This is a genomic window from Pseudomonas sp. B21-056 (assembly GCF_026016325.1).
Taxonomy (GTDB): Bacteria; Pseudomonadota; Gammaproteobacteria; order Pseudomonadales; family Pseudomonadaceae; genus Aquipseudomonas.
The window spans coordinates 1-113108 of record NZ_CP087203.1 but is presented as its reverse complement, the minus strand read 5'-3'; the positions used below and the strand labels follow the sequence as shown (position 1 = coordinate 113108).

Annotated in this window: 105 protein-coding genes (1 of these 105 running past the window's edge); 52 read left to right on the top strand and 53 right to left on the bottom strand. The window is 59.7% G+C overall.

All coding sequences use genetic code 11. The features are described from left to right. The 3 genes from prlC to LOY67_RS00515 form a co-directional block, all read left to right on the top strand. On the top strand, positions 1-992 hold the final stretch of the coding sequence (gene prlC, locus LOY67_RS00525) for an oligopeptidase A (protein WP_265065469.1). 1060 nt of this gene lie to the left of the window's left edge; only the last 992 of its 2052 coding nucleotides appear in the window; its start codon lies beyond the left edge, outside the window; it ends in the stop codon at positions 990-992. Then, complete coding sequence (locus tag LOY67_RS00520) at positions 989-1267, top strand: YheV family putative zinc ribbon protein (RefSeq protein ID WP_047230061.1); 279 nt, start codon at positions 989-991, stop codon at positions 1265-1267. Before prlC ends, LOY67_RS00520 begins: the two co-directional genes overlap by 4 nt. Positions 1268-1380: 113 nt before the next feature. Next, positions 1381-3378 (top strand): M3 family metallopeptidase, encoded by a 1998-nt coding sequence (locus LOY67_RS00515; protein ID WP_265065468.1) that lies wholly within the window; start codon positions 1381-1383, stop codon positions 3376-3378. Here the strand turns inward: LOY67_RS00515 and LOY67_RS00510 are convergent. Continuing rightward, positions 3359-4039 (bottom strand): tyrosine-protein phosphatase, encoded by a 681-nt coding sequence (locus LOY67_RS00510; RefSeq protein ID WP_265065467.1) that lies wholly within the window; start codon positions 4037-4039, stop codon positions 3359-3361. The two genes, LOY67_RS00515 and LOY67_RS00510, sit on opposite strands and share 20 nt — an antisense overlap. 198 nt (positions 4040-4237) lie before the next feature. Between LOY67_RS00510 and LOY67_RS00505 the strand changes: the two genes are divergently transcribed. The 3 genes from LOY67_RS00505 to LOY67_RS00495 all read left to right on the top strand — a co-directional run bounded on the left by LOY67_RS00505 (position 4238) and on the right by LOY67_RS00495 (position 7854). Next, a complete protein-coding gene (locus LOY67_RS00505) occupies positions 4238-5296 on the top strand; it encodes a PA0069 family radical SAM protein (RefSeq protein ID WP_265065466.1) in 1059 nt (352 codons plus the stop codon). 203 nt (positions 5297-5499) lie between these two features. Further along, on the top strand, positions 5500-6231 hold the full coding sequence (locus tag LOY67_RS00500; protein ID WP_265065465.1) for a carbonic anhydrase: 732 nt from the start codon (positions 5500-5502) through the stop codon (positions 6229-6231). A 93-nt stretch (positions 6232-6324) separates the two neighbouring features. Further along, positions 6325-7854 (top strand): SulP family inorganic anion transporter, encoded by a 1530-nt coding sequence (locus LOY67_RS00495; RefSeq protein WP_265065464.1) that lies wholly within the window; start codon positions 6325-6327, stop codon positions 7852-7854. A gap of 294 nt (positions 7855-8148) precedes the next feature. Here the strand turns inward: LOY67_RS00495 and LOY67_RS00490 are convergent, their stop codons facing one another. Then, a complete protein-coding gene (locus LOY67_RS00490; protein ID WP_265065463.1) occupies positions 8149-8799 on the bottom strand; it encodes a hypothetical protein in 651 nt (216 codons plus the stop codon). A 373-nt stretch (positions 8800-9172) separates the two neighbouring features. Between LOY67_RS00490 and coxB the strand changes: the two genes are divergently transcribed. The 4 genes from coxB to LOY67_RS00470 all read left to right on the top strand — a co-directional run bounded on the left by coxB (position 9173) and on the right by LOY67_RS00470 (position 13556). Then, on the top strand, positions 9173-10300 hold the full coding sequence (gene coxB, locus LOY67_RS00485; protein WP_265065462.1) for a cytochrome c oxidase subunit II: 1128 nt from the start codon (positions 9173-9175) through the stop codon (positions 10298-10300). Positions 10301-10382: 82 nt separating this feature from the next. Further along, positions 10383-11975: a cytochrome c oxidase subunit I gene (gene ctaD / locus LOY67_RS00480; RefSeq protein WP_265065461.1), complete on the top strand. Its 1593-nt coding sequence runs from the start codon at positions 10383-10385 to the stop codon at positions 11973-11975. A gap of 117 nt (positions 11976-12092) precedes the next feature. After that, positions 12093-12644 carry a cytochrome c oxidase assembly protein gene (locus LOY67_RS00475; RefSeq protein ID WP_265065460.1) on the top strand — a complete coding sequence of 184 codons (552 nt, stop codon included), beginning with the start codon at positions 12093-12095 and terminating at the stop codon, positions 12642-12644. Between the two features lie 24 nt (positions 12645-12668). Next, positions 12669-13556 (top strand): cytochrome c oxidase subunit 3, encoded by an 888-nt coding sequence (locus LOY67_RS00470; RefSeq protein ID WP_265065459.1) that lies wholly within the window; start codon positions 12669-12671, stop codon positions 13554-13556. 20 nt (positions 13557-13576) lie between these two features. On the opposite strand, the gene LOY67_RS00465 is transcribed toward LOY67_RS00470, so the two are convergent. Then, positions 13577-13780, bottom strand: coding sequence for a twin transmembrane helix small protein (locus tag LOY67_RS00465; protein WP_265065458.1), 204 nt, complete (start codon positions 13778-13780; stop codon positions 13577-13579). A 70-nt stretch (positions 13781-13850) separates the two neighbouring features. Here LOY67_RS00465 and LOY67_RS00460 point away from each other — a divergent pair, with 70 nt between their 5' ends. The 6 genes from LOY67_RS00460 to LOY67_RS00435 all read left to right on the top strand — a co-directional run bounded on the left by LOY67_RS00460 (position 13851) and on the right by LOY67_RS00435 (position 18733). Continuing rightward, positions 13851-14588: an SURF1 family protein gene (locus LOY67_RS00460; RefSeq protein WP_265065457.1), complete on the top strand. Its 738-nt coding sequence runs from the start codon at positions 13851-13853 to the stop codon at positions 14586-14588. Then, complete coding sequence (locus LOY67_RS00455) at positions 14554-15147, top strand: hypothetical protein (RefSeq protein WP_265065456.1); 594 nt, start codon at positions 14554-14556, stop codon at positions 15145-15147. The genes LOY67_RS00460 and LOY67_RS00455 overlap by 35 nt, the downstream gene beginning before the upstream one ends. Positions 15148-15157: 10 nt before the next feature. Next, on the top strand, positions 15158-16237 hold the full coding sequence (locus LOY67_RS00450; protein ID WP_265065455.1) for a COX15/CtaA family protein: 1080 nt from the start codon (positions 15158-15160) through the stop codon (positions 16235-16237). Continuing rightward, complete coding sequence (gene cyoE / locus LOY67_RS00445) at positions 16225-17124, top strand: heme o synthase (protein WP_265065454.1); 900 nt, start codon at positions 16225-16227, stop codon at positions 17122-17124. Before LOY67_RS00450 ends, cyoE begins: the two co-directional genes overlap by 13 nt. Next, on the top strand, positions 17121-17756 hold the full coding sequence (locus LOY67_RS00440; RefSeq protein ID WP_265065453.1) for an SCO family protein: 636 nt from the start codon (positions 17121-17123) through the stop codon (positions 17754-17756). The genes cyoE and LOY67_RS00440 overlap by 4 nt, the downstream gene beginning before the upstream one ends. A 611-nt stretch (positions 17757-18367) precedes the next feature. Continuing rightward, positions 18368-18733, top strand: coding sequence for a DUF6124 family protein (locus tag LOY67_RS00435; RefSeq protein ID WP_265065452.1), 366 nt, complete (start codon positions 18368-18370; stop codon positions 18731-18733). A 189-nt stretch (positions 18734-18922) separates the two neighbouring features. Here LOY67_RS00435 and LOY67_RS00430 read toward each other — a convergent pair whose 3' ends face one another. The 7 genes from LOY67_RS00430 to LOY67_RS00400 form a co-directional block, all read right to left on the bottom strand. Then, a complete protein-coding gene (locus tag LOY67_RS00430; protein ID WP_265065451.1) occupies positions 18923-19624 on the bottom strand; it encodes a DUF2290 domain-containing protein in 702 nt (233 codons plus the stop codon). After that, a complete protein-coding gene (locus LOY67_RS00425) occupies positions 19617-21752 on the bottom strand; it encodes a DEAD/DEAH box helicase (RefSeq protein WP_265065450.1) in 2136 nt (711 codons plus the stop codon). Before LOY67_RS00425 ends, LOY67_RS00430 begins: the two co-directional genes overlap by 8 nt. Before the next feature lie 69 nt (positions 21753-21821). Further along, the gene (gene hxsC, locus LOY67_RS00420) at positions 21822-22985 is read right to left on the bottom strand and encodes a His-Xaa-Ser system radical SAM maturase HxsC (RefSeq protein ID WP_265065449.1); all 1164 of its coding nucleotides are present in this window, start codon (positions 22983-22985) and stop codon (positions 21822-21824) included. Continuing rightward, entirely contained in the window at positions 22979-24436 is a 1458-nt protein-coding gene (gene hxsB, locus LOY67_RS00415; RefSeq protein ID WP_265065448.1) for a His-Xaa-Ser system radical SAM maturase HxsB, read from the bottom strand. Before hxsB ends, hxsC begins: the two co-directional genes overlap by 7 nt. Next, the gene (gene hxsD / locus LOY67_RS00410) at positions 24429-24734 is read right to left on the bottom strand and encodes a His-Xaa-Ser system protein HxsD (RefSeq protein ID WP_265065447.1); all 306 of its coding nucleotides are present in this window, start codon (positions 24732-24734) and stop codon (positions 24429-24431) included. Before hxsD ends, hxsB begins: the two co-directional genes overlap by 8 nt. Next, positions 24734-25039 (bottom strand): His-Xaa-Ser repeat protein HxsA2, encoded by a 306-nt coding sequence (gene hxsA2 / locus LOY67_RS00405; protein ID WP_139641547.1) that lies wholly within the window; start codon positions 25037-25039, stop codon positions 24734-24736. The genes hxsD and hxsA2 overlap by 1 nt, the downstream gene beginning before the upstream one ends. 258 nt (positions 25040-25297) lie before the next feature. Next, positions 25298-26137, bottom strand: a complete 840-nt coding sequence (locus tag LOY67_RS00400; RefSeq protein WP_265067847.1) for an SDR family oxidoreductase — start codon at positions 26135-26137, stop codon at positions 25298-25300. 86 nt (positions 26138-26223) lie between these two features. Between LOY67_RS00400 and LOY67_RS00395 the strand changes: the two genes are divergently transcribed. After that, the gene (locus LOY67_RS00395; RefSeq protein WP_265065446.1) at positions 26224-26634 is read left to right on the top strand and encodes a winged helix-turn-helix transcriptional regulator; all 411 of its coding nucleotides are present in this window, start codon (positions 26224-26226) and stop codon (positions 26632-26634) included. A 26-nt stretch (positions 26635-26660) separates the two neighbouring features. On the opposite strand, the gene LOY67_RS00390 is transcribed toward LOY67_RS00395, so the two are convergent. Next, positions 26661-27275: an alpha/beta fold hydrolase gene (locus tag LOY67_RS00390; protein WP_265065445.1), complete on the bottom strand. Its 615-nt coding sequence runs from the start codon at positions 27273-27275 to the stop codon at positions 26661-26663. A gap of 126 nt (positions 27276-27401) precedes the next feature. Between LOY67_RS00390 and LOY67_RS00385 the strand changes: the two genes are divergently transcribed. Both LOY67_RS00385 and LOY67_RS00380 read left to right on the top strand, forming a co-directional pair. Further along, positions 27402-28019, top strand: a complete 618-nt coding sequence (locus tag LOY67_RS00385; protein WP_265065444.1) for a hypothetical protein — start codon at positions 27402-27404, stop codon at positions 28017-28019. Positions 28020-28290: 271 nt separating this feature from the next. After that, positions 28291-28986: a DUF1963 domain-containing protein gene (locus LOY67_RS00380; RefSeq protein WP_265065443.1), complete on the top strand. Its 696-nt coding sequence runs from the start codon at positions 28291-28293 to the stop codon at positions 28984-28986. Positions 28987-29007: 21 nt separating this feature from the next. Here the strand turns inward: LOY67_RS00380 and LOY67_RS00375 are convergent, their stop codons facing one another. Both LOY67_RS00375 and LOY67_RS00370 read right to left on the bottom strand, forming a co-directional pair. Continuing rightward, complete coding sequence (locus tag LOY67_RS00375) at positions 29008-29250, bottom strand: hypothetical protein (protein ID WP_265065442.1); 243 nt, start codon at positions 29248-29250, stop codon at positions 29008-29010. A gap of 12 nt (positions 29251-29262) precedes the next feature. Then, complete coding sequence (locus LOY67_RS00370) at positions 29263-29742, bottom strand: hypothetical protein (protein ID WP_265065441.1); 480 nt, start codon at positions 29740-29742, stop codon at positions 29263-29265. A 272-nt stretch (positions 29743-30014) separates the two neighbouring features. Between LOY67_RS00370 and LOY67_RS00365 the strand changes: the two genes are divergently transcribed. Then, positions 30015-30980, top strand: a complete 966-nt coding sequence (locus LOY67_RS00365) for an endonuclease/exonuclease/phosphatase family protein (protein ID WP_265065440.1) — start codon at positions 30015-30017, stop codon at positions 30978-30980. Positions 30981-31278: 298 nt separating this feature from the next. On the opposite strand, the gene LOY67_RS00360 is transcribed toward LOY67_RS00365, so the two are convergent. The 7 genes from LOY67_RS00360 to def form a co-directional block, all read right to left on the bottom strand. After that, on the bottom strand, positions 31279-31527 hold the full coding sequence (locus tag LOY67_RS00360) for a pyocin S6 family toxin immunity protein (protein ID WP_265065439.1): 249 nt from the start codon (positions 31525-31527) through the stop codon (positions 31279-31281). A 13-nt stretch (positions 31528-31540) separates the two neighbouring features. Next, positions 31541-32656, bottom strand: a complete 1116-nt coding sequence (locus tag LOY67_RS00355) for a colicin E3/pyocin S6 family cytotoxin (RefSeq protein WP_265065438.1) — start codon at positions 32654-32656, stop codon at positions 31541-31543. A gap of 413 nt (positions 32657-33069) precedes the next feature. Further along, entirely contained in the window at positions 33070-33381 is a 312-nt protein-coding gene (locus LOY67_RS00350; protein WP_265065437.1) for a tetratricopeptide repeat protein, read from the bottom strand. Between the two features lie 142 nt (positions 33382-33523). Beyond that, complete coding sequence (trkA, locus tag LOY67_RS00345; protein WP_265065436.1) at positions 33524-34897, bottom strand: Trk system potassium transporter TrkA; 1374 nt, start codon at positions 34895-34897, stop codon at positions 33524-33526. Positions 34898-34921: 24 nt separating this feature from the next. Further along, positions 34922-36232 (bottom strand): 16S rRNA (cytosine(967)-C(5))-methyltransferase RsmB, encoded by a 1311-nt coding sequence (gene rsmB, locus LOY67_RS00340; protein ID WP_265065435.1) that lies wholly within the window; start codon positions 36230-36232, stop codon positions 34922-34924. After that, positions 36229-37188, bottom strand: a complete 960-nt coding sequence (gene fmt, locus LOY67_RS00335) for a methionyl-tRNA formyltransferase (RefSeq protein WP_265065434.1) — start codon at positions 37186-37188, stop codon at positions 36229-36231. The genes rsmB and fmt overlap by 4 nt, the downstream gene beginning before the upstream one ends. Before the next feature lie 69 nt (positions 37189-37257). Then, on the bottom strand, positions 37258-37764 hold the full coding sequence (gene def, locus LOY67_RS00330; protein WP_144931056.1) for a peptide deformylase: 507 nt from the start codon (positions 37762-37764) through the stop codon (positions 37258-37260). Between the two features lie 155 nt (positions 37765-37919). Between def and LOY67_RS00325 the strand changes: the two genes are divergently transcribed. The 3 genes from LOY67_RS00325 to LOY67_RS00315 all read left to right on the top strand — a co-directional run bounded on the left by LOY67_RS00325 (position 37920) and on the right by LOY67_RS00315 (position 40746). Further along, positions 37920-38945, top strand: a complete 1026-nt coding sequence (locus LOY67_RS00325; RefSeq protein WP_265065433.1) for a LysM peptidoglycan-binding domain-containing protein — start codon at positions 37920-37922, stop codon at positions 38943-38945. Positions 38946-39026: 81 nt separating this feature from the next. Then, positions 39027-40127 carry a DNA-processing protein DprA gene (dprA, locus tag LOY67_RS00320; protein ID WP_265065432.1) on the top strand — a complete coding sequence of 367 codons (1101 nt, stop codon included), beginning with the start codon at positions 39027-39029 and terminating at the stop codon, positions 40125-40127. A gap of 61 nt (positions 40128-40188) precedes the next feature. Next, the gene (locus tag LOY67_RS00315) at positions 40189-40746 is read left to right on the top strand and encodes an L-threonylcarbamoyladenylate synthase (RefSeq protein ID WP_003196294.1); all 558 of its coding nucleotides are present in this window, start codon (positions 40189-40191) and stop codon (positions 40744-40746) included. Between the two features lie 260 nt (positions 40747-41006). Here LOY67_RS00315 and LOY67_RS00310 read toward each other — a convergent pair whose 3' ends face one another. Next, positions 41007-41984, bottom strand: a complete 978-nt coding sequence (locus LOY67_RS00310) for an NADPH:quinone reductase (protein ID WP_265065431.1) — start codon at positions 41982-41984, stop codon at positions 41007-41009. A gap of 165 nt (positions 41985-42149) precedes the next feature. Here LOY67_RS00310 and hemF point away from each other — a divergent pair, with 165 nt between their 5' ends. Further along, positions 42150-43064, top strand: coding sequence for an oxygen-dependent coproporphyrinogen oxidase (gene hemF, locus LOY67_RS00305; protein WP_265065430.1), 915 nt, complete (start codon positions 42150-42152; stop codon positions 43062-43064). 21 nt (positions 43065-43085) lie between these two features. Next, complete coding sequence (aroE, locus tag LOY67_RS00300) at positions 43086-43907, top strand: shikimate dehydrogenase (protein ID WP_265067846.1); 822 nt, start codon at positions 43086-43088, stop codon at positions 43905-43907. A gap of 132 nt (positions 43908-44039) precedes the next feature. Here aroE and LOY67_RS00295 read toward each other — a convergent pair whose 3' ends face one another. The 3 genes from LOY67_RS00295 to betC all read right to left on the bottom strand — a co-directional run bounded on the left by LOY67_RS00295 (position 44040) and on the right by betC (position 48302). Beyond that, positions 44040-45608, bottom strand: a complete 1569-nt coding sequence (locus LOY67_RS00295; RefSeq protein WP_265065429.1) for a SulP family inorganic anion transporter — start codon at positions 45606-45608, stop codon at positions 44040-44042. A gap of 239 nt (positions 45609-45847) precedes the next feature. Further along, entirely contained in the window at positions 45848-46768 is a 921-nt protein-coding gene (gene choX, locus LOY67_RS00290) for a choline ABC transporter substrate-binding protein (protein ID WP_265065428.1), read from the bottom strand. 19 nt (positions 46769-46787) lie between these two features. Beyond that, positions 46788-48302 carry a choline-sulfatase gene (betC, locus tag LOY67_RS00285; RefSeq protein WP_265065427.1) on the bottom strand — a complete coding sequence of 505 codons (1515 nt, stop codon included), beginning with the start codon at positions 48300-48302 and terminating at the stop codon, positions 46788-46790. Between the two features lie 114 nt (positions 48303-48416). On the opposite strand from betC, the gene LOY67_RS00280 reads away from it, so the two are divergent. After that, positions 48417-49367 (top strand): choline sulfate utilization transcriptional regulator, encoded by a 951-nt coding sequence (locus LOY67_RS00280; protein ID WP_265065426.1) that lies wholly within the window; start codon positions 48417-48419, stop codon positions 49365-49367. 169 nt (positions 49368-49536) lie between these two features. Here LOY67_RS00280 and LOY67_RS00275 read toward each other — a convergent pair whose 3' ends face one another. Next, positions 49537-50196 carry an NAD(P)-dependent oxidoreductase gene (locus LOY67_RS00275; RefSeq protein WP_265065425.1) on the bottom strand — a complete coding sequence of 220 codons (660 nt, stop codon included), beginning with the start codon at positions 50194-50196 and terminating at the stop codon, positions 49537-49539. A 72-nt stretch (positions 50197-50268) separates the two neighbouring features. Here LOY67_RS00275 and LOY67_RS00270 point away from each other — a divergent pair, with 72 nt between their 5' ends. From LOY67_RS00270 to LOY67_RS00245, 6 genes are all read left to right on the top strand, one after another. Next, entirely contained in the window at positions 50269-50595 is a 327-nt protein-coding gene (locus LOY67_RS00270) for a DOPA 4,5-dioxygenase family protein (RefSeq protein WP_265065424.1), read from the top strand. Positions 50596-50982: 387 nt separating this feature from the next. Then, positions 50983-52290 carry a CitMHS family transporter gene (locus tag LOY67_RS00265; RefSeq protein ID WP_265065423.1) on the top strand — a complete coding sequence of 436 codons (1308 nt, stop codon included), beginning with the start codon at positions 50983-50985 and terminating at the stop codon, positions 52288-52290. Between the two features lie 76 nt (positions 52291-52366). After that, a complete protein-coding gene (locus tag LOY67_RS00260) occupies positions 52367-53134 on the top strand; it encodes a TerC family protein (RefSeq protein WP_265065422.1) in 768 nt (255 codons plus the stop codon). A gap of 339 nt (positions 53135-53473) precedes the next feature. Further along, positions 53474-55132, top strand: a complete 1659-nt coding sequence (locus LOY67_RS00255) for a Na/Pi cotransporter family protein (RefSeq protein WP_265065421.1) — start codon at positions 53474-53476, stop codon at positions 55130-55132. Between the two features lie 58 nt (positions 55133-55190). After that, positions 55191-56567 carry a M16 family metallopeptidase gene (locus tag LOY67_RS00250; RefSeq protein WP_265065420.1) on the top strand — a complete coding sequence of 459 codons (1377 nt, stop codon included), beginning with the start codon at positions 55191-55193 and terminating at the stop codon, positions 56565-56567. A 229-nt stretch (positions 56568-56796) separates the two neighbouring features. After that, complete coding sequence (locus LOY67_RS00245) at positions 56797-57828, top strand: DUF2914 domain-containing protein (protein ID WP_265065419.1); 1032 nt, start codon at positions 56797-56799, stop codon at positions 57826-57828. Here the strand turns inward: LOY67_RS00245 and LOY67_RS00240 are convergent. The 5 genes from LOY67_RS00240 to LOY67_RS00220 form a co-directional block, all read right to left on the bottom strand. Further along, entirely contained in the window at positions 57810-59039 is a 1230-nt protein-coding gene (locus tag LOY67_RS00240; RefSeq protein ID WP_265065418.1) for a nucleoside recognition domain-containing protein, read from the bottom strand. The two genes, LOY67_RS00245 and LOY67_RS00240, sit on opposite strands and share 19 nt — an antisense overlap. Before the next feature lie 245 nt (positions 59040-59284). Further along, positions 59285-60616: a glutamate/aspartate:proton symporter GltP gene (gltP, locus tag LOY67_RS00235; RefSeq protein ID WP_265065417.1), complete on the bottom strand. Its 1332-nt coding sequence runs from the start codon at positions 60614-60616 to the stop codon at positions 59285-59287. A 703-nt stretch (positions 60617-61319) separates the two neighbouring features. Next, entirely contained in the window at positions 61320-61784 is a 465-nt protein-coding gene (locus tag LOY67_RS00230; protein WP_265065416.1) for an inhibitor of vertebrate lysozyme family protein, read from the bottom strand. A 2-nt stretch (positions 61785-61786) separates the two neighbouring features. After that, on the bottom strand, positions 61787-61951 hold the full coding sequence (locus tag LOY67_RS00225) for a DUF1328 domain-containing protein (RefSeq protein WP_003177151.1): 165 nt from the start codon (positions 61949-61951) through the stop codon (positions 61787-61789). 79 nt (positions 61952-62030) lie between these two features. Next, entirely contained in the window at positions 62031-62318 is a 288-nt protein-coding gene (locus LOY67_RS00220) for a hypothetical protein (RefSeq protein ID WP_265065415.1), read from the bottom strand. 438 nt (positions 62319-62756) lie between these two features. Between LOY67_RS00220 and algB the strand changes: the two genes are divergently transcribed. Then, positions 62757-64103 (top strand): sigma-54-dependent response regulator transcription factor AlgB, encoded by a 1347-nt coding sequence (gene algB / locus LOY67_RS00215; protein ID WP_258629517.1) that lies wholly within the window; start codon positions 62757-62759, stop codon positions 64101-64103. Between the two features lie 10 nt (positions 64104-64113). Further along, on the top strand, positions 64114-65904 hold the full coding sequence (locus LOY67_RS00210) for an ATP-binding protein (protein WP_265065414.1): 1791 nt from the start codon (positions 64114-64116) through the stop codon (positions 65902-65904). 9 nt (positions 65905-65913) lie between these two features. Here the strand turns inward: LOY67_RS00210 and LOY67_RS00205 are convergent, their stop codons facing one another. From LOY67_RS00205 to LOY67_RS00175, 7 genes are all read right to left on the bottom strand, one after another. Continuing rightward, positions 65914-67527: an EAL domain-containing protein gene (locus LOY67_RS00205; protein WP_265065413.1), complete on the bottom strand. Its 1614-nt coding sequence runs from the start codon at positions 67525-67527 to the stop codon at positions 65914-65916. Between the two features lie 76 nt (positions 67528-67603). Beyond that, the gene (locus LOY67_RS00200; protein ID WP_265065412.1) at positions 67604-68383 is read right to left on the bottom strand and encodes an N-acetylmuramoyl-L-alanine amidase; all 780 of its coding nucleotides are present in this window, start codon (positions 68381-68383) and stop codon (positions 67604-67606) included. Between the two features lie 102 nt (positions 68384-68485). Beyond that, the gene (locus LOY67_RS00195) at positions 68486-70519 is read right to left on the bottom strand and encodes a GGDEF domain-containing protein (protein WP_265065411.1); all 2034 of its coding nucleotides are present in this window, start codon (positions 70517-70519) and stop codon (positions 68486-68488) included. Next, complete coding sequence (locus LOY67_RS00190; protein ID WP_265065410.1) at positions 70516-71394, bottom strand: endonuclease/exonuclease/phosphatase family protein; 879 nt, start codon at positions 71392-71394, stop codon at positions 70516-70518. Before LOY67_RS00190 ends, LOY67_RS00195 begins: the two co-directional genes overlap by 4 nt. Positions 71395-71409: 15 nt before the next feature. Further along, entirely contained in the window at positions 71410-72054 is a 645-nt protein-coding gene (locus LOY67_RS00185; protein WP_265065409.1) for a thiol:disulfide interchange protein DsbA/DsbL, read from the bottom strand. 196 nt (positions 72055-72250) lie between these two features. Further along, a complete protein-coding gene (locus LOY67_RS00180; protein ID WP_265065408.1) occupies positions 72251-72862 on the bottom strand; it encodes a c-type cytochrome in 612 nt (203 codons plus the stop codon). Between the two features lie 46 nt (positions 72863-72908). Next, positions 72909-73199 (bottom strand): c-type cytochrome, encoded by a 291-nt coding sequence (locus LOY67_RS00175; protein WP_024778410.1) that lies wholly within the window; start codon positions 73197-73199, stop codon positions 72909-72911. Positions 73200-73390: 191 nt separating this feature from the next. On the opposite strand from LOY67_RS00175, the gene yihA reads away from it, so the two are divergent. Beyond that, entirely contained in the window at positions 73391-74032 is a 642-nt protein-coding gene (gene yihA / locus LOY67_RS00170) for a ribosome biogenesis GTP-binding protein YihA/YsxC (protein WP_265065407.1), read from the top strand. Positions 74033-74386: 354 nt separating this feature from the next. Here the strand turns inward: yihA and polA are convergent, their stop codons facing one another. Continuing rightward, positions 74387-77155, bottom strand: a complete 2769-nt coding sequence (polA, locus tag LOY67_RS00165) for a DNA polymerase I (RefSeq protein WP_265065406.1) — start codon at positions 77153-77155, stop codon at positions 74387-74389. A 74-nt stretch (positions 77156-77229) separates the two neighbouring features. On the opposite strand from polA, the gene LOY67_RS00160 reads away from it, so the two are divergent. Both LOY67_RS00160 and LOY67_RS00155 read left to right on the top strand, forming a co-directional pair. Next, entirely contained in the window at positions 77230-77520 is a 291-nt protein-coding gene (locus LOY67_RS00160; RefSeq protein ID WP_041024687.1) for a DUF2782 domain-containing protein, read from the top strand. A 55-nt stretch (positions 77521-77575) separates the two neighbouring features. Then, the gene (locus LOY67_RS00155) at positions 77576-78526 is read left to right on the top strand and encodes a homoserine kinase (protein WP_265065405.1); all 951 of its coding nucleotides are present in this window, start codon (positions 77576-77578) and stop codon (positions 78524-78526) included. A gap of 192 nt (positions 78527-78718) precedes the next feature. Here the strand turns inward: LOY67_RS00155 and LOY67_RS00150 are convergent, their stop codons facing one another. Further along, the gene (locus LOY67_RS00150; protein ID WP_265065404.1) at positions 78719-79642 is read right to left on the bottom strand and encodes a zinc ABC transporter substrate-binding protein; all 924 of its coding nucleotides are present in this window, start codon (positions 79640-79642) and stop codon (positions 78719-78721) included. Between the two features lie 66 nt (positions 79643-79708). Between LOY67_RS00150 and zur the strand changes: the two genes are divergently transcribed. The 4 genes from zur to LOY67_RS00130 are packed head-to-tail and all read left to right on the top strand — an operon-like array spanning position 79709 to position 82505. Next, positions 79709-80191 (top strand): zinc uptake transcriptional repressor Zur, encoded by a 483-nt coding sequence (gene zur / locus LOY67_RS00145; RefSeq protein WP_258629499.1) that lies wholly within the window; start codon positions 79709-79711, stop codon positions 80189-80191. Continuing rightward, positions 80191-80973, top strand: a complete 783-nt coding sequence (znuC, locus tag LOY67_RS00140; protein WP_265065403.1) for a zinc ABC transporter ATP-binding protein ZnuC — start codon at positions 80191-80193, stop codon at positions 80971-80973. The genes zur and znuC overlap by 1 nt, the downstream gene beginning before the upstream one ends. Beyond that, positions 80966-81754 carry a zinc ABC transporter permease subunit ZnuB gene (znuB, locus tag LOY67_RS00135; protein ID WP_265065402.1) on the top strand — a complete coding sequence of 263 codons (789 nt, stop codon included), beginning with the start codon at positions 80966-80968 and terminating at the stop codon, positions 81752-81754. The genes znuC and znuB overlap by 8 nt, the downstream gene beginning before the upstream one ends. 37 nt (positions 81755-81791) lie before the next feature. Beyond that, positions 81792-82505, top strand: a complete 714-nt coding sequence (locus tag LOY67_RS00130) for a PA5502 family lipoprotein (RefSeq protein WP_265065401.1) — start codon at positions 81792-81794, stop codon at positions 82503-82505. A 135-nt stretch (positions 82506-82640) separates the two neighbouring features. Here LOY67_RS00130 and katE read toward each other — a convergent pair whose 3' ends face one another. Then, positions 82641-84779, bottom strand: coding sequence for a catalase HPII (katE, locus tag LOY67_RS00125; RefSeq protein WP_265065400.1), 2139 nt, complete (start codon positions 84777-84779; stop codon positions 82641-82643). A gap of 209 nt (positions 84780-84988) precedes the next feature. Here katE and LOY67_RS00120 point away from each other — a divergent pair, with 209 nt between their 5' ends. The 5 genes from LOY67_RS00120 to LOY67_RS00100 all read left to right on the top strand — a co-directional run bounded on the left by LOY67_RS00120 (position 84989) and on the right by LOY67_RS00100 (position 89428). Beyond that, a complete protein-coding gene (locus tag LOY67_RS00120; RefSeq protein WP_265065399.1) occupies positions 84989-85996 on the top strand; it encodes a methionine ABC transporter ATP-binding protein in 1008 nt (335 codons plus the stop codon). Beyond that, positions 85996-86658 (top strand): methionine ABC transporter permease, encoded by a 663-nt coding sequence (locus tag LOY67_RS00115; protein WP_053149304.1) that lies wholly within the window; start codon positions 85996-85998, stop codon positions 86656-86658. Before LOY67_RS00120 ends, LOY67_RS00115 begins: the two co-directional genes overlap by 1 nt. 77 nt (positions 86659-86735) lie before the next feature. Further along, positions 86736-87506 carry a MetQ/NlpA family ABC transporter substrate-binding protein gene (locus LOY67_RS00110; RefSeq protein ID WP_265065398.1) on the top strand — a complete coding sequence of 257 codons (771 nt, stop codon included), beginning with the start codon at positions 86736-86738 and terminating at the stop codon, positions 87504-87506. A gap of 119 nt (positions 87507-87625) precedes the next feature. After that, positions 87626-88000 carry a lysozyme inhibitor LprI family protein gene (locus LOY67_RS00105; RefSeq protein WP_265065397.1) on the top strand — a complete coding sequence of 125 codons (375 nt, stop codon included), beginning with the start codon at positions 87626-87628 and terminating at the stop codon, positions 87998-88000. A 300-nt stretch (positions 88001-88300) separates the two neighbouring features. Continuing rightward, positions 88301-89428, top strand: coding sequence for a sensor domain-containing diguanylate cyclase (locus LOY67_RS00100; RefSeq protein WP_265065396.1), 1128 nt, complete (start codon positions 88301-88303; stop codon positions 89426-89428). Positions 89429-89494: 66 nt separating this feature from the next. On the opposite strand, the gene LOY67_RS00095 is transcribed toward LOY67_RS00100, so the two are convergent. From LOY67_RS00095 to LOY67_RS00075, 5 genes are all read right to left on the bottom strand, one after another. Then, complete coding sequence (locus LOY67_RS00095) at positions 89495-89695, bottom strand: hypothetical protein (protein ID WP_265065395.1); 201 nt, start codon at positions 89693-89695, stop codon at positions 89495-89497. A gap of 352 nt (positions 89696-90047) precedes the next feature. Next, positions 90048-90836: an SDR family NAD(P)-dependent oxidoreductase gene (locus LOY67_RS00090; RefSeq protein WP_265065394.1), complete on the bottom strand. Its 789-nt coding sequence runs from the start codon at positions 90834-90836 to the stop codon at positions 90048-90050. 251 nt (positions 90837-91087) lie between these two features. Then, positions 91088-91444: a DUF6124 family protein gene (locus tag LOY67_RS00085; RefSeq protein ID WP_265065393.1), complete on the bottom strand. Its 357-nt coding sequence runs from the start codon at positions 91442-91444 to the stop codon at positions 91088-91090. A gap of 712 nt (positions 91445-92156) precedes the next feature. Then, positions 92157-93044: a lysophospholipid acyltransferase gene (locus LOY67_RS00080; RefSeq protein WP_265065392.1), complete on the bottom strand. Its 888-nt coding sequence runs from the start codon at positions 93042-93044 to the stop codon at positions 92157-92159. A gap of 43 nt (positions 93045-93087) precedes the next feature. Beyond that, entirely contained in the window at positions 93088-93645 is a 558-nt protein-coding gene (locus LOY67_RS00075; protein WP_265065391.1) for a DNA-3-methyladenine glycosylase I, read from the bottom strand. Between the two features lie 81 nt (positions 93646-93726). On the opposite strand from LOY67_RS00075, the gene glyQ reads away from it, so the two are divergent. The 4 genes from glyQ (at position 93727) to LOY67_RS00055 (ending at position 98132) form a co-directional block, all read left to right on the top strand. Beyond that, on the top strand, positions 93727-94680 hold the full coding sequence (glyQ, locus tag LOY67_RS00070; protein WP_265065390.1) for a glycine--tRNA ligase subunit alpha: 954 nt from the start codon (positions 93727-93729) through the stop codon (positions 94678-94680). Beyond that, positions 94677-96728 carry a glycine--tRNA ligase subunit beta gene (glyS, locus tag LOY67_RS00065; RefSeq protein WP_265065389.1) on the top strand — a complete coding sequence of 684 codons (2052 nt, stop codon included), beginning with the start codon at positions 94677-94679 and terminating at the stop codon, positions 96726-96728. The genes glyQ and glyS overlap by 4 nt, the downstream gene beginning before the upstream one ends. A 4-nt stretch (positions 96729-96732) precedes the next feature. After that, positions 96733-97272: a D-glycero-beta-D-manno-heptose 1,7-bisphosphate 7-phosphatase gene (gene gmhB / locus LOY67_RS00060; RefSeq protein ID WP_265067845.1), complete on the top strand. Its 540-nt coding sequence runs from the start codon at positions 96733-96735 to the stop codon at positions 97270-97272. A gap of 80 nt (positions 97273-97352) precedes the next feature. Further along, positions 97353-98132, top strand: coding sequence for a lysophospholipid acyltransferase family protein (locus LOY67_RS00055; RefSeq protein WP_265065388.1), 780 nt, complete (start codon positions 97353-97355; stop codon positions 98130-98132). A gap of 155 nt (positions 98133-98287) precedes the next feature. On the opposite strand, the gene LOY67_RS00050 is transcribed toward LOY67_RS00055, so the two are convergent. Continuing rightward, on the bottom strand, positions 98288-99826 hold the full coding sequence (locus tag LOY67_RS00050) for a sensor histidine kinase (RefSeq protein WP_265065387.1): 1539 nt from the start codon (positions 99824-99826) through the stop codon (positions 98288-98290). Between the two features lie 227 nt (positions 99827-100053). Between LOY67_RS00050 and LOY67_RS00045 the strand changes: the two genes are divergently transcribed. Beyond that, positions 100054-100788, top strand: a complete 735-nt coding sequence (locus tag LOY67_RS00045; protein WP_265065386.1) for a response regulator transcription factor — start codon at positions 100054-100056, stop codon at positions 100786-100788. Between the two features lie 125 nt (positions 100789-100913). Here LOY67_RS00045 and LOY67_RS00040 read toward each other — a convergent pair whose 3' ends face one another. The 3 genes from LOY67_RS00040 to LOY67_RS00030 form a co-directional block, all read right to left on the bottom strand. Continuing rightward, on the bottom strand, positions 100914-102083 hold the full coding sequence (locus LOY67_RS00040; RefSeq protein WP_265064268.1) for an IS4 family transposase: 1170 nt from the start codon (positions 102081-102083) through the stop codon (positions 100914-100916). A 119-nt stretch (positions 102084-102202) separates the two neighbouring features. Then, positions 102203-103597 carry a GABA permease gene (gabP, locus tag LOY67_RS00035; RefSeq protein WP_265065385.1) on the bottom strand — a complete coding sequence of 465 codons (1395 nt, stop codon included), beginning with the start codon at positions 103595-103597 and terminating at the stop codon, positions 102203-102205. 1315 nt (positions 103598-104912) lie between these two features. Then, the gene (locus LOY67_RS00030; RefSeq protein ID WP_320110001.1) at positions 104913-105797 is read right to left on the bottom strand and encodes a LysR family transcriptional regulator; all 885 of its coding nucleotides are present in this window, start codon (positions 105795-105797) and stop codon (positions 104913-104915) included. A 169-nt stretch (positions 105798-105966) separates the two neighbouring features. On the opposite strand from LOY67_RS00030, the gene LOY67_RS00025 reads away from it, so the two are divergent. After that, a complete protein-coding gene (locus LOY67_RS00025) occupies positions 105967-106605 on the top strand; it encodes an NAD(P)-dependent oxidoreductase (RefSeq protein ID WP_265065383.1) in 639 nt (212 codons plus the stop codon). A 289-nt stretch (positions 106606-106894) separates the two neighbouring features. Here LOY67_RS00025 and gyrB read toward each other — a convergent pair whose 3' ends face one another. From gyrB to dnaA, 4 genes are read right to left on the bottom strand one after another with little or no spacing between them, the layout of a single operon-like run. Continuing rightward, positions 106895-109312, bottom strand: a complete 2418-nt coding sequence (gene gyrB, locus LOY67_RS00020) for a DNA topoisomerase (ATP-hydrolyzing) subunit B (protein ID WP_265065382.1) — start codon at positions 109310-109312, stop codon at positions 106895-106897. Positions 109313-109317: 5 nt separating this feature from the next. After that, positions 109318-110421 (bottom strand): DNA replication/repair protein RecF, encoded by a 1104-nt coding sequence (gene recF / locus LOY67_RS00015; protein WP_265065381.1) that lies wholly within the window; start codon positions 110419-110421, stop codon positions 109318-109320. 17 nt (positions 110422-110438) lie between these two features. Further along, positions 110439-111542 carry a DNA polymerase III subunit beta gene (gene dnaN / locus LOY67_RS00010; RefSeq protein ID WP_041023027.1) on the bottom strand — a complete coding sequence of 368 codons (1104 nt, stop codon included), beginning with the start codon at positions 111540-111542 and terminating at the stop codon, positions 110439-110441. 39 nt (positions 111543-111581) lie between these two features. After that, positions 111582-113102, bottom strand: a complete 1521-nt coding sequence (gene dnaA / locus LOY67_RS00005; protein ID WP_265065380.1) for a chromosomal replication initiator protein DnaA — start codon at positions 113100-113102, stop codon at positions 111582-111584. Between the last annotated feature and the right edge of the window lie 6 nt (positions 113103-113108).

Genomic DNA, 113108 nt, shown 5'->3' with positions numbered 1-113108 from the left:
CCTTGCGCGCCTACTTCCCGATCGACAAGGTACTGAGCGGTCTGTTCGCCATCGTGCAACGCCTCTACGGCATCGAGATCACCGAGCTGAAAGGTTTCGACGCCTGGCACCCGGACGTGCGCCTCTTTGAAATCAAGGAAAACGGCCAGCACGTCGGACGCTTCTTCTTCGACCTCTATGCCCGCGCCAACAAGCGTGGCGGCGCCTGGATGGACGGCGCCCGGGATCGTCGTCGCACCATTGATGGCGTGCTGCAAAGCCCGGTCGCCAACCTGGTGTGCAACTTCACCCCGGCCGACAGTGGCAAACCGGCGCTGCTGACCCACGACGAAGTCACCACACTGTTCCACGAGTTCGGCCATGGCCTGCACCATCTGCTGACCCGCGTCGAACATGCCGGCGTGTCCGGCATCAACGGTGTGGCCTGGGACGCCGTGGAGCTGCCTAGCCAGTTCATGGAAAACTGGTGCTGGGAGCCTGAAGGCCTGGCGCTGATTTCCGGCCACTACGAAACCGGCGAACCGCTGCCCCAGGACCTGCTGGAAAAGATGCTCGCGGCGAAGAATTTCCAGTCCGGCCTGATGATGGTCCGCCAACTGGAGTTCTCGCTGTTCGACTTCGAGCTGCACGCCACCCATGGCGACGGTCGCAGCGTGTTGCAGGTGCTTGAAGGCGTGCGCGACGAGGTGTCGGTCATGCGTCCACCGGCCTACAACCGCTTCCCCAACAGCTTTGCCCACATCTTTGCCGGCGGTTATGCGGCGGGCTACTACAGCTACAAGTGGGCGGAAGTGCTGTCGGCCGATGCGTTCTCCAAGTTCGAAGAAGACGGCGTGCTCAACGCCGACACCGGTCGCGCCTTCCGTGAAGCCATCCTGGCCCGTGGCGGTTCCCAGGAACCCATGGTGCTGTTCGTCGACTTCCGTGGCCGTGAGCCGTCGATTGACGCACTCTTGCGTCATAGCGGCCTGAGCGAGGACGCGGCAGCATGAGCGAGGGGCCTGTGATCACGAAAAGACGCTTTATCGCCGGGGCGGTCTGCCCGGCGTGCAGCGAGCCGGACAAGTTGATGATGTGGAACGAAGACGGCGTGCCCCATCGCGAGTGCGTCGCCTGCGGTTATTCCGACACGCTCAACGAACAAGGCCTGTCGGTGCCCAAGGAACTGGGCACCCGGGTCAACACGTCGGCGCTTAAAGTGCCGGACGCCAAGGTCCAGGCGGTGCAGTTTTTCCCCAACCCCAAGTTGAAGAAAAAAACCGACTGACATGTCCGGCATCACCTTCCGGGCCGCCCGGCCCGGGAGCGATACATATATACCGCCAGGCTTCCCCCCTTCCTGCCCAGACTGTTCACCCAGTCCAGACAGGAAGGCTCCTCATGCCCAACGATGACAATCCGCTGCTGCAGGCGTATGACCTGCCACCCTTTGCGCAGATTCAAGCCGAACATTTCTTACCCGCCCTCGACCGGATGCTTGCTGAAAGCCGCGATCAGGTGGCCCACATCATCACCACCCAGACGCCCTTTCCCACCTGGGATGACCTCGTGTTGGCCATGGATGAAATCCACACACGATTGGAAGGCTTCGGTTACCTGCTGCACCTTCTGACCTCGACCAGGACAGGAGACGCCTGGGCGCGGGCCTCCCTGGATTGCACTGAGCGACTGCATGACTTCCAGGCTTGGCTGAAACAACACCCCACGCTGTTCGAGCTCTATCAGCGCTTGGCGGACAGCCCGATCGCCCGGCATTTCTCACCGATCCGCACACGGGTCCTGAAGAAAATCCTGCACCAATTTCACCAGCACATGCCGGCAGGCCTGAGCCTGTTGAAGCTGCGCATGAAGGAGGTCCAGGGGTTGTTCCTGGAAAACCTGCAAATGGCCAACCAGGCGTGGAGCAAGGCGTTTGACGATGAAACTCAGTTGAGCGGCCTGCCGTCACGGTTCAAACAGCAGATGGCCCGCCAGGCAAGGGAGGCCGGACGCACGGGCTGGTTGCTGACGCTCAGTGATGAATCGTTCGGCATCGTCACTCACCACGCCGACGACCGCTTCCTGCGCCAGCAGATGTACGAGGCGTACAGCACTCGCGCATCGGATCAGGGGCCCCAAGCGGGTCTGTTCGACAACGCCGACATACTCAGACAATTGCTCGACGACCGTCATCAGTACGCCACTTCCCTGGGCTATTCGGACTTCGCCCAACTGGCGATCGAGCCAGAGCAAGCCGCCTCCACCGAAGACGTCATGACGTTCCTGCGGCAACAGCTCGAACGGCAGCACCAGCATTTCAAGCGGGATGCCGACCAGCTCAAGGGCTTTGCCGCGCAGCAAGGTCTCAGCGACCTCCAGCCCTGGGACTACCCCTACCTGGCGAATCAACTTCGCCAGCAAGCGGCAGGCGTATCCAAGGAGGCACTGAGTGCCTGGTTTACATTGGAATCAACGTTTGCCCAGCTGTTGCGGCTGGCGACGGAGTTGTTCGGCGTCGACTTCGTCGAGCGCCAGGATGTGACAAGCTGGCTCCCGGATGTGCGGCTGTTCGAAGTCAGCGAGTGGGGCGCGGTCATTGGCTACATTTATTTCGATCCGTTCTCGGATGCAAACCGAGACGGTTTTCCCAATACCACCACCCTGCGAAACCGCCACATCACCGCCGAGGGCCGCCCCCGGCATCCCGTCGCAACGCTGCATGCCTGGCTACCGCGCAGCGAGGGCCCAGAGCCGGTCCTGCTCGATCACTTGCAATTGCGAATCCTTTTCCATGAGTTCGGCCATTGCCTGCAGCATGTCCTGACCCGCGCCGACTATCGCGATCTATCGGGCATCAATAGCCTGTCTCGCGATACCGCCGAGTTTGCCGGGATCCTGTTCGAGCAATGGTGCTTCTCCAAACAGTGCCTGGTGCGGTTCTCGAAGCACTACCAGACCGGAGAAAAGATGCCTGAGGAGGTCGCCACTCAACTGTTGGCCTTTGCCCGTACCCAGACCAGTTGGGAAACCGCGGTGCTGTTGCGCAGCGCAATATTCGACATGGCGTTACACCGCAGCCACGGCGACGGGCGGACCGTGCAGCAGGTATTTGATCAAGTCGGCGCAGAGGTGGGGCATCTGCCCGTGTCACCGAACGAGCGCTGGCCCAATGGCCTGGACTACTTGGTGACCGGTTATGGGGCGACGATCTACGCCTACGTCTGGTCAAAGGAATTGGCCCTGACCGTGTTCCAGCGATTCAAACGCGACGGGCTGTTCAACCCGGCAACCGGCCGCGCATTGCGTGAAACCGTTTTTGCGCCGGGCGACTCGCGACCGTTGTCCGCATCCATCGCCGCCTTCTCAGGTACGCAACCGATCAGCGCTCGGGCAGGGTGATCTGCGGCTCGAGGTGATGGGCTGTAGTGGTCGAATTGACCCAGCTCTTCAAGGAGCAAAGGGCAAACACGCTGGTACTGCATTCGCCGTTCGCCAGTGCAAGACGGAGTTTGTCCACATCGGCCTGCATCATGTAACGAACCCCGTCCTTGAAGTGATGGCTGTCACCGAAGCCGCCTTCGGTCATTTCGTTCAGCGCGTCCTCTTTGCTCCAGCCCTGCACGACCACCCGGTACATCGCCGCCACCAACCCGGTACGGTCCGAGCCGTGCTTGCAGTGCATCAGCACGGGGCCCTTGGCTTCGGCGGCCTGGACGGCGCGCAAGGCCCGAAGGATGTCGCTGTCGTCGACATGGTTGGTGCGATAGGGCAGGCGCACCTGCTCAATGTCGGGGGCGGAGAGCCAGCGTGAATCCGACTCCGGCAGGAAGGTAATGACCGTGCCGATCTTGAGCTTCGTCAGCAACGGCAAGGCGCCGCCGTCCGGCAAGGAGCTGCGGTACAGCGTGGGCGACATCTGGTAAAGGTTGTAGTCCTTTTCCACGGGCTGCGCCCATTCAGGGGGCCTTGTCTGTACGACATCAGCGGCCTGGGCGTGGGACGCGGCCAGCCCCATCAGCAAGGCCAGGCAACACAGTGAACGGGAGCAGAGCTTGAGCATGCACGGATGACCGGAAACAAGAGAGTTCGAGGTGCAACAGTTTCGGCTCGTCCCGGTTAAAAACCCGTAACGAAGACGTCAAAGTGTTGTGAATTGTGACCCGCAGAGGTAGCGACATTCGCCCAGGCCGCTGAATGGCACTGGTCCAAACAGCGAGCGGAAGATACTGTATGCACATACAGCTTCGGAGTACTTCTCATGTCAGCCTCCCTTCCGCCTCGCGGCCGTGGCACCGCGGCCAATCCGCACAACCGCTTCGCCCCGAGTCGCTCGCTGGTCGAGGATGACGGTTGGTATCAGGAAGTCCCGCCGACCCAGAGCACCGAAGTACGCTTCGAAACGGCGAAGACCATCATCACCCGCAATACCTCGCCGGATATCCCTTTCGATCGCTCGATCAACCCTTACCGGGGCTGTGAACACGGCTGCATCTACTGCTATGCAAGGCCCAGTCATGCCTATTGGGACATGTCGCCGGGGCTGGATTTCGAAACCAGGCTGATCGCCAAGAGCAACGCCGCCGATGTATTGGAGGAACAGTTGTCCAAGCGCGGCTATCAATGCGCACCGATCAACCTGGGCTCCAATACCGACCCTTACCAGCCCATCGAACGCGAACAGCGCATCACCCGCCGGATCCTGGAAGTGCTGCTGCGCTACCGTCATCCGGTGACCATCGTGACCAAGGGCTCGCTGATCCTGCGGGACCTGGACCTGCTGACCGAGCTGGCCCGACAACGCCTGGTGGCGGTGATGATCAGCCTCACCACCCTGGACGATGAGCTCAAGCGTATTCTCGAACCGCGCGCGGCGGCACCCAAGGCGCGGCTGCGCGCGATCAAGGTGATGCGCGAGGCAGGCATTCCGGTGGGGGTGCTGTGCGCGCCGATGATTCCGATGATCAACGACAGCGAAATCGAAAGCCTGCTGAACGAAGCCCATGCCGCCGGTGCCCAAAGTGCGTCCTACATCATGTTGCGCCTGCCGCTGGAGGTCGCGCCGCTGTTCGAGGAGTGGTTGCAGGCCCACTACCCGCAGCGCGCCGCCCATGTGCTGAGCCTGGTCCGCCAGAGCCGTGGCGGCGAGCTGTACGACAGCCAGTTCGGCAAACGCATGCGCGGCGAAGGCCCGTTTGCCGACCTGCTGGCCCAGCGCTTCACCAAGGCGATCAAGCGCTTGGGACTTGATCGGCGCGAAGGGTACACTCTCGATTGCGAGGCCTTTTGTCCGCCGGGCCGACAGATGTCGTTGATTTGACTGACGTTGACCTGCAGCATGGGTTGGACAGGATGGCAACTGCACTTTAGGCCATGCCTGTAATCATTGTCCTAGAGCCTTCGATTCAGTTTGAGTTAAGTTTCGAGCGCTACCTTGTTCATCGAGTGACTGACGGGTCGAACCCTTCGACCTGGATGTTTTTAACCAGCCACTGGCGCTATACCCGTCAAAGAGGATGAATCATGAGTGACAAGGATAAACAGCCGTTGGCTGCGTCGGCTTCAGCCCAACCCGAGGCGGAAACCGCCGATGCAGCGCTGCAGCATATTGTTGACGGCTTTTTGCATTTCCATCACGAAGTCTTCCCGCAGCAGGAAGAACTCTTCAAGAAACTCGCCACCGCCCAATCGCCCCGGGCGATGTTCATCACCTGCGCCGATTCGCGCATCGTGCCCGAGCTGATCACCCACAGCTCTCCAGGCGACCTGTTCGTGACCCGCAACGTCGGCAACGTCGTTCCGCCTTATGGACAAATGAACGGCGGCGTTTCCACCGCCATCGAATACGCCGTGCTGGCCCTTGGCGTGCAGCACATCATTGTGTGCGGTCATTCCGATTGCGGCGCCATGCGCGCGGTGCTCAACCCCGACACCCTGGAAAAAATGCCCACGGTCAAAGCCTGGTTGCGCCACGCTGAAGTGGCCAAGACCATGGTCCACGACAATTGCCCGTGCGGCGACGAAAAACAGACCATGCCCATCCTCACCGAAGAAAACGTGATCGCGCAGTTGCAGCATTTGCGAACGCACCCTTCGGTGGCCTCGCGCATGGCCAGCGGCCAGTTGTTCATCCATGGCTGGGTGTACAACATCGAGACCAGCGAGATCAAAGCCTTCGATGCGGATCGGAACTGTTTCCTGCCGCTCGATGGCAGCCATCCGATTCCGGTCGCGACGCCCAAAGCGCGCTTCTAATCGCTCCTAAATAAATCCTTGTGTGGTAAGCCCTGTCTGCTCTTCGAGCGGCCGGGCCTTGCCATGCCTGAAGAAATCTTCGGGAGAGTCGCCATGCGTGCTGCTCAATTAAAAGCTGTTCTGCCACGGGAGCTGCTGGCTTCGGTGGTTGTGTTTCTGGTGGCACTGCCCTTGTGCATGGGCATTGCCATTGCCTCCGGCCTGCCGCCCGCCAAGGGCCTGATAACCGGCATCATCGGTGGTCTGATCGTGGGCTTTCTCGCCGGTTCGAAGTTGCAAGTCAGCGGCCCCGCCGCCGGGTTGGCGGTGCTGGTTTTCGAACTGGTACGCGAGCATGGCGTCAGCATGCTCGGGCCGATCCTGCTGCTGGCCGGCTTCCTGCAATTTCTGGCCGGGCGCTTTCGCCTGGGCTGCTGGTTCCGGGTGACCGCGCCGGCCGTGGTCTACGGCATGTTGGCGGGTATCGGCGTGCTGATCGTGCTGTCCCAGGTCCATGTGATGCTCGACGCGGCGCCCAAGCCGTCCGGGCTGGATAACCTGACGGCGTTCCCTGCCGCAGTTGCCCAGGCGTTGCCGTCGTTCGGCTGGCAGGCCGGCCTGCTGGGCCTGTCGACGATTGCGGTGATGTGGTTGTGGGAAAAGTTTCGCCCGCATAGCCTGCGCTTCATACCCGGGGCGTTGCTCGGCGTCGGCTTGGCCACCGTTGCCAGTCTCTTGCTGGCCTTGCAGGTCAAGCGTGTCGAAGTCCCGGACAACCTCGCCGAAGCCATCGACTGGTTGCGCCCGGCGGACCTGATGAACCTGGCTGATCCAATGTTGCTGGTCGCCGCCTTGACGGTCGCGTTCATCGCCAGCGCCGAAACCCTGCTGTCGGCCGCCGCCGTGGATCGCATGCACAGCGGTGAACGTGCGGACTTCGACCGGGAGCTGTCGGCCCAAGGGATCGGCAACATGCTCTGCGGCTTGCTCGGTGCCTTGCCGATGACCGGGGTGATCGTGCGCAGCTCGGCCAACGTCCAGGCCGGCGCCACCACGCGGATGTCGACGATTTTCCATGGCCTGTGGTTGCTGCTCTTCGTCTTGCTGCTGTCCAGCGTGCTGCAAAGCATTCCGGTGGCGAGCCTGGCGGGGGTGCTGGTCTACACCGGTTTCAAACTGGTGGACCTCAAGGCGTTTCGTGGCCTGGGCCGTTATGGCCGGATGCCGATGTTCACCTATGCCGCGACGGCGTTGGCGATCATCTTCACCGACCTGTTGACCGGCGTGCTGATCGGTTTCGGCCTGACCCTGGCGAAGCTGGCCTGGAAAGCCTCGCGACTGAAAATCAGCCTGGTCGATCTGCCCCAGAACGGTGAAATGGAACTGCGCCTGGTCGGTGCCGCGACCTTCCTCAAAGTGCCGGCGCTGACCCAAGTGCTGGGGACCATCCCCGAGGGCGTGACGGTGCATGTGCCGCTCAACAACCTGAGCTACATCGACCACTCGTGCCTGGAGTTGCTGGAGGAATGGAGCCGGGCGAATGCCAGCAAGGGATCGAAACTGCTGATCGAATCCCGCGGGCTCAAGCGCCGGTTGGAGGGACGGTTGCGAACGACGGCCGGGGTTGGCGCTGCGGCGTCCTGACACCCTGATGAACGAATGTGGGAGCGAGCCTGCTCGCGATGGTGGTGCATCAGACGACATTTGCGTCAGCTGATATACCGCTATCGCGAGCAGGCTCGCTCCCACAGGGGTTTGTGTTGGTACTTAGACGCGTCTTACTACACCCTCGCCGCCGACTTGCTGGCCCCCTGATGAACAAATGTGGGAGCGAGCTTGCTCGCGATAGCGGTGCGTCAGATAGCATTTTCGTTACCTGATACACCGCTATCGCGAGCAAGCTCGCTCCCACAAGGGTTTGGTGCCAATCAGCCAGAATCAAGCCGCCGGCTGATCCAGCTCCAGCCCGACGCCCAAGCGCCGCGACATGCATGGCCAGCGTTTCCAGGCCGCACCGGTGTTCGGGCTGCTGAGTTTCTCGCGGTAGGTTTCTACCGACTCCAAGGCAAACGTCTCTTCGTTGAGCATCTCATCAAAGGCGTGATGCACCACTTCATCGAGCTGGTTGGCAAAGGCTTCGCCGATCAGCTGGTGGGCAATCAGATTGGCGACCGTCATGTCCAGGGGGATCAATGGCTGGCCGAAATGCTTGATGTACAGGTCATTGACCTCTTCGACAAATCGATGCGCCAGGTAGGCTTCGTCCAGCAGGCTGTCGAGCCCGACATGGCCGGCCATGATCGTCGGCGGCTGGAGGAAATACTGCTCGGCGATTTTCAGCACCGGTTTGATCTGCGGCTCGATGCCCGCCTCCCTGGCGACCTCGTTGGCGGCATCCAGCAGGTCGGGGACTTCGTCGATGTAGGCGGCGACAAACCGCGCCAGCACGTCGTTGGCGTTCGCCTCTGGCAATTGGATAGCCCGGTGCAGGTGCGGTAACTGGCTTTCCAACTGACGGGCCAACTGGCCGGTCTCGGCTTCGTGTTGTTGGGCTTTTTGGATCTGCTCGCGCAATGCGGCGGTGTTCATGACAACTCCAGGAAAACAAAGGCAATGAAATAGGGAAGACATAACTTAGCTGGCGAATAAACACGCCTAAGACCTATTTGTCATAACTGCTTCTTCCTTGATGCATCGCTGTTATATCGGTTTGCCATCATCTGGTTTCGCATCCTTCTCCATTCGCGGCCTCCAGCGCAAGTCCCGTCTGTTTCAAACGATTTACGCCATCGCGTTGCGAGGTTGCAGTCGCTGTCTATACTCGGTTTTGAATGGAGTTAGCTGATGAACCCGATGTACGGCAGCAAGGCATGGCGGTTCGAGTTCGTAGTCTGATGTAGCCGCTCTCCTTGCCGCAGGCTTTATGCCTACGGGATAACAAGAACGATAAGGGGAACCCGCAATGACGCGACATCCACATGTTTGGATGGGCCTCCTGTTGTGTTCGATTTTCAGCCAGGCGCAAGCGGCCTGGACTGTGAATATGGCGCCTGGAGCGACACAGATCAGCCACGCAGTATTCGACCTGCACATGACCATCTTCTGGATCTGTGTAGTGATCGGCCTCATCGTCTTCGGCGCCATGTTCTGGTCGATGATGATGCACCGCCGCTCGACCGGCCAGAACGCGGCCCACTTCCACGAAAACACCCGCGTCGAGATCCTCTGGACCATCGTGCCCTTCGTGATCCTGGTGGCCATGGCGATTCCCGCCACCGCCACACTGATCAAAATGTACGACTCCAGCGAGTCGGACATCGATATCCAGGTCACCGGGTATCAATGGAAGTGGCATTACAAATACCTGGGCCAGGACGTCGAGTTCTTCAGCAACCTGGCCACACCCGCCGAACAGATCCATAACCAGAGCGCCAAGGGCGAACATTACCTGCTGGAAGTCGACAAGCCGCTGGTGCTGCCGGTCGACGCCAAGGTGCGCTTTCTGGTGACCTCGGCCGACGTGATCCACTCCTGGTGGGTACCGGCCTTCGCGGTCAAGCGCGACGCGATTCCCGGCTTCGTCAACGAAGCCTGGACCCGGGTCGACAAGCCCGGCCTGTATCGCGGCCAATGCGCCGAGCTGTGCGGCAAGGACCACGGGTTCATGCCGATCGTGGTCGAGGTCAAGAGCAAGCCCGACTACGAAAAATGGCTGGCCGAACGCAAGGCCGAAGCCGCACAGCTCAAGGAGCTGACCAGCAAGGAATGGACCCTCGAAGAACTCAAGGAACGTGGCGACAAGATCTACCACACCACCTGCGTGGCCTGTCACCAGGCAGAAGGCCAGGGCCTGCCGCCGATGTTCCCGGCACTCAAGGGCTCGAAGATTGCCACTGGGCCTAAGGCTGATCACCTGAGCCTGGTCTTCCACGGCAAACCGGGGACCGCCATGGCCGCGTTCGGCAAACAATTGTCGGAAGTCGATATCGCCGCCGTCGTGACCTATGAACGTAACGCCTGGGGCAACAACAAGGGCGACATGGTCACGCCTAAAGAAGTGCTGGAACTCAAACAGGCGGAAAGCAAATGAGCCGGCCTGAAGCGTTTTCCCGCAACCGGTCGGGGCTCACCGCCCCGCGCCGTCCAGCCCATTCGTTCGAAGGAGACAGGACATGAGTGCTGTGATCGATGACCACGGTCATGCCGGCGCCGACCACGCCCACGGCCCCGCCAAGGGCCTGATGCGCTGGGTACTGACCACCAACCACAAGGATATCGGCACGCTGTACCTGTGGTTCGCCTTCTCCATGTTCCTGCTCGGCGGCTCGTTCGCCATGGTGATCCGCGCCGAGTTGTTCCAGCCCGGCCTGCAGATCGTGCAGCCGGAATTCTTCAACCAGATGACCACCATGCATGGCCTGGTGATGGTGTTCGGCGCGGTGATGCCGGCCTTCGTCGGCCTCGCCAACTGGATGATCCCGTTGATGATCGGCGCGCCGGACATGGCCCTGCCGCGCATGAACAACTTCAGCTTCTGGCTGTTACCGGCGGCATTCCTGCTGCTGGTATCCACGCTGTTCACCGCGGGCGGCGGGCCGAACTTCGGTTGGACCTTCTATGCCCCGCTGTCCACCACCTATGCGCCGGAAAGCGTGACGTTCTTCATCTTCGCCATCCACCTGATGGGGATCAGTTCGATAATGGGCGCGATCAACGTGATCGCCACCATCCTCAACCTGCGCGCCCCCGGCATGACGCTGATGAAAATGCCGCTGTTCGTCTGGACCTGGCTGATCACCGCGTTCCTGCTGATCGCGGTGATGCCGGTGCTGGCCGGCTGCGTGACGATGATGCTGATGGACATCCACTTCGGCACCAGCTTCTTCAGTGCCGCCGGCGGTGGTGACCCGGTGCTGTTCCAGCACGTGTTCTGGTTCTTCGGCCACCCCGAGGTGTACATCATGATCCTGCCGGCCTTCGGTGCCGTCAGCTCGATCATCCCGGCGTTTTCGCGCAAGCCGCTGTTCGGCTACACCTCGATGGTCTACGCCACGGCAGCCATTGCGTTCCTGTCGTTCATCGTCTGGGCGCACCACATGTTCGTGGTGGGCATTCCGCTGGTGGGCGAGCTGTTCTTCATGTACGCCACCCTGCTGATCGCCGTGCCCACCGGGGTGAAGGTATTCAACTGGGCCAGCACCATGTGGCAGGGCTCGCTGACCTTCGAGACGCCGATGTTGTTTGCCGTGGCCTTCGTGATCCTGTTCTCCATCGGTGGTTTCTCCGGGCTGATGCTGGCCATCGCCCCGGCGGACTTCCAGTACCAGGACACCTACTTCGTGGTCGCGCATTTCCACTACGTGCTGGTGCCCGGCGCGATCTTCGGGATCTTCGCCTCGGCCTACTACTGGCTGCCGAAATGGACCGGCCACATGTATGACGAAACCCTCGGCAAGCTGCATTTCTGGCTGTCGTTCATCGGGATGAACATGGCGTTCTTCCCGATGCACTTCGTCGGCCTTGCCGGCATGCCCCGGCGGATTCCCGACTACAACCTGCAATTCGCCGACTTCAACATGGTTTCGTCCATCGGCGCGTTCATGTTCGGCACCACGCAGATCTTCTTCCTGTTCATCGTGATCAAGACCATCCGTGGCGGCCCGCCAGCACCGGCCAAGCCGTGGGATGGCGCCGAAGGGCTGGAGTGGAGCGTGCCGTCGCCGGCGCCGTATCACACCTTTACTACGCCGCCGGAAGTGAAATGAACACGGTTGCCCTTGTGGGAGCGAGCCTGCTCGCGATAGACGCGACTCGGTGTGCCAGATGCACCGCTATCGCGAGCAGGCTCGCTCCCACAGGGGTTGCTGGGGAGGTTGGGAACCATGGCTGATTCCATCTCGATGAAGAAACTGGTCACCCGCCTGCTGATCGTGGTGGTGGCGATGTTCGTCTTCGGCTTTGCCCTGGTGCCGATCTACGATGTGATGTGCAAGGCGTTCGGCATCAACGGCAAGACCGCCGGGCAGTACGAGGGCGAGCAGGTGGCCGATGCGTCGCGGCAGGTTCGCGTGCAGTTCCTGTCGACCAATGCGGTGGACATGCCCTGGGATTTCTACCCCAAGGGCGATCAGTTGGTGGTGCAGCCGGGCGCGGTGAACGAGATGGTCTTCGTGGCCCACAACCCCACCGACCGGCCGATGAGCGCCCAGGCCGTGCCCAGCATCGCGCCGAGCACCGCGGCGGCGTATTTCCACAAGACCGAGTGTTTTTGTTTTACCCAGCAAGTGCTGCAACCCGGTGAACGGATCGAAATGCCCATGCGCTTCATCGTCGACCGGGACATGCCCAAGGATGTGAAGCACCTGACGCTGTCCTACACGCTGTTCGATATCACCGCTCGTCATCCACCGGTGGCTCAAAACACTGAACGATAGCGTGCCCGATAAGGAGAACAATAAATGGCAACTCACGAACACTATTACGTTCCGGCCCAGAGCAAATGGCCGATCATCGCCACAGTCGGGATGTTCGTCACGGTGTATGGCCTGGCGACCTGGTTCAACGACCTGAAGGCGGCCCGACCGGAATCCCACGGCCCGCTGATCTTCTTCGTCGGCGGCCTGCTGGTGGCCTACATGCTGTTCGGCTGGTTCGGCGCGGTGGTCAAGGAAAGCCGCGCCGGGCTGTACAGCCCACAGCTCGACCGTTCGTTTCGCTGGGGCATGAGCTGGTTCATCTTTTCCGAGGTGATGTTCTTCATCGCCTTCTTCGGTGCGCTGTTCTACGTGCGCCACATCTCGGCGCCGGCCCTGGGCGGCGAAGGCACCAAGGGCCTGGCCCATATGCTCTGGCCGAACTTCCAGTTCACCTGGCCCTTGCTGAACAACCCCGACCCGAAACTGTTCCCCGCGCCCAAGGAAGTCATCAGCCCCTGGGGTTTGCCACTGCTCAACACCGTGTTGCTGGTCAGCTCCAGCGTCACGGTCACCATCGCCCACCATGCCCTGAAAAAAGGCCACCGTGGCGCGCTGAAACTGTGGCTGGCAATCACCGTGCTACTGGGTTGCGCGTTCCTTGGCTTCCAGGCCGAAGAATACATCCACGCCTACAAGGAACTGGGCCTGACCCTCGGCTCGGGTGTCTACGGCGCGACGTTCTTCATGCTCACCGGTTTCCACGGTGCCCACGTCACCATCGGCACGATCATCCTGTTCGTCATGCTGATGCGCATCATGCGCGGGCACTTCGACAACGAGCATCAGTTCGGCTTCGAGGCGGCGAGCTGGTACTGGCACTTCGTCGATGTGGTGTGGATCGGCTTGTTCATCTTCGTCTACGTGCTCTAGCGCGCCTTACAAGGTGCTTTTTACCAAGGCGCATGGGACACCAACTGGCCGCTGAAGAAGCCCCAGGCGATCAAGCCGACGGTGACAGCGGCCAGGCTGACCCGAACCGCCAGGGCGATCATCAGGCGATTGGAATCGCTCTCGTCCTTGACCAGAAAAAACAGGCCGCTGAACAGGCTGACAATCGTGGCGATCAGCATCAGGACGATGGCTGCTTTAAGCATCAGGGACACTCCGGGGGGACGCGATGCACGTGAGTATAGCTTTCCCGTTCGATGACTTTCGGGCGGCACCATGAAAGGCTTCCGGCCGGGCATCGTGCCGTCACTGGTGGTGGCCATCCTGGTGCCGGTCATGGTGTGCCTGGGCTTCTGGCAATTGAGCCGGGGCGAACAGAAGCGCGTGCTCATGGCGAACTATGCGGAGCGTCGGGTGGCGCCGCCGATGGACAGCGCCGAACTGCAAGAGACGGCGGATCCGGCCTTTCGACCGGTGCTGCTAAACGGTCAGTTCGACGCCGAACACAGCATCCTGCTGGACAACCGCCAGCATGACGGCAAGGTCGGCGTCGAAGTGCTGCAACCCTTTCTCGACCACCGGACCGGGCAGTGGCTGCTGGTCAATCGCGGCTGGCTGCCCTGGCCCGACCGCCGCACCCCGCCGGTCTTCGACACCCCCGAACAACCCGTGAGCTTGCAGGCCTGGGTCTACGTTGCACCGGGCGCCACGTTCCAGCTCCACGCCGACCCGACTGGCGCACCGTGGCCACGCCTGGTCACCGCCATCGAGCCGGCCAAGCTCTGGGCCGAGCTGGATCGCAACGGTTTCGCCTACGAATTACGCCAACAAAGCGGCCCCGGCGCTTATCGCACCGATTGGCCGGTGGTGAGCATGGGCCCGGAAAAACACCTCGGTTATGCCGTGCAGTGGTTCGCCATGGCGGCGGCGCTGTTCGGCCTTTTTCTTTATCTCGGATGGCATAACGCAGGGAGACACCATGGGAAGCGCCATGAATCCAACCAACACGTCTGAGGCACCCTCGGCGCACAGCCGTCGCAAGGGGCGCCTGCAATTGCTGCTGATCGTGCTCGGGGTGATCGGCCCAATGATCCTCGCCACCGGCATGTACAAATTCCAGTTCTGGGTGCCGGACAGCCGCAGCTATCACGGCGAACTGATCGGCACCGGTCAGACCCGCGCCGAGATCGGCGTGCAGGCCGACGAGCAGCGCTGGCAGATCCTCGTCACGGCACCGAAGGAATGCTCGGTGGACTGCCGGCAACTGGTATACCTGGCCCGCCAGGTGCAGATCGGCCTCGGTCGCGACGCTTCCCGCGCCAGCCATGCCCTGGCAATCGCCCGACCACTGGACGCCGAATACGACGCTCAACTGCAGCGCGAATACCCCCAACTGCAACGCTACCCGCTGGACCTGCCGGTCTATCAGAAAGACGTCCAGAACACCGACGGCGCGCAGCTGTGGATCATCGATCCGCACAGCAACCTGGTGCTGCGCTACGACGCCCGGGTCAAGGGCAAGGACCTGCTCAACGACCTGCGGCACCTGCTGAAACTGTCGAACATCGGATGAGGGCATCGACATGGCCAAACCAGGATTTCGCCTTGCGCTGTTTGCCACGCTGCTGGCACTGATCGTCGTATTGCTGGGCGCCTACACCCGCCTGACCCACGCCGGCCTCGGCTGCCCGGACTGGCCCGGCTGCTACGGCTTCATCAGCGTGCCCAAGAGCGAAGCCCAACTGGCCCATGCCGAACTGCATTTTCCCGATACCCCGGTGGAAGCCCACAAGGGCTGGAACGAGATGGTCCATCGCTACTTTGCCGGGACCCTGGGCCTGATGATCGTGGCGTTGGCAGCACGGACCTGGATGAACCGCCACCGCCCGGGCCAGCCGGTGAAGTTGCCGTTGTTCCTGCTGGCCGTGGTCTTCGCCCAAGCGGCATTTGGCATGTGGACCGTGACCCTCAAGCTCTGGCCGCAAGTGGTCACCGGGCATCTGTTGGGCGGCTTCGCCACCTTGAGCCTGTTGTTCCTGCTGACCCTGCGACTGTCCGGCGTATTACCGGCGCTGACCGTGCCCAAGCGCCTGCAACATTGGGCCACCGCCGGGTTGCTGCTGGTGATCGGCCAGATCGCCCTCGGTGGCTGGGTCAGTTCCAATTACGCTGCGGTGGCCTGCATCGACTTCCCGACCTGTCACGGCCAATGGCTGCCCCCGGCGGACTTCGCCAATGGCTTCCACCTGACCCAACACATCGGCCCGAACTACCTGGGCGGCCAGCTCGACAGCGACGCCCGCACCGCCATTCACCTGACCCACCGGATCGGCGCGTTGCTGGTGACCCTGGTGCTGCTGGGCCTGGCCTGGCAGTTGAAAGCGGTGGGCATGACCCGCCTGGCCGGCCTGTTGCTGGCGGCACTGGCGGCGCAAATCACCCTGGGCATCAGCAACGTGCTGTTTCACCTGCCGCTGCCCGTGGCCGTCGCTCACAACGCCGGGGGCGCAGCGCTGTTGCTGACCTTGGTGCTGGTCAATTATCACGCCCGCACCAGCCTGGTCCGGGTCAAGCATCAAGTCCCGCTGCGCTGGCGGTTCACCCCGCATAAACACGGCGCCAGCCCCATCACAATAAAAGGAGAGATGCCATGGCAACCCTGACCGGTGCACGTCACAGCCAGGCGATCTGGCGCGACTATCTGGAGCTGACCAAGCCGAAAGTGGTGGTGCTGATGCTGATCACCTCGCTGGTCGGCATGTTCCTCGCCACCCGCGCCGGCGTGCCGTGGACGGTGCTGGTGTTCGGCAACCTGGGCATTGCCTTGTGTGCCGGCGGCGCGGCGGCGGTGAACCACGTGGTGGACCGGCGCATCGACGCCGTCATGGCCCGCACCCACAAACGCCCCTTGGCCGAAGGCCGCGTCTCCCCGGCCGCCGCACTGACCTTCGCCCTGGCCCTGGCGGTGATCGGCCAGGCGCTGCTCCTAGCGTTCACCAACCCACTGACAGCCTGGCTGACCTTGGCCTCACTGCTGGGCTATGCGGTGATCTACACCGGTTTCCTCAAACGAGCGACGCCGCAGAACATCGTCATCGGCGGCCTGGCCGGCGCTGCACCACCGCTGCTGGGTTGGGTCGCCGCCACCGGCCACGTCAGCGCCGAACCGCTGTTGCTGGTGCTGATCATCTTCGCCTGGACCCCGCCGCACTTCTGGGCCCTGGCCATCCACCGCAAGGAGGAATACGCCAAGGCCGACATCCCGATGCTGCCGGTGACCCATGGCGAGCACTACACCAAGATCCATATCCTGCTCTACACCCTGGTGCTGCTGGCGGTGAGCCTGATGCCCTTCGTGATCAAGATGAGTGGGCTGCTCTACCTGGTGTGCGCCCTCGCGCTCGGCGCGCGCTTTCTGCAATGGGCCGTGGTGTTGTACCGTGGCAGTCGGCCGCACGCGGCGATCAACACGTTCAAGTACTCTATCTACTACTTGTTCCTGCTGTTCATTGCCCTGCTTGTAGACCATTACTTACTGTTGAGCCTATGACCCGAACCCAGAAAACCGTCTTCATTCTCGCGGCCGTGATCGCGTTGATCCTCGGCCTGACCATCAACAAGGTGCTGTCCGGCAAAGGCCAGGGCGACCCGACGGGCCTGATCGACGCCGGCATCATCCTCCTGCCCCAGGCCCGCACCCTGCCAGACGTGAAAATGACCGACCAGGACGGCCAGTCCGTGGCCGTGAATGAATTGAAAGGCAAATGGAGCCTGCTGTTCTTCGGCTATACCTTCTGCCCAGACATCTGCCCCACCACCCTCGCCCAACTGCGCCAGATCAAAAGCGAACTGCCGCCAGCGGCTATGGATAAGTTGCAGATCGTGCTGGTGAGCGTCGACCCGAACCGCGACACGCCCAAGCAGCTCAAGCAGTATCTGGGCTACTTCGATCCACAGTTCAAAGGCTTTACCGCTTCGTCGGTTGAAGACCTGCAAAAACTCGCCAACGCCGTCAGCATCCCCTTCATCCCGGCCGACACCAGCAAACCCAACTACACCGTCGACCACAGCGGCAACCTCGCCGTCATCGGCCCGGACGGCAGCCAACGCGGCTTCATCCGTGCGCCGCTGAACAACCAGAAACTGGTCGCGCAGCTACCGGAAATGCTGAAGCGCAAATAGCACGCCCAGGCCATGCCGCCCAGGTAAGCCATGCCAATTCATCATGGCTTACCAATTCATGTGGCTAGCGATTCCCTGTGGCGAGGGGATTTATCCCCGCTGGGCTGCGCAGCAGCCCCTTTCCAAACCCAATGCAATCAACATGACACAACGCGACGGCTAGGTTCAGGGCGGGCTCTTCCTGCCCCCGCCCCCTGTGGGAGCGAGCCTGCTCGCGATGAAATCACCCCAGCCCCAAAGCCAAACAAGCCCCCCGCATCACCAAAAATCCCCTCTCCTACAGCCCCCACCTACACCCCTCCCCCAAGCCACGCATCCTTGCGCCTTTGCCTACAACTACGCCAGAATCCGCCCGCTTGTGCGCCTTGTCCCTGGGCTCTATTGTCTTTCCTGCCACTGCCCATCAGTGGTCGGGTTTAGTAGCCCGGATGACATCCCGGTTGCATGAGTCTCATCAGTTAGGCATTTGCCTGCACTCGATGGTGGCTGTGCGCATGGCGCCTTCGGGCGCGCCGGTTTGGGTATGTCACCGGTCTACTAACCTGCGCACAGCCGCCACCCCTTTGTTTAGTAGCGAGATGGTTGCGGCCCTACTAGAGGAAGACATACCCATGTTCAAAATAACTCCGAACCCACCAGAAGCAGACTCCACCTCCCCCTACACCGCCGGCATCAACGCCAAGAAGCTCGACGAAGCCGCCACGCGCGCGCTGGATTTTTATCTGAAACCGAAACCGGCGAAGGCGGAAGAGGAACCCAAACCGGGGCAGATATTTACGGTTGTGAAAGACCTTGATGATGAATGCTTGCTTGCCAACCTCACCGAAACCTTGGCTTCGGCGGATGCCATGGTTAGTGACCTCGCCTTCGAACTGGAAGGGTCACGGCGTCATGTGGCGCTGGGGATTCAGCAGTTGATTGAGTTGAGTTCGTTGTTGGCGAATCGGGTGTTGGATAATGTGGAGCCGGGGCGGTAGGTAGACGGATCCCAATGGCAAAACCCGGCGCGTTGCGCCGGGTTTTGGTGCGTTCATCTATAGATGTGGATGAACTATCTCTAAATAAGAAATTTTCCAACAGCAACCGTTCCTCACCTCCCACACAGCCCTTTCAACAAAAGCTGCGACGACCAATGGCGGACGCTCGAAGCGTTCTATGACAAAAGGCTAGGAAAAGAAAAATGCCTGTTCTTCTATTTTTTCGAATAGATCATCAGGAACTATGTGGCAGTTTTGGCGCTCCCGGATCAATGCTCTCTCAAATGAGTTGCCAATTTCAGGATCGTCGTCATCACCGAACGCCCTCCAAGCTTCTCCGTAATATTGTTTGAAAACCAACATTGAGAAGGCTAGAGGGGTAAGAGTTCTCTTTAGTGGCCAGCGATTTTCAGAATGGAATCCAATATGAAAATGTGAGCACGGATGAAAAAAACGCTTGCGTTGATCAGGAGCGTTCTCGTATCTCCACATAGGCTTTCCGTTCAAGCTCTTCTTGCTGTCTAGGAGGCTAAGATACTGCTCATGGGAAATAAACTCGTTTTCAAAAAGCTCAGTGAGCTTTTTGAAAGACGTGGTGTCTGATTCTTTTCCTGAAATAAAAGGATTGGGATAATAGGCGTAGCGCACGTAACCGTCACGCTCCATGCTGAATTGAAAGTATGAATAGTCAGACAAAATAATATTGTGATGGGATAAGTTCATCGCTACGAGATAGACGTCGATGTACGTGCAATCTGCCGAAAGAATCGCGTCTCGAAATTCAGCATTTAGTGGTAGTAGGTTTGGATTGCTAAATGCTGCAGCCAGTCCAAGCTTATCCGCTAAACTCCAACTTTTGTGGATTCCTGACTGAATATCCTGTCTATTCATCATCGTAGTCCAAGTCGGCATCTTCTTCAGACAATCCTTCACGACGAAGACTTTCTAAATACTCAGCTCTTAGTTTTTTGGCTTTGATAGAGCGCTGACCGAGATCTCGCTGGATCATATCGAGCTTGGAAAGATCAGGCATAGTGAAACGTAAAGCAGGGAAGTTTTTCTCTGCTTCATGCATCTCATGAATAATTTTACTGGTAGACCCTTGCATTCCAGAGACACGAAGCCACGCTTTCGTACGTGTAAGTGCTGTAAATAACTTGTTACGATCTCCTCGCGTTTTGAGTGAGATGGCGTCGACGCCAATAACGAATACTACAGCTGCCTCATTGCCTTTGGCACGATAAATTGTGGAGAGAGTAACCTTATTGGGTATAGTAAAGGGTGGGTCCGAATATGGATCTGCGTGAATATTATTCGACGCGATCCCAAGGTGCGCCAGCTTCGAAGACAGTTCCTTAAAGTAGCCCTTCATATGACGATCATCCAGAGCAACAATCATAATATCCTCCGGATTTAAGCCTTGCTCTAAAAAATCAGATATCGAGGTTACGACCCAGTCTGTTTCATCATCCATTGACTGGGCATTGTACTGCTTTATCAGCTCGGGTAGTTTTTCTCCGCTCAATGTAACTGGGCTGTTTTCAGCAGGGCGCACCACTTCTACTTTAGCGTTGGCATCATAGTTAGGAGAAGTTACTTCGTAGCCGACGTCTTTCCAATGGTCAGCACTTTCAAGTAATTGTACGATGTTAGAATAGATTCCAAATCCAAGCGCGTGAGCAGTGACGAGGACCTCTCTCTGGTTGCGATAGCATTTGCTAAGTACAGTGTCGTTAGTAAATTTAAACGGTAGGCCTATTGCTGCCCGCTCAAGTGATATGCGCGGCTCACCATCTTGATCTATCCCAAACAATTCAACGGCACTTCGCATTCTCACCTTCATGATGTTTTGAAGGTCGTCGTACGCCCAAACAATATTTTTTCTGTCTCGATGGCCTTTCGCAAGCCGAAAACCTAACTCATAAAATGCAGCGGGAAAGTCTTGCCCTTCATCGATGAGAATATGGTCATAGTACTCTTCGATATTACTTTTCTGCATCAGGTCTTGGCATGCAAATTCAAATGGGTCAATACCACCAGGTGCCCCCGAGCGGGCGGTACCAAAGGTAAGAGGTGTTCTCCCTGCGCGTAAGCAAGCGTCGGAATAGGCACCGCTGGTATTTGAACCACCCCAACCATGCAATATGTGGATGTTGTTCCAGTCTGGGTCAACTTCTTTATAGTGCCTATAAAACTTGGTAACCAAATTTTTTATGGAAGATTTCAAGCTCTTTGTATAAAAAGTCAGGAGAATTTTGTCATTTGGTCTGTTCATATGAAGGTGTGCGGCCTTCATCGCCAAAATGATAGTTTTCCCGGAGCCGGCAAGTCCTCGTATCCGTTGAGGACCATTAATAGTTATCAAGGCCGCAGAGCGCTGCTTTTGGTCAAAGTTTGCGATTTCAGATTCAAGTTCAGCTAATGCACTGGCCGCACGCTGGAGCTCTGGGTTTTCTACTAAGCGCTTGTTTGATCGGGTGAGAGCTTTAGCACCTTCAATTACTGAGCGGGCTTCGTCATATGCATCTGTATCTAAAAGCTCTCCTTCAAGATTCTGAATTAGGTCTGTCAGCGACTCCATTGAAGAGACAATTTCAGAGTCGCTAGAATCAAAAATCCTATTTGCTAATTTACTGTCGCAAAATATTATTGGCGTGACATTCAGTGAAAGCTGTGAACGCGACTTTCTTAATACCTTACTCTTTAATAGCCGTCCTATTAGGATGCTACAAAATTGATTAAGCGAATCATCTACAGCTAATAGGCTGCTGGTGCTATCACGATCGGCCTGGATTGCAGTAATCACCTGGATGGCAAGAATCCCGCAACTGCGGCTAAGTACCAAAATGTCTGGCTTATGATCTACGCCGTCATAGTCTGAATAAACAGGAAAATCATAGTAGAGCGCCGAAGGTGAGGAGTTTATAGCGCTTTCAGAATTTTTTAGCGATTCAATAAGATCTCTGCCAAGGGGATCGTCTTGCAGTCTTTCTGTCGTGACTAGGATATCTACTGCCATGCCAGATGGTCCTTTGGATAGAAAAAGGGACAGAATTATTTCAGATAGTAAATCGGGTCCTTTCACCCATCATCGGAAAAAAGGGGTAATACCTCTGCTGTATCCATTACGTACACCAGAAGAAAAGAAGCCACCGCATTCAGACTTACGTGCGCAGCCATCACACTCTGGCACGTACTCATTCTTCCAATCGCTGATGGATTTTCGGTAGTAGGGGAGCACGTCGTCGTTCACCAGGCACAACTGGTGGTTATAGACAGACACGTTCATTCGATAAGCAGCCAAAATACCTACAGCTTCGCTCAGAACGTCTCGGTAGTCTGCGGGGTCGATCCACAAGGCTTCCAGATTGGCCCGCGTGAAGCCAATCATTTCCAATCCCATCAGCGTCACGTGATCAACGAAGAGTAGGTTCCGTGCGATATACTCGCACAGTTGCGGCAGGCGGCTGATCGACTGCTTGTGCAGAACGATCCGAATTTCAACCTTCTGGTTCAGACGCTTGAGATTGAGTATCCCCTGGACCGTCTCGTGAAATGCTCCAGGCGCCTGCACGATGTAGTCATGCAAGTTTGGATCATCAGAGTAAAGCGGGATCCCGATCATGATGTCGGGATGATCGATCTCTGCGTACTGGCGAGCAAACGACTCATCGGCAAACGTGCGCCCGTTTGAGAGTACGTGCACGACAGTTCTGGGGAGGTAGGACTTCATCATCCGAATGAGATTGATGAATCGAGCCCCAGCCAGAGTTGGTTCTCCACCTGAGAACCCTACCTCGGGTGTTTCCCTCGGGATCAGGGGAATGAGTGCTTCGAGCTCATCGAGGATCCAGCTGTCGTCAACGTTCTTGGGTGGTTGAGAACACATCAGGCAGTAGTGGTTGCACTGCTCGGTCACCAGCAGCGAGTTGTGTCCGGAATTAGCCCTGAAGAGCACCCGAATCGCCTGCCCATCTAAGCGGATAATGTCGTCGTGCCCGAGATAGTGATAGTCGTTGGGCAGTAAGGTAAATGAGCTCTTCCCCTCCAGTTCTTCCACACGCCGTTCAAGAGCCTCGGGAATCAAATAATGTAGGTAGCCTTCAGGCAATTCCTGTTCAGAAACCAAGAACGCTCGCGTCGCCCGCAGCACCATTGGGAACGCCGGATTGGTGCTGACCTGCAGTAACAATGGACGATCCCGGACTTCGACCAGTTGGATTCGCCCGACCTTCCCAGCGAGTTTCAGCATGCGTTAGCCCATTGCATGAAGAGGCGGCGAGTAGAGGCGTCTGAGTTCATCAGGCCGATAAGGTGTTTGAAGATCGACATGTTCCGCTTGCAGAACGAGGACTCAGCCTTTCTACCTAGAACGTCCTTGAATATGGCGTGATGGAACACCGGTTCGGCGCCGCAGTAGGATTCAAAAGCGCAGTCGGAACACATTGGCGCGCTCAGAGTGAACGACTGTTCCAAGGCATCAAGCAGTACATCGGAAAGAATGATGTCTTCGTAGCTGTCAGTCAGGATATCGCCCAATCGGAACGTCTGATCCCCCATCTCTGCAAGCATTCGACTCTCGTCAGAGGCATAGACTGAACCGTCATAGTTGAAGACGATCGCGGCGATACCGGCGCCTGCGGGATTCATCAGGTCGACGTAACCCGGGTCATTGCTGGTAAGCATCTTCTTGAGAATCAGGGATGCATAGTGCTCAACGAAAGGGACGCCAGCCTTGTTCAGTTCAAGGATATAGGCGAGGCCTTCCTTGTAGAACTCCAGCCAGCGCTCCGTATCGTAGGTCATGAATTTGCGTGTTTTTATGGCGAAGCCATACGGAGAAAGCGCCCGCAGGAATATACCGTTGAAACCCAGTCGAACGTATTCGTCGATGATCTCTCTGACACGAGGCAGGCTCTTGTCAGTGGTTGTCATCAGAGCGCTAACTCTGTCCACGCCTAGGACATTGCGAGCCTTGGCCAAGCCTGCTTCAAAGCGTTCGAAACTATCACGACCTACGCGTGGCCGATTTGCATTATGCAGGTCTGCTGGGCCATCGAGTGACGTCGAAAGAATAATGTCGTGCTCGTGGCAGAACGCGAGGACGTCGTCGGTGAGCAGCGACAACGTGGTAGCAATGACGAACTCAAGATCACGCTTTTCCTCCAGGCTCCGTCGCTTTGCAGCCTCTACTACGTAGCGCACCATTTCGAAATTCAAAAGTGGTTCGCCGCCCTGGAACTCGATCTTGATCGCAGGATTGGGAGATCGGAAGACGAAATCCAAAGCCTTGTCCGCCATATCGGGCGTCATGTCGAAGGAAGTTTCGCCATCCATTTGCCGCGAAACCTGACAATAGGGGCAGCTGTGGTCACAGCGCAGTGTCACCACAAAGATGTGCAAGCTGGTGAACCCTGTCAGTCGCGAGAGTCTCGTACGCAGTTTCAATGCGAGCAGATCAAGGGGCGCCTGCTCGTCGGCATAGCGAATGAAATGCTTGGCGCGCAGCGATGCGAAAAGTGGATGCTCCGTTGCAAGATCTTTGGCGAGGAGAACGTGCAACTCTGGCTTTGCCACCTCCAGGTACTCGCCGGTCATGTTGGTAATGACGTAGTTATCACCTTCAAGACGGTCGAACTTGAACGGCAGCAGTTCGTATTTGGCGCTCCGGATATAGGCATCCAGCCCCTGAAATTTACTCACTTGGGTTCAGCCTGGCGTTGGAGAAGGCCAGCCCTATTATGAGGTTGCGGATAGGGGCGGTTTCAGCCTGAAGTTGCGCACGCAACTGATAGTCGAGCACGTCCTTTCGGAACTCTTCAACGGCACGCTCAAAGGCTTCCTGCTCAGTTGTGATATTGCCAACCAGCGTGCAGAGAATGTTATCGCCGTCGACTTTCAAGTCGAGTGTGAAGGCGTGCATAGCACGGTATGCCGCCTTCTGTATTGCTTCGGCTCCGTACAGCTGACGGTCGAAGGTCAGCTCCGCGAGGCCGGCCATCAGCGGCTCGAATAATGCGAGCTGTGAGAACTGTGGGACGCGTGTGAGCTATGCGAATAGTGGGCAGCGACCATCTGGCCGTCTTCACCACGCTTTAGGATAAAACTGAAGAGGTTATCGCCTTGGCGACCGGTGACCATCTGCTCGCCAACATTGACGATTGGCAGTGCCGCGACTTGGTTCTCAAGGGCGGTGCTTTCATCTGCTTTATCGGTGCTGGTCATCGCAACGGAGGCCGATGCTTGGTTGGCGGTTACGGCGGCAGTCAGAGTGGCAAGGGGCAGCAGGAAATCGCGCTTTTTCATTTCAACGTCCCTGTTAATAGTGCGGTTATCCAGCACTATATAGGCGTTTCGATTTGAGGCAAAGTGCCATTAATCGACTTTGGCGCCCACATCTCCAAAAAACCTCATCCCACAGCTATGAATCCCCCACAGAGGAAAAGGGGGACAAATTCACTTTCTCTCTGACGTAGCGGCATCAGGCCCATCATCCACCAGCGCTGTGGACCGGTCGATCTCAACCGGCCCGTGACCCCACTATTCTCCCTTCTAATCGATTGATTAACTCAAAGACTCCGCAACCGGCGTAGTCCCCCGCCCAATCAACCGCCCCAGCACTCCACTCTCATCAAACAGCGCCCCTTTCGCCGCCGCCGCATCAGAATCTGCCAACAACGCCGCCAACCCCGCTGGCAACCCGACACTGATCAACACCGCCTCAAACTCAGCCTGCGGCAGGTTCTGATAAACCACCGGCTTACCGGTTTTCTCGCTGATCAACGAAGCCAGTTCGGTCAACGTGTAACTGCTATCCCCCGCCAGTTCATAGACCTTGCCCGCCTGCCCCTCAGTGGTCAGCACCACCGCCGCGGCTTGCGCGTAGTCGGCACGGGGCGCAGAGCTAATTCGCCCCTCGCCGGCGCTGCCGAGCAGGACGCCGTGTTCCACAGCACTCGGTACGTTCGCCAGGTAGTTCTCGCTGTACCAGCCATTGCGCAGCAATACGTGCGGCATACCCGACGCCTTCAAGGCCTCTTCGGTATCGCGATGTTCGGCGGCCAAGCCCAAGGTGGAGGTATCGGCGTGCAGGACGCTGGTGTAGGCCAGGAGCGTGACACCAGCGGCCTTGGCGGCATCGATCACGGCGCGGTGTTGAGCAGCCCGGTTGCCCAGTTCGTTGGAGGAGATCAACAGCAGTTTATCGACGCCTTGGAGCGCGGCAGCCAGTGTGGCCGGTTGGTTGTAGTCGGCGGTGCGTACCACCACGCCCCGTGCGGCCAGGTCCTGGACTTTGCCGGGGTCTCTGACCAGGGCGATGACTTGCTCGGCTGGCACGCCTTCAAGCAGGGACTGGATAACGAGACGGCCCAGTTGGCCGGAGGCTCCGGTGATGGCGATCATGACAAATACCTTGATGGGGAAAGGACGAAAAGTCATCCTAGAGACCAAGGTAACTTTTTGTAAGTACGTACATAAAGGTAAGTATCGTGGACACACCCACCGGAAATTCCGAACCGTTTACCGCCGCTGTTCGACGCGGCGATGTACTGAGCGCCGACTGCCCTTCTCGTGAAGTCCTCAAGCACATGACCAGCCGCTGGGGCGTGCTGGTGCTGGTCATGCTGCTGGGCGGCATGCACCGCTTCAGCGAGCTGCGCCGCAAGATTGGCGGGGTCAGTGAGAAGATGCTGTCGCAGACGTTGCAGGGGCTTGAATCGGACGGGTTGATCAACCGCAAATCGTTACCCGTGGTGCCGCCGCATGTGGAGTACAGCCTGACGCCTTTGGGTCGTGAGGCGGCCGAGCACCTTGAGGTTATGGTCAATTGGATTGAGGAGAAGATTCCGGAAATTGTGTCGTGGCGGGAGAGTCGGTTGGAGGGTGAGGCGGAAGAGTGATTGGGCGTGCTCGGCGGGCACTCCGCTTACCTGTAGGCCAGATGCCTGTCGATCAACCTCGCCACCTCATCTGCATGCGTAGAACCCAGACTGTGATCAGCGCCAGGAAAAACATGCAGCTCCGCTTGGGGTAACAGCTGAGCAAGACGCTGGCCGACGCGAACAGGGCTGATCAGATCCGCATCACCCCAGAGGAGCAACACCGGCATACGCAACTCAGCCAACCGCAACGTGAGATCAGTGCGATCGTCGAGAAACCATCTCGGCAGCGTCGGGTTGGCGGCAGCAAAGTCCGGGCGCCAGTCCTGTGCGTCCAGATCAGACATATCCACCCCGCCAGAGGTGACAGTCAGCACCAGGTGCGTGATCAGCTCAGGGCGTTCAAGCGCAGCAAGCACCGCGACGATACCGCCCATGGATTGGGCCACCAGTGCAGTGGGCCGGTCGATCTCGGCCAGCACGCGAGCCGCCAGATTCTCCATGCCGGTTATGCCAGGCACGGGCGGTGTGTCTCCGAAGCCGGGCCAGCCGATATGGAGCTTCTGCGCCGGGTTGGCCAGGCGCTCGGCAACCGGGTGCCAGAACTGGGTGTTGCCTGAGGCGCCGGGAAGGAAGAGGAGTTTGGCGGGGGGCGGGGTCACAGGTTCGGTCCATGAAGGTGGGATTGAATGAGTCGGTGATCCCTTCGCAGAAGGTCCGTTGGTAGAGAGGGACCAGTCCGCGGTGATAACCTGCGAGTTCTTCTATAAATGACACTGGATACAGGTATGGAAAGCGGTTTGAGGACGCTCGGAACTAGCCTCGCCAACAGGATAGTGATCCCCGCCGCCTGGTTATCTGGCCTTACCACGATAGCACTCGTGTGGGGCGTGATTGCGTATTGGCCCGAAAAGCTTACCGCCGAAGCACGCCAGCTCTTCCTGACTTCTGTTTCTATTCTTTGCCTCTCCCTATGGCACTTGATACGGCGCAAGAGACGAGCAAAGGCACTCGTAGCCTCCATCAACCTGAAAGAAGGTCTGAGCCTGGACGATACTCAGCTGCTCGGCTATCCACGCCCCCTATTTTTTGTCTTTGACCTCTCCAACCAGAAACTCGCTCAATGCCAAAGCGCCACCGGCGATTATCAAATTCAAGACTTCACGTGGGTCACCGGCTGGCACTTTGAGTGGCGACGGGTTGATAGCAGGGTGTCGGGCGGGGTTCTTCGAATAGTCGATGGGGCAGGCAAGAGCCTTCCCGCCGACGAGATTCGGCGTAATTTCATAGGGTTCGCACTGGTTTTGACGGTTGCCGATACAAGTCATCCTCCCTTCCGTTTCCCAATGAACCGGAGCGCAGCTGAAAGGTGGTGTGCCCGGTGCGATGTACTTTTTAAGGGCTGAACACGAAGCATCGCACCAGAAGATAATTATCTTTAGAGCTCGCGGTAGCGCTGATGCTGACGGGCCTGGCTCCTACAAGCTACGCATCCCTGCGCCTTGGCCTACAACTAAACCCGAATCCGTCGGCTTGGCTGCCTTGCCCTAGGGCTCTATCGTCTCCTCATCACTGGCCGAGCCAGTATCGGTGACACTCAGACACAGGTAGGCCTTCAGGAAGCACACTGCCAACCTGCGGCCTTTATACCTGTCGTAAAAGGAGGTTTACATCGCCATGGACATCCACGAAATCAAGCAACGCCTGGCCCGCCCCGCCGTGAAGTTGGTTGCCGGCGGCTTTCGTCCTGCCGGCACCGATGAAGAAAGCTGGCTGGGCAAGGTCTTCCTATTCCGGCCTGATGAAGGTGTACCCACCAATCAGGCGGGGCAACCGTTGCTCCCCTATGCGCAGTTTTACCTGCCCGCCCTGCCCATCAACAGCCCGTTACTGGCGGGGGTTCGTGTGCTGACGGTGTTCATTTCAAACCCGTTTCCCGAGCACTTGGAGCCGATGGGGAATAATTGGATCATCCGTGAATATGGGCCGGATGATGTGTTGGTGCGTAAGTCTCTGCCGGTGGCAGGTGCATTCCTCAAACCCTTCCCACTGACAGCGCAAGCGGTGCCGGAGGACTTTCCACTATGGGATGGCGGTGGTGTCCCGGAGGACCTTGAGCAAGCAATCCTCACGCTGGAACGCGCGGGCGAGATACAGAGCTATTACGACCTGGTCACCCACACCTACGAACACAAGTTCGGCGGCTATCCCTCTTTCTGTCAGTCGGGTGTCGATCCGGGTGAAGGCTTCGAGTTTGTGTTCCAGATCTCATCGGACGCGAAGATCAATCTGAACGTGGTCGACAGTGGGAGCCTGATGTTCTGGAAGCACAACGAAACTGGGGAGTGGGCGCTTTACTATGATTTTTACTGATGTTTTGCCATCTTCTTTCCTTCAGCAATCCTCTTCAAACCGCCGCCGCCTCATGAACAATCCCATCCCAATCGCCACGGCAAAAGCCGCCAACAACCCTAGATCAAACCCTAACAAGCGACTCTGACCTGCCACAACGCAGCCAACCGCACCCGCCGCCACCAACGCCACCCCCAGCCACTTGCGCAGCAGATACGGCTTGAGAAACCGATCGAGCAGAAAGGACACCACCAAGGCAATGACCAATTGAGTAATGTCGGACATGTACGTCTCCAGTCAGGTCTTGATGATTAACGTCGAGAGGGTGCGTTGCGGGCCGATACCGCCGTTGACCTGTGCCTCGATGCTGACCAGTACATCGCCCGCATGGTAGGTGGGTAGGACTTCATTGACATACCTGCGCACACCGGCCCCTACAGTTGCCGCCACGGAGGATGGGGCCACAGCCTTGGCGGCGGCAGCGAAGGCAGTGGTGGCAAGGTTGGCGATCGTGGTGCGTTGGGCATTGAGGGCATCGCCCTGTTGCTGGGTCAGCGGCTTGGAGATGCCGATCATCATCACGCACGGCAGGCTCTTGGCCTGCATCTTGTCGTACACCTCGACGACCTTGCTGTTGACCTCATAGTGGGCGCTTTTCGCCTCGCCAAAATGCAGCTCGCGCAGGCGTCCGCGTTCGCTGTCGGTGAGGGTGATCTGCGGGACGTTGAAGACGATCCCGTGATTGCCCATGTATTGGAAAGTCCCTTCGAACTTCATCGCTCGTATCCTTTCGAGCTAAAGGTGGCGATTCTCTACAACGAGCGTATTGGATTCAAATCATTTCACCTTGTTGGGAACACGAATGTGCCAGTGGCAGGTCTTGTGCGTTGGAGATTGATCGATGATCTGACTGAAGCCGACGATGAATGCCCTTCAGCCAAGCAGTCAACACTCTGCTCCGCCGGAATGTGGCTGCTACGCTCAGAGAGCGGCTAAAAGCAGTGCCGTCTCCTGGACTCCCACTGCCGCCGTGCTCGGAACTCTCCCCCATGAAACCACTGTATTTAGCCTTATCGCTTTGCTGTCTCTCCCACCCAGCTCTGGCTGAAACCCTCACCTTCGCAACATGGAACCTGGAATGGCAGCGGTCGGCACCGCTCAGCCAGCGTCAGTTCGATGAGTGCAGCAAAATCAAGGTCGCTGATCGCGAGCGACTTGAAGAAACACACCCCTACCGATGGGAATGCAAATCGCCTGCGCAGATAGCGGATATGAAGGCCGTGGCGGCAAAGCTGAATGCTGACGTGATTGCTGTGCAGGAGGCCGAGAGTCCTGAGGCGCTTCAGCAGATCTGGCCGAAGGATCAGTACGATTTCTACGTGAACATGCAGAGCCCCTGGATACAGCGCACGGGGTTTGTTGTCCGCAGGTCCAGTGGGCTGGAGGTCGGGATGCTCGGCGATATTCGTCCACTTGGAGACGCCTTCAAGAGTCATGCTCGCCATGGCGCGGAATTACCCGTGACGATCAAGGGCATGACCCTGAAGCTTCTATCGGTACATCTCAAAAGCGGATGTTTTGACCGTGCGTTGAACAGCGGGTATGCGACCGAGCGCGATAAAGCCAACGGGGTCATCACGTGCGACGTGCTTAGAAAGCAAGCACCTGCCCTGGAGAGCTGGCTCGATAACGCAATCCAGTCTGGCGCTTCCGCAATGATTATTGGCGATTTCAATCGTCGATTTGACGTTGCGGTTGAACACGAAACAGCCCCTGAAGTGAGTCTGTATGCGGAGCTTTCAGATGGCGAGCCGGCTGCTGCCAGGTTGTTTCGCCCAACCAAGGGTTTTGAGGCGCTACCCGAATGCCGGGGCGGAGGCTCTAAATGGTTGATTGATCATGCGTTGATGAGCAATGAACTGAGAAAACACTATGTCGCAGGTTCGCTATTAGAAATTCCTGTACCCATGAAAGGCTCCGACCATTGTCCGGTTGCTTTCAAGATGAAATTTTAAATAGCCGGTGACCCGTCGGATATCCTATACAGATCGTTCCCACGCCCTGCGTGGGAATGACCTCTACGCACGTTCTGCATTCGGCTCTTGAGGGGACGCAGAGCGTCCCTGGCTGCATTCCCACGCGGAGCGTGGGAACGATCAGTGGGCTACCAGCTATCGCGATAATCGAAGGCGCTTTGATAGTCGTAGATGGCGATAAGAAACTTAACGTCCTTGTGGACTTATCAAATGCGCAAATTTAAAAATCATGGCTCTATCTTTCGCTTTGGAATGGCCGAGCTTCGTATCAGCGAGATTAGCCCGCCCTGGTTCCGATGAAATACTCCAACCCCTCGGGAAATTCGACTTCCAAGAGCTTCGATATTTCCTTTATTTGGTTCTCCGTCAGCTCGAGTTCGCCAGGTTCGATCTCCTCTAAAGTCTTTGCTTCCGTCAATTGAGCAAGCGCCTGCATTGAGTACTCATCTTTAATTGTTCTTTGAAACTGTAATGAGTCATCTTTTTTTTCATCAGGGTAGAACCCTGTTATTGATAGGTAGCGCATTATTCGTTCCTGATTATCTGGGTGTTTTTCTGCCGGATTTAGCAGGCTTGGTTTGTTTGCCTGTTATATGGTCGAACTCACCAAGATGATTACCTAGCTTGTCATACTTTTCTACCGCGGCGCTTTTCGAGTCCCACTCGTAAATTCGCCCTTTTTTATCCATCCAACGAGCCCTGCGTTTTCCTCCTCCTTGGACCGATGACTTAGATTTCACACTGATAGCGTCTGGGAATGCGGGCAGTAGTTCGGGCGCATCGTGATACTGATGATCTCCAGGCAAACTCACCACAACATAAACCGGCCGAACCCCCGAATCCGCCGGAAACACCAGAATGAAATCCTTGTACTCCGGCGGATAGATCGGATCGACGATGATGCTGTCGGCCATGGGCGTCGGCGGATAGATCCAGATGGAAGGTGCCTGCGGTGCCGCTTCCAGGGCGGGAATACCCAAGGCGTCGGACGGATCGATAGCCGGGGTCCAGATCAGCTCGATACCCTCGCCCAGGTCAGCGACAAACCGCTCGGCGCGAGGTGTGAAGTGAACGACATCGACCATTTCCCAATCGCGGTTCTGGCCGGTATAGAAGCCATACCCCTTGAGGCTGCCGTCGGCCTGCTGCTCTACATGCAAGCGCATGCGGCTGCGGGCTTGGTTCAGGTTGCGTAGCTGGTCTTCGGAATACAGGGCGCTATCACCCAGGCTGGAAGGCCAGAGCAAGGCGACGATGCCGGTTAACAGACCGGCGACGACGGTGCTGCCGGCCACTGCTCCGGTCGTTCCAAGCGCGGTACCACCGAGGGCAAGTCTGCCCAATGACGCGGTGATCGTGCCGGCACCCATCTGCTTGAGAGAAACAGTCCCCGATCCGTCGGCTTTCCTGCCGCCGAGCCAAACCAGGTCGCCGTACTGCTTGACCTGATCAGCCGGTACGTAGCCGTTGGGGTTGCTGTAATCCACTACGCCGTCGGGTAGCTTGCAGCACTTGGCAAACACACTCCCGGTGACGGAGCGTGGCGTTTTATCGATCGGGGTCCAGCGTTCCTTTTCGTAAGCGGCCTGCCGGGCGAGCATGGCTTCATATTTCAATTGTCCGGCTTCACGCTCAGCCAGTTCGCTGGGCGTCATGTCTCGATAGGTGACGTAATGTCCGTCGCCGCCGGGTGGGTTTCGTACCTTGGGGATATCGTTTGGGGGTGTCACGGAGGGGCAAGTCTCGTCCAGTCAATGCAGGACGGACGCTAACTCAGGGGTAGAGGGTGGGGCTGTAGGAGGAATCCTGGAATGGTCGGGGCGTTTCCTCAGACTGTGTAGGCCAGCGAAAAGGACAGACTTTTTCCTTTCAGCTTGTCTTGTGTTGGCTGTTTGGGCTGCTGCGCAGCCCAGCGGGGCGGTGCGACGTTTCGCTGAATCCCCTCGCCACAAGAGTTGTGTGCAGTTCTTATTCCTTTCACTGGCTGGCATTCGGGGATGGCTGGCTTTTTTATGAGTGCTTCGCACTCAAGCGGGAGCAAGCTCCCTCGCCACGGGTGTGTGGGTGTTCAGGGATGACGGTCGAGTTTCTTGAGGAACACGGCCATTTCTTTTTCGGCCTGCTTGTCGCCGTGGGCACGGGCGGCTTCCAGGCCTTGTTCCCAGGCATGGCGGGCGGCGGGTAGGTCGCCTTGGCCTTGGTGGGCCTTGCCTAGCAGTTTCCAGGCGGCTGAGTACTTGGGGTCGAGTTCGATGCAGCGTTGGAGGTGTTCGGCGGCGCGGGGGAAATCGGCGAGGTCGAGGTAGCCTTTGCCGAGGCCGAAGCGCAGGAGGGAGTTATCCACGCCCTTGGCGAGCATTTTTTCCAGGGAGTCGAGCATGGGGGTTTCCTTGTTGGTCGGGTCAGGATCGTTCCCACGCTCTGCGTGGGAATGCAGCCAAGGACGCTCTGCGTCCCCTCAAGAGCCGAACGCGGAGCGTCCGTAGAGGCATTCCCACGCGGAGCGTGGGAACGATCGGCACTCAGAAGAAGCTCAACCCCACATGGAACAGCTTCTCGACATCGCGAATGTGCTTCTTGTCCACCAGGAACAGGATCACATGGTCGCCCGTCTGGATCACGGTGTCATCGTGGGCGATCAGCACTTCTTCGTCGCGGATGATGGCGCCGATGGTGGTGCCGGGCGGCAGGCCGATGTCGCGGATGGCTTTGCCGATCACTTTGCTGGACTTGGCGTCGCCGTGGGCGATGGCTTCGATGGCTTCGGCCGCGCCGCGGCGCAGGGAGTGCACGCTGACGATGTCGCCGCGGCGCACGTGGGCGAGCAAGGTGCCGATGGTTGCCAGTTGCGGGCTGATGGCGATGTCGATGTCGCCGCCCTGGATCAGGTCGACGTAGGCCGGGTTGTTGATGATGGTCATCACTTTCCTCGCCCCCAGGCGCTTTGCCAGCAGCGAGGACATGATGTTGGCTTCGTCGTCGTTGGTCAGGGCCAGGAAGATGTCGGCGTCGGCGATGTTTTCTTCCAGCAGCAGGTCGCGATCCGAGGCGCTGCCCTGCAGCACCACGGTGCTGTCGAGGGTGTCCGAGAGGTAGCGGCAGCGGGCCGGGTTCATCTCGATGATCTTCACCTGGTAGCGGCTTTCGATGGCTTCGGCCAGGCGCTCGCCGATCTGCCCACCGCCGGCGATGACGATGCGTTTGTAGTTTTCGTCGAGACGGCGCATTTCGCTCATCACCGCACGAATATTCGCCTTGGCGGCGATGAAAAACACCTCGTCGTCCGCTTCGATCACCGTATCGCCCTGGGGCAGGATCGGCCGGTCGCGGCGGAAGATGGCCGCGACGCGCATTTCCACATTCGGCATGTGCTCGCGTAGCTGACGCAGTTGCTGCCCCACCAACGGCCCGCCGTAGTAGGCCTTGATCGCCACCAGTTGCGCCTTGCTCTCGGCAAAGTCGATTACCTGCAAGGCGCCCGGATGCTCGATCAGGCGCTTGATGTAGTTGGTCACCACCTGCTCGGGGCTGATCAATACATCCACCGGGATCGCTTCGTTGTCGAACAGGTCGGCGCGGGTCAGGTAGGCCGCTTCCCGCACCCGGGCGATCTTGGTGGGGGTGTGGAACAGGGTGTGGGCCACCTGGCAGGCGACCATGTTGGTTTCGTCGCTGTTGGTGACGGCCACCAGCATGTCGGCATCGTCGGCGCCGGCCTGGCGCAGCACCGTCGGCAGGGAACCCCGCCCTTGCACGGTGCGGATGTCGAGACGGTCACCGAGGTCGCGCAGGCGTTCGCCGTCGGTGTCGACCACGGTGATGTCGTTGGCCTCGCTGGCCAGATGTTCCGCCAGCGAACCGCCGACCTGCCCTGCGCCGAGGATGATGATTTTCATCCATTCACTCCTTTCGAATCGGTCTTAACCGCGTGCGGCGGCGATCTTGATCAGCTTGGCGTAGTAGAACCCGTCGTGACCGCCCTCCTGGGCCAGCAACTGGCGGCCATGGGGCTGCTTCAGGCCGGCCTGGGTGGCGATATCCAGTTCCCGGGCGCCAGGGGTGCGGGCGAGGAAGGCTTCGATCACTTCGGTGTTCTCGGTTGGCAAGGTCGAGCAGGTGGCGTAGAGCAGGATGCCGCCGACGTCGAGGGTCTGCCACAGGGCGTCGAGCAGTTCGCCCTGCAGCAGCGCCAATGCAGCAATGTCGTCCGGTTGGCGGGTGAGCTTGATGTCCGGGTGACGACGGATCACGCCGGTGGCCGAGCACGGCGCGTCCAGCAGGATGCGCTGGAACGGCTGGCCGTCCCACCAGGTGGCCGTGTCGCGACCGTCGGCGGCGATCAGCTCGGCGTCCAGGCCCAGGCGCTCGAGGTTTTCCTTCACCCGCACCAGGCGCTTGGCTTCCAGGTCCACCGCCACCACGCCGGCCAGCTTCGGCTCGGCCTCGAGGATGTGGCAGGTCTTGCCCCCCGGTGCGCAGCAGGCGTCCAGCACCCGTTGGCCGGATGCCAGTTCCAGCAGGTCGGCGGCCAGTTGGGCGGCTTCGTCCTGGACGCTGATCCAGCCCTCGGCGAAGCCCGGCAGGGTGCGCACATCGCTCGGGGTTTCCAGCAGGATACCGTCGCGGCTGTACACACACGGCTGGGCCGGGATGCCGGCCTCGCCCAGCAACGCCAGGTAGGCATCGCGGGAATGGTGACGGCGGTTGACCCGCAGGATCATCGGCGGGTGGGCGTTGTTGGCCGCGCAGATGGCTTCCCATTGCTCGGGCCAAAAAGCCTTGAGGGATTTCTGCAACCAGCGCGGGTGAGCGGTGCGCACCACCGGGTCGTGCTCCAGCTCGGCCAGCAGGGGTTCGCTTTCCCGTTGGGCGCGGCGCAACACGGCATTGAGCAGGGCCTTGGCCCAGGGCTTCTTCAGCTTGTCGGCGCAGCCCACGGTTTCGCCGATGGCGGCATGGGCGGGCACGCGGGTGTAGAGCAACTGGTAAAGCCCCACCAACAGCAGCGCTTCGACGTCGGCGTCGGCGGCTTTGAACGGTTTCTGCAACAGCTTGGCCGCCAGGGCCGACAGCCGTGGCTGCCAGCGAGCGGTGCCGAACGCCAGGTCCTGGGTGAAACCGCGATCACGGTCTTCAACCTTGTCCAACTGGGTCGGCAGGGAACTGTTGAGCGACGCTTTGCCGCTGAGCACGGCGGCAAGCGCCTTGGCGGCGGCCAGACGCGGGTTCATGAGGCGTCCACCGCTTGGCCGAGGACGCTGCCGACGGCAAATTTCTCACGACGGCTGTTGAACAAATCACTGAAGTTCAGCGCCTTGCCGCCGGGCAATTGCAGACGGGTCAGGCACAGCGCCTGTTCACCGCAGGCGACGACGAGGCCGTCCTTGCTGGCACTGAGGATCTGCCCTGGCGCGCCCTTCCCTTCGGCACCGCTCGCGGCCAACACTTTCACCGCTTCACCGCTCAAGGTGCTGTGGCAGATCGGCCACGGGTTGAAGGCGCGCACCAGTCGTTCCAGTTCGACCGCCGGCCGGCTCCAGTCGATGCGGGCCTCGTCCTTGTTCAATTTGTGGGCGTAGGTGGCGAGGCTGTCATCCTGCACTTCGCCTGCCAACGTGCCGGCGGCCAAGCCGGCAATGGCCTGGACCACCGCTGGCGGGCCGATCAGCGCGAGGCGATCGTGCAGGCTGCCGCCGGTGTCTTCGGCGCTGATGGGGGTGCTGACCTTGAGCAGCATCGGCCCGGTGTCCAGGCCGGCCTCCATGCGCATCACGGTCACGCCGCTCTCGGCATCGCCGGCTTCCACGGCACGCTGGATCGGCGCCGCACCGCGCCAGCGCGGCAGCAACGAGGCGTGACTGTTGATGCAACCCAGGCGCGGGATGTCCAGCACCACTTGGGGCAGGATCAGGCCATAGGCGACCACCACCATCAGGTCCGGCTTCAGCGCGGCCAGTTCGGCCTGGGCTTGCGGGTCACGCAAGGTCGGTGGTTGCAACACCGGCAAACCGTTTTCCAAAGCCAGTTGCTTGACCGGGCTGGGCATCAGTTTTTGCCCACGGCCCGCCGGCCGGTCCGGCTGGGTGTAGACCGCGATGATTTCATGGGGGCTGGCCAGCAGGGCCTTGAGGTGTTCGGCGGCAAACTCGGGAGTGCCGGCAAAGACGATGCGCAGTGGCTCAGTCATGGAAGCTCTCAATCAACAACAGTCGCATAAAGAAAAAAGGCTTGCCGCGGCAAGCCTTTGAAGGGGGCATCAAGCGTTCTGGCGATGGATCTTTTCCAGTTTCTTCTTGATCCGGTCACGCTTGAGGGTCGACAGGTAATCCACGAACAGCTTGCCGTTGAGGTGGTCGCATTCGTGCTGGATGCACACCGCCAGCAACCCTTCGGCGATCAGTTCGTAAGGCTGGCCGTCACGGTCCAAAGCCTTGATCTTGACCTTTTGCGGGCGGTCGACGTTTTCGTAGAAACCCGGCACCGAGAGGCAGCCTTCCTGGTATTGCTCCATCTCGTCGGTCAGGGTTTCGAACTCGGGGTTGATGAACACCCGCGGCTCGCTGCGGTCTTCGGAGAGGTCCATCACGACAATACGTTTGTGCACGTTGACCTGGGTCGCGGCGAGGCCGATGCCTGGCGCTTCATACATTGTTTCAAACATGTCATCGACCAACTGACGCACTTCGTCGTCCACTACGGCCACCGGTTTGGCGATCGTGCGCAGGCGCGGGTCCGGAAATTCGAGAATGTTCAAAATGGCCATAAGCTTGATCAATGCACGTGTGAGGTAAAGTCGGGTGGCTGGCCTGGCGTGTCTTGGGATGCAGGCTACCGTTGTAAAACGTCGCTCTTGATACGGAGCGAGCCACGGGGGCTCTGGCGTTTTACGCGAACGCACATGATAAAGGGATTCACCGCATGAGGAAATCACTACTCGCCCTGCTGCTCCTGGCCTCGGCCGGTATCGCGCAAGGGCAAGTGCAGCTTCGGGAAGGTTTCCCGCAGCAATACACCGTGGTCACTGGCGACACACTGTGGGACATCTCCGGCAAATACCTGCGCGAGCCATGGAAATGGCCCGAACTCTGGCAGGCCAACCCGCAGATCGAAAACCCCAACCTGATCTATCCCGGCGATACCCTGTCACTGGTCTACGTCAACGGCCAGCCACGGCTGACCCTCAATCGCGGCGCCTCCCGGGGCACCATCAAACTGTCGCCGCGCATCCGCAGCTCGCCGGTGGCCGATGCCATCCCGAGCATCCCGTTGCAAGCCATCAACAGCTTCCTGCTGAGCAATCGCATCGTCGACACAGCCACGGACTTCAACAAAGCGCCCTACGTCGTCGCCGGTAACGCCGAACGGGTGCTCAGCGGCGCCGGGGACCAGATCTTCGCCCGCGGGGCATTCGACACAAGTCAGTCGGCCTACGGCATCTTCCGCCAGGGCAAGGTCTACACCGACCCGCAGACCAAGGAACTGCTGGGCATCAACGCCGACGACATCGGCAGTGCTGAGGTCGTGGCCGCCGAAGGCGACGTCACTACCCTCACCCTGCAACGCACCACCCAGGAAGTGCGCCTCGGCGACCGGCTGTTCAGCGGCGAGGAACGCTCGATCAATTCGACCTTCATGCCCAGCGCGCCGAAAACGGAGATCGACGGGCTGATCCTCGACGTGCCACGGGGCGTGACCCAGATCGGCGCGCTGGATGTGGTCACCCTGAACAAAGGTCGGCGCGACGGGCTGGCCGAAGGCAACGTGCTGGCGGTGATGAAGACCGGGGAAACCGTGCGCGACCGCATTACCGGCGAACCGGTGAAGATCCCCGACGAACGAGCCGGCCTGCTGATGGTGTTCCGTACCTACGACAAGCTCAGCTATGGCCTGGTGCTGTACGCCTCGCGCTCGCTGGCGGTGCTCGACAAGGTGCGCAATCCATAACGGGTCTCACAAGTTACCAACAGAGTTATCCACAGCTTGTTCCCGTTTGAACGGGGCTTATCACGATCAAGGATTGATCACATGTCATTGCCTGAATGCCCTGCAGTTTCCCCTGCGGAACTGGAGGCCCGCCTGCGCCTGCACCGCTTGCCGGAGCTGGGACCCAAACGTTTCATGACCCTGATGGAAGCCTTCGGCTCGGCCTCCAAAGCCATCAGCGCGCCGGCCAGTGCGTGGCGGGCGCTGGGGTTGCCGGCGGCGAGTGTCGAGGCCCGGCGCAACCCGGATGTGCGCGACGGCGCCGCCCATGCATTGGCCTGGTTGGAGGGTTCGGGCCAGCATTTGCTGATGTGGGACCAGCCTGACTACCCGGCGCTATTGGCGCAGATCAGCGATGCGCCACCGCTATTATTCGCCGCTGGCGATCCCACTATCCTGGAAAAACCGCAGTTGGCGATGGTGGGCAGTCGCCGGGCCTCGCGTCCGGGAATGGACACGGCCGCGGCGTTTTCCCGCAGCCTGGCCAGCGCCGGTTTTGTCATCACCAGCGGCCTGGCCCTGGGCATCGATGCGGCGGCCCATCAGGCGGCACTGGACGTCGGCGGGCAGACTGTCGGGGTGTTGGGCACCGGCCTGGAAAATTTTTATCCACAGCGCAATCGTCGGTTGGCGGACGCGATGATTGCCCAAGGCAGCGCGGTGCTCTCGGAGTTTCCGTTGGACGCGCCGCCCCACGCCAGCAACTTTCCGCGCCGCAACCGGATCATCAGTGGCTTGTCCCTGGGCGTGCTGGTGGTCGAAGCCAGTGTCGCCAGCGGTTCGCTGATCACGGCACGGCTGGCGGCGGAACAAGGTCGCGAGGTGTACGCCATTCCGGGGTCGATCCATCACCCCGGCGCCCGAGGTTGTCATCAGTTGATCCGCGACGGGGCGGCGCTGGTGGAAACCGTGGAGCACATCCTCGAAGCATTGCGCGGTTGGCAACGGTTATCGTTGACGGATGAGCCTGTGCCAGTGACACACCCGCTGCTGCGCCTGCTGCATGCCGCACCGCTGACCAGTGAAGCCTTGGCCGAGGCCAGTGGCTGGGGGTTGCCCAAAGTGCTGGCGGCGCTGACCGAACTGGAAATGGAGGGAAGCGCCACCAGCGACAACGGCCGCTGGTTTGCGCGCACGCGCTAGGTTTTATGGGGAAGATCGGTAAACTGCGCACAGCCTTATCTTGTGTTGCGGAGAATCTTTCATGGTCAACAGTTGGCGTGTGCAACAAGCCGCGCGAGAAATTCGCGCCGGGGCGGTGATTGCCTACCCAACCGAAGCGGTCTGGGGCCTGGGGTGCGATCCGTGGAACGAGGAGGCGGTGGAGCGTCTGCTGGCGATAAAATCACGGTTGCCCGACAAGGGGCTGATCCTGGTGGCGGATAACATTCACCAGTTCGACTTCCTGTTCGAAGACTTCCCCGACACCTGGATGGACCGCATGGCCAGCACCTGGCCGGGGCCCAACACCTGGCTGGTGCCGCACCAGAACCTGCTGCCGGAATGGATCACCGGGGTGCACGACACGGTGGCGCTGCGGGTCAGCGATCATCCCACCGTGCGGGACCTGTGTTCGCTGGTCGGGCCGCTGGTGTCCACCTCGGCCAACCCCCAGGGCCGCCCGGCAGCACGTACGCGGATTCGCGTCGAGCAGTACTTCCGCGGACAGATCGACCTGGTGCTCGGCGGCAACCTGGGCGGGCGCAAGAACCCCAGCGTGATTCGCGACCTGGCCACCGGCAAAGTCGTCCGGCCGGACTGAGCCGGGTTACCCCCCTGGACTCAACACAGATCCCCCTGTGGGAGCTAATGCTGTTCATTTAAGAAAGTAGATGAACCTGTGGCGAGGGGATTTATCCCCGCTGGGCCGCGAAGCAGCCCCAAAGCCATGCCATTCGGTGCATCAGGCGAATTGAGTCGCCTGTGTTGGGGCTGCTGTGCAGCCCAGCGGGGATAAATCCCCTCGCCACAATGAACCGGGCAAGTCTTAAGTGAACAGCATTACCCTGTGGGAGCTCAGGCTCAAGGCAGCAGGACGGTCGACCCCGTCGTGCGCCGTGCCGACAATTCGGCCTGGGCCTTGGCCGCTTCCGCCAGCGAGTAACGCTGGTTGATATCCACCGTGAGCTTGCCGCTGCTGATCATCCCGAACAGTTCGTCGGCCATGCGTTGCAGGTTTTCGGCGTTGTTGGCGTAAGTCGCCAGGGTTGGGCGGGTTACGTACAACGAGCCTTTGGCCGACAAGATCCCCAGGTTCACGCCGTCCACCGCACCCGAGGCATTGCCGAAGCTCACCAGCAGGCCACGGGGCGCGACGCAATCGAGCGAGGTCAGCCAGGTGTCCTTGCCGACCCCGTCGTACACCACCGGTACTTTCTTGCCGTCAGTCAATTCCAGCACCCGCTGTACGACGTTTTCCTTGCTGTAATCGATGGTTTCCCAAGCGCCATGGGCTTTGGCGACGGCAGCTTTCTCCGCAGAGCTCACGGTACCGATCAGCTTCACGCCCAGGGCCTTGGCCCATTGGCACGCCAGGGAGCCCACGCCACCGGCGGCGGCATGGAACAGCACGGTTTCGCCGCCCTTGAGCTCATAGGTCTGGCGCAACAGATACTGCACCGTCAGGCCCTTGAGCATGACGCCGGCCGCCTGTTCGAAGCTGATGGATTCCGGCAGGTGCACCAGATTGGCCTCGGGCAACACATGCACATCGCTGTAGGCCCCGAGCGGACCGCTGCCATAGGCCACCCGGTCGCCCACCTTGAACCGGGTAACGCCCGAGCCGACCGCCTCGACCACGCCTGCCCCTTCGGCGCCCAGGCCCGAAGGCAGGGCCGGCGGTGGATAAAGGCCGCTGCGGTAATAGGTGTCGATGAAATTCAGGCCGATGGCCCGGTTGCTCACGCGCACCTGCTGCGGGCCCGGTTCGGCAGGTTGATAGTCCACGTACTCAAGCACTTCGGGGCCGCCGTGGGAACTGAACTGGATACGTTTGGCCATCTTCACTCTCTCCTTGTCGCAGGACTTTCTTACCAAGCCTGCCATCGGACTCCTAAGCTTGAGCTTCGTCAACTGTGGCGTGGGCAAGTGCGGTGGTATCCTGTGCGCCCATTTGCCACCGGCCTGCTGTACGCCGTGTAGCCCAGTCCTGATCAAGGGGATGTCATGACCACTCGTACCGAGGCCGTGAAAGCCTATCTGCTCGACCTGCAAGACCGCATCTGCGCTGCACTGGAAGCCGAAGACGGCGGCACTCGCTTCGTCGAAGACGCCTGGACCCGGCCGGCCGGCGGTGGCGGTCGCACCCGGGTGCTGGAAAACGGTACGGTCATTGAAAAGGGCGGCGTCAACTTTTCCCACGTCTTCGGCAGCGGTCTCCCACCGTCGGCCAGCGCCCATCGGCCGGAACTGGCCGGGCGTGGCTTCGAAGCTCTGGGCGTGTCGCTGGTCATCCACCCGCACAACCCCCACGTTCCGACCTCCCACGCCAACGTGCGCTTTTTCATCGCCGAAAAAGAAGGCGAAGAGCCGGTCTGGTGGTTCGGCGGTGGCTTCGACCTGACGCCATACTACGGCGTCGCGGAAGACTGCGTGCATTGGCACCGCGTGGCCGAACAGGCCTGCGCGCCGTTCGGCCCGGAGGTGTATCCGCGCTACAAGGCCTGGTGCGACAGCTACTTCCACCTCAAGCATCGAAACGAACCCCGGGGTATCGGCGGCCTGTTTTTCGATGACCTGAACGAGTGGGGTTTCGACACCTGCTTCGCCTTCATCCGCGCCATCGGTGATGCTTATATCGAGGCCTACCTGCCCATCCTGCGCCGGCGTAAAGACGAGGCGTTCACCGCCAAGCAACGGGAGTTCCAGGAGTTCCGTCGTGGCCGCTACGTGGAATTCAACCTGGTCTATGACCGCGGCACCCTGTTCGGGCTGCAATCGGGCGGACGCACCGAGTCGATCCTGATGTCCTTGCCGCCACAGGTCCGCTGGGGCTACGACTGGAAAGCCGAACCGGGCAGCGAAGAAGCGCGCTTGACCGAGTACTTCCTGCAGGATCGCGATTGGCTGGCAACGGCCTGAACGGAGACTGACCCGATGACCATGGACCGCTACGTTGTGATGGGTAACCCCATTGGCCACAGCAAGTCGCCGTTGATCCATCGCCTGTTTGCCGAACAGACCGGGCAAACACTGGACTACAGCACCCTTCTGGCGCCCCTGGATGATTTCGCCGGTTGTGCGCAGGCATTTTTCCGCGAGGGACGTGGGGCGAATGTCACCGTGCCGTTTAAGGAAGACGCCTTCCGCCTGGCCAACCGCCTGACCGAACGGGCGCAGCGGGCCGGGGCGGTCAATACCTTGAGCAAACTGGACGACGGCAGCCTGTTGGGTGATAACACCGACGGCGCCGGGCTGGTGCGGGACCTGACCGTCAATGCCGGCTTCAGCCTCAAGGGCAAACGCATCCTGGTGCTGGGGGCCGGAGGTGCGGTGCGCGGCGCCCTGGAGCCGTTGCTGGCCGAGGCACCGGCCTCGGTGATCATCGCCAATCGCACGGTGGAAAAAGCCGAATTGCTGGCCGAGCTGTTCGCAGACCTGGGCCCGGTCTCGGCCAGTGGTTTCGATTGGCTGCGCGAGCCGGTAGACCTGATCATCAACGCCACGTCCGCGAGCCTGTCAGGGGATGTACCGCCGATTGCCGGAAGCCTGATCGAGCCCGGCAAGACTGTGTGCTACGACATGATGTATGGCAAGGAGCCTACTTCGTTCTGCCGTTGGGCCAGCGAACAGGGCGCCGCGGTGGCGATGGATGGCTTGGGCATGCTGGCCGAACAGGCAGGCGAAGCGTTCTACCTGTGGCGCGGCGTGCGCCCGGACACCGCGCCAGTGCTGGCCGAGTTGCGTCGTCAGCTGGCGTTGTAGCTTTTGTGGCGAGGGGATTTATCCCCGCTGGACTGCGAAGCAGTCCCAAAAAGAGGGGCCGCTGCGCAGCCCAGCGGGGCGGTGCGACGTTTCGCTAAATCCCCTCGCCACAGAGGAGCTCTGTGCTGCTCTTCAATCCTCAAAGTGAATCGGGCACCTCTGCGCCCCTTCAAGCTTCTTCAACTCATCCACCACATGGGGCCGGGCCCTGCGCAACGTGAGGCTGCGCCCTTGCGCACCCAGGCGCCGGGCCTCCTGATGCAGCATTTCCACCCCGGAATAGTCGATGAAATTGATCTGCTGGGCATCGATCACCACCCGTTGCCCTTGCAGCCGTTGCAGGCGCACCTGCAGATAATGACTGGCCCCGAAGAAAATCGAACCACCGACCCGCAGCACATCGGCCTCGCCTTCGTGGGAATGCTGCACCCTTGGCTGTGACGTGCGCTTGAGGTAGAAAAACAGCGACGCCAGCACGCCGGCATAAATGGCGGTTTGCAGCTCCAGCAGCAACGTGGCCAGACAGGTCAGGCTCATCACCACGAACTCGGCGCGGCTCACGCGGTACAGCGCGCGGATGCCGCGATGATCCACCAGCCCCCAGGCGATCAACAGGATGCTGCCGGCCATCGCCGGAATCGGGATGTGCGAGATCAGTTTCGCCCCGGCGACCGCAAACAAGGCCACCCACAAGGCGGAGAACACCCCGGCCAGGGGCGAACAGGCTCCCGCGTCGTAGCTGAGGCCGGAACGGGTAAAGGAACCGGCTGACAAGGAGCCGGAGAAAAATCCGCCCACGATGTTGGAAAGCCCCTGCGCCCGGACCTCCTGGTTCGCGTCGAGCAATTGCCCGGAGCGCACCGACAACGAGCGGGCAATGGACAGGCTGGTGACCAGCCCGAGCATGCCCACCGCGACGGCACCGGGGAGCAGGCGCAGTATCAGGTCCAGGTCCAGCGGCAGCGCAGTGAACGGCGGCAGGCGCCCGGCAAAGGCACTGACCAGCGCCACATGCCCGAACATCGCCGGCCATAACCAGACCACCAGGCTGCTGATGACCAGGGTTATCAACAGGCTCGGCCAGCGCGGCAGCAGCCGCTTGAGTATCACGCCTAGGATCAGCGTCCCCAAGCCCAACAGCAACGAAGGCTTATCCACAGCCCCGAGGTGACTGAGCAACATCATCGCGCCCTTCAAGGCCGTGGCCTCGTTCGGCAGATCGAGACCCATCAGGTTCGGCAACTGCCCCAGTGCAATCACCACCGCCGCGCCCAGGGTGAAACCGAGCACCACCGAGTGCGAGACGAAATTCACCAGCGCACCGAAACGCAACAGGCCCAACAACCACTGGAAAATGCCCGCCAATACCGTCAACAGCAGGATCAAGGTGATGTAGTCCTGGGTCGCGGGCACGGCCAGGGGACTGACGCTGGCGTACAGGACAATGGAGATCGCCGCCGTAGGACCACAGATCAAATGCCACGACGAACCCCACAGGCAGGCGATCAGCACCGGCACAATCGCCGCGTACAAGCCGTACTCGGGTGGCAGACCGGCAATCAGGGCGTAGGCAATGGACTGTGGCAGCGCGAGAATCGCGCCACTCAGGCCGACGATCAGGTCACGGCCGACACTGGCACGGGTCTGCCGGGGCAGCCAGCTCAGGAAGGGGAACAGTGAATGGCGGGTGGGGATTGCCATGGGGCCTCAATATGAGATTTTTGCGGTCAGGGTATCAGGACAAGATGCCCACCGATCCCCTGTGGCGAGGGGATTTATCCCCGCTGGGTCGCGGAGCGGCCCTAATGTGTCGACTCGGTGTGTCAGATCATTTGCGTTCAGCTGTTTTGGGGCCGCTTCGCAACCCAGCGGGGATAAATCCCCTCGCCACAAAGTGCTCCGGATCACCTTCTGAGGGTGTATCCGGAGCACGCGGGTCATCAGAGCTTGGCCTTCACCACCGCCAACGCCTCCTGCCCATCCGCGGTCTTCACGCCATCCAGCCATTTGTCCAACACCGCCGGGTTGGCCTTGATCCAGGCCTTGGCCGCCTCGGCGTTGCTGACCTTCTTGTTCACCACGTCGGCCATGATGCTGTTCTCCATGTCCTGGGTGAAACTCAGGTTGGTCAGCAGCTTGCCGACGTTCGGGCAGGCCTGTGCATAACCCTTGCGGGTCAGGGTGTAAACGCTGCCGGTATCGCCGAAGTACTTCTCGCCGCCCTTGAGGTAATGCATCTTCAGCTGCACGTTCATCGGGTGCGGCGTCCAGCCGAGGAAGGTCACGAACTTCTGTTTTTTCACGGCCCGGGACACTTCCGCCAGCATCGCCTGCTCGCTGGACTCCACCAGTTTCCAATCGCCCATGCCGAAGTCGTTGGTCTTGATGATTTCTTTCAGGGAGAGGTTCGCCGGGGCGCCGGAACCGATGCCGTAGATTTTCTTCTCGAACTTGTCGGCGAATTTGTTCAGGTCAGCGAAGTTATGCACACCGGCGTCCCAGACGTAGTCCGGGACCGCCAGGGTGAACTCGGTGCCGTCCAGGTTCTTGGCCAACTGCGTGACGTCCCCATTCGCCACGAACTTGTCATAGAAGCCCTGCTGCGCCGGCATCCAGTTGCCCAGGAACACATCGACCTGACCATCCTTGAGACCGCCAAAGGTAATCGGCACCGCCAGGGTATCGACCTTGGGCTTGTAGCCCATGCCTTCCAACAGAAAACCGGTAATGGCATTGGTCGCCGCGATGTCGCTCCAACCCGGGTCAGCCATTTTTACCGTCTCGCAGCTTTGCTCGGCCCACGCCGAAGCACTGCTCAACGCCAACAGCCCAGCGGCCAGTACTGTGGATAACTTTTGCATGTGCTTCCCCTTACGTTCGTTATTGGTTTTGGCAGGGTTGTGGATAACGGGCCTTGCGCTCCAGATCGTCGAGGTCGATGTGATTGCGCATGTATTGCTGACTGGCATCCACCAGCGGCTGGTGATCCCAGCTCTTGAGTTTGCCCAGGGTCAGCGCCTGGGCGACGAAACGACGGCGCCGCTGGCTGGCGAGCACCTGTCGATGAATGGTCGGAATGTCCCACTTGGCCCTGGCTTCGGCGAGAAACCCGGCGAACAGGGTCTGATGTTCCGCTGAACGGCTGAGATCTTCTTGTTCCTTGGGGTCGTTACGGACATCGAACAACAGGCACGGATCGTCTTCGCTATAGATGAACTTCCACTGACCGCGACGGATCATCATCAATGGGCTGATGGTGCCCTCGGCCATGTATTCACCAAAGACCTCGTCGTGCCCGCCCTGCCCTTGCAGATGCGGCACCAGCGAGCGGCCGTCCAGCGGCAAGCCAGGCTCCAGCGTGCCGCCGGCCAGTTCCACCAGGGTGGGCAACAAGTCGGCGGTGGACACCGCCGCGCTGACCCGGCCGCTGGCGAACTGACCCGGGGCGCTGACCAACAGCGGCACCCGAGCGGACATCTCGAACCAGTGCATTTTGTACCAGAGGCCTTTTTCGCCGAGCATGTCTCCATGATCGCCGGAGAACACGATAATCGTGTCGTCGATCAAACCGGTGTCCTCAAGGGTCTGCAGCAGCTTGCCAACGTTGCTGTCGATGTAGCTGCACGCGCCGAAATAGGCACGGCGCGCATCGCGGATTTTATCCACAGGCAGCGGCTTGTCCCACAGGTCATACACTTTCAGCAGTCGTTGGGAGTGCGGGTCGAGCTCGGTTTGCGCTGGGGTCTGCGGCAATGGGATGTCGTTGTCGTCATACAAATCCCAGAATGCCTTGGGAATCGTGTACGGGTCGTGTGGGTGAGTCATCGACACGGTCAGGCAGAACGGCTGGTCGCCGTCCTCGCGGATGTGGTCGAACAGGTACTGCTGCGCCTTGAACACCACTTCTTCATCGAAATCCAACTGGTTGGTGCGCACGCAGGGGCCGGCCTGCAACACCGAAGACATGTTGTGGTACCAGCTCGGCCGCACATCCGGCTCATCCCAGTTCACGGCCCAGCCGTAGTCGGCCGGGTAGATGTCACTGGTCAGGCGTTCTTCGTAGCCGTGCAACTGGTCTGGCCCGCAGAAGTGCATCTTGCCGGACAGCGCCGTGCGGTAGCCGAGGCGACGCAGGTAATGGGCATACGTCGGGACGTCGGCGGGGAAATCCGCCGCGTTGTCGTAGGCGCCGATCTTGCTGGGCAACTGGCCGCTCACCAGGGTAAAGCGCGACGGTGCGCACAGCGGGCTGTTGCAATAAGCGGCGTCGAACACCACGCCTTGGGCGGCCAGGCGCGACAGATTCGGCAGCTTGATCGGCGAAGGACCGTAGATCGGCAACATTGGCGCGGCCATCTGATCGGCCATGATGAAAAGAATGTTCTTGCGCTTCATGTAATCGCGGCATTCCATAGTGAACGGTTATGCGAAATTGCTGCGATTGAGCATGTCCCCCCAACTTATTGGGGTAAAGCCCATGCAGGATAATGACTAGGATAAGCACAACTTATGTTTGAAGCCTTGGGTGACCTGTCCCTGGATCTGTTCCGGGCCTTTGAAGCAGCGGCCCGGCAACGCAGCTTTACGGCGGCGGCGATTGAGCTGGGCACTACGCAACCGGCCATCAGCCAGCAGATCAAACGCCTGGAGGAGCAGCTCGGCACGCGGTTGTTCGATCGCATTTACCGGGGCATCGAACTGACCGAGGCCGGGACGATTCTATTCGAACAGGTTCAGGCCGGTTTGCAGAACATCGACGCAGGATTGAGCGCGATCACCGCTCAACATCAACATGAGGTGTTGCAGGTCGCCACCGATTTTGCCTTCGCCGCCTATTGGCTGATGCCGCGCCTGCATCGTTTTCACGCTGCCAACCCGCAGGTGGATGTCAGTCTGGTGACCAGCGAGCGCAACCACAACATGTTGCGCACCGATATAGACGTTGCCGTGCTGTTCGGCGACGGTCGCTTCAAGCAAGGTGAAAGTCGCTGGCTGTTCAGCGAAGAAGTCTTTCCGGTATGCAGCCCGTTGCTGCTCAAGGAACGGCCCCTGCCCTTGTCCGCCCAGGCTTTGTCGGAGTTTGCGCTGTTGCACCTGCGGGGCGGCAACAGCAGCCACTGGTTCGACTGGAACGGTGTATTCCGCGAGCTGGGCATCACCTCGCCGCCGGCGCCAGGGCAACTGCGTTTCGACAACTACACTTTGCTCATCCAGGCGGCGATTGGCGGCCAGGGTGTCGCCATTGGCTGGCGCCACCTTGTGGATAACTTGTTGGCCCAGGGCCTGCTGTGCCGTCCGATTGCCGAGACGGTGCTGTCGCGCCTGGGGTATTACGTAGTCTTGCCCCAGCGTAAACGGCGTGGGGCGTTGATCAGGCAGTTTGTGGATTGGCTGATGGAGGAGCAGGCCAACAGCGGGGAGTCGCTCACTGGGTTGCCGTTGCCATCCATTGCTGTTTGAGATTTGCGGGGGAAGGTACTTTTCATGATCAAAGAAAAACCCTGTGGCGAGGGGATTTATCCCCGCTGGGGCGCGAAGCGGCCCTGCTTTTTTGGGGCCACTTCGCGCCCCAGCGGGGATAAATCCCCTCGCCACAACAGCGATCCTCACCACAGGTTTTGTGCGGTCGTCAGGTAGCGGCTACGAAGCTGACATGCTGGCCCACATGCAGGTTCAAGCGCAGCTCATCGGCAATACCAACGGCGACCCGATTGAGCCGTTCCAGGGACTCGGCCATGCCGGGTTCCAGGCTGGTACTGACCTGGGTGAAATGCTCGATACTCAACCCGGCGGCAGCATAAGGCGAATTGACGAGGGTCCATTGCAGTGTGCTGTTGCGCAGGGCATCGAGGATTTCCTCGGCGGCGTGACGCTGCAAATCGTCTTCGCCCTCTTCTTCGTCGAGCACGGCGAAATCCCCCACCAGAAACACTCGGGGAATGTTCACCGCCTGCATGCCGGCGATCAGCGCATCCACCGCCAACACCTGTTCCACCGGCCCCGGAATCAGCGTGCGCTCCACTTGTTCGCTGTTCATCGGCAGCCCCGGCGCATTCAGCAGACAGACCACCGCATCGGCGCCGGCGACGCTTTGCTTGACCCGCTCGGGGTCATAGAGATCCCCCGTCTTGGTCCGCAGGCCCGGACGCGGCGCCAGGGCCGTGAGATCATCGAGAATGGCGATGACTTCATGCTGGCGCCGCAGCATTTCAGCCATCAACGCACTGCCGAGGCTGCTCATGGCACCATAGAGCACCACTTTGATGACCGGGGTTTCGGCGTTCTTCATGGCTGTTTCCCTTTTTTACCGCGTATAAGCCTCTGACCTGCGACAAACGGCGAGGGTTCGCAAGGAGTGACCATGCAACGGATCAAGGGCTACCACGCCCATGTTTACTTCGACGCCAGCACCCTCGATCAGGCGCGGGCCTTGTGTGAGGAAGCGTCGCGTCTGTTCCCGCTGAAAATGGGCCGCGTCCACGAACGCCCGGTCGGCCCCCATCCGGACTGGAGCTGTCAGCTGTCGTTCGATCCGCAGTACATCGGAGTGGTGCTGCCGTGGCTGGCGCTCTATCGCAACGGGCTGGTGATCTTTCTGCACCCGAACACCGGCGATGAGCTGACGGACCACACCGACCATGCGATCTGGATGGGGGCGATGCGGCCGTTGGATCTTTCGGTGTTTTGACACCGTGGCGAGGGAGCTTGCTCCCGCTGGGGCGCGAAGCGGCCCTCGCTTTTGTTGGGGCCGCTTCGCAGCCCAGCGGGAGCAAGCTCCCTCGCCACGGTTATCCCCTCGCCACATAAGAATATCGGTGACATGACATCCGGTTGTCCTGCGAAAGCTGGCTGAAAGCTTGCGGGATTAGGATCGCCTCACTACCGGCAGAGACCGGTGGCCAGAAACGGATTTCCACGAACCGTATGGCCCTTTTAACAACAACAATGGTGATCCTGATGTCCGCTGCTACCCGTCCCGCTGCACCTACTCCATCCGTCCGCCCCGTGCCCCGCGTTCTGCGCTGACCCGTCCGGTTCGCCTTAACCCCGCCGCGCCACGCCTGGAGTATTTCCCATGCTGACTTTCCTTGGCTTCGCCATGGTCATCACGTTCATGTTCCTGATCATGACCAAGCGCCTGTCCGCGCTGATCGCCCTGATCATCATCCCGATCCTGTTCGCCCTGTTCGGTGGCTTTGCGCCGAAGATCGGCCCGATGATGCTCGAAGGCATCACCAAGCTCGCCCCGACCGGGGTGATGCTGATGTTCGCGATTCTCTATTTTGCCCTGATGATCGACTCCGGCCTGTTCGACCCGGCCGTGCGCAAGATCCTCAAGCTGGTCAAGGGCGACCCGCTGAAAGTTTCGGTCGGTACCGCCGTTCTGGCGCTCGTCGTTTCCCTCGATGGTGACGGCGCGACCACTTACATGATCTGCGTGGCCGCGATGCTGCCGCTGTACAGCCGCATCGGCATGAGCCCGCGGATCATGGCCGGCCTGATCATCCTCGCCGGTGGCGTGATGAACATGACCCCTTGGGGCGGCCCGACGGCCCGTGCGGCCAGTGCGCTGCATGTGGATCCGTCCGACATCTTCGTGCCGATGATTCCGGCGATGGCCTTCGGTGTGGTGGCGATCCTGGCGATTGCCTACATGTACGGCAAACGCGAGCGTGCGCGCCTCGGTGAATTGCACCTGGCCCATGACGAAATCGACCACAGTGAAATCAGCGTGTCGCAGTTCCCCGACGCCCGTCGTCCGAAGCTGATCTGGTTCAATGGCGCCTTGACCCTGGCCCTGATGTGCACCCTGATCGCCGGCCTGTTGCCGCTGCCGGTGCTGTTCATGGTGGCCTTCAGTATCGCGATGATCGTCAACTATCCGTGCCTGCAACAGCAGAAAGACCGCGTTGCGGCGCATGCCGGCAGCGTACTGGCGGTGGTCGGGCTGATTTTCGCGGCGGGTATCTTCACCGGCATCCTGTCCGGTACCGGCATGGTCGATGCCATGTCCAAGAGCCTGCTGGCGGTGATCCCGGACTTCCTCGGCCCGTACCTGGCGGTGATTACCGCGCTGGCGAGCATGCCGTTCACGTTCTTCATGTCTAACGACGCATTTTATTACGGGGTGTTACCGGTTCTCGCCGAAGCCGCCAGCCATTACGGCATCACCGCCGTGGAAATGGCCCGTGCCTCGATCGTCGGCCAGCCCGTCCACCTGTTGAGCCCGCTGGTTCCGTCCACTTACCTGCTGGTGGCCCTGGCCGGGATCGAGTTCGGCGATCACCAGCGTTTCACCCTGAAGTGGGCAGTGCTGGTTTGCCTGTGCATAATGGTCGCCGCCTTGCTGATGGGGATCTTTCCGCTGTTCAGCACTCTATAAAAGCAATACCCGCTGCGTCGCCGCTTTGGTCAACCCGAAGCGCGGCGCGGCCTAACACTCGTTCAAAGGAACTCACATGGAATGGCTGACCAACCCGGAAATCTGGGTTGCCTTCTTTACCCTGACCGCCCTGGAAATCGTCCTGGGCATCGATAACATCATCATGATCTCGATCCTGGTCAGCCGCATGCCCAAGCACATGCAGGCACGTACCCGGATCTTCGGTCTGGCCCTGGCCATGATCACGCGGATCCTGTTGCTGTTGTCCATCACCTGGGTCATGCGCCTGACCGCCGATTTGTTCGAAGTGTTCGGCCAGGGCATCTCCGGTCGCGACCTGATCCTGTTCTTCGGTGGCCTGTTCCTGCTGTGGAAAAGCTCCCAGGAGATGTACCACGCGCTGGAAGGCGAGGACGAAAGCGACGATGAACCTTCGGGCAAGGGTGGCAACTTCCTCTACACCATCATCCAGATCGCGATCATCGACATCGTGTTCTCCCTGGACTCGGTCATCACCGCTGTCGGCATGGTTTCCCATGTGCCGGTGATGGTGGCGGCGATCATCGTTGCCGTACTGGTGATGATGCTGGCCTCGGGCACCATCAGCGAGTTCATCGACAAGCACCCGTCGCTGAAGATGCTGGCGCTGTCGTTCCTGCTGGTGGTCGGTACCGTGCTGATCGCCGAATCGTTCGACGTGCATGTACCCAAAGGCTACGTCTACTTCGCCATGGCGTTCTCCCTGGCGGTGGAGGCGATCAACATCAAGATGCGCACCGCGATTGCACGCAAGCGCAAACAGCAGGATCCGGTGAAACTGCGCAAGGATGTTCCGGGTCAGTAACTGAACGGAGCAATGAACGAAGGGGCTCTTGGGAGCCCCTTTTTCATGCCCGCAGGAAAGTGGCTTGGCGCAGGGCCAATGTGGGAGCGAGCCTGCTCGCGATAGCGTCCTTTCAGTCACAGCAGCGCCGACTGATACACCGCTATCGCGAGCAGGCTCGCTCCCACAGGGGTTCACTGTGCCCCTTGGCTATCTGTTTTCATGACAGTTTTGTTTCAATCAATTCTTTAGCTGTGCAATGCTGGCGCCCGAACCGTTCGCCAACTACAGCTTAAGTACAAAGAAGAACGATGTGGCATCGTCAACTTGTCTCTTTGAGACACTAACAGGGGGCCTCTCATGCTGACCCTGCTGAATCTGCTCTCCGCCGTGGCCCTGCTGATCTGGGGCACGCATATCGTCCGTACCGGCATCCTGCGGGTCTATGGCTCCAACCTGCGCCATGTCATCGGCCAGAACATGTCCAGGCGCTGGCTGGCATTTGTCGCCGGCATCATGGTCACCGCCATGGTCCAGAGCAGCAACGCCACGGCCATGCTGGTCACCTCGTTTGTCGGCCAGGGCCTGATGGCGCTGACCCCTGCCCTGGCGACCATGCTGGGCGCCGATGTCGGCACGGCGTTGATGGCCCGGGTGCTGACCCTCGACCTGTCGTGGCTGTCGCCGTTGCTGATATTCCTCGGGGTGATTTTCTTCCTGTCGCGCAAACAGACCCGCGCCGGGCAGATGGGCCGGGTCAGCATCGGCCTGGGTCTGATCATCCTGGCGCTGCAATTGATCGTCGAAGCCGCTGCGCCCATCACCCAGGCCCAAGGCGTGAAGGTGATCTTCGCCTCGCTGACCGGCGACATCCTGCTCGATGCGTTGGTCGGTGCGCTGTTCGCCATGATTTCCTATTCGAGCCTGGCCGCCGTGTTGCTGACCGCAACCCTGGCCGGCGCTGCCGTGATCAGCCTGCCGGTGGCCATCGGCCTGGTGATCGGCGCCAACATCGGCAGCGGCGTGCTGGCGTTCCTCAGCACCAGCATGCAGAACGCTGCGGGACGCCAGGTGGCGCTGGGCAGCCTGCTGTACAAGCTGATCGGATTGTTGCTGATCATTCCCGTGCTCGATCCTCTGGTGGGTTGGCTGGACAGCCTGGATTTCAGCCCCCAGGAAACCGTCATCGGCTTTCACCTGCTCTACAACTCCGTGCGCTGTCTGGTGCTGCTGCCCAGCGTCGCGCCGATGGCCAGGCTATGCGCCTGGTTGCTGCCGGACCGGCCGGAAACCAACGGCACGGCCAAGCCCCGGCACCTGGATCCCACGGCCCTCGTCACACCGAGCCTGGCGCTGGCGAATGCGGCCCGGGAGACGCTGCGCATCGGCGACCTGATCGAAAACATGCTCGAAGCCATGCTGGACGTGCTGCGCGGCCAGCAGACGGCGGTCACCCAGGAAGTGCGGCGCATGAGCGATGACGTCGAGGCGCTGTGCAGCACCATCAAGCTGTACATGGCGCAGATGCCCCGCGAAGACCTCAGCGAACAGGACAGTCGTCGGTGGGCGGAGATCATCGAACTGGCGATCAACCTGAAGCTGGGCAGCGACCTCATCGAACGCATGTTGCGCAAGGTCCAGCAGCAGAAGACTTCGCAACGCTTGTCCTTTTCCGACGTAGGCCTGGAAGAACTGGCGGGGCTGCACAGCCACTTGATCGCCAACCTGCGGCTGGGGTTGTCGGTGTTTCTCAGCGGTGATCGGGAAAGCGCCCGCCAGTTGTTGCGTGAGAAACGGCGCTTTCGCGCCCAGGAAAGGCGCATGGCCCATGCCCATGTCAGCCGCTTGCAGCGCAAGATCGTACAAAGCCTGGAGACCAGTTCCCTGCACCTGGAGCTGATCGCTGACATGCGGCGCCTTAACTCGCTGTTCTGCGGCAGCGCCTATGTGGTGCTGGAAACCGCCGAAATCGGTGCCCTGGCGGCGGATGAATTATCCGACATCACCCACTCGCCTTGAACATCTGGCGCATTGTCCAGTCAGTAGGATTGGACTGTCAGTCGCCAGGAAGCCGTTTATGCGTGGTCTGTTATTCGCTCTGTTCTTGTTCGCTTCGCTGCCTGTGGTGGCCCTCGACCGGTTCCAGGTCGAAGGCTACGCGCTGCCCAACGGTATGCAGTTGCTGCTCAAGCCTGGCAACGAACGCGGACATGTCGCCATCCGGCTGGTGGTCGGCGTAGGCCTGGACGACTTCAGCTGCGCCGACAAGGAACTGCCGCACCTGCTCGAGCATGCGCTGTTCAGCGGGGTCGATGAAGGTGGCGAAGGCGCCCTGGAAGAGCGCATGCAGGCACTGGGCGGCGAGTGGAACGCCTTCACCAGCAACGCCGACACCACGTTTGTCATCGAGGCCCCGGCGAGCAACCAGCGCAAGATCCTCGATCTGCTGCTGGCGGTGCTGACCCGTACCCGCATCGACGAAAAGGCCCTGGAAGCGGCCAAACGAGTGGTCGAACGGGAGGACGGCGGGCATTACACCCACCTGCAACGCTGGCTCGACCGTCAGGACCTGGGACACAAGGCCAGTAACCAGTTGGCGGTGGAGCTTGGCCTGCGTTGCGCGGAGCGGGCCGAGGTCGAGCACCACACCCTCGCCCGCCTCGAGCAAGTCCGCAAAGCCTGGTATGCGCCGAACAACATGACGCTGATCGTGGTCGGTGATCTGGACCGGTTGTTGCCGGCCTACCTGGAGCGCACCTACGGCAAACTCAAACCGGTCGAGCCCAGCGCTCATGAGGAACTGCCACAGATCCGCTACAGCGCCGTGACCAAGCGCAACCTGATCCGCAGCCTGGTGGGTGATGGCGCCAAACTGCACTGGCTGTTCCCCGAGCCGGTACTGCAGCAGCAACACGACGAAACCTTCGACCTGCTCAAGAACTATCTGGACTGGGCCCTCTATCGCCAGCTGCGCCTGGCCCGCGGCCTGTCCTACGGCCCGTGGGTGGAGCGGGAGGTGTTCGGCGGCGTCGGCTTCTTCAGCCTGAACGCGGACCTGGCCCGCGAAGACCTGCCGCAAGCCGAGCAGGCGCTCGAAGAAATGCGCAGGGCCTTGCTCAAGGACGGGCTGGACCCCGACAGTTTCATGCGCATCAAACGCGCCGCCATCGCCCATCAGACCTGGGCGGTTCAAGGTAACAGTGCGCTGGCCGATTATTACTGGGGCGCCCTGGGCGACTACGAAGACGGCCGCTTCGCCAACCCGGCCGTGCGCTTGCAGGCGGTGAGTCTGGAACAGGCCAACCAGGCCTTGCGCGAGCTGCTCAAGGACCCGGGCTACCTGCGCATCGAGAAGCCGTTGCTCAGTGACGATGAGCTGGTGTGGGGGCTGAGTGGGTTGCTGGGATTGTTGCTAGTGGGGTTGGTGGTATGGCGGCTGCGCCGCAAGACCTGACCTGCTGGGTTCTTGTGGCGAGGGGATTTATCCCCGTTGGGTCGCGAAGCGGCCCCAAATCAGACAACTCGATCAGTCAGGCACACCCAGGCGCCAGGTTTAAGGGCCGCTTCGCAGCCCAGCGGGGATAAATCCCCTCGCCACAAGAGCCGATGCGAGCCTCGCCATACAGGTGTCCGGACGATACTCTGTCAGGGATATTTCCTACGACTTACTGTGAAACCGCCTAATGCAGACCCTGACTCATTACATCCAGCGCATCCTTGAATTGATGAAGCGCTACCCAGGGGTCATTGCGCTTGGTGGTTTCATCTCCGGCGCCGGCAGTTTCGTACTGGTGGACCGCCAACAGGGCCTGGCCACCTGGATCGCCATCCTGATGCTGGTGAGCTGGCTCTGGCTGATGCTGGAAAACAGCCTGACCCGGCTGTTCGCACGAATTTTCAAGCGGGAGATACCGCAGCCGTTGTTGCGTTACGCCACGCAGATGATTCACCAGGAAAGCCTGTTCTTCGTCCTGCCGTTTTTCCTGATCACCACCACCTGGAACAGCAGCCAACTGATTTTCACCGGATTGCTCGGTGCGTCAGGACTGATTTCGATCACCGATCCGCTGTACTACAAATGGCTGGCACCCCGCCGCTGGGCGTTCCTGGCGTTGCACACGCTGACGCTGTTCGCCGCCCTGCTCACCGCACTGCCGATCATCATGCACCTGACCACCGACCAGAGTTTCAAGCTGGCGCTGGGCATCTCCATGCTGTTGTCGTTCCCGAGCCTGGCCTCGATCTTCCCGATCCGCACCGTGCGCAATGCGCTGGCGATTCTGTGCATCACCCTGGGGATCGGCGCCGCCGGATGGGTGCTGCGTTCCTGGGTACCACCGGCCACGCTGTGGATGACCGAAGTAGCGATCAGCACCCAGTTGGAGGACCGTACCCCGGGCGACAGCCTCAAGGAAGTCAGCGCCGCCCAGATCCGCGGCAACGGCCTGTATGCCTATACCGCCATCAATGCGCCGCGAGGGCTGGATGAACGGATCTATCACGTCTGGCAGTTCAACGGCAAAGAAGTGGACCGCATCGCCCTGGACATTCATGGCGGACGCAAGGAGGGCTACCGTGCCTGGACCCACAAACAGAACTTCCCGGACAACCCGACCGGCAAATGGCAGGTGCGGGTATTGACGGAAAACGGCCAGATGATCGGGGTGTTGCGGTTCAACGTCACGGACCCGGCCGATCAGCCGAAGAACCAGTAGCAAACCCCGATGGCCCCCAACACGCCGGCCAGCTCAGCCAGCAGCGCGCAGCCCACCGCATGCCGCGCCCGCTGGATGCCCACGGCGCCGAAGTACACCGCCAGTACATAGAACGTGGTTTCGGTGCTGCCCTGGATGGTCGCTGCCACCAGGGCCGGGAAGCTGTCCACGCCGGAGGTCTTCATGGTTTCGATCAGCATCGCCCGGGCGGCGCTGCCGGAGAACGGCTTGACCATCGCGGTCGGCAAGGCGTCGACGAAACGTGTATCCCAGCCAGCCCATTCCACCAGGTGCCGGATACCGTCCAGACCGAAATCCAGCGCCCCCGAGGCCCGCAACACACCGACCGCACAGAGCATCGCCACCAGGTACGGCAGCAAGCCCTTGGCCACGTCGAACCCTTCCTTGGCCCCCTCGACAAACGCTTCGTACACCTTGACCTTGCGCAGGGCGCCCACCACCAGGAACAGGATGATCAAGCCGAACAGCGTCAGGTTGCCGAGGATCGAAGACAGACTCGCCAACGCCGTGGCTGAGAGCGTCGCCAGCAACGCCATGAAGCCACCCAGCGCCAGCGCCCCGGGAATCAGGTAAGCCAGCACCACCGGGTCCCACAGGCGCAAGCGCTGCATGAAGGCCACCGACAGCAGCCCCATCAGGGTCGAACAACTGGTGGCGAGCAGGATCGGCAGGAACACCAGGGTCGGGTCCGGCGCGCCTTGCTGGGCACGGTACATGAAGATCGTCACCGGCAGCAGCGTCAACGACGAGGCATTGAGCACCAGGAACAGGATCTGCGCATTGCTGGCGATGGTCGGGCTGGGGTTCAGGTCCTGCAGGGCGCGCATGGCCTTCAGGCCGATGGGGGTGGCGGCGTTGTCCAGGCCCAGGCCGTTGGCGGCGAAGTTGAGGGTGATCAGGCCGATGGCCGGGTGGCCCGGCGGCACTTCCGGCATCAGCCGCAGGAACAGCGGGCCGAGGGCCTTGGCCAGCCAGTCGACGATGCCGGCCTTTTCGGCGATCCGCAGGAATCCCAGCCACAGGGTCAAGGTGCCGAACAGCAGGACCATCACCTCCACCGACAACTTGGCCATGGCGAAAATACTCTCCACCATCGCCGCGAAAATGCCGGCGTTGCCACCCACCAGCCACTGCATCAGCGCCGAAACGGCCGCCACGATAAAGAAGCCAAGCCACAGGCCATTGAGCATCGGTTAAATCCCCCGGAAGATGCCGCGAATGATAGCGGGGCTGGCAGAAACGACAAACCCCGGATTTCTCCGGGGCTTGTCTGATTCACCCCCACATTTGAACTGTGGTGTGCATAAGTTCTGTGGCAACACAAAACCATTGTGGGAGCGAGCCTGCTCGCGATGGCGGAGTGTCAGCCAACATAGGTGTCGACAGACCTGATGCTATCGCGAGCAGGCTCGCTCCCACAGAGGCATGCGATCCTTCAGCGGCTGGAAGGCTCACCGGCCGGCAGCGGCTCCTTGCTGCGCCAGTGCGGCAGGGAGTTCCAGTAGCGCTGGCCCTTGGCGTCGTCGTACATGCCTTCCCAGCGAGCGATCACCAGCACCGCCAGGGCGTTACCGATCACGTTCAATGCGGTACGGGCCATGTCCATGACACGGTCGACACCGGCGATGAAAGCCAGGCCTTCCAGTGGAATACCGACACTGCCCAACGTCGCCAGCAGCACCACGAAGGACACGCCCGGCACGCCGGCGATGCCTTTGGAAGTGACCATCAACGTCAACACCAGCAGCAATTGCTGGCTGATGGACAGGTCGATGCCGTACAGCTGGGCAATGAAAATCGCCGCGATGCTCTGGTACAGCGTCGAACCGTCGAGGTTGAACGAGTAACCGGTGGGCACCACGAAGCTGCAGATGGCTTTCGGCGCGCCGTAGGCTTCCATCTTCTCGATCACTCGCGGCAACACGGTTTCGGAACTGGCGGTGGAGTATGCCAGCACCAGTTCGTCCTTGAAGATGCGCATCAGCTTGAGCACCGAGAAGCCGAACAGGCGGGCGATCAGGCCCAGTACCACGAAAGCGAAGAAAGCGATGGCGACGTAAACCAGGATCACCAGTTTCGCCAGCGGCAGCAGGGACGCAAAACCGAAGTTGGCAACCGTCACCGCGATCAGTGCGAAAACGCCGATAGGGGCGTACTGCATGATCATGTGGGTGACTTTGAACATGCTTTCGGACACGCCCTGGAACATCTTCACCAGCGGCTCGCGCAGGTCCGATTGCAGGCTGGAAAGGCCCAGGCCGAACAGGACGGAGAAGAAAATGATCGGCAGCATCTCGCCGCGGGTCAGCGCCGCGAAGATGTTCGACGGGATCAGGTTGAGGATGGTCTGGACGAAGGCATGCTCATGCTGCACTTCAGCGGCCGTGGCCTGGTACTTGGAAATATCCACCGTACCCAGGGTGCTCATGTCGATGCCGCTGCCCGGCTGGAAGAAGTTGGCCAGCAGCAGGCCGACGACAATGGCGATGGTGGTGACGATTTCAAAGTAGAGGATCGTCTTGAGGCCGATGCGCCCGAGTTTCTTCGCGTCGCCGACCCCGGCAATGCCGACGATCAGCGAAGAGATGACGATCGGGATCACGATCATCTTGATCAGCCGGATAAAGATATCGCCTGCCGGTTGCAGCACGTTGCTGATCCACCAGGCCTTCTCGGCACTGAAATGGTTGAGCAGCGCGCCCAGTGCAATCCCGAGCACGAGACCGATGAGGATCTGCCAGGCGAGGCTTAGTTTTGCCTTCTTCATATCATTACCCTTACTTCGATTGGACTCGGGCAAAAGCGCAAATCGAACCGCCAATGGCGATACGAGTCGTGCTCCTGCCCCCGTATAAGGTCACCCCGAGCGCGCGTTGGCGGCTTACTGGCGGGCGAAAAAAGGCGCAACTATTGCGATGCGAGGGGGGCTCGTCTAATGCCGTAAACGCCTACCCTATGCCGAATCGGCATGAGATTTTCAAAACAAAACCCCCGTCCCAAGCGGTTCGGATGCGACATTTCAGCAGGCATAAATGCCGTGAACCGGCGGTTTCAGCGTAGCCGGGCTTTGTTTCAACTGCCGTGAAAATCGATGAAACGGTTACTCGCGGGCAAGCCGAGGGCAGCGGAAAAAGCTTGAAAGCTCTCCGATATACGGTCAGACGTCAGGAAACAGAGAGAGGAGACGGGACAAAATGCCGCATTGGATTAGCGTTCATGCAGCACGAATGACAAGCCGCTCTGGAACGGGCGCTTGCCTCGATAAGCCCTGCGCAAGTTCGCCAAGCCGTCTCGACTTTGCGAACCTGCGTCGCAGCTTTTACCTGACCCGGCCCTTTCGCAGGCACCCCTTGTGCCCGTAGGTCACTCCGACCCTGAATGGTCAGAACGTCCCGGCCCCCTGGTCATGCATCGGCCCTCCTCGGGCTGTGCAGAAGGAAAAGCAGGGCTGCTTTTCCCGTTTTCAAAACTCAGTACCAATTGGGGTCTTTCTTGAGTTGTTCCATTAACAGTTCTTGCATACCGTCATCGGGGTTGCCGAGGAAACGGTAGTTGGCATGACGGGTCGGCGACTTGTCGGCCGGCAGCCCGGCGGGGACCTCGACCAGCAAGGCGTAGGCTTCATCCTTGTCGAAACTGAAAGCGACGAACAAGCGCTCGCTGCGGCACGTCGCCTGGGTTTCACACAAAGGGCCCACCAGGTATTTGTCGCCATCTTCCTCGACAGCGTTCATCTGCTCAGAATCGCCTGACAGATTCATCACCCATTCCGGCAGACGTTCTTCTTTCTTGACCACGTGCTGCCAGGTTTCACGGTACTGCGCGTCAGATTCAAGTAATTGATTGACCCGCATCTGTCCGTCGTTGGCAGCCATTGCCGTGGCACTGCCGCCCAGGAGCAGGGCGGCGGCCAGTCCTTTCAATGCAGCGTTCATGATCAGCCTCGGCCGCGACGGCCAAAGAAGAAGGAGGCGATGAACATCACCAGGAACACGACAAAGAGAATCTTGGCGATGCCCGTGGCGGTGCCGGCGATACCACCGAAGCCCAGGACTGCAGCGATGATGGCAATGATCAGGAAGGTAATTGCCCAACTCAACATGGTGATTCTCCTTTCGCTTTTCTATTTAGTAAGGGTCTGGTTGGAATGGTTCGGGCGCGTCGGACGCACGGTCATCGGGTTAAAACACCCAGCGCTCCTGACGAGGCATGTCGGCAACAGGCTGAGCCTGATCGACATCCATCATTCGCATCGAGGCGGATGCTTCCGCGACGTTGCTCACGGCACTGAAGTGGGTTTGCGGAGTTCGTTGAATCGACACCGGTGCCGGCTCGGGCTGCTGGCTGTAGTGCCAGAGAAGCAATTGCTGACTCACCACGAGGGTCACCAGCAATGCCAGAACAGCCCACAACCCCTGCTGAATGTGCAGGGAGGTAATGGGTAATCGGGCGGCACGTTGCAAATTCATCCTGGAATTCCTCCCCACCCCGGGTGGTGATCTGGTTGAGGCGTTCAAGACGCCACGTTGATCAGACCATTGCAGGCGCCATGCCAGAAATTTATTGTTAAAAACATGTTTAAAATCATAGCGTTATAAACACATCGCCAATCAGCCAAAGCGCATCCTGCACGATGCCCCCGAAGGGAGTCGTGCGTATTGCACGAATGGAGAAATGGGAGGCGATAGATTCTTTTTGAATTGCCGTCCGCGAACAGCGGTCGGAATGGGGCAGGTCTGGGCCGGTGAAATCGACGAGCCCAAAAAAATAAACGCAAATCAGGCGTTTAGGACTGCGTCGCTCACCGCGACGCTTTCTGTAGGTAATATTCGTTCAGAATCGACCATGCAACTTGCCCGATTTTTCTGACACTAACCAACATCATTCATTAAAGGAGCGTAGGAAAAATGGAATCAGCCACTGAGCATCAAGGCCGCATTCTGCTGGTAGACGATGAGTCCGCCATCCTGCGTACGTTCCGCTATTGCCTGGAAGATGAAGGCTATACCGTCGCCACCGCCAACAGTGCCGCCCAGGCCGATACCCTGTTGCAGCGCCAAGTGTTCGACCTGTGCTTCCTCGACCTTCGCCTGGGCGAAGACAACGGCCTCGATGTGTTGGCCCAGATGCGCATCCAGGCACCGTGGATGCGCGTGGTGATCGTCACCGCCCACTCGGCTGTCGACACTGCGGTGGACGCGATCCAGGCCGGTGCCGCCGACTATCTGGTCAAGCCCTGCAGCCCGGATCAGTTGCGCCTGGCGACCGCCAAGCAACTGGAGGTCCGCCAGCTATCGGCAAGGCTCGAGGCGCTGGAAGGCGAGATGCGCAAACCCAAGGACGGCCTCGACTCCCACAGCCCTGCGATGAAAGTGGTGCTGGAAACCGCCCGCCAGGTAGCCAGCACCGATGCCAATATCCTGATTCTTGGCGAATCCGGTACCGGTAAAGGCGAGCTGGCCCGGGCGATCCATGGCTGGAGCAAACGCGCGAAAAAATCCTGTGTCACCATCAATTGCCCGTCGCTGACGACCGAGCTGATGGAAAGTGAATTGTTCGGTCACAGCCGCGGCGCGTTCACCGGTGCCAGCGAGAGCACGCTGGGGCGAGTCAACCAGGCAGACGGCGGAACCCTGTTTCTCGACGAGATCGGCGACTTTCCCCTGACGTTGCAACCAAAATTGCTGCGGTTCATCCAGGACAAGGAATACGAGCGGGTCGGAGACCCGGTCACCCGCCGGGCCGATGTGCGCATCCTCGCAGCGACCAACCTGAACCTTGAAGACATGGTGCGCGACGGACGTTTTCGTGAAGACCTGCTGTACCGGCTGAACGTCATCACCCTGCACTTGCCGCCGCTGCGCGAGCGCGCCGAAGACATCCTCACCCTGGCGGACCGTTTCCTGGCCCGCTTCGTCAAGGAATATGCCCGTCCGGCCCGGGGATTCAGCGATGAGGCCCGCGAAGCACTGCTAGGCTATCGCTGGCCAGGCAACATCCGGGAACTGCGTAACGTGGTGGAGCGCGCCAGCATCATCTGTCCCCAGGAAAAAGTCGAAATCAGTCATTTGGGCATGGCCGAGCAACCGGTCAACAACGCGCCGCGAATCGGCGCCGCGCTGAGCCTTGATGAACTGGAGAAAGCCCACATCGGTGCCGTGCTGGCCACGGCCGATACGCTGGACCAGGCGGCCAAGACCCTGGGTATCGATGCTTCCACGCTGTATCGCAAACGCAAGCAATACAACCTGTGAACGGTACCTTATGAAACTGGCGATGAAGCTGCGCACACGGCTGTTTCTCAGTATCTCGGCCCTGATAACGGTGGCCTTGCTGGGTCTGCTGCTTGGCTTGGTCAGCGTGATGCAAATGGCCAATACCCAGGAACAATCGGTGCGCGACAACTTCATCCTGCTGGACCTGGGCCTCAAGCTGCGCCAGACCCTGGGCGACCAGTTGATCATCATGCTCGACGACAAGCCCGACCTGGCCGCGCTGGAAGACTCCAAGCGGCAATATTTCAGTCTGCTGGAGGAGGGCATCGCGCACGAACACAGCCTGAACGAGCCGACGGAAAACTTCACCCGGGCCAAGGCCGACTACCTCGGGTTCCTTGAAGCATTTACAGCCTCTCGCCAGCAACCGCCCCAGCTCACGGGCATCCAGGACCTCACTGAAAAATTCAACGTACTGCGTAACGGGTTGATCGAAGGGTATCGGCACGCCTTGACCAACATCAGCGAAACCCAGACCCACTCCCGGGACCGGGCGCTGCTGATTTCCGGTTTGCTGGGTCTGGTGGGGTTGGCGGTGCTGGTCATCGGCTTCATCACCGCCCATGGCATCGCCCGGCGTTTCGGGACGCCGATCGAGGCGCTGGTGTCGGCTGCGGACGATATCGGCCAGGGCAAGTTCGAAGTGACGTTGCCGATCTCCACTTCCCCGGAATTGAATCTGCTGACGCGTCGTTTTGGAATCATGGCCCAGGCACTGCGTGAACATCAGGCCACCAATGTCGATGAGCTGCTGGCCGGCCAGCAACGCCTGCAAGCGGTACTCGACAGCATCGACGACGGCTTGCTGATGATCGACCGCCAGGGCCGGCTCGAGCACCTGAACCCGGTGGCCCAACGCCAACTGGGCTGGGATGAGGAACGCCTGGGCCAGGGACTGGGCGAGGCCCTTGGACGCCTGGAGCTGGACGAGGAATTGCACCTGGTGCTGCGCGGCGGAACGCTGGAGCGGGCACCGGAGGACCTGAGCATTGAAGTGGATGGCGAATCCCGCTTGCTGACCTACAGCCTCACGCCTGTGAGCCATACCCAGGGGCATATTCTCGGCGCGGTGATGGTGCTGCACGACGTTACCGAACAACGCGCCTTCGAACGGGTACGCAGTGAGTTCGTGTTGCGGGCCTCCCACGAGCTGCGCACACCGGTGACCGGCATGCACATGGCGTTCGGCCTGTTGCGCGAGCGCGTCCATTTCCCGGAAGAATCCCGTGAAGCGGACCTGCTCGACACCGTCAATGAAGAAATGCAGCGGCTGATGCAGCTCATCAATGACCTGCTGAACTTCTCTCGCTACCAGAACGGCCTGCAAAAGCTGACCCTGGCACCTTGCTCCATCGAAGACCTGCTGGAAGCGGCCCGCCTGCGGTTCGCCGGCCAGGCCCAAGCCAAGGGCATCGAGTTGCTCGTGGCGATCCAGGGCCCGCTACCGCGCCTGCATGCCGACGCGCCGCAGTTGGAGCGGGTGCTGGATAACCTGATCGACAACGCCATGCGCCACACCGGCGACAACGGCCAGATCCGCCTGCAGGGTCGGCGCCACGGCGAGCGGGTGATCATCAGCGTCGAAGACAACGGCGAAGGCATTGCCTATGGCCAACAGGGGCGGATCTTCGAACCCTTCGTCCAGGTCGGACGCAAGAAAGGTGGCGCAGGCCTCGGGCTGGCCCTGTGCAAGGAGATCGTTCAGCTCCATGGCGGGCGCATGGGTGTTTATTCAAGGCCAGGGCAGGGCACGCAGTTCTACATGGCGTTGACGGTTTGAAGCTATTTCCTAGGCCTCGTCATCCAGACGCCGTCCGAGCAGCCGCCGCCCGCGTGTAATCAGTTCAATGAGCTGCACGGCACTGAGGGCATGGGCAAACAGCCAGCCCTGGCCGAACGTCACCCCTTCGCTGCTCAGATAGGACGCCTGAGCCTCGTGCTCGATGCCTTCGGCAATCACCTTGAGTTGCAACGCGTGGGCCATGCGAATGATGTGCGGAGCCACGCCGCTGCTGGCCGCATCGTGGCCGAGGGCATCGATAAAGGCCTTATCGATTTTCAGACAGTCCACAGGCAGGGTCTGCAGGTAAGCCAGGCTGCAATAACCGGTGCCGAAGTCATCGATCAGCACCTGATGGCCCACGTCACGCAGCGATTGCAGGTTGTCCCGGGCGACCAGCACATCGATCAACCCGCGCTCCGTCACTTCAAAGGCAATCTGCCGCGCCGAGACCCGATGCCGCGCCAGCAAGCGGGCGATCACTTCGCCGATGCGCGGCACCATCACGTCGCATGCCGCCAGGTTCACCGAAATATAGAGCTGGGGATTGGCCCGCAACAGCTGGCCCAGCTGGTCAAACAGGCGCTGCAAGACGAAATCGGTAATCTGGCGGATCTGCCCGGTATCTTCCGCCATCGGGATGAACAGATCCGGACTGGTCAAGGTGCCATCCGGTCGTCGCCAACGCAGCAGGGCTTCAGCCCCGACACAGTTGCGGCTGCGCAGGTCGAAAATCGGCTGGTACAGCACCTGGAACTCGCCTCGCCGGATGGCCCCATGCAGTTCGGCATCCATGGATTGACGCTGGCGCGCCAACAGAAACACCTGGAAACCGATCCCCAAGCCCAATATCAGGCTGGTGGGCAGCATCCACCAGGCATTGGCGGGAATATGAAAGCCGTTGCGCTGGGCAATCAACACCAACTGATATTCCGGACTGTCGGTCTGCATGCGATAGATCAGCCGGGTCGCTGTCACCAGCAGGGCATTGCGGCTTTGCGGTGGCCAGGGCTCGGCAGGCGGCCAGTATTGATCGGTACCCAGCACGGGAATGGCGCGCTTGCCATGGTCCAGGACCACCAGCAGGCTGCTGTCGGGCGGCAGGTCGACCACATCGGTCAGATGCCCCCTGGAGGTGGCGACCCGAAAGTTGCCGCGCCCCAGCATCAATGCGGCACGGTTTTCATCGGGCTCAGTGGTGGTGTTCAACCAATAACTGTAGGTCGGGCCCCGTATGTCGGGCGGACGGGCAACAGACAATCCGCTCTGCCGTGGACGGTTGGAGCAGACGCCGCGACTGTCGATATACACCGCCTCGTAGACGAAGCGGTAGTTGAAGCTGACCTGCTGCAAGGTCGCGATCATTTCCTCGTCGCACCCGCGCAGCGGTTGGTTCTGCAGATCATCGAGGCTTTCGCGCAACTGCCCGAAAAGCTGTTCCAGCCGTTGCAGGAAGCGCTCGCCCTGGGCATTCATCTGGTCGCTTTCACGCTGCTGGTTCTGCTGCACGACCACGAACAGGCTCCCCGCCAGCAACAGCAGCGTGCTCAGGACAGCCGCTAGCGTCGCCAAAAAAAGAGGGCGATGGAGCCAGCTTTGCAGGGTTTCGCGGGCAGCCTTCATCGATTGGTAATCCGAAAGTTACCAATGAGTTATAGCCCCTGATTGGGATCTCGCGCTCACCGTCGGACAAGCGTCATTATTTTGTCTGGGTGAGCACCTGCAGAATCGCCGCACTTTGCGCGTCGGGCGTACCGTCGAACCGGGCCGGTCGATAACGCATCTGGAAGGCAGCCAGCACGTGGCGGGTAGCCACATCCCATTCGCCGGTCCGGGGTGTCGGATAGCCGAGGCGGGCCAGCTCGGTCTGGAACCAGGTGGCGCTCGGTAGCTGCGTCAGGAAGAACGCCTGCTGGCGCGCCACGGCCTGTTCATCGGGCCAGACGCCCAGGCCTGCTTCGGCCAGGCGCTTCCAGGGGAACAACGGCCCCGGATCAAGCTTGCGCAGGGGAGCGATGTCGCTGTGTCCAATGATGTTGATCGGGTTGATCGCGTTGCGCCGGGTAATGTCCTTGAGCAATACGATCAAGGATTGGACCTGGGCTTCGCTATAGGGGTACCAGAGACGCCCGGTGGGGGTGTCGACGTACCCCGGGTTGACGATCTCGATGCCGATGGAGCTGGAGTTGAGCCAGGTCCGGCCTTGCCATTCGCTTTCTCCGGCGTGCCAGGCCCGCCGGCTTTCGTCCACCAGCTTGTAGATGGTCGCGTTCTTGTCGTCACCGATCAGGTAATGGGCACTGACTTCGCCATGGGTCAGCAGCGCCAGGGACCGTTCCAGGGAGGCTGAGGTGTAATGCACCACGACAAACTGGATACGGCTGTCCTGGTTGGCCGACGGGTGACTGGTATCAAGCCGGGGCCCGCTGGCGCAACCGGCCAGGGCCAGCAAAAAGACAATGATCGGAACGATTTTCATGGCGCAGTGCATTTACGGATGGCGAATAATGCAACAGTGTAACGTATCACTGGACAAGGGTCTGGCTTGCCTTCGAGATTAAACAAAATGGAACAATTGCCCTCAGCCCAGTTCCACTCGGTTACGCCCGGCGGTTTTTGCTCGATATAGCGCCTGATCGGCTCTTTTAAGCACCAGATCGCTGTGTTCACCCTGTTTGAATGCGGTCATGCCCATGGACACGGTAATGGTTACCGGCTCGCCCTTGAAGTGAAACGGACAGGCTTCGATGGCTGCCCGCAGGCCCTCGGCCAGTTTGGCACCCGCCGCCAGGGGCGTGTCGGGCACCAGCAGGACAAATTCCTCGCCGCCAAAACGAGCGATGAAGTCGCTGCCCCGCAGGCGCCTGCGCAGCACATTGGCGATGAGCTTCAACACCCGGTCACCGGCCAGGTGCCCATAGTTGTCATTGATTCGTTTGAAGTGATCGAGGTCGAGCATCGCCAGCAGCAAGCTGTTGCCGTGCCGCTGCCACTGAGCGACCTCGTGTTCGAGCCGCTCGGTCCAGGCGGCACGGTTGGGCAACCCGGTGAGTGGGTCGATCAGCGCCTTCTGCCGCTGCTCTTCGAGATTCTCACGCACGACCTGGGCTTCCTGCTCCATCACCGCAACGCGCTCGGCCAGGCTCTTGAGGCGGCTGGAGACTTCCTGCTCGCGCTGGTCACGCTGCTTCTGGTGCTGGTCCATCGTACCGAGCAGGCCTTCCAGATGGTTTTCCAGCACCTGCTTGAGCCCTTCCAGGTCATCGGCTTCCTGCACGCTGCTTTGCAGGCCATCGACCTGCTCGCGAATCTGGGTGTCCATTTCCCGGGAGGCCGAGAGATTGTCCGCGTGGCCTTCACTGGCAGCGCGCAAGCTGCCCTGGAACGACTCCAGCCGATCATTGAGGCGTTGCAGATACGCTTCGAATTCATGCTGGCCGCTGTCGGTGATGGCCAGCATGAGCGTGGCGAAATCGTCGAGAATCGGCAGTAACTCGTACCAGTTCAAACCATTTCGCAGACGTTCACCCATGGCCTCGGCTTGCGGGCGATGACGCTCGGGCAGGGTCAGGTCACCCAGCAGGCCCAGCAGGGTGTCTTCGATATGCTTGGCCACCGAACTGTAGGAAGGTTCCGGGGAGTCGGGCAGGGCGTAATGGGCCTCATCCGGATCAGCGGGCAGTGGCGCAACGGTTGTCGAAGGCTCATCAGGCTCTGTATCAGCTGACGGTATTGCCTCCAACCCGGGTGACGGCGCCTCGGAGGCCTGCTCGTCGGGATTCTCTAGCGCGGCGGCGACCGTAGGCTCCGTGACAGTCGGTACCGGTTCGCTGGCTTCCTCTGGCTCGAGGACCGGCTGCGCGATGTCGGTCACGGGCTTTGGAGCGGGTTCGACTATCGGCGGAATGAAGGCAGCCGGTTCGGGCGTTTCAGCGATGGGCTGAGCCTGCTCCACTGGCCCAATGACAGGTGCAGGAACGGCCGTCGGCTGCATTGGCACCGGCGGTGGCGCTTCGGTCACTGGCGTCGCAGCCACAGGCGCAACGTTGACCGGAGCGGCTTCGTGCGGCTGGGCGGCCGCATCTTCGTGACCATGACCACCAAACAGCCGTTGCAGCAGGCCGGGACGACTCGCTTCGGCAGGTGCCTCCAATGCATTCAGCGCCTTGCCCTGCAAGCTGCTCAATTCGCTAAGCAACAGGGGAATTTCCCGAGCCTGGCCGACCCGTGCCTCCAGATGCTTGGCAAACACTTTCAGCGGTCGACGAACGTCTTTCGGCAGCGGCAGGGTCTGTAGCTGAGCGACCAGGGCGGTCAATGCGGTGCTCATCTGTTCGACCCGGGTCTCGCGGCGCTGCTCGGAATCCAGCACGGCTTTTTCCAGGCGCGGCAAGAGGGCGGCGAGGGCGGCGTCCATGTCGTCGGTGCGCACCACTTCGCGCATCTCTTTCATGCATTGATCAACGGCCCGGTCCGTGCCCTCGGCGGCCAGGGTGCTGCGCACCAGGCCACGACGCAGCAAGTCGAGCCGGGCATCCCAGCGGCGCTCGAGCTTTTCCTGCTGTTCAATGCTCTTGAAGTACTTCTCTCTCCAGCGTTCGGCGTCGTCGCTCATTCATCGGGTCCGCAAGGGGCAGAACTCAGCGCAGGAAATGCGTCAGCCGTGAGCGAACCCGGTAGACGAATTTCGACTGCAACCGGCAGGTGATCGGAAATGGGCTGGGCCAGGACCTCGACACGCTCAAGGGTCAGGGTCGGGCTCAGCAGGATATGGTCCAGGCAGCGCTGGGGGCGCCAGCTGGGGAATGTTGCTTCAAGTTGTGGCGCAAGCAGGCCGAGATCGCGCAGGGGCGAGGTCTGCAACAGGTCATTGGCGTGGGTGTTCATGTCGCCCATCAGCACCTGATGCTTATAGCCGCCGATCAACTCGCGGATATAGGCCAGTTGCATCGCCCGGGTACGCGCCCCGAGGGCCAGGTGCATCATGACCACAACCAACGCCTCCGGCCCTTCGCCGAAGCGCGCCAGGATCGCTCCGCGCCCCTTGGGGCCCGGCAGCGGATGGTCTTCGATCGCCCACGGCCGCAGGCGACTCAACACGCCATTGCTGTGCTGGGCGAGACGGCCGAGGTTGCGATTGAGTTGTTGATACCAGTAGGGAAACGCGCCCAGTTGGGCCAGATGCTCCACCTGATTGACATAGCCCGACCTCAGGCTGCCGCCATCGGCTTCTTGCAGGGCCACCAGGTCGAAATCCTTCAGCAGGTCGCCGATTTTCTGCAGGTTACCGGCACGCCCGGTGTGGGGCAGCAGATGTTGCCAACCCCGGGTCAGGTAATGCCGGTAGCGTTCGGTGCTGATGCCCACCTGGATGTTGAAACTGAGCAGTCGCAGGCGACTGTCGGCGGGCAGGCCCGTGGACGCGACATGATGCTCGTTGACCCGCGGTTCATGCAGGCCAACGATACGCTCGGTGCTCCAACGGGCCATGGGCGTGGGCCGCGCTTAGTTGGCAACAGCCTTGGTCGCCGCTCGCTCCTTGGCGACCAGCTTGTCAGCCAGTTGCAAGGCTTGGTCTGCGCCGCCGGCAGAGCCGATGTCAAAGCGGTATTTGCCATTGACGATCATGGTCGGTACGCCGGTGATCTCGTACTTCTTCGCCAGCTCCTTGGCTTTGACAATTTGGCCCTTCACGGCGAAAGAGTCGAAGGTCGCCAGGAATTTCTCCTTGTCTACGCCCTGGGTTGCCAGGAAGTCTGCCATGTCATCTTTGTCAGTCAGCTTTTTATGTTCCTTCTGGATCGCGTTGAACACCGCCGCGTGAACCTTGTGCTCGACGCCCATGGCTTCGAGGGTCAGGAACATCTGGCCGTGGGCATCCCATGGGCCGCCGAACATGGCAGGGATGCGGACGAAGTTCACGTCCGAAGGCAGCTTATCAACCCACGGGTTGATCACCGGCTCGAACGCGTAGCAATGCGGGCAGCCATACCAGAACAGCTCCACCACTTCGATCTTGCCGGGCACGGCTACCGGAACCGGATTGCTCAACTCGACGTAAGGGGCATTCGATTCCTCGGCGTTGGCTTGAGCGCCGATGCCGAACAGGCTGGCGACGACGAGCGCGGCGCTGATGATCAGATTACGCATGCTTTACTCCTGGACAAATAGGTGGCCTCGCAAGGTGTGTTGTCAGACAGACCATGGCGGGTTCAAGTTCTTAGTGTAACGGCAGCGGCCACAAAAAAGGGCGGCCAAAGCCACCCTTTTCATGCTTGCATCGACAGATTAATCGAGCGTTAACGTTACAAGCGGTGTACACCCCTCGCAACGCCGCCCAAAGACCTTAGTGCAGGCCCTGGATGTAGCTGGCCACCGCTGCGATATCTTCGTCGCTCAGCTTGCGGGCGATGGTACGCATGGTCATCGCGTCGCCGTCGTTGGCACGCCCGCCGTCTTCCTTGCGGAAGTCGGTCAGTTGCTTGGCCACGTACTGGGCATGCTGGCCACCCAGGTGCGGGAAGCCGGCAGCGGCGTTGCCGGCACCGTTCGGCGAATGGCAACCGGTGCAGGCCGGCAGGCCTTTTTCCAGGTCGCCGCCACGGAACAGCTTCTCACCGCGTGCCACGAGTTTCTGGTCGGCGGCGCCGACGCTGCCTTTCTGGCTGGCGAAATAGGCCGCGATGTCCGACAGGTCCTGATCGCTCAGGTTGGTCAGCAGGCCGGTCATTTCCAGGACGGTGCGCTTGCCCGACTTGATGTCGTGCAGTTGCTTGGTCAGGTAGCGTTCGCCCTGGCCCGCCAGTTTCGGAAAGTTTGGCGCTGCGCTGTTGCCATCCGGCCCGTGGCAGGCCCCGCATACGGCGGCTTTCGCCTGGCCGGCGGCGGCATCGCCTGCGGCGTGGGCTACGCCGGATATCCCCAAGGTCAACAGCAGACTCACGATCAGTTTGTTCATCAGCTAATCCAACTACGGCTAAGGGTTAAAGAGTTATGGGCCGGGTTCACTCGCTCATCCACTGGATGATGGCTTGGTAATCCTCGGCACTGCAGTCCATGCACAAACCACGCGGCGGCATCGCCTTGAAACCCTGGGTCACGTGTTGCACCAGCGTCCCCATACCTTTCGCCAACCTCGGCGTCCAAGCTTCCTGATCGCCCTTGCGGGGCGCCGTTGGGAGTTGGCCGGAATGACAGGCACCACAAACACGGTTGTACACAGCTTCCGGATCCTGTGTAGCCTGAGCGCTGTAAAGCGGCATCAGGACACCGGCAGCTAGCAGCCATTTCGTCATAAAACGACCTTTTCAGGGTTGAGAGCAAGCTGCGTTCTGATGCGCAATTTAGGTCGGTCGCTCTCGTGAACCTCATCCTTCGCTGGGACAAAGCGCACACAAAATCTGCGGCATTATATACTGGCGTCACTGAAACGGAAACGACACAGCTTGCCGCGTCCATTCCCGACGCCGCCCACATCGGAAATCCCATGCAACTGAAGAACCCCATCCTTGGCCTGTGCCAACAGTCCACCTTCATGCTCAGCGCCGCCAAAGTCGATCAATGCCCCGACGACGAAGGCTACGAAGTGGCCTTTGCCGGGCGTTCCAACGCCGGCAAATCCAGCGCGCTGAACACCCTGACCCATGCGAGCCTGGCACGCACCTCGAAAACCCCGGGTCGCACACAGCTGTTGAACTTCTTCAAGCTAGACGATGAACGCCGTTTGGTCGACCTGCCCGGCTACGGCTACGCCAAGGTGCCGATTCCGCTCAAGCAACACTGGCAACGCCACCTGGAAGCCTATCTGGGCAGCCGCGAGAGTCTGAAGGGGTTGATCCTGATGATGGACATCCGCCATCCGATGACCGACTTCGACACGCTGATGCTCGACTGGGCGGTCGCCAGCGGCATGCCCATGCACATCCTGCTGACCAAGGCGGACAAGCTCACCTACGGCGCGGCCAAGAACACACTGCTCAAGGTGCAGTCGCAAATCCGCAAGGGCTGGGGTGATGCGATCACAATCCAGCTGTTCTCGGCACCCAAGCGCATGGGCCTGGAAGAGGCCTACACCGTGCTGGCCGACTGGATGGAACTGGCGGACAAGGGCAGCGAAGCGGCCGAGTAAGCCGAATCGCAGGCAAAAAAAACCCCGGACTTCGTATGGGGAGGGGGAAGTTCGGGGTCCAAGTTCCGGACCGCTAGGGCGGGGTCCAGATATCTGCCAACACTTAACACAACATAGGAGCATTGAAGGGCTTCACCAGCCATTCAGAATCTCTGAGTCGCATTTCATGGGTTTAGTTCAGATTATTTTTTGAAATTGCCTTAGGAAATGTCTTACCCCCCAGGCGCTGACATTCAACTGTGGCGAGTGGCCGCTTGAGTGCGAAGCGCTCACAAGGGCTTTGGGGCGGCTGCGCCACCCAGCGGGAGCAAGCTCCCTCGCCACAGGGTCTCTCTATAGCCAGGGGGCTACTTCTCAGTGCGCCTCATCCCAGTTGTTCCCCACGCCCACTTCCACCAGCAACGGCACGTCCAGCGTGGTGGCGGCGCTCATGTGCTGGCGAATCTCCTGGCTGACCTGCTCGACCAGGTCTTCCCGTACTTCCAGTACCAGTTCGTCGTGCACCTGCAGGATCACCCTGGCGTCCAGCCCTGAGGTCGACAACCAGCGATCCACGGCCACCATCGCTTTCTTGATGATGTCGGCGGCGGTGCCTTGCATCGGCGCGTTGATCGCTGTGCGCTCGGCGCCTTTGCGCAGCGCCGGGTTCTTCGCGTTGATGTCCGGCAGGTACAACCGGCGACCGAAAATGGTTTCGACGAACCCCTGCTCGGCAGCCTGGGCGCGGGTGCGCTCCATGTACTCCAGCACGCCCGGGTAGCGGGCGAAGTAGCGGTCGATGTAGGCCTGGGACTGCTTGCGATCGACACCGATCTGTTTGGCGAGGCCAAACGCGCTCATGCCGTAGATCAAGCCGAAGTTGATCGCCTTGGCGCTGCGGCGCTGGTCATGGCTGACGGCGTCCAGCTCGACGCCGAAAACCTCGGCGGCCGTGGCCCGGTGCACGTCCAGGTCATTGCGGAATGCATGGAGCAGGCCTTCGTCCTTGGCCAGGTGCGCCATGATCCGCAGTTCGATCTGCGAGTAGTCCGCCGCCAGCAGCTTGTAGCCTTTCGGTGCGACGAACGCCTGACGGATCCGTCGGCCTTCGGCGGTACGGATTGGAATGTTCTGCAGGTTCGGATCGATGGACGACAGTCGCCCGGTCGCGGCAACGGCCTGTTGATAGTTGGTGTGGACGCGGCCGGTGCGGCTGTTGATCTGCTCCGGCAGACGATCGGTGTAGGTGCTCTTGAGCTTGCTCAGTGAGCGGTACTGCATCAGTACTTTGGGCAGCGGATAATCCTGCTCGGCCAGTTCGGCGAGCACCGCCTCGGCGGTGGATGCCTGGCCCTTGGCGGTTTTGCTGAGCACCGGCAAGCCGAGCTTTTCGTACAGGATCACGCCCAATTGCTTCGGCGAGCCGAGGTTGAATTCCTCTCCGGCGATGGCAAACGCCTCACGCTCCAGCGCCACCAGCTTTTCGCCAAGTTCGACACTCTGCACGCCCAGCAGGTTGGCATCCACCAGCGCACCCTGGCGCTCGATACGTGCCAGCACCGGCATCAGCGGCATTTCGATGTCGGCGAGCACTTTGCCCAGGCTCGGGATCGCCGCCAGTTTTTCCTGCAAGGCCTGATGCAGACGGAAGGCCACGTCCGCGTCTTCGGCGGCATAGGGGCCGGCCAGTTCCAGGGAGATCTGGTCGAAGGTCAGCTGTTTGACGCCTTTGCCGGCGATGTCCTGGAAATCGGTCTTGCTTTGTCCCAGGTACTTGAGCGCCAGGCTGTCCATGTCGTGACGGGTCGCGGTGGAGTCCAGCACGTAGGATTCGAGCATGGTGTCGAAGGCAATGCCTTGAACCAGGATGCCGTTGTCCTGATCACCACCGATGGCGCAGTTGGCCAGGATGTTGGTCTCGAACTTGGCGTGCTGGCCGACCTTGAGTTTGTTGGGGTTTTCCAACAAGGGCTTGAGGGCCTTGAGCACCGTGTCACGGTCCAACTGCTCCGGCACGCCCATGTAGGAGTGGGTCAGCGGGATGTAGGCCGCTTCGTGGGCCGCCACGGCAAACGATAGTCCTACCAGTTGTGCATGCTGGGGATCGTCACCGTTGGTTTCGGTGACGAACGCAAACAGCGGCGCCTTTTCCAGCTTGGTCCGCCAGGCGTCGAAGCGCGCCTGATCGAGAATGACTTCGTACTTCGCCTCCGCGCCGCCGGGTTGCTCATCGGCCACTTCGACGATTTCCTGGCCGGAACGCTTGGCGTCTCGCTGGTTCTCTTCGAACCAGCTCTTGAATTCCAGCAGGGTATACAGCTCGGCGAGTTTCTCGTGGTCCGGTGGCCCCATTTGCAAGTCGTCGAGGCCGACATCCAGCGGCACGTCGGTCTTGATGGTCGCCAGTTCGTAGGACAGGAAAGCCATTTCCTTGTGTTCTTCGAGCTTGGGGGCCAGGGTCTTGGCGCCACGGATCGGCAACGTGGCGACGATGTCCAGTTGTGCATACAGCTCGGTCAGGCCGCCGTTGACGCCTACCAGCAAGCCGGAGGCGGTCTTTGGCCCGATTCCCGGAACGCCCGGGATGTTGTCGGAAGAATCGCCCATCAATGCCAGATAATCGATGATCTGCTCCGGAGCGACACCAAATTTCTCCTTCACGCCAGCCACGTCCAGCGCGCTACCGGTCATGGTATTGACCAAGGTAATGTGCCCGTCGACCAATTGAGCCATGTCCTTGTCACCGGTGGAGATCACCACCGGGCGGTCGGCTGCGGCGCTGCTACGGGCCAAAGTGCCAATTACGTCGTCGGCTTCGACGTTGTCCACGCACAGCAGCGGGAAGCCCAGGGCCTTGACGCTGGCGTGCAGCGGCTCGATCTGCACGCGCATGTCGTCGGGCATGCTCGGGCGGTTGGCCTTGTATTCGGCGTACAGCGCATCGCGAAAGGTCCCACCCTTGGCGTCGAACACTACAGCGAACGGGCTGTCCGGATACTGCTTGCGCAGGCTCTTGAGCATGTTCAGCACGCCCTTGACCGCACCGGTCGGCAGGCCTTTGGACGTGGTCAGCGGTGGCAGCGCATGAAAAGCGCGGTATAGATAAGAAGAACCGTCCACCAGGACGAGGGGGGCTTGGCTCATGAGCAGGATCAACCTTTTCGGCGGGTCCGGGGCTAGAATAGCGGGACCGTTGACGACAAAGGGACAAGGTTATCATGCGTACACTAAATCGCCTGTTACTGGCTGGCTTGTTTGCGATCACCCCGCTTACCGTCATGGCGGCGGACGACGCACCTTCGGCGGACCCGGACGTCACCATTCGCACGGAAGGCGACAAGACCATTCAGGAGTACCGGCAAAACGGTTTCCTGTATGCGATCAAGGTCACGCCCAAGCACGGCAAGCCTTATTTCCTGGTACGCGCCGACGGCACTGATGCAAACTTCATCCGTTCGGACCAACCGGATATGCTGATCCCGTCGTGGAAGATCTTCGAGTGGAAGTAGTTTCCCAATTTCAACCGGCGCCCGCTGCAGGGCGCCCGTACTGGCAGTTTTAACCATGTCTGTGTTCACCCCCCTGGCTCGGCCCGAGCTGGAAACCTTTCTCGCCCCTTACGGGCTCGGCCGCCTGCTTGATTTCCAGGGGATCGCCGCTGGCAGCGAAAACACCAATTTCTTTATCAGCCTGGAGCAGGGCGAATTCGTCCTGACCCTGGTCGAGCGCGGCCCGGTGCAGGAAATGCCGTTCTTCATCGAGCTGCTCGATGTCCTGCATGAGGCCGCCCTGCCAGTGCCTTATGCCTTGCGCACCACCGACGGCGTTGCGCTCAGGGAGCTGGCCGGCAAACCCGCGCTGCTGCAACCGCGCCTGGCCGGCAAGCACATCAAGCAGGCCAACGCGCAGCATTGCGCCCAGGTCGGCGAGTTGCTGGCGCATCTGCACCTGGCCACCCAGGCCAACATGATCAAGCGCAAGACCGATCGCGGCCTGGACTGGATGCAGGAGGAGGGCGCAAAGCTGCTGTCACACCTCGATACCGAGCCCCGTCGGCTGTTGAAAGCGGCGCTGGACGAAATCGCGCTGCAGAAAACCGGCATCCTCGCGCTGCCCCGCGCCAACATCCACGCGGACCTGTTCCGCGACAACGCCATGTTCGAAGGCACACACCTGACCGGGTTGATCGACTTCTACAACGCCTGTTCCGGGCCGATGCTGTATGACGTCGCCATTGCCCTGAACGACTGGTGTTCGGATGACGACGGTGTGCTCGATGGCCCCAGGGCGCGGGCGTTGCTGGGGGCTTATGCAGCCCTGCGGCCCTTCACCGCCGCCGAGGCCGAGCTATGGCCGACCATGCTGCGCGTGGCCTGCGTGCGGTTCTGGCTGTCACGCTTGATCGCCGCCGAATCCTTTGCCGGGCAGGATGTGTTGATTCACGATCCGATGGAGTTCCAGCACCGGTTGGCGCAGCGGCAGGATGTTCATACGCCGCTGCCTTTTGCCTTATAACCTGCCTGCCGAACACAGAACCCTGTGGCGAGGGGATTTATCCCCGCTGGGCTGCGCAGCAGCCCTAAAACCTGCTACCCCGGCGTGTCAGATTGATTGGAGAAGGTCTGTTGGGGCTGCTTCGCAACCCAGCGGGGATAAATCCCCTCGCCACAGGAATTCCTTCACTTCAGGTTTGTGTAGCGACTGGAGTTACAACGACTCCAGGCACCCCGCCAAATCATTCCCCAGCTTTTCCAGCAACTGCTCATACCCCTGCGCCGTCGCCGGGGTGTAGCCGCCCAGCGCATCCAGCTCTGCGAGCTTCACCGGCAAGCCGGCCACCAGGGTTTCGGCCAGGCGCGGGCGCAGGGGCGGTTCGCTGAACACGCAGGTCTTACCCACAGCCTGCAAGCGCGTGCGCATCGCCGCCACATGCTGGGCACCGGGCTGGACCTCGGCAGCCACGGCAAACACCCCGGCGTGCTTGAGACCATAGGTGTCTTCGAAATAATCGAACGCTTCGTGGAACACGAAGTAGGGCTTGCCCGCAATCCCGGCCAGACGAGACTTCAGACGCGTGTCCAAGGCATCAAGACGCTGGTTGAAGCCCTGGAGGTTGCTTTGATAACGGGCGGCATTGGCCGGGTCGGCAGCGCTCAGGTCAGCGGCCATCTTGGCGGCGATCACCCGTGCATTGATCGGTGAAAGCCACAAATGGGCGTCGATCGTGCCGGGACGATGGTCATGATCATGCTCGTCGCCGTCATCGTCGGTATGGGATTGGCTGTCCTCGGCAAAATGCCGCAATTTGAGCCCCGGCAGCTCCTGCACCGCGACGGAAGGCAGCGTACGACCGTTCAACACCCGTGGCAGGAAACCTTCCATGTCCGGCCCGATCCAGTAGAGCAGGTCCACCGACTGCACCTTGCGCACGTCGGAGGGCCGCAAGGCGTAGTGGTGAGGCGAAGCACCGGGCGGCAGCAGCACTTCCGGAACGGCCACGCCGTCCTGCACCGCAGCGGCAATCAGTTGCAGCGGCTTGATGCTGGTGAGGACCTTGACCTCAGCCTGAGCCGGGCCGATCAGCAGAAAACTTGCGACAAAAGCGACAAAGAGCGAAAAAAATCGGGACACGATGACCACTCGAAGAGGCGAGAACGGGTAACATAATAACGTCTCTAACGGAACTCGTCGCTGCCCATGCCTATTACACCCCTCGCCAGTCGTCCCCACGATCACTCCCACTGCGTGCACAGCGCGCTGTCCGAGGCCGATGCCATCTGTGCGCGGCAGGGGCTGCGCCTGACCGCCTTGCGGCGGCGCGTGCTGGAACTGGTCTGGCAAAGCCACAAGCCGTTGGGTGCCTACGACATCCTGGCGGTCCTCAGTGAACAGGATGGCCGCCGTGCCGCGCCGCCCACGGTTTATCGAGCGCTGGATTTCCTGCTGGAAAACGGGCTGGTACACCGCATCTCCTCCCTGAACGCCTTCGTCGGCTGCAATCATCCAGAGCATGCCCACCAGGGCCAGTTCCTGATCTGCCGCGAATGCCACGCCGCCATCGAGTTGGAGCAGAAGTCCATCAGCGACGCTATCGTCGCCAGCGCCAAGGAGGTCGGCTTCATGGTCGACAGCCAGACCGTCGAAGTGGTCGGTCTCTGCTCCGGTTGCCAGGGGGCTTGATGAGCAATGCCTTGATCCGCCTCGAGCAGGTGGCCGTGACGTTCGCCGGGCAGAACGTGCTGGACAACATCCACCTGAGCGTCGAACCGGGGCAGATCGTCACCCTGATCGGCCCCAACGGCGCCGGCAAGACCACCTTGGTGCGCGCCGTGCTGGGTCTGCTCAAACCGGACAGCGGCAGCGTCTGGCGCAAACCGAAGCTGCGGGTCGGCTACATGCCGCAGAAGCTCCACGTCGATCCAACATTGCCGCTTTCGGTATTGCGCTTCCTGCGCCTGGTGCCTGGCGTGGATCGCGGACGGGCCTTGGCGGCGCTCAACGAAGTCGGTGCCGAGCAAGTGATCGACAGTCCGGTGCAGAGCATCTCCGGCGGCGAAATGCAGCGCGTGCTGCTGGCCCGCGCCCTGCTGCGCGAACCTGAGCTGCTGGTGCTCGACGAGCCGGTACAAGGGGTCGACGTGGCCGGCCAGGCCGAGCTCTACAGCCTGATCACTCGCCTGCGCAACCGTCACGGCTGCGGCGTGCTGATGGTCTCCCATGATCTTCACCTGGTCATGAGCACCACCGACCAGGTGGTCTGCCTCAATCGTCACGTCTGCTGTTCCGGGCATCCCGAGCAGGTCAGCGGCGACCCGGCGTTCGTCGAGCTGTTCGGCAAGAACGCACCCAGCCTGGCGATCTATCACCACCACCATGACCACGCCCATGACCTGCACGGTTCGGTGGTCATCGGTGCACCTGTTACCCCCCACGTTCATGGAGATGGCTGCAAGCATGGCTGATTTTCTGCTGTACGCCCTGCTCGCAGGCCTGGCCCTCGCGCTGGTGGCCGGCCCCCTGGGCTCGTTCGTGGTCTGGCGGCGCATGGCCTATTTTGGCGATACCTTGTCCCACGCGGCATTGCTCGGCGTGGCGCTGGGATTCCTGTTGGACATCAGCCCCACGGTGGCGGTGACCGTCGGCTGCCTGTTGCTGGCGGTGGTGCTGGTGACCTTGCAACAACGCCAGCCGCTGGCGTCCGATACGCTGCTGGGCATCCTGGCGCCCAGCACCCTGTCCCTCGGGCTGGTGGTCTTGAGCTTCATGCATGAAGTGCGGATCGACCTGATGGCCTATCTGTTCGGCGACCTGCTGGCTATCAGCCCGACGGACCTGGCCTGGATCCTGGGTGGCAGCGCAGCCGTCCTGCTGTTGCTGGTGGCGCTCTGGCGACCATTACTGGCCGTCACCGTCCATGAAGAACTGGCCCGGGTCGAAGGCCTGCCCGTGACAGGACTGCGGCTGGCGCTGATGCTGCTGATCGCTGTGGTGATTGCCGTGGCGATGAAAATCGTCGGTGTGTTACTGATTACGTCATTGCTGATCATTCCGGCGGCCGCGGCACAACGTCACGCCCGTTCGCCGGAGCAGATGGCACTGGGCGCGAGCCTGCTGGGCATGCTTGCGGTGTGTGGCGGCTTGGCACTTTCCTGGTTCAAGGACACCCCGGCCGGCCCGTCGATCGTGATCAGCGCCGCGGCGTTGTTTCTGCTGAGTTTTGTCCTGCCCCGTCGAGGGGTGTAGACTTGCTCGCTTTTTGCGCAAATAGAGAGTCGCAGGAATGAAGCCGTTCGCCTCCCGTTATCTGCTCCTTGTCGCATTTTCCTTGCTGCTGGGGGCTTGCAAGAGTTCGCCGCCAGTGACCGCAGCGCCCGATACCCGGGGCCCGGCCATCGCACAACTGGAACAAAGCCTGGCCGGCAATGAGCTGGCCACCGCTGAAGATCAATTGGCCACATTGCAGGCCCAGACGCCCGACGATCCAGCGCTGGAGCCCTATCAGCGGCAACTGGCCGAGGCGTATCTGCGCCGCAGCCAGATCGATCTGCAAAAAGGTGATGTAAACGCCGCCGCCACTGCCCTGAGCCGTGCCCGCGCCCTGATGCCCAAGGCGCCAGCACTGACCGGTGAAGTCAACGGCGCGATCGCCCAGGCCCGTAAGGTCGAGCTGGATAAAGCCGAAGCTGCCCTCCAGGCTGCCGAAACCAAACCGGTGGCCAAGGTGATCGACCCCAGCGCCGAAAGCACCACGGTTGCGCTGAATATCAACGATATCCAGAAAATGCGCCGCCAATTGGATGCCATTGCCGCTGATGTGGTGAATTTTCAGTGTGATGTCACTGTCCAGGCGCCGCGCACCGATGACTATCCGTGGCTGGCGAACTTGCTGAGCAAGCGGGTTAAAAAGCTCGATCCGGGGTTTGATTTGAAACTGCGCAAACAGATTTTGCGCAGCGTGCCGGCGCAGTTGGTGCTGACTCCGCGTAAATCCTGAAAGCATCGCGAGCAAGCTCGCTCCCACAGGGTTTTGTGTTGGATACAACATTCGTATCCACAACAAAGCCCAATGTGGGAGCGAGCCTGCTCGCGATAGCGTCCTTACAGGCAACAGAGCCTCTTCAGACGAGCATCAAGCCGGAATTCCCTTGGCCTTGGGCTCCCGCGCCCAAACCCGATGCAGGGCAATCGCCGCAAAGAAGTCCGCGAACTTCCCGACATCCACATCCGGAATCAGCCCCGCATCCGCCTCCAGCTTCAACAACACCAGCAATTGCCTGGCTTCGCCATTCAGGGCAATAGCCTTCAGGTGTTTGTAGGCTTCCAGCAGGTAATGCAACGCCACACCATCAGTGCTCAAGGCCTGGATCGATTGCACGCCACCCGGTACGAACACTGCGTCAAAGGCAATCGACGGCAAGCCTTCCATGGACGCATCCACCGGTAGGGTTTGCCCATCGGCAGTGGTCACCGGCGCGGAGGTCGGCCCAAGGATTTTGGCATGGGCGCCCTCAGCCTTCAGCGCCTGCTTGAGCGCATCGATGATCGCCCCATCGACGCCGTTCGCCACCAGCACCGCGACCTTGCGGGTCTTGATGTCACCGGACAGCAGGTTCGCCTGGCTCAGAGCCGGGGACTTCTCCAACGAAGGCGTCGGTACATCCACCGTGCAGGCCGTGGGTGCCGGCAACCCAAGGTTTTTCGCCACCCGCGCCGCCAGCTCCAAATCGATGTTGGCAAGGATCTCGTTGACCTGGCGCGCCCTGATGAACTCCCGCTCGACCTTGCCCAGTTCGAAGCTATAGGCCGCGATGATGTGCTCCTGCTCGTGGGGGCTCATGCTCTTGTAGAACAGCCGCGCCTGGGAGAAATGGTCCCCGAACGAGTCACTGCGCTGGCGGATCTTGTGGGCGTCGATGCGTTCCGGGTAGCTCTCGAAGCCACCGTCCTGCGGACCGGGTGGGGTTTCCTTCGGCCAGCCGCCGTCGATGGAGTTCGGCTCGTAGGAGGTACGCCCCTTGTCGATGGTGGTGCGGTGCATGGCGTCACGTTGGCCGTTGTGTACCGGAGTGATCGCACGGTTGATCGGCAACTCATGAAAATTCGGCCCACCGAGTCGGCTGATTTGCGTGTCGGTGTAGGAAAAGAGTCGACCTTGCAGCAAGGGATCGTTGGAAAAGTCGATACCGGGCACGATATGCCCAGGGCAGAAAGCGACCTGCTCCACTTCGGCAAAGAAGTTATCCGGGTTGCGGTTCAGCACCATCTTGCCCAATGGCGTGATAGGCACCAGTTCTTCAGGAATGATTTTGGTCGGGTCGAGCAGGTCGAAGTCGAATTTATGCTCGTCTTCCTCGGCAACGATCTGCACGCCGAATTCCCATTCCGGGTAGTCGCCCATCTCGATCGCTTCCCACAGATCGCGACGATGGTAGTCGGTATCTTTACCGGCCAGCTTCTGGGCTTCGTCCCACACCAATGAACAGGTACCGACTGTGGGCCGCCAGTGGAATTTGACGAAGCTGCTGCGGCCTTCGGCGTTGATCATGCGGAAGGTATGCACGCCAAAGCCTTGCATGCTTCGTAGGCTTTTGGGAATGGCCCGGTCGGACATCGCCCAGATGACCATATGAGCTGATTCCGGCACCAGCGAGACAAAATCCCAGAAGGTGTCGTGGGCCGAGCCACCGGTAGGAATCTCGTTATGGGGTTCGGGTTTAACCGCATGGACGAAGTCGGGAAACTTGATCGCGTCCTGAATGAAAAACACCGGCATGTTGTTGCCCACCAGGTCGAAGTTGCCTTCGTCGGTGAAGAACTTCACGGCAAAACCACGCACATCCCGCACCGTGTCGCCGGAACCCCGTGGCCCTTGCACGGTGGAAAAACGCACGAATACTGGCGTCTTTTTGCTCGGGTCCTGTAGGAAACCCGCCTTGGTCAGCGCCGAATGCGCTTCATAGCACTGGAAATAGCCATGAGCCCCAGTGCCCCGGGCATGAACGATGCGCTCCGGGATACGCTCATGGTCAAAATGCGTGATCTTTTCACGCATGATGAAGTCTTCCAGCAGCGAGGGCCCACGGGCGCCAGCGCGGAGAGTGTTCTGGTTGTCGGCGATCTTCACGCCCTGATTGGTGCGCAACGCCTGTTCGGTGGCGTCGGCGCGAAACGGTTCGAGGCTGTCGAGCTTGGCATTGGTGTTGCCGCGATCCAGGGTGTCGGTGCCGGCCAGTTGGCTCTGGGTGCCGGCGGGCTTGTCGGTGCTCATCAGGCGTATCTCCTCTTGGCAATCTGTGGCTGCTTTAGGAGTGACCCACACCGCTTTGCCGTGTTCCTTTTTTATGTCCTTTGATCGTGTTATTGCCAAATGACAGGTTCAATCGCAAATAAATGCTAAGAACCTCTATACAGACAGGCTAAAATGCGCGCCCGGCTAACCGCTGACCCTTTTCCAACGCGCCCCACAAGGTTCGCTACGTGATCGAGTTTCAAAACGTCCATAAAACCTACCGGGTCGCCGGTAAGGATATCCCCGCCCTGCATCCGACCAGTCTGACGATTGAGAACGGTCAGGTCTTCGGCCTGATCGGTCATTCCGGCGCAGGAAAAAGTACCCTGCTGCGTCTGATCAATCGCTTGGAAGACGCCAGCGGCGGCAAGATCATCGTCGACGGTGAAGAAATCACCGCCCTCGACGCCAACGGCCTACGGCGCTTCCGTCAGCAGGTCGGGATGATTTTCCAGCACTTCAATCTGCTGGCCTCCAAAACCGTGGCCGACAACGTCGCGCTACCGCTGACATTGGCCGGCGAATTGTCCCGCAGCGAAATCGACCAACGAGTGGCCGAGTTGCTGGCCCGGGTAGGCCTGTCCGACCACGCTAAAAAATACCCGGCGCAGTTGTCCGGCGGCCAGAAGCAGCGCGTCGGCATCGCCCGCGCCCTTGCGACCAAGCCCAAGATCCTGCTGTGCGACGAGGCCACCAGTGCCCTGGACCCACAGACCACCGCATCGGTGCTGCAACTGCTGGCCGAGATCAACCGCGAGCTGAAGCTGACCATCGTGCTGATCACCCATGAGATGGACGTGATCCGCCGGGTTTGCGATGAAGTGGCGGTGATGGACGCCGGCGTCATCGTCGAGCAAGGGCCGGTGGCCGAGGTGTTCCTGCATCCCAAGCACCCGACCACCAAGCGTTTCGTCCAGGAAGACGAGCAGATTGACGAAGGCGAACAGCGCGACGATTTTGCCCACGTACCGGGGCGCATCGTGCGTCTGACGTTCCAGGGCGACGCGACCTACGCGCCATTGCTCGGCACCGTCGCCCGGGAAACCGGCGTGGACTACAGCATCCTGGCCGGCCGTATCGACCGCATCAAAGACACCCCCTACGGGCAACTGACCCTCGCCATCACTGGCGGTGACATGGAAGCGGCGTTCGCCCGCTTCACCGCGGCCGATGTCCATATGGAGGTGCTGCGCTGATGGAATTTTTTGCAAACATCGACTGGCTGGAAATCTGGCTGGCAACCGGCGACACCTTCCTGATGCTGTTCGGCTCGCTGCTGTTCACCGTGCTGCTCGGCCTGCCGCTGGGGGTGCTGCTGTTCCTGTGCAGCCCGCGCCAGTTGCTCGAGGCCCGCGGCGTTTATGCGCTGCTGTCACTGATCGTCAACATCCTGCGCTCGCTGCCGTTCATCATCCTGTTGATCGTGATGATCCCGTTCACGGTGTTGATTACCGGCACCTCGCTGGGCGTGGCTGGCGCAATTCCACCGCTGGTGGTGGGCGCGACGCCGTTCTTCGCCCGCCTGGTGGAAACCGCCCTGCGCGAAGTCGACCGCGGCATCATCGAAGCGACCCAGGCCATGGGCGCCACGACCCGGCAGATCATCGTCAACGCCTTGCTGCCGGAAGCCCGTCCGGGCATCTTTGCGGCGATTACGGTGACAGCGATTACGCTGGTGTCCTACACGGCCATGGCCGGTGTAGTCGGTGCCGGTGGCTTGGGCGACCTGGCGATCCGGTTCGGTTACCAGCGTTTCCAGACCGATGTCATGGTCGTGACGGTCGTGTTGCTGCTGGTGCTGGTCCAGGTCCTGCAAACCGTGGGCGACAAATTGGTTGTGCATTTTTCTAGAAAATAAGGCCTCGCGCCCATAAACATGAGCCAGCCATTCGCTGGCAGGCGCCGAGAGCGGGCGCCCAAAAAGGAGTTAGCTGAATGAAGAAGTTACTGGTTGCCTTCGCTGCCGCTGCAGCGTTTTCCGCCCACGCCGACACCCTGACCGTCGCGGCAACGCCGGTGCCACACGCGGAAATCCTCGAATTCGTCAAACCGGCGCTGGCCAAGGAAGGCGTGGACCTCAAGGTCAAGGTCTTCACCGACTACATCCAGCCGAACGTACAGGTTGCGGAAAAGCGCCTGGACGCCAACTTCTTCCAGCACCAGCCGTACCTGGATGAATTCAACAAGGCCAAGGGTACCAATCTGGTAGCCGTGACTGGCGTGCACCTGGAACCCCTGGGCGCTTATTCGAGCAAGTACAAGAAGCTCGAAGAACTCCCTGGCGGCGCCAACGTAGTGATCCCGAACGACGCCACCAACGGCGGCCGTGCGCTGTTGCTGCTGGCGAAGGGCGGGGTGATCAAGCTGAAGGATGCGAACAACATCCTGTCGACCACCAAGGACATCGTCGATAACCCCAAGGACCTGAAATTCCGCGAACTGGAAGCGGCGACCATTCCACGTGTACTGACCCAGGTTGACCTGGCGTTGATCAACACCAACTACGCGTTGGAAGCCAAACTGGATCCGTCCAAGGATGCGCTGGTGATCGAAGGCAGCGACTCGCCTTACGTGAACATCCTGGTGGCGCGTGAGGATGACAAGGACAGCGAGGCGATGAAGAAGCTGGCGGCTGCGTTGCATAGCCCGGAAGTGAAGGCTTTTATTCTGGAGAAGTACAAAGGCGCGGTGTTGCCGGCGTTTTGATCTGATCGGGTGATGAAAAAACGGGACTGCGTGGGAATGCAGGCCCGTTTTTTTTGCACTCATGATAAATTCCACGCCACGACCTCTAATGAATAGAGGGCATTCAGGGAGAGAAGTAAGTGATCAAGTCTTTGTTGGTTGGGGCACTGCTGGCGACGGCATCCGCATCGGCATTTTCGATGAGTTGCGATAACCCTAGAAACGCCTATGACAGAACCTATTGTGCGTCGCTGAAAATGGTTCAGTCGGATCAGGAAATCAATGATCAATACAAGAAGACGATGAGTGCGCTGAACCCGGATCAAAAGAAAAAAGTGAAAGCCGCTCAGATCCAGTGGATCAAAGTTCGTGACAACGCCTGTTCCAACGACGGCCTGCTCTACCTGGACTGTGCCAATGAGAAGACCGAGGCGCGTATCGTCATACTCAAAGCTGTCGAGCGCGAGTGCCGTGCGGCCGGTTGCGACGACGCCAAGCTGTCGCAAGTCGAGTAACCGTAAACAAAAAAACGGGGTTGCATGTGAATGCAGTCCCATTTTTTTACCCGCAACGCCCATTTAATGCCTCCCGCTATCGTAGCGAGGGAACTTGCTCCCATTCGGCGGCGCAGTTGTCGTAAACCCAATCAACACAGTCCTTTTGGAAGAACACGTCAACGTCGTTGAGGCAGCCTCACCGTCCAGGTGCGGCAGGCTTCTTCGCCACAAGGCATTAACAGCCTAATTCAGTTGTTTACGCTGGTGGCAGGATGCCACAATCGTTCTTTTTAGCTGCGTCACGATCAGGTGAATCACATGGACGGCCCAGGATCTCGGAAAGGCCAGGATATGTTCATAGCCGAACAGGTGCGAACGGATCGATTGCAGCAACTCTTTCGCCAATCCGTTTCTGCGGTTTTTGGCAGCTACCTCGCTGCCATCATGCTGAGCTGGCTGTGCTGGGATCGTTTTGAGCACAGTGTCATCTTCTGGTGGCTGGTCATACTGACCGGATCGACCCTGGTGCGCATCTCGATGTTTGTTGCCTATGTTCGCAGCGACGAAAGTGAGCGCACGCCCCAACGCTGGGAGCGCAAATACTGGATCACGCTGGTGTTGTCCGCCAGTATCTGGGGGATGGGCGCATTAGCGGTCATGCCCGCAGACGACCTGTTGTCTCAGGCCTTGGTCATGCTCTTTACGGTCGGGATGTCCGTCAGCGCGGTCTCCTGCTATTCGGCCTATCGCGACATGACACTGGCCTCCATTGGCCTGGTCCTGTTGCCGTGCACCGCATGGCTGTTGTTTCAACCGTCGCCGATTCAAGTCGGCATGGCCCTCTCGATTCTGGTGTTCGCGGCATTTGCAGCCCGCGCCACACACAAAATGTCCGAGGCACTGGAAACCGCTTTTCGTCTCACCCGTGAAATGGAACAGGCGAACAGCATTTCAACCCGCGCAGCACAAACCGATGAACTGACTGGCCTGAAGAGTCGTCGAGCATTCTTTGAACATGCTCAACAACTCTACGAGGACTGTAAAAACAACCGGCTGGGGTTGTGCGCGGTAATGCTGGACATGGATCACTTCAAGCAGATCAACGACACCTACGGCCATCAGGTGGGGGATCAGGTGTTGCGGCAAATGGGTGTGGTCATCAGTTCGTCCTTTCGTGCCACGGATATTCATGGCCGCCTGGGTGGGGAAGAGTTCGCGATTTTGCTTCCGGATACGTCCATTGAAGTTGCGATCAGGATTGCAGAGGAGCTTATCCAGACAATTGGCGGATTGATGATCGAACCTGTCCACGGGATAACGGCCAGCCTCGGCGTGGCGTCGACGGAGGCTGGGCATAAGGATCTGCATAGCTTGATGAATAATGCGGATAAGGCGTTGTATCGGGCGAAGGCGTTGGGAAGGAATCAGGTGGCGGTTGCTCAGTAGGGTGGATTTGCCCCAACTAGAACCCAAAAAACCGCCCATTCGGCGGTTTTTTCATGTCGATAGAACTCAGGCTTTAGCGCCGGCCATCCGGCCAATGGGCTCAAGCTCCTTGCCTTTGGCGAGGCTGACCGACAAGAACTGGCGTTCCATACTGGTTGCGCTACCAGCCAGACGGCAGGCTTCGGCTTCGTACTGGGCAGCAAGCGACGGCTTTGGGGGGCGCTTAGAAGCTTTCATGGAAATCTCGACAGCAAAGTAGGAGTTCATGAAACACACAGTCGTGTCATGTGGTGAATATGATGATGGGCAGTCGCAGGAACAATAAAACCCGGGGGCGAGACACACAAGCAGGGCAGTTCCGGCATAGTTGTAGGCAAAGGCTCAAAGACGTGTGGGCTGGTGCAGGCGCAATGGCCAGGTGTTGAGCCGTGGCCTTAAGACATATCCGATCCCGTGGCGAGGGAGCTTGCTCCCGCTCGGCGGCGCAGCCGTCGTAAACCGGTTGATGCGGTATAACTGGATGAATACGGGGCCGCATGAGTGCAGCCCCGTTTTTATGCTCGGAATGTCGATTAGCCATGGCAAGGACACTTGTCTACGTTTTCACAATGCGCCCCTGCTAAATAATGCTATCTACCACACCACCATCGACGCGCAGCGCCGCCCCCGTGGTAGCCGAAGCCTGTTCCGAGCTGGCATAGATGATCATGTTGGCGACCTCCTCGACGTGCGCCGCCCGCTGGATGATCGAGGTGCTACGGTGCTTATTGACGAAATCCGCTGCCACCTTCTCCAGGCTTTCCCCAGTGCGCTCGACATCAGCCTGGAGCATCTGCGCAACCCCTTCGGAAAGCGTCGGCCCAGGCAGCACCGAGTTCACCGTAACGCCGGTGCCGGCGAGGCGTTTGGCCAGGCCGCGAGCAATAGAGAGTTGGGCGGTCTTGGTGAAGCCGTAGTGGATCATGTCGGCCGGAATATTCACGCCAGATTCCGAAGAGACAAACACAATCCGCCCCCAACCGCGCTCGACCATGCCCTGCGCATAAGCCCTGGACACACGCACGCCGGACATCACGTTGGTTTCGAAAAAGCGCTGCCATTCGCTGTCCGGCGTGTCGAAGAAATCTTCCAGCTTGAAGATCCCCAGGTTGTTGATGACCACATCGAAGCGCGGGTACTTGGCGACCAATGCCTGGCAGCCTGATGCGTTGCTGAGGTCGCCCACAAAACCTTCGGCTTTGGAAGCAAGAGCGCCCAAGCGCTGCAATGCGTCCTGCACGCTGCTCTCGCTGCGACCGTTGATGACCACGTGGGCGCCGGCCTCCAGGAAGCCTTTGGCGGTGGCGAAACCGATACCGCTGGTGGAACCGGTGACTAGAACGTAACGGCCGGTGAAGTCGATTTTCATGGGAGGGACTCCTTGAGTAATGGACCAGAGGGCAATGCGATGGTGTTGGAAGGACGCTGGTTTCGACGGGGCTAGCAAGATTTTCGAACATCTTGGCTAATCGCCCACCCGTTACCTCCGATATCGCAGGCATTAATCATGGACACGATTGACGCTTTGCGCCTCCCCGGCTCCTTGGTAGTGAGAGCTAATACATTCAAGACAGTTCGATAAAAGCAACCCGACGCAAAGCGTCGGGTTTTTCTTTTCTGTTATCGAACTTCAACGTTATCCAGCACCCGATTTGCCAGCAACGAACCCAGCTCGATCAGTTGCTGAATACCGAGCGCCACATGACGGCGTGAACCTTCGAGTTCGAAGGCGAGGTCGTTCACCATGGCGTCAGCCGAGGCCAGGGTTTCGGTGAGGTTGGCGAGCAGGGATTCGTTGTCGATGTCCTTCACGACGGTGAATATCTGGCCCGGTTGGGGATCGTCGGGTCTTGTTTCTTTGGGTGAGAGATAGAAATCCAAAGCGCGCTCGGCGGCTTCGTCGAGCTTCTTGGTCTTGGATTTTGAACGCGGGGAAGCTTGGCCCGTTTCCGGAGGATTTGGAGTTACTTTGAACATAATCTTCGGTTCCTGATGTGATGCCGACACGCCCTAGCTACTAAACAAGGGGGTGGCAGCTGTACGCAGGTTAGTAGACCGGGGAACCGAAGAAGCCGGCGCGCCGAAGCGCCCTGCGTACAGCCACCATCAAGCGCAGGATTGAAGCCTGACTGACGGAAGCACTTGTACATCTTCAATTACCACGGGCTACTAAACCCGACCACTGATGGGCAGTGGCAGGAAAACGATAGAACCCAAGGGCAAGGCGCACAAGCGGGCGGATTCTGGCGTAGTTGTAGGCAAAGGCGCAAGGATGCGTGGGTTGGCGGAAGGGTGGCGGTCGGGGAATAAACAGGCGACGGGAAGGCCTGGAAGTCGCGGGCTAGGGGCGCCTCTGCTTGGTTGGAAAGCAGAGCTGGTGCGGATCTTCTGTAGGAAGTTGGGGCTGCTTCGCAGCCCAGCGGGGATAAATCCCCTCGCCACAGGAGGGTGGAGTCAGTTAATTCAGCGGCGGCTGTGAGGGCGCTATCGCGAGCAGGCTCGCTCCCACAGTTTTTCCGGGCAGTTCACAGATATTGCATCCATCCCAAATCCTGTGGGAGCTGAGCTTGCTCGCGATGGCGGTGGGTATGCTTGCACCGATGTTGAATGTGTCGCCGCCATCGCGAGCAAGCTCGGCTCCCACAGGGGTTATTGGGTGTTCGCAGATCCTGCGTTCACCAATAGGCCTTCAGTACCACCGCGCCTCGCCCGGCGGGCGCTTCTTGAAGCGTTTCATGCTCCACATGTATTGGCTGGGGTAGGCACGCACGTAGCGTTCCACCACTTGGCTCATGGCGGCGCAGGCGGTTTCGGTGTCGGTGCTGTACATGGCCTCGGGGGCGGCTTCGAGGATGACTTTGTAGCCGGAGCCGTCGGGCAGGCGCAGGGCGTGGAGGAAGACGCCGACGGCTTTGCCGCCGGCGAGCATGTTCGGCACGAATTTGCTGGTCAGGGCCTGGGTGGCGAAGAAGGGCACGAAGATGCCGGCGGATTCGGCCGGTTCCGGGTCGGCGGGGATGCCGACCTGGCCGCCCTTACGCACTTCCTTGATGACGCTGAGGATGCCTTCCTTGGTCGACGCGGCGACTTTGTTGCCCAGTTGCACACGTTGTTTGCGCAGCAATTCGTCCACTGCCTTGAGCTTGGGCGGGCGGTAGAAAATGATCGGTTTGCACTGGCTGCAATAAAAGTGGTTGAGCACTTCCCAGTTGCCCAGGTGACTGGTGATGCCCACCACGCCTTTGCCGGACGCCAGGGCTTCTTTCAATACCTCCAGGCCCTCGACTTCGCGCACCAGTTCGATGGAACGCTGGGCCGGCCAGATCCAGGCGCAGGCGCTTTCGGTCAGGGATTTGCCGATGTCCTTGAGACTCTGGCCCACCAGGCGTTCGCGTTCGGCCGGGTTCATCTCGGGAAAGCACTTGGCGAGGTTGATCCGCACCACGTCGCGGGAGCGGTTGGGCAGTTTCCACATGAGCCAGCCAATGGCCGACCCCACCGCTTGCACCGCCCGCCAGGGCAGCAGCGCAAACAACCGCAGAGCGCCGACCAGCAAGGCGCCTTTCAACTTATCCACAGGTCACTCCTGAATTCATGGGCCGTGTCGCGAGCCGGCTATTCTAACCGCCGTTTACCAACTCGGCGTAGCGGTCGCAGTCCTGGGTGTGGTCCATGACCATTCCCGAAGCCTGCATGAAGGCGTAGCAGATGGTCGGGCCGACGAAGGTGAAGCCGGCCTTTTTCAGGCCCTTGCTCATCTGCACGGCTTCGGGCGTGATGGCCGGCACTTCGGTGCGGTCCCTGAAATGGTTGATGATGGGTGTGTCGCCGACGAACGACCAGAGAAACCCCACCGGGTCTTCCAGGGCCAGCCAGGCCTGGGCATTGCGGCGCGCGGCCTTGAGCTTGAGGCGGTTGCGGATGATGCCGGGGTCTTGCATCAGGTCCTCGATTTCGGCGTCGCTCATCTGCGCCAGCCGCTGTACGTCGAAGTTGTACAGCACCTCGCGGTAATGCGCGCGTTTGCGCAGCACGGTGATCCAGGACAACCCGGCCTGGAACCCTTCAAGCAAAAGCAACTCGAACAAACCCTGCGCATCGCGCAGCGGCGCCCCCCACTCCTGATCGTGATAGGCCATGTACAGCGGATCTTCGGAACACCAAAAGCAGCGTGGCATAAGGCTCCAGGGGGCGTGCGCACGAACGAATCGGGTATACTCCCGCTCTTTAAATCGCAGCCCAAGAAACAGGTGAATTTCGTGAGCCAGCCTACGCCAGCCGTGCGTACCTTCCAAGACTTGATCCTCGCCCTCCAGCAATACTGGGCCGAGCAAGGTTGCGTGGTACTTCAGCCCTACGATATGGAAGTAGGCGCCGGCACTTTCCACACTGCCACGTTTCTGCGTGCCATCGGCCCGGAAACCTGGAACGCCGCCTACGTGCAGCCCAGCCGCCGCCCGACTGACGGCCGCTACGGCGAAAACCCGAACCGTCTGCAGCACTACTACCAGTTCCAGGTGGTCCTGAAGCCGAACCCGGAAAACTTCCAGGAACTGTATCTGGGCTCCCTCAAGCACGTCGGCCTCGACCCGCTGGTGCATGACATCCGTTTCGTCGAGGACAACTGGGAATCGCCGACCCTCGGTGCCTGGGGCCTGGGCTGGGAAGTCTGGCTCAACGGCATGGAAGTGACCCAGTTCACCTACTTCCAGCAAGCGGGCGGCATCGAGTGCTACCCGGTGACCGGCGAAATCACCTACGGCCTGGAACGCCTGGCCATGTACCTGCAAGGCGTGGATTCGGTCTACGACCTGGTGTGGGCCGACGGCCCGTTCGGCAAGGTGACTTATGGCGACGTGTTCCACCAGAACGAAGTGGAACAGTCGACCTACAACTTCGAACACGCCAATGTCGACAAGCTGTTCGAACTGTTCGATTTCTATGAAAGCGAAGCCAAGCGCCTGATCGAGCTGGACCAGCCGCTGCCGTTGCCAAGCTATGAAATGGTGTTGAAGGCGTCCCATACCTTCAACCTGCTGGATGCACGCCGGGCGATTTCCGTGACCGCGCGCCAGCAATACATCCTGCGTGTGCGCACCCTGGCGCGTTCCGTCGCGCACGCCTACCTGATGGCCCGTGCCAAGCTGGGCTTCCCGATGGCGACCCCGGACCTGCGTGATGAAGTGTTGGCTAAGCTGGAGGCTGCACAATGAGTGCTCAAGATTTCCTGGTTGAACTGGGCACCGAAGAACTGCCACCCAAAGCCCTGAATACCCTGGCCGACGCGTTCCTGGCCGGTATCGAAAAAGGCCTGCAAGCCGCCGGCCTGAACTTCGAGACCAAACAGGTCTATGCCGCGCCGCGCCGTCTGGCCGTACTGGTCACTGGCCTGGCGACCCAGCAGCCGGACCGCAGCATCAACCTCGATGGCCCGCCACGCCAGGCTGCGTTCGACGCCGATGGCAATCCGACCCAGGCCGCCCTGGGCTTCGCCAAGAAGTGTGGCGTGGACCTGAGCGAAATCGACCAGAGCGGCCCGAAGCTGCGCTACAGCCAGAGCATCAAGGGCAAGCCGACCGCCAGCCTGCTGCCGACCATCGTCGAAGACTCCCTCAATGACTTGCCGATTCCCAAGCGCATGCGCTGGGCCGCGCGCAAGGAAGAGTTCGTGCGTCCGACCCAATGGCTGGTGATGCTGCTGGGTGACCAGGTGATCGATTGCACGATCCTGGCCCAGAAGGCCGGCCGCGATTCCCGCGGTCACCGCTTCCATCATCCGCAGAACGTGCGCATCACCTCGCCGGCCAACTACCTGGCCGACCTGCGTGCCGCCTACGTGCTGGCCGACGCCAACGAGCGCCGCGAGCTGATCAGCAAACGTACCGAAGAGCTGGCCACCCGCCAGGAAGGCACCGCTATCGTGCCGCCAAGCCTGCTGGACGAAGTAACCGCGCTGGTGGAATGGCCGGTGCCACTGGTGTGCTCGTTCGAGGAACGTTTCCTTGAAGTGCCGCAGGAAGCGCTGATCACCACCATGCAGGACAACCAGAAGTATTTCTGCCTGCTGGACGCCGAGGGCAAGTTGCTGCCGCGCTTCATCACGGTCGCCAACATCGAAAGCAAGGACCCGGCACAGATCATCGCCGGTAACGAAAAAGTCGTTCGCCCGCGCCTGACCGACGCCGAGTTCTTCTTCAAGCAAGACAAGAAGCAGCCGCTGGAAAGCTTCAACGAGCGCCTGCAGAACGTGGTGTTCCAGGAAAAACTCGGCAGCGTCTACGACAAGGCCGAGCGCGTTTCCAAGCTGGCGGCGTTCATCGCCCCACGCATCGGTGGCGACGCCCCACGCGCAGCCCGTGCCGGCATCCTGTCCAAGTGCGACCTGTCGACCGAGATGGTCGGTGAGTTCCCGGAGATGCAAGGCATCGCCGGTTACTACTACGCCCTCAACGACGGTGAGCCGCAAGACGTAGCCCTGGCGCTGAACGAGCAGTACATGCCCCGTGGCGCCGGCGCTGAGCTGCCGACCACCCTGACCGGTGCGGCCGTGGCGATTGCCGACAAGCTCGACACCCTGGTCGGCATCTTCGGCATCGGCATGCTGCCCACCGGCAGCAAAGACCCGTATGCCCTGCGTCGCGCGGCACTGGGCGTGTTGCGGATCCTGATCGACAAGCAGCTGGACCTGGACCTGAACGATGCGGTGGCCTTCGCCGTCAACGCGTTCGGCAGCAAGGTCAAGGCTGCGGGCCTGGCCGATGCGGTGCTGGAATTCATCTTCGACCGCCTGCGTGCGCGTTATGAAGACGAAGGCGTCGATGTCGCCACCTACCTGTCGGTGCGTGCCCTGAAACCGGGTTCGGCCCTGGACTTCGACCAGCGCGTGCAAGCCGTTCAGGCGTTCCGCAAATTGCCGGAAGCGGCGGCCCTGGCGGCGGTGAACAAGCGTGTGTCGAACCTGTTGAGCAAGGCCGAGCCTTCAGTCAAGGCGCCTGAAGCGCGTTACTTTGATAACGCCGCCGAGTTCTCGCTCAATTCGGCGATTCAACAGGCGTATGCCTCGGTGCAGCCGCTCATGGAAAGACGCGAGTACGCCGAAGCACTGGCGCGCCTGGCGGCACTGCGCGAGCCTGTGGATGCTTTCTTCGACGCCGTGATGGTGAATGCAGATAACGAAGATGTGCGCCGCAATCGCTATGCTTTGCTGGCACGCCTGCGTGGCTTGTTCCTCAACATTGCCGATATTTCCATGCTGGGCTGAGGAGCTGCTGTTGAAACTGCTGATTCTCGATCGGGACGGAGTGATCAATCACGACTCCGACGCTTACATCAAATCGGTGGAGGAGTGGTTGCCGCTTCCCGGTTCGATCGAAGCCATCGCGCAGTTGAGCAAGGCCGGCTGGACGGTGGCGGTTGCCACCAACCAGTCGGGCATTGCTCGCGGTTACTATGACCTCGCTGTCCTCGATGCCATGCACGAGCGCTTGCGCGCCCTGGTGGCGGAGCAGGGCGGCGAAGTCGGGCTGATCGTTTATTGCCCACATGGGCCGGACGAAGGTTGCGATTGCCGCAAGCCGAAGCCGGGCATGTTGAAAACCATTGCCGCGCATTACGACGTAGCACTGGCGGGCGTGTGGTTTGTCGGCGACAGTTCAGGTGACCTGGAGGCGGCCAAGGCCGTCGATTGTCAGCCAGTTTTGGTAAAGACCGGGAAAGGCGAAAAGACTTTGGGCAAGACCCTACCGGCAGGCACCTTGATTTTTGACGACCTGGCGGCGATTGCCGCTGAACTTATCCACAATTAGAGCTCCCAAGACATCCTGACCAAGGATTGTTCGGGAAGCGCTTGAACAGGCGGGCATTGCCCGCAACGGTAAATGCCGCTATGTCGATATTGCAGGCCATCAGATCTTTTCTCTTTTACCTGCTGTTGGGCACCAGCTCCTTGCTGTGGTGCTCCCTGAGTTTCTTTGTCGCGCCTTTCCTGCCGTTCAAGGCGCGCTACCGCTTCATCAACGTGTACTGGTGCCGCTGCGCACTATGGCTGAGCAAAGTGTTCCTGGGCATTCGCTATGAAGTGAAGGGCGCCGAGAACGTGCCGGACCGGCCCTGCGTGATCCAGTCCAACCACCAGAGCACCTGGGAAACCTTCTTTCTGTCGGCCTATTTCGAGCCGCTGAGCCAGGTGCTCAAGCGTGAACTGTTGTTTGTGCCGTTCTTCGGCTGGGCCATGGCGATGCTGCGGCCGATTGCCATTGATCGCGACAACCCCAAGGTTGCGCTCAAGCAGGTGGCAAAGAAGGGCGACGAATTGCTCAAGGACAACGTCTGGGTGCTGATCTTTCCTGAGGGCACCCGTGTTCCCTATGGCACGGTCGGCAAGTTTTCCCGCAGCGGTTCGGCATTGGCCGTGAATGCCGATCTGCCTGTATTGCCGATTGCACACAATGCCGGCAAATTCTGGCCCAAGGCCGGCTGGATCAGGAAGCCTGGTGTCATCACCGTGGTAATCGGCGAACCGATGTACGCCCAAGCCAGTGGGCCCCGCGCCATCGCCGACCTCAACGACCGGGTCCAGGCCTGGAACGAACAGACCCAACGGGACATGGGCTCGCTTCCCCCGGCCCCCGCAACACCGGCGGCTACGGACCCACTCGCTGTCTGACATCTGTGGATAAGCTGTGTACCGTTTAGTGCGAAAGCACAGCTTTAATCTTGTAACACCATGTTTTTAATACATATTTCTTAAGCACATAAAACCAGCTGGAACGTGCATAAGTTTTTTATAGCGTTCGAATGGTTCGTTACCTGCCGCCGCTTTTATAGAACGCTGCGATCTTTCGATTCTTCCCCAAGCAAGGGGAACCGCAAGCTGAACATCGTGCCTTCACCGACCACACTGCGACACTCAATATGCCCGCCATGGCGGTCCACCACGGCTTTGACCATCGACAATCCCAAGCCAACCCCGTCCACACCCTGGGCCGACGAGAACCGCCGGTACTGGCTGAAAAGATCCGGCAGCTCCTCGGCACCGATGCCTTTGCCCTGATCGCTGATCTCGCAGATCAACCAACCCTGCACACAATGAACCGTCAGTGAAACGCAGCTGTCAGGCGAGCTGTACTTGATGGCGTTTTCCAGCAGATTGAATAAAGCACGGGTCAGCAGGGATTGATCCGCCCTCACCATCGCGTCCTCATCATCCACGACATGAGTCAATTGGATGCGCTTGGCCTGGGCGATGGGTAAGGCCTGGTCCGCCACGTCGAGAATCAGCATGGCAAACAGGGTCGGCTGGAATTGGTAGGCCTCAGACTCCGCCTTCGCCAACTGCACGAAGCCATCGGTCAAGTCCAGGGCACGACGGACCTGGCGCTCGATCTGATCGAACAGCAGATCATTCCCGCCGACCTGATGCCGCTGCACGTCGAGCAACGCCAGGATCGCCGAGTGAGGCGCACGCAGGTCATGGGAAAGGAAACGCAGCATCACACCGCGCTGCTCTTCGGCTTCTCGCTCAGCGCTCAGGTCGATGAGGCTCAGCAACCACCCAATGGGCGTATCGCCGTCCACCGGCATAAGCGGGGCGCGCTCCAGGCGCAGGCTGCGCTCGCAGGTATCGCGAAACTCCACCAAGGGCAGTGTGGATAACCGGTGATGGGGTTCACGCTGCAGCGCTGGATACCCCAGATGCACTAGTTGTTCCAGCACATCGCTGTCCGCCAGAGCATGGCCGAAAAGATCCCGGGCCTTGCGGTTACCCAGCAGTATCCTGCCGTGCGGATCGCTGATCATGGTCGCGACGGGCAGGTATTCCAGGCCGTCAGCAATGAAGCGGCGGGTGTCGCGGGTTCTACCCATGGCCTGTTCCAGGGCCATGATCTGACCCTGCAGGCGGTCACCGCCGGTGTAGGAGGTGCGGCGGCGTTCCGGAAACACCTTCGGCTCCGCGTCCAGGCGCGCCAGCTCCCAGCCGAAATAGGCCAACACCACACTCAGGCGCCGCCAGTTCCAGATCAGGTAGCCAAACAGCATCCCCAATACGCTTGCCATCGGCGACCACCACCAGCTCTCTAACGCCAGCACAGCGCTGATCGACACCGCCAGGGCCATTCCACCCGCCGTTGTCCACAGGGCCAGGTGAGGACGCAGCAGCAACAATCCCAGCACACAGGCCACCAGGCACACCGACAATACCGCGCTCGATCCATGGCGAGCCGATTGGGCACTGAACGACAACAGCGCCGTCAGCGGTAGCAGCAACAGACTTATCCACAACCACTCGCGCACCAACTGCCGAAACAATCGCTGGGTCTGGGTCGGTTCACGGCTTTCACGACGGCGCGGATGACTCATGGGCGCTCTGGCCAAACACAAGGAAAGATTTGCTTCATGGTTGATGCGACACACCGGTAGCTGAAAGCCCAAGACTATAGCGAACTCGACGGGTTGCGCGCTGCTGCCTTTCCCTCCACGTCGTGAGTCGGTATTGTCGCAACCAGCGACAGGGGAGCGGCAACCAAACAGTAGATGTGTGCCCCCTGATGATGTCCGTTACCCCCGAGATCAAGGAGTCGCGTCCCATGCGTGTCGCCATACTGGATGACGAACCGGCCGAGTTGCGCCGGGTGGAACAGACACTGCTACAGATCCCCGGCAGGGGCGAACAAGCCTGGACCCTGCACAGCTTCGAACGCGGCGAAGACCTGTTGCGACAACTGCGCCGGGAGACCTTCGACCTGCTGATCCTCGACTGGCAACTGCCCGATATCAGTGGCTTGGCGTTGCTGCGCTGGACCCGCGAGCACATGGACTCACCACCGGCCGCCATCATGCTCACCAGCCGGGACGGCGAACACGACATCGTCCTGGCCCTCAATGCCGGGGCCGATGATTACGTGAGCAAACCTTTCAGGCCCAACGAACTCAAGGCCAGGGTGACTGCGGTGTTGCGCCGCCATAACCTGCAACGTACCCAAGCCAGCGACATACTGGTGTTCAACGACCTGGCATTCGATGATGCCGAGTTGACCGTCACCCGCGCCGGTATCCCGATCAGCCTGACCGAACGGGAATACCGCCTGGCCCGCTGCCTGTTCGCCAACCTGGGTCGCCCCTTGTCCCGGGAGTATTTCTACGAACGGTTCTGGACCCACGAAGAAATGACCTCGTCCCGCCCGCTCGACACTCATATCTATCGTCTGCGCAACAAGCTTGGGCTGACGGCGGATCGAGGTTGGCAATTGCTGACGATCTATGGGTATGGGTATCGGTTGGAGAGTGTGACGGCGGGAAGCGAAGCGTCGGTGGCGAGTTAAGTTGATCGTTCCCACGCTCTGCGTGGGAATGCCTCAACGGACGCTCTGCGTTCGCCTCTTTGAGACGCAGAGCGTTTCTGGCTGCATTCCCACGCAGAGCGTCACTAGTGTCCGGTAAAACCTTTTCATAGCTGAAGGCTACCCTGGGCAGCCTTCAGCTCTGTTCGTTCTTGCCTTCGATATCCGCGGTGTGTGTCGCTGAGCGGGCGCTCAAACAAGCTATGAGCCAGCCGGATAGTGAAGTTTGAAAGTGAGTCTGAGCAGGCCGAGCGTTGTTGATACAGGAGCAGCAAAAGGTATGTGATCAGCGCGCTGTAGATTTGTAGACGCACCGCGTTTTCAGAGAATCCGAAGTACCGTTTGAGCTTGAGTTTTTGCTTGATCCACTTGAAGAACAACTCGATCTGCCAGCGCTGCTTGTACAGGTCGGCAATTTCTTCAGCTGAGCGTGAAAAATCATTAGTCACCAGGATCAGCGGCGTTTCGTGATCATCTCGACGAACCTGGACCCGACGTACGGTTTGGTCGTGATAGTGATTTAACCGTCGTGTATTCAGGTGTTTTTTGCCAAATCGCACGGCTTCGTCCGACTCTATGAAGTCGGCATTTTCCCCTCTGTTCAGATCCTCTACGTGATTCACATTGGCATTTTTTTTGAGTCGTGTGACGAAGAACGCCCCCACCTGATCAATCTGGTGCCACCAGTTGTAATCGCAGTATCCCTTGTCGAAAACGTACGTGATGCCTGCTTCAAGCGGCATGGTCAGGGCGTCACTCAGGTCATTGACGTTGGCGGCAGTGATGTTCACGTAAGTGGGTGCTGTTTGTCGTGGATCAATTGCCACATGCACCTTCAGGCCTTGTGTTATGCGGGTTTTCGTCGCAGCGGTCCAGTCGTCGAAGCCGGGACCGCGCAAGGTGATTGAGGTCGAGTCGATCAGCGTGACCATCGCTTCCAGGGACTTGCGCTGCTTGCGGCCAACGCCCTGCAGCAAGTGCTCGCAGGCCAGCCGAAAAGGCTCTGAACTGCGTTTGCTCAAGGCATCACAAAGCGTTGAGCGAACCATGCTGCGAGCGTTGAGATGATAATGGTGAGGTTCCAGCGATTGCGATGCTGTCGCCAAGGCGCGCAGGCTGCTGGCTTGTGTTATCTGACCAAAGATCAGCGTGACGAGCAGATCCCAAGAGCTGAATTGCTTGGCATAACGATCAGCGCCACAGCGTTTGACTGCATTTTTGAACAACTGATGAGGGAGTGCTTGGAGCATTTGTGAAAAGCGAGTGCTGCTGAACATAGCCGGAATCGAGTCTGAAAAAGCCGAGTATCGCTCAAAGGCAGGTACAGCAAGGGGGAGCAAGCTCCCCCTTCAGTTTTTACCGGACACTAGTGACGCTTCCGCGTGGGAACGATCAATCAGCCGTGCGCCTGTACCAGGCTTCCTGCTTTTGCAATCCGACGGCGCTGCACCAGCAACCCGGATACCACCACCAACAGGCTCAGCAGTCCGGTCGCCAGGATTTCCACCCGATGGGCTTCCTGGAACAGCATGATGGTCAGGGCCGCGATGATGAAGATGATCACCGCATAGGTCAGTCCCGGGAACAGCCACATTCTGAAGGCAATTTTCTCACCGCGAACCATGCGCTGTTTGCGCATGCGCAGCTGCGAAAACGCGATCACCAGATACACCAGCAATGCGATGGCGCCGGAGCTGGCCAGCAGGAATTCGAACACCGCAGCCGGGGCCACGTAGTTGGCGAACACTGCCAGGAACGCAGCAGCGGTCGACAGCACCACCGCCCAGTAAGGTGTACCGCTCTTGTTGGTGCGCTGGGAAACGGCCGGCGCGTCACCGCGTTTACCCAGCGAAAACATCATCCGCGACGCCGTGTAGAGCGCCGAGTTCAGGCAACTGGTCACCGCCACCAGCACCACGATATCGACGATCAACTTGGCATTTGGAATGCCCATGCGCTCCAGCACGGTCTGGTAGGAACCGACGCTGGCGAGAATCGGATCATTCCACGGCACCAAGGCGACGACGATGAAGATGGAGACAAGGTAGAACAAGCCAATCCGCCAGATCACCGAGTTGGTGGCCTTGGAAATCTGCTGCCCCGGATTTTTCGATTCAGCGGCGGCGATGGTGACGATCTCGGTGCCCATGAACGAAAACATGGTGGTCAGGATCGCGCCCAGCACCGCGCCCATGCCGTTTGGCAGGAAACCCTGGGTATCAAACAGGTGCGAAACACCGCTGACCTGACTGGTGGGCAGCAAGCCAAAAATAGCCAGAAGGCCAAGGGCAATGAAACCGATGATCGCCACCACCTTGACCAGGGCGAACCAGAACTCGAACTCCCCGTAATTCTTCACACTGAACAGGTTGGTGATCGTCAGCAGCAACGTGATGACCAAGGTGAAAACCCAGATGGCCACATTCGGGAACCAGGCATGCAGGATCGTTGCCGCAGCATTGGCTTCCAAGGGAATCACCAGGACCCAGAACCACCAGTAGAGCCAACCGATGGTGAAGCCAGCCCAGTGACCAATCGCACGATCGGCATAGGTCGAGAACGAACCGGTGTCCGGCGAAGCCACCGCCATTTCACCCAGCATCCGCATCACCAACACCACCAATGCACCAGCAGCGGCGTAGGCCAACAACACGGCCGGACCAGCCGCTGCGATAGCGTGGCCGGAGCCCACGAAAAGCCCGGCACCAATCACGCCGGCGATGGAGAGCATCGTCACATGACGGGGCTTGAGCCCCTGTTCCAGATTGTTGGAAGTTTGCGTACCACTCATTGAGACTACCCTTGGTATTGGATTTGTTCGATTCACCTCAACACATCGTTCTGTAAAAATAAAAAAACGATGTGTAAGTTATTTAATACGCAAGAATTGCGCCAGAACTTACTCCGTCTCCGTATTACGGGGGCTGCGCCGCTTCGCAGGCCCTTGAGCACTAACGTTTTTGTTTCACGTGTTACTAGGCTACCCGCTTTCTGACCAATAGGTCGGAGTGGGAACACGCTTAAAGGCGAACAAAAAAGCCAATGCAGGTGCGTTGCGATTTTTCTAGAGCGGGTGGCTGCAGTTGATGTGGGTTCATAAAATTGATGATCCGGGAGGCCCAGCGGTTTGGCATCGACCGGTGCAGTGGATGGTAGCTTTCAACGATCACTTGCGATTAATGCGGCCTCGCCGAAGTGTTCGCCGCTTGCCCTGGTCACCTACATACGGCGAATGGCATTCGAAACTGACCTAAAAGCGTTCCGACTGGATTAACGCGGTTCTTGAGTTAACGTGAAAAGAAGGCAGCGGTGCTTGGCGCAATCGCAGCGGCATCACACTATCTCATGCTTTTCGATTCGCTTGAATTGCGCAACAAACCAGCTATGTATATGGCGCTTTTCTAGTTAATGAAAGTGGTTAGACTAAGTCACCTGCTGAGTTCTATAGAGAATGCATACGCTTTATAGTTATAAAAATCGTAAACCACTATGAAGCTTTTTCTTGGCGCTTATAAAATCAGTAATACTTTTGTTGCGACCATTAGCCCCATAACTTTGCAAGCATGTAACTTTCGTTTACATAATTTATGCGCTCAGCTTATGAATTTGAATTTCTCTAAAAATAACGTTTATTGGTAAAAACACTGACATCAATGGATAATTCGGAGTTATACCTGTGTTAAACCTTATAAAAAGCAAAATGGAATTCGAAATTTCAATGAGTGATTTTTTTGAGTCTAAAATCCTAACGCTGCTAAATAACGTCAAATTAGAATCAAAAAATTGTGCAGGGTGTAAATTGGTTAAAGCAGATTGCTCCAAGCACTGGGTGATCGAGTGTAATTGGCTCGACAAAGCGTCCATGCATGATCATTTACTTTCTTCAGAACTACAAGAACTCATAGGATTCTTGATTCTCAACTCAAGCAGAATAAAATTTGAAATTTGCAGTCCTGCTACGTAGTACTTGAAAGTTTGCAAGTCAATGCTTTTAGCCATTGCTCTTCACTATCTCTTTACTGTTACGTCATCCAAAGCGAGCCCTCTGTAATCCTCCTGCTACACGAATGGATTATTCTCTAGAATCTCCATTTTTTCTCGGCATTTTATAGAATGCTTGGAGGATTCTGCTTTTCAAAATGTGCGGATACAAAGTCAAGCATGGTCCTTAATGCGGTCGACATAAACTGCCTTGAAGTATAAATGGCATAGATTCCCATTTCATGAGCTCTGTAGCCGGGTAATAATTGAACCAGCGTACCGTTTTTTAGATGTTGTGCAACTAGGTATAAGGGTAATTTGGCGATGCCCAGCCCCTTCAGCGATGCATCCATAAGGACTACAGCTTCGTTAGTACTAAGATTACCGCTAACAAGGACACTATGTATATTCTGCAGATGGCGGAACTTCCATTCGTTTTTAGCGGAAAAGGCATGCGTCAAGCAGTTGTGACTGGATAAGTCCACCAGTTGCAGAGGGGTGCCGTGCCGTTCCAGATAAGCAGGTGATACGCAGATAACCGTTTGGCAGTCGGCCAGCTTCTTGGCTATCAGGCCGGGATCAAGATCGCTTGTAATGCGGATGGCCAGATCTATACGTTCCTCTACCAGATTCACGCGTTGCTCACCCAACAATAAGTCAATTCTAACGTTAGGGTAGCGTTGCATATAAGCGGTTAATGCGGTGGAAAGATGTGTCTGCCATAACCATGTGCTCGCTGTAATGCGTATCAGACCACTGGGTTCGGTTTCATCCCTCCTTGAATCGACCTCAAGCTGCTCAATCCGTTGCAGCAGTTCTTGGCATTGGAGAAGACAAGCCTCACCTACGGGCGTCAGTCCAAACCGACGGGTAGTGCGGTGCATTAATCTGGCACCCAACCAGGTTTCCAGTTCTGCCAAGTATCGGGTCACCATGGCCCGCGAGATATCGAGCCGTTCAGCTGCAGCTGTTTGGCTTTTATGCGTCACGACGGCCACGAATACCTTCATAGCAGTGATCCTGTCCATATACCCCCTGCCTATTTGATTGTTCTACGCAACAAACCAGCCATTTATATGAGGTTTTTCGGATGAATACAAGTAATTAAAATTCCCCTCATGGCTGATTTTCAACCAAGTGAATGTATAAGAGCAAATATTAAATCGAAGAGGGAACACAATGAAAATCGCACTAATAGCGCCTACAGGTAAAATCGGCTCTGCAATTGCCAAGGAAGCTCTATGTCAGGGACATGATGTCATCGGTATTGTCCGCTCTGCTCGTAAAGCACCAGAAGGACTAGAAGCTGTGCACTTTAAGGTGGCGGATATTACTGATACCACCTCCTTTGCCAACGCCATAAAAGGGGCAGATGTGCTGGCGAGCGCCTATGGAGCCCATGGTAACGAAATTGATACCGTAATTGATGCGGCCAAATCCATCGTGGCCGCCGCGCGTGAAGCTAGAATCAAACGCATCATTGTTGTGGGAGGGGCCGGAAGCTTAGAAGTCGCACCAGGTTCAATTCTAGTGAATGCACCGTATTTTCCGGTAGATTACAGGCCGTACGGATTAGCTCACGACAATGCATTTAAGATAATTAGATCCTGTGACGACCTGGATTGGACTTTTTTCTCACCAGCAGCTGAAATCGGGCCAGGCGAAAAGTTGGGAAATTACACGGTCGCGGCAAAAACATTACAGAAAAATGCTGAAGGCCTAAGTAAAATTTTCTATCCAGACTATGCAGAGGCTTTTATTGCTGAAATTTCCCAATGCAATTTCATTAAAAATATCATGACTATTTCTTACAGGTAGCTTTAAGTTTATAAGATGCATAGGAGGGGCGGTGTAATTCGTCTCTCCTTTTGAATCAAAGGAAAAAGTAGGGCAGGACCATTTTCGGTGACTCTGAGACCCAGGTTTAATTGAGCGAGCGCGTGAAAATAATTTTGGTAGCTGATGCGGTCTAATCCAGTTGTACCCCCAGCAATTGGCAAGAGAACAGATCTCAAATTTCCGGGCAAACACAAAAAAGGCCAATTATTAAAATTGGCCTTTTTTGTGTTTGAGTCCGTTGATCAACAACGTTATGCCTACAGCTAGATCAGAAATCCAGGTTAGACACCGCCAGCGCATTGCTCTCGATGAAGTCACGACGAGGCTCGACCGCATCACCCATCAGGGTGTTGAAGATCTGGTCCGCGCCAATGGCGTCTTCGATGGTCACTTTCAGCATCCGGCGCGAGCCTGGGTCCATGGTGGTTTCCCATAGCTGATCCGGGTTCATTTCACCCAGACCTTTGTATCGCTGGATGGTGTGGCGCTTGGTGCTTTCGGCCATCAGCCATTCAAGGGCTTCCTTGAACTCGGTCACGGCTTTCTTGCGCTCGCCACGCTGGATGTACGCGCCTTCGTCCAGCAGCGTGCTCAGTTGCGCGCCGAGGGAGACGACGGTTTTGTAGTCATTACTGCCGAAGAAGTCGCGGTTGAAGGTGACGTAGTTCGACAGGCCGTGGGAGATCAGTTCGACCTCCGGCAGCCAGACGTTACGCTCACGGTCTTCACGCAGGCTGGCCTTGTAGACCAGGCCGGACTTCTCGACGGTGCGCAGGCGGACTTCGTACTGGGCCAGCCAATCCTGCATGGCGGCGTGATCGGACAGTTGCTCCATGCTGACGGCCGGCAGGTAGATGAAGTGCTCGGTCAGCTCCTGTGGGTACAGGCGCGACAGGCGCTTGAGGGTCTTCATCACCAGCCGGAAGTCGTTGACCAGGCGCTCGAGGGCCTCACCGGAAATGCCCGGTGCGTCTTCGTTGAGGTGCAGGCTCGCATCTTCCAGGGCCGACTGCGTCATGTACTCTTCCATGGCGTCGTCGTCTTTGATGTATTGCTCCTGCTTGCCTTTCTTGACCTTGTACAGCGGCGGCTGGGCAATGTAGATGTAGCCGCGCTCGATCAGCTCCGGCAACTGACGGAAGAAGAACGTCAGCAGCAGGGTACGGATGTGCGAACCGTCGACATCGGCGTCGGTCATGATGATGATGTTGTGATAGCGCAGCTTGTCGATGTTGTACTCTTCGCGCCCGATGCCGCAGCCCAGGGCAGTGATGAGCGTGCCGACTTCCTGGGAGGAGATCATCTTGTCGAAGCGCGCCTTCTCGACGTTCAGGATCTTGCCCTTGAGCGGCAGGATGGCCTGGGTGCGACGGTTGCGTCCCTGCTTGGCAGAGCCGCCAGCAGAGTCACCTTCCACCAGGTACAGTTCGGACAGGGCAGGGTCCTTTTCCTGGCAGTCGGCCAGTTTGCCCGGCAGGCCGGCGATGTCCAGCGCACCTTTGCGGCGGGTCATCTCACGGGCCTTGCGCGCTGCCTCACGGGCGCGGGCGGCATCGATCATCTTGCCGACCACCAGCTTGGCTTCGTTCGGGTTCTCCAGCAGGAAGTCGGAGAAGTACTTGCCCATCTCCTGCTCGACCGCGGTCTTCACTTCGGAGGACACCAGCTTGTCCTTGGTCTGGGAGCTGAATTTCGGATCCGGCACTTTCACCGAAATGATCGCCGTCAGGCCTTCACGGGCATCGTCACCGGTGGTGGCGACTTTGTGCTTCTTCGCCAGTCCTTCCTGCTCGATGTAGTTGTTCAGGTTACGCGTCAGCGCCGAACGGAAGCCCACCAGGTGGGTACCGCCATCGCGCTGCGGGATGTTGTTGGTGAAGCACAACAGGTTCTCGTTGAAACTGTCGTTCCATTGCAGGGCGATTTCCACGCCGATGCCATCTTCGCGCTGGATGTTGAAGTGGAACACCTGGTTGACCGCGGTCTTGTTGGTGTTCAGGTATTCAACGAACGCACGCAAACCACCTTCGTACTTGAACAGCTCTTCCTTGCCACTGCGCTCGTCCTTGAGGACGATGCCGACACCGGAGTTCAGGAAGGACAGCTCACGGATCCGCTTGGCCAGGATGTCCCAGCTGAAGTGGATGTTCTTGAAGGTTTCGCTGGAAGCCTTGAAGTGGATCTGGGTACCGGTGGTTTCGCTGTCGCCAACGATGGCCATCGGAGCCTGAGGCACGCCATGGACGTAGGTCTGTTCCCAGATCTTGCCGCTGCGACGCACGGTAAGCACCAGCTCCTCGGACAGAGCGTTCACTACAGAAACACCTACGCCGTGCAGCCCGCCGGATACCTTGTAGGAGTTGTCATCGAACTTACCGCCGGCGTGCAGCACGGTCATGATGACCTCGGCTGCGGAAACGCCTTCTTCCTTGTGCACGTCTACCGGGATGCCTCGACCGTTGTCACGAACGGTGATGGACTCATCCGGGTGGATGATAATGCTGATGTCGTCGCAGTAGCCGGCGAGGGCTTCGTCGATGGAGTTGTCGACCACCTCGAACACCATGTGGTGCAGACCGCTGCCATCGTCGGTGTCACCAATGTACATACCGGGACGTTTGCGTACGGCATCCAGGCCTTTCAGCACTTTAATGCTCGTTGAGTCGTACGTATTTTCTTCGCTCAATGCCTTCACTCCCGATGGTCGTGGGTCTGGGTGATACGGCCCTGTTCCACGTGGAACAGAGCGACTGGCGTTTCCGTCTGCCAGCCTTCCCTCAATAATTCATGGTCTACACAGGTGATGAAAACCTGGCAGCGTAAGTCTTCCAGCAAACGGCAAAGCGCTCGACGGTGGGCCTCGTCCAGCTCGGACGGCAGGTCATCCACCAGATAAATACACTGACCGCGACGGGCCTGGCTGACCAGGTGCCCTTGGGCGATACGCAAGGCACACACCACCAACTTCTGCTGCCCCCGGGACAAAATGTCCGCGGCGTTATGGGCGCCCAATCTGAGGCGCAAGTCAGCGCGTTGAGGTCCAGCCTGGGTATGCCCCATCTGCTGGTCCCGTTGCAGCGAGCCAGCCAGCACGGTGCTCAGTTCACGGTCCTTGTCCCAGCCTCGGTAATAGCTGAGCGTCAGGCCCTCGAGCTCAACCAGTTCGCTCAAGGTCTGCTCGAAGACCGGTTTCAAGGCTTTGATGTAAGCGCGGCGGTATTCATCGATTTCAGCGCTGGCCTGGCACAGTTCCCTGTCCCAAACCGCTTGCGAAACGGCGTCAAGTGTACCATGTCGCAGCCAAGAGTTTCTCTGGCGCAGCGCCTTCTGCAAGCGCTGCCAGGTCGCCATGAAACGCGGTTCCACGTGAAACACGCCCCAGTCCAGGAATTGCCGGCGAATCTTCGGTGCGCCTTCCAACAGACGAAAACTGTCCGGGTTGATCAGTTGCAGTGGCAGGATCTCCGCCAGCTGCGCCGCGCTACGGGCGTTCTGGCCGTCGATGCGAATCTGGAACTCGCCTTGCCGATCCCGTGAAATCCCCAACGCGCTATGACCGCCTTCCGCCAGCTCGACTTGCCCGAACACCGTACACGCCAATTGGTCGTACTGGATGACCGGTAACAGGCGGGCGCTGCGAAACGAACGGGCAAGCCCCAGCAGGTGCACGGCTTCCAGCACACTGGTTTTGCCGCTGCCGTTGGCGCCGTAAAGGATATTGATTCGGGGGGAGGGGGAGAAGGTCACCGGGTGCAGATTGCGCACCGCGGTGACCGAGACGCGACTTAAGGACATCTAGCTTCTGCTGATCATTACAGACGCATCGGCATGACAACGTAGGCCGAATCGTCGTTATCGGATTCCTGGACCAGCGCACTGCTGTTGGAGTCCGACAGGATCAGACGCACTTGCTCGGTGGTCATCACGCCCAGCACGTCGAGCAGGTAGCTGACGTTGAAGCCGATTTCCAGGGAGCCGCCGTTGTAGTCGACGCCCACTTCTTCTTCCGCTTCTTCCTGTTCCGGGTTGTTGGCCTGGATCTTCAACTGACCACTGGCCAGTTGCAGGCGAATGCCACGGTACTTCTCGTTGGACAGGATCGCGGTACGGCTGAAGGCCTCGCGCAGCGCCTGGCGGTCACCGAGTACCAGCTTGTCGCCACCTTTGGGCAGCACGCGCTCGTAGTCAGGGAACTTGCCGTCCACCAGCTTCGAGGTGAAGGTGAACTCTCCGGTGGTGGCGCGGATGTGGTGCTGGCCCAACACAATGCTGACGTTGCCGTCCGGTTCGGTCAGCAGGCGCGCCAATTCCAGGATACCTTTGCGGGGTACGATCACCTGGTGGCGATCCGGCTGACCGATATCGGCCTGCATCGAGCACATCGCCAGGCGGTGACCGTCGGTGGCGACGGCGCGGATAACACCGGCGGACACCTCCAGCAGCATGCCGTTGAGGTAGTAGCGCACGTCCTGCTGGGCCATGGCGAAGCTGGTGCGTTCGATCAAGCGGCGCAGCCTGCTTTGCTCGAGGCTGCAGGTCAGCGAGCCCGGGCCTTCTTCCACGGTCGGGAAGTCGTTGGCCGGCAGGGTCGACAGGGTAAAACGGCTGCGACCGGCCTTGACCACAAGCTTCTGCTCATCGACCTTGATATCGATCAGCGCATCGTTGGGCAGGCTCTTGCAGATGTCCATCAGCTTGCGCGCCGGCACGGTGATGGAGCCCGGATCGGCCGGCTCTTCAAGCTGCACACGACCAACCAGCTCGACTTCCAGGTCGGTACCGGTCAGCGACAGTTGCTGGCCTTCGACAACCAGCAGCACGTTGGAAAGTACCGGCAAGGTCTGGCGGCGTTCGACGACGCCTGCGACCAGTTGCAGGGGTTTCAACAGGGCTTCGCGTTGAATGGTGAAATGCATGGTCTAGTCCCTTGCCTTAATAAGCTGCGCTGGTGGTCATCAAGTGGTCAGTGTACGCAGCAGGTTCTTATAGTCCTCGCGGATGTCCGCGTCGGATTCCTTAAGTTCATTGATCTTGCGGCAGGCGTGCAACACGGTGGTGTGGTCGCGTCCGCCAAACACATCGCCGATTTCCGGCAGGCTGTGGTTGGTCAGCTCCTTGGACAAGGCCATGGCCACTTGGCGCGGCCGGGCCACCGAACGCGAACGGCGTTTGGAGAGCAGATCGGAGATCTTGATTTTGTAGTATTCAGCAACAGTTCGCTGAATGTTATCCACAGAAACCAGCTTGTCCTGAAGCGCCAGCAGGTCTTTCAAGGACTCACGAATCAGCTCGATGGTGATATCGCGCCCCATGAAGTGGGAGTGCGCGATCACCCGCTTGAGCGCGCCTTCGAGCTCGCGCACGTTCGAGCGGATACGTTGGGCGATGAAGAACGCGGCATCGTGAGGCAGCTCGACCTTGGCCTGATCAGCCTTCTTCATCAGGATCGCAACCCGGGTTTCCAGTTCCGGTGGCTCGACGGCTACCGTCAGGCCCCAGCCGAAACGCGATTTCAGGCGCTCTTCCAGGCCTTCGATTTCCTTCGGATAGCGGTCGCTGGTGAGAATGACCTGCTGTCCGCCTTCAAGCAATGCGTTGAAGGTGTGGAAAAACTCTTCCTGGGAACGTTCCTTGCGGGCGAAGAACTGAATGTCGTCGATCAGCAGCGCATCCACCGAACGGTAGAAGCGCTTGAACTCGTTGATCGCGTTCAGTTGCAGCGCCTTGACCATGTCGGCGACGAAACGCTCGGAATGCAGGTACACGACCTTGGCATTCGGGTTCTTCTTTAATAAGTGGTTACCCACAGCATGCATCAAGTGAGTCTTACCCAGGCCCACACCGCCATACAGGAACAGCGGGTTGTAGCCATGCTTGGGGTTGTCCGCCACCTGCCAGGCTGCCGCCCGGGCCAGTTGGTTGGACTTGCCTTCGACGAAGTTCTCGAAGGTAAAGGTGCGGTTCAGATAGCTGGTGTGCTTGAGCGCACCTTCGACCTGCACGGTGCGTTGCTCGGCGCGTACCGGCGCCTGCTGGGTACTGGCACCCGCCATTGGATCGAAGCTGTCCCGGGACGGCTCTTCACTGGCCTCGGCCACTTTCTGCGTATTTCTTTTGCTCGGCGCTGGTGCGGGAGCCGGGGTGACCGGGTTGGCCGGCGCGGTGGCAGCCTGGGCCTGGGAGGCTGCGGCAGCCAACGGGGCATTCGGGGCCGCACGCGGGGCCGAGCTGCGCTTGCTGCCTATTAATAAGGACAACGCAGGCGCCATGCCATTGCCATGCTCGTCGAGCAGTTCCATGACCCGACCCAGGTACTTTTCATTGACCCAGTCGAGAACGAAACGGTTCGGTGCATAGACGCGCAACTCGTCGCCTTCGGCTTCGACCTGTAGTGGACGGATCCAAGTGTTGAATTGTTGGGCAGGCAGCTCATCGCGCAAAAGCTCCACGCACTGCTGCCAAAGTTCCACTGACACGGACAT

What these genes read in the sequence shown, in the direction of transcription:
- LOY67_RS00520 (WP_047230061.1), top strand. Translation starts at nt 989, where the DNA reads ATGAGCGAGGGGCCTGTGATCACGAAAAGACGCTTTATCGCCGGGGCG.
- LOY67_RS00515 (WP_265065468.1), top strand. Translation starts at nt 1,381, where the DNA reads ATGCCCAACGATGACAATCCGCTGCTGCAGGCGTATGACCTGCCACCC.
- LOY67_RS00510 (WP_265065467.1), bottom strand. Translation starts at nt 4,039, where the DNA reads ATGCTCAAGCTCTGCTCCCGTTCACTGTGTTGCCTGGCCTTGCTGATG.
- LOY67_RS00505 (WP_265065466.1), top strand. Translation starts at nt 4,238, where the DNA reads ATGTCAGCCTCCCTTCCGCCTCGCGGCCGTGGCACCGCGGCCAATCCG.
- LOY67_RS00500 (WP_265065465.1), top strand. Translation starts at nt 5,500, where the DNA reads ATGAGTGACAAGGATAAACAGCCGTTGGCTGCGTCGGCTTCAGCCCAA.
- LOY67_RS00495 (WP_265065464.1), top strand. Translation starts at nt 6,325, where the DNA reads ATGCGTGCTGCTCAATTAAAAGCTGTTCTGCCACGGGAGCTGCTGGCT.
- LOY67_RS00490 (WP_265065463.1), bottom strand. Translation starts at nt 8,799, where the DNA reads ATGAACACCGCCGCATTGCGCGAGCAGATCCAAAAAGCCCAACAACAC.
- coxB (WP_265065462.1), top strand. Translation starts at nt 9,173, where the DNA reads ATGACGCGACATCCACATGTTTGGATGGGCCTCCTGTTGTGTTCGATT.
- ctaD (WP_265065461.1), top strand. Translation starts at nt 10,383, where the DNA reads ATGAGTGCTGTGATCGATGACCACGGTCATGCCGGCGCCGACCACGCC.
- LOY67_RS00475 (WP_265065460.1), top strand. Translation starts at nt 12,093, where the DNA reads ATGGCTGATTCCATCTCGATGAAGAAACTGGTCACCCGCCTGCTGATC.
- LOY67_RS00470 (WP_265065459.1), top strand. Translation starts at nt 12,669, where the DNA reads ATGGCAACTCACGAACACTATTACGTTCCGGCCCAGAGCAAATGGCCG.
- LOY67_RS00465 (WP_265065458.1), bottom strand. Translation starts at nt 13,780, where the DNA reads ATGCTTAAAGCAGCCATCGTCCTGATGCTGATCGCCACGATTGTCAGC.
- LOY67_RS00460 (WP_265065457.1), top strand. Translation starts at nt 13,851, where the DNA reads ATGAAAGGCTTCCGGCCGGGCATCGTGCCGTCACTGGTGGTGGCCATC.
- LOY67_RS00455 (WP_265065456.1), top strand. Translation starts at nt 14,554, where the DNA reads ATGGGAAGCGCCATGAATCCAACCAACACGTCTGAGGCACCCTCGGCG.
- LOY67_RS00450 (WP_265065455.1), top strand. Translation starts at nt 15,158, where the DNA reads ATGGCCAAACCAGGATTTCGCCTTGCGCTGTTTGCCACGCTGCTGGCA.
- cyoE (WP_265065454.1), top strand. Translation starts at nt 16,225, where the DNA reads ATGGCAACCCTGACCGGTGCACGTCACAGCCAGGCGATCTGGCGCGAC.
- LOY67_RS00440 (WP_265065453.1), top strand. Translation starts at nt 17,121, where the DNA reads ATGACCCGAACCCAGAAAACCGTCTTCATTCTCGCGGCCGTGATCGCG.
- LOY67_RS00435 (WP_265065452.1), top strand. Translation starts at nt 18,368, where the DNA reads ATGTTCAAAATAACTCCGAACCCACCAGAAGCAGACTCCACCTCCCCC.
- LOY67_RS00430 (WP_265065451.1), bottom strand. Translation starts at nt 19,624, where the DNA reads ATGAATAGACAGGATATTCAGTCAGGAATCCACAAAAGTTGGAGTTTA.
- LOY67_RS00425 (WP_265065450.1), bottom strand. Translation starts at nt 21,752, where the DNA reads ATGGCAGTAGATATCCTAGTCACGACAGAAAGACTGCAAGACGATCCC.
- hxsC (WP_265065449.1), bottom strand. Translation starts at nt 22,985, where the DNA reads ATGCTGAAACTCGCTGGGAAGGTCGGGCGAATCCAACTGGTCGAAGTC.
- hxsD (WP_265065447.1), bottom strand. Translation starts at nt 24,734, where the DNA reads ATGGCCGGCCTCGCGGAGCTGACCTTCGACCGTCAGCTGTACGGAGCC.
- hxsA2 (WP_139641547.1), bottom strand. Translation starts at nt 25,039, where the DNA reads ATGAAAAAGCGCGATTTCCTGCTGCCCCTTGCCACTCTGACTGCCGCC.
- LOY67_RS00400 (WP_265067847.1), bottom strand. Translation starts at nt 26,137, where the DNA reads ATGATCGCCATCACCGGAGCCTCCGGCCAACTGGGCCGTCTCGTTATC.
- LOY67_RS00385 (WP_265065444.1), top strand. Translation starts at nt 27,402, where the DNA reads ATGGAAAGCGGTTTGAGGACGCTCGGAACTAGCCTCGCCAACAGGATA.
- LOY67_RS00380 (WP_265065443.1), top strand. Translation starts at nt 28,291, where the DNA reads ATGGACATCCACGAAATCAAGCAACGCCTGGCCCGCCCCGCCGTGAAG.
- LOY67_RS00375 (WP_265065442.1), bottom strand. Translation starts at nt 29,250, where the DNA reads ATGTCCGACATTACTCAATTGGTCATTGCCTTGGTGGTGTCCTTTCTG.
- LOY67_RS00370 (WP_265065441.1), bottom strand. Translation starts at nt 29,742, where the DNA reads ATGAAGTTCGAAGGGACTTTCCAATACATGGGCAATCACGGGATCGTC.
- LOY67_RS00365 (WP_265065440.1), top strand. Translation starts at nt 30,015, where the DNA reads ATGAAACCACTGTATTTAGCCTTATCGCTTTGCTGTCTCTCCCACCCA.
- LOY67_RS00360 (WP_265065439.1), bottom strand. Translation starts at nt 31,527, where the DNA reads ATGCGCTACCTATCAATAACAGGGTTCTACCCTGATGAAAAAAAAGAT.
- LOY67_RS00355 (WP_265065438.1), bottom strand. Translation starts at nt 32,656, where the DNA reads ATGACGCCCAGCGAACTGGCTGAGCGTGAAGCCGGACAATTGAAATAT.
- LOY67_RS00350 (WP_265065437.1), bottom strand. Translation starts at nt 33,381, where the DNA reads ATGCTCGACTCCCTGGAAAAAATGCTCGCCAAGGGCGTGGATAACTCC.
- trkA (WP_265065436.1), bottom strand. Translation starts at nt 34,897, where the DNA reads ATGAAAATCATCATCCTCGGCGCAGGGCAGGTCGGCGGTTCGCTGGCG.
- rsmB (WP_265065435.1), bottom strand. Translation starts at nt 36,232, where the DNA reads ATGAACCCGCGTCTGGCCGCCGCCAAGGCGCTTGCCGCCGTGCTCAGC.
- fmt (WP_265065434.1), bottom strand. Translation starts at nt 37,188, where the DNA reads ATGACTGAGCCACTGCGCATCGTCTTTGCCGGCACTCCCGAGTTTGCC.
- def (WP_144931056.1), bottom strand. Translation starts at nt 37,764, where the DNA reads ATGGCCATTTTGAACATTCTCGAATTTCCGGACCCGCGCCTGCGCACG.
- LOY67_RS00325 (WP_265065433.1), top strand. Translation starts at nt 37,920, where the DNA reads ATGAGGAAATCACTACTCGCCCTGCTGCTCCTGGCCTCGGCCGGTATC.
- dprA (WP_265065432.1), top strand. Translation starts at nt 39,027, where the DNA reads ATGTCATTGCCTGAATGCCCTGCAGTTTCCCCTGCGGAACTGGAGGCC.
- LOY67_RS00315 (WP_003196294.1), top strand. Translation starts at nt 40,189, where the DNA reads ATGGTCAACAGTTGGCGTGTGCAACAAGCCGCGCGAGAAATTCGCGCC.
- LOY67_RS00310 (WP_265065431.1), bottom strand. Translation starts at nt 41,984, where the DNA reads ATGGCCAAACGTATCCAGTTCAGTTCCCACGGCGGCCCCGAAGTGCTT.
- hemF (WP_265065430.1), top strand. Translation starts at nt 42,150, where the DNA reads ATGACCACTCGTACCGAGGCCGTGAAAGCCTATCTGCTCGACCTGCAA.
- aroE (WP_265067846.1), top strand. Translation starts at nt 43,086, where the DNA reads ATGGACCGCTACGTTGTGATGGGTAACCCCATTGGCCACAGCAAGTCG.
- LOY67_RS00295 (WP_265065429.1), bottom strand. Translation starts at nt 45,608, where the DNA reads ATGGCAATCCCCACCCGCCATTCACTGTTCCCCTTCCTGAGCTGGCTG.
- choX (WP_265065428.1), bottom strand. Translation starts at nt 46,768, where the DNA reads ATGCAAAAGTTATCCACAGTACTGGCCGCTGGGCTGTTGGCGTTGAGC.
- betC (WP_265065427.1), bottom strand. Translation starts at nt 48,302, where the DNA reads ATGAAGCGCAAGAACATTCTTTTCATCATGGCCGATCAGATGGCCGCG.
- LOY67_RS00280 (WP_265065426.1), top strand. Translation starts at nt 48,417, where the DNA reads ATGTTTGAAGCCTTGGGTGACCTGTCCCTGGATCTGTTCCGGGCCTTT.
- LOY67_RS00275 (WP_265065425.1), bottom strand. Translation starts at nt 50,196, where the DNA reads ATGAAGAACGCCGAAACCCCGGTCATCAAAGTGGTGCTCTATGGTGCC.
- LOY67_RS00270 (WP_265065424.1), top strand. Translation starts at nt 50,269, where the DNA reads ATGCAACGGATCAAGGGCTACCACGCCCATGTTTACTTCGACGCCAGC.
- LOY67_RS00265 (WP_265065423.1), top strand. Translation starts at nt 50,983, where the DNA reads ATGCTGACTTTCCTTGGCTTCGCCATGGTCATCACGTTCATGTTCCTG.
- LOY67_RS00260 (WP_265065422.1), top strand. Translation starts at nt 52,367, where the DNA reads ATGGAATGGCTGACCAACCCGGAAATCTGGGTTGCCTTCTTTACCCTG.
- LOY67_RS00255 (WP_265065421.1), top strand. Translation starts at nt 53,474, where the DNA reads ATGCTGACCCTGCTGAATCTGCTCTCCGCCGTGGCCCTGCTGATCTGG.
- LOY67_RS00250 (WP_265065420.1), top strand. Translation starts at nt 55,191, where the DNA reads ATGCGTGGTCTGTTATTCGCTCTGTTCTTGTTCGCTTCGCTGCCTGTG.
- LOY67_RS00245 (WP_265065419.1), top strand. Translation starts at nt 56,797, where the DNA reads ATGCAGACCCTGACTCATTACATCCAGCGCATCCTTGAATTGATGAAG.
- LOY67_RS00240 (WP_265065418.1), bottom strand. Translation starts at nt 59,039, where the DNA reads ATGCTCAATGGCCTGTGGCTTGGCTTCTTTATCGTGGCGGCCGTTTCG.
- gltP (WP_265065417.1), bottom strand. Translation starts at nt 60,616, where the DNA reads ATGAAGAAGGCAAAACTAAGCCTCGCCTGGCAGATCCTCATCGGTCTC.
- LOY67_RS00230 (WP_265065416.1), bottom strand. Translation starts at nt 61,784, where the DNA reads ATGAACGCTGCATTGAAAGGACTGGCCGCCGCCCTGCTCCTGGGCGGC.
- LOY67_RS00225 (WP_003177151.1), bottom strand. Translation starts at nt 61,951, where the DNA reads ATGTTGAGTTGGGCAATTACCTTCCTGATCATTGCCATCATCGCTGCA.
- LOY67_RS00220 (WP_265065415.1), bottom strand. Translation starts at nt 62,318, where the DNA reads ATGAATTTGCAACGTGCCGCCCGATTACCCATTACCTCCCTGCACATT.
- algB (WP_258629517.1), top strand. Translation starts at nt 62,757, where the DNA reads ATGGAATCAGCCACTGAGCATCAAGGCCGCATTCTGCTGGTAGACGAT.
- LOY67_RS00210 (WP_265065414.1), top strand. Translation starts at nt 64,114, where the DNA reads ATGAAACTGGCGATGAAGCTGCGCACACGGCTGTTTCTCAGTATCTCG.
- LOY67_RS00205 (WP_265065413.1), bottom strand. Translation starts at nt 67,527, where the DNA reads ATGAAGGCTGCCCGCGAAACCCTGCAAAGCTGGCTCCATCGCCCTCTT.
- LOY67_RS00200 (WP_265065412.1), bottom strand. Translation starts at nt 68,383, where the DNA reads ATGAAAATCGTTCCGATCATTGTCTTTTTGCTGGCCCTGGCCGGTTGC.
- LOY67_RS00195 (WP_265065411.1), bottom strand. Translation starts at nt 70,519, where the DNA reads ATGAGCGACGACGCCGAACGCTGGAGAGAGAAGTACTTCAAGAGCATT.
- LOY67_RS00190 (WP_265065410.1), bottom strand. Translation starts at nt 71,394, where the DNA reads ATGGCCCGTTGGAGCACCGAGCGTATCGTTGGCCTGCATGAACCGCGG.
- LOY67_RS00185 (WP_265065409.1), bottom strand. Translation starts at nt 72,054, where the DNA reads ATGCGTAATCTGATCATCAGCGCCGCGCTCGTCGTCGCCAGCCTGTTC.
- LOY67_RS00180 (WP_265065408.1), bottom strand. Translation starts at nt 72,862, where the DNA reads ATGAACAAACTGATCGTGAGTCTGCTGTTGACCTTGGGGATATCCGGC.
- LOY67_RS00175 (WP_024778410.1), bottom strand. Translation starts at nt 73,199, where the DNA reads ATGACGAAATGGCTGCTAGCTGCCGGTGTCCTGATGCCGCTTTACAGC.
- yihA (WP_265065407.1), top strand. Translation starts at nt 73,391, where the DNA reads ATGCAACTGAAGAACCCCATCCTTGGCCTGTGCCAACAGTCCACCTTC.
- polA (WP_265065406.1), bottom strand. Translation starts at nt 77,155, where the DNA reads ATGAGCCAAGCCCCCCTCGTCCTGGTGGACGGTTCTTCTTATCTATAC.
- LOY67_RS00160 (WP_041024687.1), top strand. Translation starts at nt 77,230, where the DNA reads ATGCGTACACTAAATCGCCTGTTACTGGCTGGCTTGTTTGCGATCACC.
- LOY67_RS00155 (WP_265065405.1), top strand. Translation starts at nt 77,576, where the DNA reads ATGTCTGTGTTCACCCCCCTGGCTCGGCCCGAGCTGGAAACCTTTCTC.
- zur (WP_258629499.1), top strand. Translation starts at nt 79,709, where the DNA reads ATGCCTATTACACCCCTCGCCAGTCGTCCCCACGATCACTCCCACTGC.
- znuC (WP_265065403.1), top strand. Translation starts at nt 80,191, where the DNA reads ATGAGCAATGCCTTGATCCGCCTCGAGCAGGTGGCCGTGACGTTCGCC.
- znuB (WP_265065402.1), top strand. Translation starts at nt 80,966, where the DNA reads ATGGCTGATTTTCTGCTGTACGCCCTGCTCGCAGGCCTGGCCCTCGCG.
- LOY67_RS00130 (WP_265065401.1), top strand. Translation starts at nt 81,792, where the DNA reads ATGAAGCCGTTCGCCTCCCGTTATCTGCTCCTTGTCGCATTTTCCTTG.
- katE (WP_265065400.1), bottom strand. Translation starts at nt 84,779, where the DNA reads ATGAGCACCGACAAGCCCGCCGGCACCCAGAGCCAACTGGCCGGCACC.
- LOY67_RS00115 (WP_053149304.1), top strand. Translation starts at nt 85,996, where the DNA reads ATGGAATTTTTTGCAAACATCGACTGGCTGGAAATCTGGCTGGCAACC.
- LOY67_RS00110 (WP_265065398.1), top strand. Translation starts at nt 86,736, where the DNA reads ATGAAGAAGTTACTGGTTGCCTTCGCTGCCGCTGCAGCGTTTTCCGCC.
- LOY67_RS00100 (WP_265065396.1), top strand. Translation starts at nt 88,301, where the DNA reads ATGGACGGCCCAGGATCTCGGAAAGGCCAGGATATGTTCATAGCCGAA.
- LOY67_RS00095 (WP_265065395.1), bottom strand. Translation starts at nt 89,695, where the DNA reads ATGAACTCCTACTTTGCTGTCGAGATTTCCATGAAAGCTTCTAAGCGC.
- LOY67_RS00090 (WP_265065394.1), bottom strand. Translation starts at nt 90,836, where the DNA reads ATGAAAATCGACTTCACCGGCCGTTACGTTCTAGTCACCGGTTCCACC.
- LOY67_RS00085 (WP_265065393.1), bottom strand. Translation starts at nt 91,444, where the DNA reads ATGTTCAAAGTAACTCCAAATCCTCCGGAAACGGGCCAAGCTTCCCCG.
- LOY67_RS00075 (WP_265065391.1), bottom strand. Translation starts at nt 93,645, where the DNA reads ATGCCACGCTGCTTTTGGTGTTCCGAAGATCCGCTGTACATGGCCTAT.
- glyS (WP_265065389.1), top strand. Translation starts at nt 94,677, where the DNA reads ATGAGTGCTCAAGATTTCCTGGTTGAACTGGGCACCGAAGAACTGCCA.
- LOY67_RS00055 (WP_265065388.1), top strand. Translation starts at nt 97,353, where the DNA reads ATGTCGATATTGCAGGCCATCAGATCTTTTCTCTTTTACCTGCTGTTG.
- LOY67_RS00050 (WP_265065387.1), bottom strand. Translation starts at nt 99,826, where the DNA reads ATGAGTCATCCGCGCCGTCGTGAAAGCCGTGAACCGACCCAGACCCAG.
- LOY67_RS00045 (WP_265065386.1), top strand. Translation starts at nt 100,054, where the DNA reads ATGCGTGTCGCCATACTGGATGACGAACCGGCCGAGTTGCGCCGGGTG.
- LOY67_RS00040 (WP_265064268.1), bottom strand. Translation starts at nt 102,083, where the DNA reads ATGTTCAGCAGCACTCGCTTTTCACAAATGCTCCAAGCACTCCCTCAT.
- gabP (WP_265065385.1), bottom strand. Translation starts at nt 103,597, where the DNA reads ATGAGTGGTACGCAAACTTCCAACAATCTGGAACAGGGGCTCAAGCCC.
- LOY67_RS00030 (WP_320110001.1), bottom strand. Translation starts at nt 105,797, where the DNA reads ATGAAGGTATTCGTGGCCGTCGTGACGCATAAAAGCCAAACAGCTGCA.
- LOY67_RS00025 (WP_265065383.1), top strand. Translation starts at nt 105,967, where the DNA reads ATGAAAATCGCACTAATAGCGCCTACAGGTAAAATCGGCTCTGCAATT.
- recF (WP_265065381.1), bottom strand. Translation starts at nt 110,421, where the DNA reads ATGTCCTTAAGTCGCGTCTCGGTCACCGCGGTGCGCAATCTGCACCCG.
- dnaN (WP_041023027.1), bottom strand. Translation starts at nt 111,542, where the DNA reads ATGCATTTCACCATTCAACGCGAAGCCCTGTTGAAACCCCTGCAACTG.